This is a genomic window from Sphingomonas sp. ABOLE, from assembly GCF_003950455.1.
GTDB classification, from domain to species: Bacteria; Pseudomonadota; Alphaproteobacteria; order Sphingomonadales; family Sphingomonadaceae; genus Sphingomonas; species Sphingomonas trueperi.
The window spans coordinates 1-114,980 of the sequence record NZ_QQWY01000014.1; the positions used below are offsets into that span (position 1 = coordinate 1).

General features: G+C 67.7%; 97 protein-coding genes, 4 tRNA genes, 2 pseudogenes and 1 riboswitch (1 of these 104 running past the window's edge). Of the genes and pseudogenes, 58 read left to right on the forward strand and 45 right to left on the reverse strand.

Translation table 11 applies throughout. The features are described 5' to 3' along the window. Nucleotides 1-321: 321 nt before the first annotated feature. From CA234_RS10435 to CA234_RS10455, 5 genes are read left to right on the forward strand one after another with little or no spacing between them, the layout of a single operon-like run. Nucleotides 322-2,364 (forward strand): methyl-accepting chemotaxis protein, encoded by a 2,043-nt coding sequence (locus CA234_RS10435; protein WP_241213440.1) that lies wholly within the window; start codon nt 322-324, stop codon nt 2,362-2,364. Beyond that, nucleotides 2,361-2,843, forward strand: a complete 483-nt coding sequence (locus CA234_RS10440; RefSeq protein ID WP_125978187.1) for a chemotaxis protein CheW — start codon at nt 2,361-2,363, stop codon at nt 2,841-2,843. Before CA234_RS10435 ends, CA234_RS10440 begins: the two co-directional genes overlap by 4 nt. A gap of 19 nt (nt 2,844-2,862) precedes the next feature. Next, nucleotides 2,863-3,723: a protein-glutamate O-methyltransferase CheR gene (locus CA234_RS10445; RefSeq protein ID WP_125978189.1), complete on the forward strand. Its 861-nt coding sequence runs from the start codon at nt 2,863-2,865 to the stop codon at nt 3,721-3,723. Continuing rightward, nucleotides 3,720-4,805 (forward strand): chemotaxis response regulator protein-glutamate methylesterase, encoded by a 1,086-nt coding sequence (locus CA234_RS10450; protein ID WP_126001652.1) that lies wholly within the window; start codon nt 3,720-3,722, stop codon nt 4,803-4,805. Before CA234_RS10445 ends, CA234_RS10450 begins: the two co-directional genes overlap by 4 nt. Before the next feature lie 21 nt (nt 4,806-4,826). Continuing rightward, nucleotides 4,827-6,554, forward strand: coding sequence for a hypothetical protein (locus CA234_RS10455; RefSeq protein ID WP_241213441.1), 1,728 nt, complete (start codon nt 4,827-4,829; stop codon nt 6,552-6,554). On the opposite strand, the gene CA234_RS10460 is transcribed toward CA234_RS10455, so the two are convergent. The 3 genes from CA234_RS10460 to CA234_RS10470 all read right to left on the reverse strand — a co-directional run bounded on the left by CA234_RS10460 (nt 6,440) and on the right by CA234_RS10470 (nt 11,843). After that, complete coding sequence (locus CA234_RS10460) at nt 6,440-6,847, reverse strand: Hpt domain-containing protein (protein ID WP_126001654.1); 408 nt, start codon at nt 6,845-6,847, stop codon at nt 6,440-6,442. The genes CA234_RS10455 and CA234_RS10460 overlap by 115 nt on opposite strands. A gap of 125 nt (nt 6,848-6,972) precedes the next feature. Next, complete coding sequence (locus tag CA234_RS10465; RefSeq protein ID WP_164521780.1) at nt 6,973-9,861, reverse strand: TonB-dependent receptor; 2,889 nt, start codon at nt 9,859-9,861, stop codon at nt 6,973-6,975. A gap of 389 nt (nt 9,862-10,250) precedes the next feature. Beyond that, entirely contained in the window at nt 10,251-11,843 is a 1,593-nt protein-coding gene (locus CA234_RS10470; protein WP_125978197.1) for a hypothetical protein, read from the reverse strand. Nucleotides 11,844-12,495: 652 nt separating this feature from the next. Between CA234_RS10470 and CA234_RS10475 the strand changes: the two genes are divergently transcribed. The 10 genes from CA234_RS10475 to CA234_RS10520 all read left to right on the forward strand — a co-directional run bounded on the left by CA234_RS10475 (nt 12,496) and on the right by CA234_RS10520 (nt 26,740). Beyond that, nucleotides 12,496-14,133, forward strand: a complete 1,638-nt coding sequence (locus CA234_RS10475) for an MFS transporter (RefSeq protein WP_241213453.1) — start codon at nt 12,496-12,498, stop codon at nt 14,131-14,133. Next, entirely contained in the window at nt 14,130-15,230 is a 1,101-nt protein-coding gene (locus CA234_RS10480) for an HlyD family secretion protein (RefSeq protein ID WP_126001655.1), read from the forward strand. Before CA234_RS10475 ends, CA234_RS10480 begins: the two co-directional genes overlap by 4 nt. Further along, nucleotides 15,227-16,690, forward strand: coding sequence for an efflux transporter outer membrane subunit (locus CA234_RS10485; RefSeq protein ID WP_126001657.1), 1,464 nt, complete (start codon nt 15,227-15,229; stop codon nt 16,688-16,690). The genes CA234_RS10480 and CA234_RS10485 overlap by 4 nt, the downstream gene beginning before the upstream one ends. A 12-nt stretch (nt 16,691-16,702) precedes the next feature. Next, complete coding sequence (locus CA234_RS10490) at nt 16,703-18,412, forward strand: glutamate--tRNA ligase (RefSeq protein ID WP_206431166.1); 1,710 nt, start codon at nt 16,703-16,705, stop codon at nt 18,410-18,412. Nucleotides 18,413-18,489: 77 nt separating this feature from the next. Next, on the forward strand, nt 18,490-18,894 hold the full coding sequence (locus tag CA234_RS10495; protein WP_241213442.1) for a DUF2946 family protein: 405 nt from the start codon (nt 18,490-18,492) through the stop codon (nt 18,892-18,894). Nucleotides 18,895-18,957: 63 nt separating this feature from the next. After that, the gene (locus CA234_RS10500; protein ID WP_126001659.1) at nt 18,958-21,312 is read left to right on the forward strand and encodes a TonB-dependent receptor; all 2,355 of its coding nucleotides are present in this window, start codon (nt 18,958-18,960) and stop codon (nt 21,310-21,312) included. A gap of 13 nt (nt 21,313-21,325) precedes the next feature. Continuing rightward, the gene (locus CA234_RS10505; protein WP_125977577.1) at nt 21,326-22,705 is read left to right on the forward strand and encodes a PepSY domain-containing protein; all 1,380 of its coding nucleotides are present in this window, start codon (nt 21,326-21,328) and stop codon (nt 22,703-22,705) included. A 288-nt stretch (nt 22,706-22,993) separates the two neighbouring features. Continuing rightward, a complete protein-coding gene (locus CA234_RS10510) occupies nt 22,994-26,143 on the forward strand; it encodes a YdbH domain-containing protein (RefSeq protein ID WP_126001661.1) in 3,150 nt (1,049 codons plus the stop codon). A 25-nt stretch (nt 26,144-26,168) separates the two neighbouring features. Continuing rightward, entirely contained in the window at nt 26,169-26,363 is a 195-nt protein-coding gene (locus tag CA234_RS10515) for a YnbE family lipoprotein (protein ID WP_125977581.1), read from the forward strand. Beyond that, complete coding sequence (locus CA234_RS10520) at nt 26,363-26,740, forward strand: YdbL family protein (protein WP_125977583.1); 378 nt, start codon at nt 26,363-26,365, stop codon at nt 26,738-26,740. Before CA234_RS10515 ends, CA234_RS10520 begins: the two co-directional genes overlap by 1 nt. Before the next feature lie 24 nt (nt 26,741-26,764). On the opposite strand, the gene CA234_RS10525 is transcribed toward CA234_RS10520, so the two are convergent. From CA234_RS10525 to CA234_RS10540, 4 genes are all read right to left on the reverse strand, one after another. Continuing rightward, on the reverse strand, nt 26,765-28,288 hold the full coding sequence (locus tag CA234_RS10525; RefSeq protein WP_126001662.1) for an ABC transporter permease/substrate-binding protein: 1,524 nt from the start codon (nt 28,286-28,288) through the stop codon (nt 26,765-26,767). Continuing rightward, entirely contained in the window at nt 28,285-29,052 is a 768-nt protein-coding gene (locus CA234_RS10530) for an ATP-binding cassette domain-containing protein (protein WP_126001664.1), read from the reverse strand. Before CA234_RS10530 ends, CA234_RS10525 begins: the two co-directional genes overlap by 4 nt. Before the next feature lie 47 nt (nt 29,053-29,099). Further along, nucleotides 29,100-31,745: a glycoside hydrolase family 2 TIM barrel-domain containing protein gene (locus CA234_RS10535; protein ID WP_206431167.1), complete on the reverse strand. Its 2,646-nt coding sequence runs from the start codon at nt 31,743-31,745 to the stop codon at nt 29,100-29,102. A gap of 132 nt (nt 31,746-31,877) precedes the next feature. Beyond that, a complete protein-coding gene (locus CA234_RS10540; protein ID WP_126001666.1) occupies nt 31,878-32,630 on the reverse strand; it encodes a dienelactone hydrolase family protein in 753 nt (250 codons plus the stop codon). A gap of 296 nt (nt 32,631-32,926) precedes the next feature. On the opposite strand from CA234_RS10540, the gene CA234_RS10545 reads away from it, so the two are divergent. Next, nucleotides 32,927-33,124, forward strand: coding sequence for a hypothetical protein (locus CA234_RS10545; protein ID WP_241213443.1), 198 nt, complete (start codon nt 32,927-32,929; stop codon nt 33,122-33,124). 12 nt (nt 33,125-33,136) lie between these two features. Here CA234_RS10545 and CA234_RS10550 read toward each other — a convergent pair whose 3' ends face one another. From CA234_RS10550 to CA234_RS10560, 4 genes and pseudogenes are all read right to left on the reverse strand, one after another. Next, nucleotides 33,137-34,555, reverse strand: a complete 1,419-nt coding sequence (locus CA234_RS10550; protein ID WP_126001667.1) for a glucoamylase family protein — start codon at nt 34,553-34,555, stop codon at nt 33,137-33,139. A 63-nt stretch (nt 34,556-34,618) separates the two neighbouring features. Then, a complete protein-coding gene (locus CA234_RS24865) occupies nt 34,619-36,499 on the reverse strand; it encodes a TonB-dependent receptor (RefSeq protein ID WP_346962889.1) in 1,881 nt (626 codons plus the stop codon). Nucleotides 36,500-37,391: 892 nt separating this feature from the next. Then, a pseudogene (locus tag CA234_RS24870) lies at nt 37,392-37,670 on the reverse strand (carboxypeptidase-like regulatory domain-containing protein); the annotation flags it as partial. A 2-nt stretch (nt 37,671-37,672) separates the two neighbouring features. Then, nucleotides 37,673-38,707: a LacI family DNA-binding transcriptional regulator gene (locus CA234_RS10560; RefSeq protein WP_126001668.1), complete on the reverse strand. Its 1,035-nt coding sequence runs from the start codon at nt 38,705-38,707 to the stop codon at nt 37,673-37,675. Nucleotides 38,708-38,861: 154 nt separating this feature from the next. Between CA234_RS10560 and CA234_RS10565 the strand changes: the two genes are divergently transcribed. After that, on the forward strand, nt 38,862-41,150 hold the full coding sequence (locus tag CA234_RS10565; protein WP_126001669.1) for a glycoside hydrolase family 3 N-terminal domain-containing protein: 2,289 nt from the start codon (nt 38,862-38,864) through the stop codon (nt 41,148-41,150). 353 nt (nt 41,151-41,503) lie between these two features. On the opposite strand, the gene CA234_RS10570 is transcribed toward CA234_RS10565, so the two are convergent. Both CA234_RS10570 and CA234_RS10575 read right to left on the reverse strand, forming a co-directional pair. Continuing rightward, nucleotides 41,504-42,187 (reverse strand): Fe2+-dependent dioxygenase, encoded by a 684-nt coding sequence (locus CA234_RS10570; RefSeq protein WP_126001670.1) that lies wholly within the window; start codon nt 42,185-42,187, stop codon nt 41,504-41,506. A 143-nt stretch (nt 42,188-42,330) separates the two neighbouring features. Then, nucleotides 42,331-44,727 (reverse strand): TonB-dependent siderophore receptor, encoded by a 2,397-nt coding sequence (locus CA234_RS10575; protein WP_241213444.1) that lies wholly within the window; start codon nt 44,725-44,727, stop codon nt 42,331-42,333. Nucleotides 44,728-45,110: 383 nt separating this feature from the next. Here CA234_RS10575 and CA234_RS10580 point away from each other — a divergent pair, with 383 nt between their 5' ends. Next, entirely contained in the window at nt 45,111-46,022 is a 912-nt protein-coding gene (locus CA234_RS10580) for an alpha/beta hydrolase (RefSeq protein WP_126001671.1), read from the forward strand. A gap of 36 nt (nt 46,023-46,058) precedes the next feature. On the opposite strand, the gene CA234_RS10585 is transcribed toward CA234_RS10580, so the two are convergent. The 3 genes from CA234_RS10585 to CA234_RS10595 all read right to left on the reverse strand — a co-directional run bounded on the left by CA234_RS10585 (nt 46,059) and on the right by CA234_RS10595 (nt 48,253). Then, the gene (locus tag CA234_RS10585) at nt 46,059-47,333 is read right to left on the reverse strand and encodes an MFS transporter (protein ID WP_125977605.1); all 1,275 of its coding nucleotides are present in this window, start codon (nt 47,331-47,333) and stop codon (nt 46,059-46,061) included. Nucleotides 47,334-47,401: 68 nt separating this feature from the next. Beyond that, complete coding sequence (locus CA234_RS10590; RefSeq protein WP_125977607.1) at nt 47,402-47,710, reverse strand: UBP-type zinc finger domain-containing protein; 309 nt, start codon at nt 47,708-47,710, stop codon at nt 47,402-47,404. A gap of 123 nt (nt 47,711-47,833) precedes the next feature. Then, a complete protein-coding gene (locus CA234_RS10595) occupies nt 47,834-48,253 on the reverse strand; it encodes a DoxX family protein (RefSeq protein WP_126001672.1) in 420 nt (139 codons plus the stop codon). Between the two features lie 216 nt (nt 48,254-48,469). Between CA234_RS10595 and CA234_RS10600 the strand changes: the two genes are divergently transcribed. The 4 genes from CA234_RS10600 (at nt 48,470) to CA234_RS10615 (ending at nt 50,538) form a co-directional block, all read left to right on the forward strand. Continuing rightward, on the forward strand, nt 48,470-48,784 hold the full coding sequence (locus tag CA234_RS10600; protein ID WP_125977611.1) for a hypothetical protein: 315 nt from the start codon (nt 48,470-48,472) through the stop codon (nt 48,782-48,784). Nucleotides 48,785-48,795: 11 nt separating this feature from the next. Continuing rightward, entirely contained in the window at nt 48,796-49,191 is a 396-nt protein-coding gene (locus CA234_RS10605; RefSeq protein ID WP_125977613.1) for an OsmC family protein, read from the forward strand. Continuing rightward, on the forward strand, nt 49,188-49,670 hold the full coding sequence (locus CA234_RS10610) for an OsmC family protein (RefSeq protein ID WP_126001673.1): 483 nt from the start codon (nt 49,188-49,190) through the stop codon (nt 49,668-49,670). The genes CA234_RS10605 and CA234_RS10610 overlap by 4 nt, the downstream gene beginning before the upstream one ends. 64 nt (nt 49,671-49,734) lie before the next feature. Further along, nucleotides 49,735-50,538 (forward strand): transporter, encoded by an 804-nt coding sequence (locus CA234_RS10615; protein ID WP_164521781.1) that lies wholly within the window; start codon nt 49,735-49,737, stop codon nt 50,536-50,538. Nucleotides 50,539-50,562: 24 nt separating this feature from the next. Here the strand turns inward: CA234_RS10615 and CA234_RS10620 are convergent, their stop codons facing one another. Further along, nucleotides 50,563-50,862 carry a hypothetical protein gene (locus CA234_RS10620; protein WP_126001674.1) on the reverse strand — a complete coding sequence of 100 codons (300 nt, stop codon included), beginning with the start codon at nt 50,860-50,862 and terminating at the stop codon, nt 50,563-50,565. A 78-nt stretch (nt 50,863-50,940) separates the two neighbouring features. Continuing rightward, complete coding sequence (locus tag CA234_RS10625; RefSeq protein WP_126001675.1) at nt 50,941-51,870, reverse strand: LysR family transcriptional regulator; 930 nt, start codon at nt 51,868-51,870, stop codon at nt 50,941-50,943. Between the two features lie 120 nt (nt 51,871-51,990). Between CA234_RS10625 and CA234_RS10630 the strand changes: the two genes are divergently transcribed. Further along, complete coding sequence (locus CA234_RS10630; protein WP_125976668.1) at nt 51,991-52,689, forward strand: pirin family protein; 699 nt, start codon at nt 51,991-51,993, stop codon at nt 52,687-52,689. A gap of 161 nt (nt 52,690-52,850) precedes the next feature. After that, nucleotides 52,851-55,157 carry a UDP-galactopyranose mutase gene (gene glf, locus CA234_RS10635; protein WP_164521782.1) on the forward strand — a complete coding sequence of 769 codons (2,307 nt, stop codon included), beginning with the start codon at nt 52,851-52,853 and terminating at the stop codon, nt 55,155-55,157. A gap of 17 nt (nt 55,158-55,174) precedes the next feature. Here glf and CA234_RS10640 read toward each other — a convergent pair whose 3' ends face one another. Continuing rightward, nucleotides 55,175-56,371: a cellulase family glycosylhydrolase gene (locus tag CA234_RS10640; protein ID WP_241213445.1), complete on the reverse strand. Its 1,197-nt coding sequence runs from the start codon at nt 56,369-56,371 to the stop codon at nt 55,175-55,177. A 167-nt stretch (nt 56,372-56,538) separates the two neighbouring features. Here CA234_RS10640 and CA234_RS10645 point away from each other — a divergent pair, with 167 nt between their 5' ends. The 3 genes from CA234_RS10645 to clpX all read left to right on the forward strand — a co-directional run bounded on the left by CA234_RS10645 (nt 56,539) and on the right by clpX (nt 60,898). Continuing rightward, nucleotides 56,539-58,740 carry an SDR family oxidoreductase gene (locus tag CA234_RS10645; protein ID WP_126001676.1) on the forward strand — a complete coding sequence of 734 codons (2,202 nt, stop codon included), beginning with the start codon at nt 56,539-56,541 and terminating at the stop codon, nt 58,738-58,740. 111 nt (nt 58,741-58,851) lie between these two features. Then, nucleotides 58,852-59,487, forward strand: coding sequence for an ATP-dependent Clp protease proteolytic subunit (locus CA234_RS10650; RefSeq protein WP_174596075.1), 636 nt, complete (start codon nt 58,852-58,854; stop codon nt 59,485-59,487). A gap of 145 nt (nt 59,488-59,632) precedes the next feature. Continuing rightward, nucleotides 59,633-60,898, forward strand: coding sequence for an ATP-dependent Clp protease ATP-binding subunit ClpX (gene clpX / locus CA234_RS10655; protein WP_064311561.1), 1,266 nt, complete (start codon nt 59,633-59,635; stop codon nt 60,896-60,898). Nucleotides 60,899-61,005: 107 nt separating this feature from the next. On the opposite strand, the gene CA234_RS10660 is transcribed toward clpX, so the two are convergent. From CA234_RS10660 to CA234_RS10670, 4 genes and pseudogenes are all read right to left on the reverse strand, one after another. Then, nucleotides 61,006-61,611, reverse strand: a complete 606-nt coding sequence (locus CA234_RS10660; RefSeq protein ID WP_126001677.1) for a hypothetical protein — start codon at nt 61,609-61,611, stop codon at nt 61,006-61,008. Nucleotides 61,612-61,715: 104 nt separating this feature from the next. After that, nucleotides 61,716-61,961 (reverse strand): annotated as a pseudogene (locus tag CA234_RS24875) (isoprenylcysteine carboxylmethyltransferase family protein); the annotation flags it as partial. A gap of 30 nt (nt 61,962-61,991) precedes the next feature. Continuing rightward, a complete protein-coding gene (locus tag CA234_RS24880) occupies nt 61,992-62,309 on the reverse strand; it encodes a hypothetical protein (protein ID WP_241213446.1) in 318 nt (105 codons plus the stop codon). Further along, the gene (locus tag CA234_RS10670) at nt 62,306-63,991 is read right to left on the reverse strand and encodes a M1 family metallopeptidase (protein ID WP_126001678.1); all 1,686 of its coding nucleotides are present in this window, start codon (nt 63,989-63,991) and stop codon (nt 62,306-62,308) included. Before CA234_RS10670 ends, CA234_RS24880 begins: the two co-directional genes overlap by 4 nt. Nucleotides 63,992-64,241: 250 nt before the next feature. On the opposite strand from CA234_RS10670, the gene lon reads away from it, so the two are divergent. From lon to CA234_RS10700, 6 genes are all read left to right on the forward strand, one after another. After that, nucleotides 64,242-66,662, forward strand: a complete 2,421-nt coding sequence (lon, locus tag CA234_RS10675) for an endopeptidase La (protein ID WP_125976671.1) — start codon at nt 64,242-64,244, stop codon at nt 66,660-66,662. A gap of 157 nt (nt 66,663-66,819) precedes the next feature. Next, nucleotides 66,820-67,092: an HU family DNA-binding protein gene (locus CA234_RS10680; RefSeq protein WP_064311555.1), complete on the forward strand. Its 273-nt coding sequence runs from the start codon at nt 66,820-66,822 to the stop codon at nt 67,090-67,092. Nucleotides 67,093-67,201: 109 nt separating this feature from the next. After that, nucleotides 67,202-67,276, forward strand: a tRNA-Val gene (locus CA234_RS10685). 137 nt (nt 67,277-67,413) lie between these two features. Further along, entirely contained in the window at nt 67,414-68,304 is an 891-nt protein-coding gene (locus CA234_RS10690; RefSeq protein ID WP_125976672.1) for a DMT family transporter, read from the forward strand. Nucleotides 68,305-68,546: 242 nt separating this feature from the next. Further along, a complete protein-coding gene (locus CA234_RS10695) occupies nt 68,547-70,148 on the forward strand; it encodes a hypothetical protein (protein WP_125976673.1) in 1,602 nt (533 codons plus the stop codon). 87 nt (nt 70,149-70,235) lie between these two features. Then, entirely contained in the window at nt 70,236-73,016 is a 2,781-nt protein-coding gene (locus CA234_RS10700) for a TonB-dependent receptor (RefSeq protein WP_126001679.1), read from the forward strand. Nucleotides 73,017-73,080: 64 nt separating this feature from the next. Here CA234_RS10700 and CA234_RS10705 read toward each other — a convergent pair whose 3' ends face one another. After that, a complete protein-coding gene (locus CA234_RS10705) occupies nt 73,081-73,746 on the reverse strand; it encodes a 2OG-Fe(II) oxygenase (protein WP_125976675.1) in 666 nt (221 codons plus the stop codon). Nucleotides 73,747-73,865: 119 nt separating this feature from the next. On the opposite strand from CA234_RS10705, the gene CA234_RS10710 reads away from it, so the two are divergent. The 3 genes from CA234_RS10710 to CA234_RS10720 all read left to right on the forward strand — a co-directional run bounded on the left by CA234_RS10710 (nt 73,866) and on the right by CA234_RS10720 (nt 76,239). Further along, nucleotides 73,866-75,032 (forward strand): ATPase, T2SS/T4P/T4SS family, encoded by a 1,167-nt coding sequence (locus CA234_RS10710; protein ID WP_241213447.1) that lies wholly within the window; start codon nt 73,866-73,868, stop codon nt 75,030-75,032. A gap of 48 nt (nt 75,033-75,080) precedes the next feature. Next, a tRNA-His gene (locus CA234_RS10715) sits at nt 75,081-75,157 on the forward strand. 32 nt (nt 75,158-75,189) lie between these two features. Continuing rightward, entirely contained in the window at nt 75,190-76,239 is a 1,050-nt protein-coding gene (locus CA234_RS10720) for a Glu/Leu/Phe/Val dehydrogenase dimerization domain-containing protein (protein WP_126001680.1), read from the forward strand. 179 nt (nt 76,240-76,418) lie between these two features. Here the strand turns inward: CA234_RS10720 and CA234_RS10725 are convergent, their stop codons facing one another. After that, a complete protein-coding gene (locus tag CA234_RS10725) occupies nt 76,419-76,991 on the reverse strand; it encodes a TMEM165/GDT1 family protein (protein WP_125976678.1) in 573 nt (190 codons plus the stop codon). A gap of 10 nt (nt 76,992-77,001) precedes the next feature. Then, nucleotides 77,002-77,185, reverse strand: a riboswitch (yybP-ykoY riboswitch). Between the two features lie 104 nt (nt 77,186-77,289). Between CA234_RS10725 and ccmC the strand changes: the two genes are divergently transcribed. From ccmC to CA234_RS10760, 9 genes are all read left to right on the forward strand, one after another. Beyond that, nucleotides 77,290-78,015, forward strand: a complete 726-nt coding sequence (gene ccmC, locus CA234_RS10730; protein ID WP_125976679.1) for a heme ABC transporter permease CcmC — start codon at nt 77,290-77,292, stop codon at nt 78,013-78,015. Then, nucleotides 78,012-78,143, forward strand: a complete 132-nt coding sequence (locus tag CA234_RS25190) for a hypothetical protein (RefSeq protein ID WP_277600111.1) — start codon at nt 78,012-78,014, stop codon at nt 78,141-78,143. The genes ccmC and CA234_RS25190 overlap by 4 nt, the downstream gene beginning before the upstream one ends. Then, the gene (gene ccmE / locus CA234_RS10735) at nt 78,140-78,574 is read left to right on the forward strand and encodes a cytochrome c maturation protein CcmE (RefSeq protein ID WP_126001681.1); all 435 of its coding nucleotides are present in this window, start codon (nt 78,140-78,142) and stop codon (nt 78,572-78,574) included. Before CA234_RS25190 ends, ccmE begins: the two co-directional genes overlap by 4 nt. Then, complete coding sequence (locus tag CA234_RS10740; RefSeq protein ID WP_126001682.1) at nt 78,571-80,499, forward strand: heme lyase CcmF/NrfE family subunit; 1,929 nt, start codon at nt 78,571-78,573, stop codon at nt 80,497-80,499. The genes ccmE and CA234_RS10740 overlap by 4 nt, the downstream gene beginning before the upstream one ends. Next, nucleotides 80,496-81,023 carry a redoxin family protein gene (locus CA234_RS10745; protein WP_125976682.1) on the forward strand — a complete coding sequence of 176 codons (528 nt, stop codon included), beginning with the start codon at nt 80,496-80,498 and terminating at the stop codon, nt 81,021-81,023. Before CA234_RS10740 ends, CA234_RS10745 begins: the two co-directional genes overlap by 4 nt. Continuing rightward, entirely contained in the window at nt 81,020-81,427 is a 408-nt protein-coding gene (locus CA234_RS10750; protein WP_125976683.1) for a cytochrome c-type biogenesis protein, read from the forward strand. Before CA234_RS10745 ends, CA234_RS10750 begins: the two co-directional genes overlap by 4 nt. Further along, nucleotides 81,424-82,086 carry a cytochrome c biogenesis factor-like protein gene (locus CA234_RS10755; RefSeq protein ID WP_164521784.1) on the forward strand — a complete coding sequence of 221 codons (663 nt, stop codon included), beginning with the start codon at nt 81,424-81,426 and terminating at the stop codon, nt 82,084-82,086. The genes CA234_RS10750 and CA234_RS10755 overlap by 4 nt, the downstream gene beginning before the upstream one ends. An 81-nt stretch (nt 82,087-82,167) precedes the next feature. Then, entirely contained in the window at nt 82,168-82,311 is a 144-nt protein-coding gene (locus tag CA234_RS24340) for a hypothetical protein (protein ID WP_164521785.1), read from the forward strand. Between the two features lie 33 nt (nt 82,312-82,344). Then, the gene (locus CA234_RS10760) at nt 82,345-83,130 is read left to right on the forward strand and encodes a hypothetical protein (RefSeq protein WP_125976684.1); all 786 of its coding nucleotides are present in this window, start codon (nt 82,345-82,347) and stop codon (nt 83,128-83,130) included. Between the two features lie 46 nt (nt 83,131-83,176). On the opposite strand, the gene ald is transcribed toward CA234_RS10760, so the two are convergent. Next, nucleotides 83,177-84,283, reverse strand: coding sequence for an alanine dehydrogenase (ald, locus tag CA234_RS10765; protein ID WP_125976685.1), 1,107 nt, complete (start codon nt 84,281-84,283; stop codon nt 83,177-83,179). A 135-nt stretch (nt 84,284-84,418) separates the two neighbouring features. Here ald and CA234_RS10770 point away from each other — a divergent pair, with 135 nt between their 5' ends. The 4 genes from CA234_RS10770 (at nt 84,419) to CA234_RS10785 (ending at nt 87,619) form a co-directional block, all read left to right on the forward strand. Then, nucleotides 84,419-84,889: an Lrp/AsnC family transcriptional regulator gene (locus tag CA234_RS10770; protein ID WP_125976686.1), complete on the forward strand. Its 471-nt coding sequence runs from the start codon at nt 84,419-84,421 to the stop codon at nt 84,887-84,889. Between the two features lie 168 nt (nt 84,890-85,057). Next, nucleotides 85,058-86,992 (forward strand): potassium transporter Kup, encoded by a 1,935-nt coding sequence (locus CA234_RS10775; RefSeq protein WP_126001683.1) that lies wholly within the window; start codon nt 85,058-85,060, stop codon nt 86,990-86,992. Continuing rightward, the gene (locus CA234_RS10780; protein WP_125976688.1) at nt 86,989-87,501 is read left to right on the forward strand and encodes a 2'-5' RNA ligase family protein; all 513 of its coding nucleotides are present in this window, start codon (nt 86,989-86,991) and stop codon (nt 87,499-87,501) included. The genes CA234_RS10775 and CA234_RS10780 overlap by 4 nt, the downstream gene beginning before the upstream one ends. 41 nt (nt 87,502-87,542) lie before the next feature. Further along, a tRNA-Met gene (locus CA234_RS10785) sits at nt 87,543-87,619 on the forward strand. A gap of 92 nt (nt 87,620-87,711) precedes the next feature. Here the strand turns inward: CA234_RS10785 and CA234_RS24885 are convergent. The 13 genes from CA234_RS24885 to moaA form a co-directional block, all read right to left on the reverse strand. After that, the gene (locus CA234_RS24885) at nt 87,712-88,116 is read right to left on the reverse strand and encodes a tyrosine-type recombinase/integrase (RefSeq protein ID WP_241213448.1); all 405 of its coding nucleotides are present in this window, start codon (nt 88,114-88,116) and stop codon (nt 87,712-87,714) included. A gap of 27 nt (nt 88,117-88,143) precedes the next feature. Continuing rightward, the gene (locus CA234_RS24890; protein WP_241213449.1) at nt 88,144-88,764 is read right to left on the reverse strand and encodes a hypothetical protein; all 621 of its coding nucleotides are present in this window, start codon (nt 88,762-88,764) and stop codon (nt 88,144-88,146) included. Then, nucleotides 88,754-88,948 carry a hypothetical protein gene (locus CA234_RS10795; protein WP_125976689.1) on the reverse strand — a complete coding sequence of 65 codons (195 nt, stop codon included), beginning with the start codon at nt 88,946-88,948 and terminating at the stop codon, nt 88,754-88,756. Before CA234_RS10795 ends, CA234_RS24890 begins: the two co-directional genes overlap by 11 nt. A 444-nt stretch (nt 88,949-89,392) precedes the next feature. Then, on the reverse strand, nt 89,393-89,962 hold the full coding sequence (locus CA234_RS24895; protein WP_241213450.1) for a PEPxxWA-CTERM sorting domain-containing protein: 570 nt from the start codon (nt 89,960-89,962) through the stop codon (nt 89,393-89,395). A 277-nt stretch (nt 89,963-90,239) separates the two neighbouring features. Beyond that, complete coding sequence (locus tag CA234_RS10805; RefSeq protein ID WP_126001684.1) at nt 90,240-90,557, reverse strand: phage virion morphogenesis protein; 318 nt, start codon at nt 90,555-90,557, stop codon at nt 90,240-90,242. 46 nt (nt 90,558-90,603) lie between these two features. Further along, the gene (locus CA234_RS10810; RefSeq protein ID WP_125976719.1) at nt 90,604-91,710 is read right to left on the reverse strand and encodes a DUF4157 domain-containing protein; all 1,107 of its coding nucleotides are present in this window, start codon (nt 91,708-91,710) and stop codon (nt 90,604-90,606) included. A gap of 104 nt (nt 91,711-91,814) precedes the next feature. Continuing rightward, the gene (locus tag CA234_RS10815) at nt 91,815-92,015 is read right to left on the reverse strand and encodes a hypothetical protein (protein WP_126001685.1); all 201 of its coding nucleotides are present in this window, start codon (nt 92,013-92,015) and stop codon (nt 91,815-91,817) included. After that, nucleotides 92,015-92,686 (reverse strand): DUF2589 domain-containing protein, encoded by a 672-nt coding sequence (locus tag CA234_RS10820; protein WP_125976691.1) that lies wholly within the window; start codon nt 92,684-92,686, stop codon nt 92,015-92,017. Before CA234_RS10820 ends, CA234_RS10815 begins: the two co-directional genes overlap by 1 nt. Nucleotides 92,687-92,724: 38 nt before the next feature. Next, complete coding sequence (locus CA234_RS24345) at nt 92,725-93,318, reverse strand: DUF2589 domain-containing protein (RefSeq protein ID WP_164521786.1); 594 nt, start codon at nt 93,316-93,318, stop codon at nt 92,725-92,727. Nucleotides 93,319-93,550: 232 nt separating this feature from the next. Beyond that, nucleotides 93,551-94,285: a LuxR family transcriptional regulator gene (locus CA234_RS10830; RefSeq protein ID WP_125976693.1), complete on the reverse strand. Its 735-nt coding sequence runs from the start codon at nt 94,283-94,285 to the stop codon at nt 93,551-93,553. 1,179 nt (nt 94,286-95,464) lie between these two features. Then, nucleotides 95,465-95,539, reverse strand: a tRNA-Asn gene (locus CA234_RS10835). Between the two features lie 84 nt (nt 95,540-95,623). Then, nucleotides 95,624-96,400, reverse strand: a complete 777-nt coding sequence (locus CA234_RS10840) for an NAD kinase (RefSeq protein WP_125976694.1) — start codon at nt 96,398-96,400, stop codon at nt 95,624-95,626. Then, a complete protein-coding gene (gene moaA / locus CA234_RS10845) occupies nt 96,397-97,413 on the reverse strand; it encodes a GTP 3',8-cyclase MoaA (RefSeq protein ID WP_126001686.1) in 1,017 nt (338 codons plus the stop codon). Before moaA ends, CA234_RS10840 begins: the two co-directional genes overlap by 4 nt. A 79-nt stretch (nt 97,414-97,492) precedes the next feature. On the opposite strand from moaA, the gene CA234_RS10850 reads away from it, so the two are divergent. Beyond that, complete coding sequence (locus CA234_RS10850; protein ID WP_125976696.1) at nt 97,493-99,478, forward strand: GGDEF domain-containing phosphodiesterase; 1,986 nt, start codon at nt 97,493-97,495, stop codon at nt 99,476-99,478. A 15-nt stretch (nt 99,479-99,493) separates the two neighbouring features. Here CA234_RS10850 and CA234_RS10855 read toward each other — a convergent pair whose 3' ends face one another. Then, entirely contained in the window at nt 99,494-100,960 is a 1,467-nt protein-coding gene (locus CA234_RS10855) for a globin-coupled sensor protein (RefSeq protein WP_126001700.1), read from the reverse strand. 253 nt (nt 100,961-101,213) lie between these two features. Between CA234_RS10855 and CA234_RS10860 the strand changes: the two genes are divergently transcribed. Next, complete coding sequence (locus CA234_RS10860; protein ID WP_241213451.1) at nt 101,214-101,618, forward strand: SgcJ/EcaC family oxidoreductase; 405 nt, start codon at nt 101,214-101,216, stop codon at nt 101,616-101,618. 6 nt (nt 101,619-101,624) lie between these two features. On the opposite strand, the gene mfd is transcribed toward CA234_RS10860, so the two are convergent. Beyond that, the gene (gene mfd / locus CA234_RS10865) at nt 101,625-105,098 is read right to left on the reverse strand and encodes a transcription-repair coupling factor (protein WP_126001687.1); all 3,474 of its coding nucleotides are present in this window, start codon (nt 105,096-105,098) and stop codon (nt 101,625-101,627) included. 166 nt (nt 105,099-105,264) lie between these two features. Beyond that, the gene (locus CA234_RS10870) at nt 105,265-105,531 is read right to left on the reverse strand and encodes a succinate dehydrogenase assembly factor 2 (RefSeq protein WP_125976699.1); all 267 of its coding nucleotides are present in this window, start codon (nt 105,529-105,531) and stop codon (nt 105,265-105,267) included. A 190-nt stretch (nt 105,532-105,721) separates the two neighbouring features. On the opposite strand from CA234_RS10870, the gene CA234_RS10875 reads away from it, so the two are divergent. Together CA234_RS10875 and recG are read left to right on the forward strand one after the other, a co-directional pair. Next, nucleotides 105,722-105,964, forward strand: coding sequence for a hypothetical protein (locus CA234_RS10875; protein ID WP_125976700.1), 243 nt, complete (start codon nt 105,722-105,724; stop codon nt 105,962-105,964). A gap of 71 nt (nt 105,965-106,035) precedes the next feature. Beyond that, complete coding sequence (gene recG / locus CA234_RS10880) at nt 106,036-108,099, forward strand: ATP-dependent DNA helicase RecG (protein WP_126001688.1); 2,064 nt, start codon at nt 106,036-106,038, stop codon at nt 108,097-108,099. Here the strand turns inward: recG and CA234_RS10885 are convergent, their stop codons facing one another. The 3 genes from CA234_RS10885 to CA234_RS10895 form a co-directional block, all read right to left on the reverse strand. Further along, the gene (locus CA234_RS10885; RefSeq protein WP_241213452.1) at nt 108,100-108,414 is read right to left on the reverse strand and encodes a PilZ domain-containing protein; all 315 of its coding nucleotides are present in this window, start codon (nt 108,412-108,414) and stop codon (nt 108,100-108,102) included. It abuts the gene before it with no gap. A gap of 198 nt (nt 108,415-108,612) precedes the next feature. After that, nucleotides 108,613-109,842: a tyrosine--tRNA ligase gene (gene tyrS / locus CA234_RS10890; RefSeq protein WP_125976703.1), complete on the reverse strand. Its 1,230-nt coding sequence runs from the start codon at nt 109,840-109,842 to the stop codon at nt 108,613-108,615. A gap of 49 nt (nt 109,843-109,891) precedes the next feature. Next, nucleotides 109,892-110,608, reverse strand: coding sequence for an MgtC/SapB family protein (locus tag CA234_RS10895; protein WP_125976704.1), 717 nt, complete (start codon nt 110,606-110,608; stop codon nt 109,892-109,894). A 188-nt stretch (nt 110,609-110,796) separates the two neighbouring features. Between CA234_RS10895 and CA234_RS10900 the strand changes: the two genes are divergently transcribed. The 5 genes in view from CA234_RS10900 to CA234_RS10920 are tightly spaced (at most 36 nt apart) and all read left to right on the forward strand, a layout consistent with a single transcriptional unit that may run on beyond the window. Further along, the gene (locus tag CA234_RS10900) at nt 110,797-111,237 is read left to right on the forward strand and encodes a DOMON-like domain-containing protein (RefSeq protein WP_126001689.1); all 441 of its coding nucleotides are present in this window, start codon (nt 110,797-110,799) and stop codon (nt 111,235-111,237) included. A gap of 1 nt (nt 111,238) precedes the next feature. After that, nucleotides 111,239-112,435, forward strand: a complete 1,197-nt coding sequence (locus CA234_RS10905) for a DUF1343 domain-containing protein (RefSeq protein WP_126001690.1) — start codon at nt 111,239-111,241, stop codon at nt 112,433-112,435. A gap of 11 nt (nt 112,436-112,446) precedes the next feature. After that, complete coding sequence (locus tag CA234_RS10910) at nt 112,447-113,640, forward strand: hypothetical protein (protein ID WP_126001691.1); 1,194 nt, start codon at nt 112,447-112,449, stop codon at nt 113,638-113,640. A 36-nt stretch (nt 113,641-113,676) separates the two neighbouring features. Next, on the forward strand, nt 113,677-114,741 hold the full coding sequence (locus tag CA234_RS10915; protein ID WP_126001692.1) for a DUF2336 domain-containing protein: 1,065 nt from the start codon (nt 113,677-113,679) through the stop codon (nt 114,739-114,741). Then, nucleotides 114,738-114,980, forward strand: partial view of an ATP-binding protein gene (locus CA234_RS10920; protein WP_126001693.1) — the 5' end (the start) only. Its footprint extends 1,182 nt past the window's final position; only the first 243 of its 1,425 coding nucleotides appear in the window; its start codon is at nt 114,738-114,740; its stop codon lies beyond the right edge, outside the window. Before CA234_RS10915 ends, CA234_RS10920 begins: the two co-directional genes overlap by 4 nt.

The window sequence follows — 114,980 nt, forward strand, 5'->3', positions numbered from 1 at the left end:
TCGCCGAGAGCGCGAGCGAGGAGCCCCCCGCCGTCGGCATGCGCTGGCGCCGCCAGTTCGTCCGCACCCTGGTCCGCCGCGACGACGGCGTCGTCGTCCTCCCCGACCTCCACGCCATCTTCGCCGCGTTCATCGGCAAGGCAACCGCTGGAGTCGGCGCATGAGCCGCAGTCGCATTCCGCTGCCGATGCCGTGTTCGGCCCACGGCGCCGATGTCGTGCGTCCGGCTGCAGCTCGCCTGAGAATTCACGCCGAAGCTGGATGATCCGCGTTCGCGATGATCCAAAATTTACGTCGAACAGCAGTGACGAGAGGATGTTTATGTCGATCAATATTCTTGGCGGCGTGGCGGGCAACACCGTTTTGGCGGAGCTCGCGCGCGTGGAAAGCGCGATGGCGCGCGGCGATATCAGCGAGCGGGCCGATCCCTCGCTCACGAAAGGCCAGACGCGCGAGATCCTCGTCGCGATCAACGGCCTGCTCGACAGGGCCGTGCGGCCGGTGAGTGCGTTCAACGAACGTGTCGCGGAGATGCAGGCCGAGCACGACCGCGGCGATATCGACGTGATGCTGCCCATTGACGAGTTTCACGGCAGCTTCGCCACGATCGCAAAGCGCGTAAATGCGCTGGTCGCCAGTCACATCGCCGTGAAGAAGAAGGCTATGGCCTGTGTCGAGGCGTTCGGGCGGGGCGATTTCGAAGCGAAGCTGGAGCAGTTGCCAGGCAAGAAGGCGTTCATCAACGATACCATCGAGACGCTGCGCTCCAATCTCAAGGGCATCCTCAGCGAGATGCAGCAGATGTACTCGGAGCACGAGAAGGGCGACATCGACGTCATCCTTTCCGTGAACAAGTTCCCGGGTGACTTCGCCGCGATGGCGAAGGGCGTGAACGAGATGGTCGCCGCCCACATTGCCGTGAAGAAGAAGGCGATGGCGTGCATCAAGGAATTCGGCGAAGGCAATTTCGACGCGCCGCTCGATCAGTTTCCGGGCAAGAAGGCCTTCATCAACGACACGGTCGAGACGCTCCGGAAGAACCTGCGCGAGATCACCGCGGAAGTACAGCGGCTGATCGCTGCCTCCACCGCCGGCCAGCTCAATGAGCGCGGCAACGAGAAGCGCTTCGTCGGCGACTTCGCGTCGCTGATTTCGGGCATCAACGGCATGCTCGACGCGATCATGATCCCGATCACCGAAGGTAATCGCGTACTCGGCCTGGTCAGTTCGGGCGACTTGCGCGAGCGGGTCGACATGGCCTGCGAGGGCGACCACCGCCGTATGCGCGACGCGATCAACTTGCTGATCGACAATCTCCGGCTCACCGCCGACCTGGCCAACAAGATCGCGGAGGGCAACCTCACGATCACGCACAAGCCGCTGTGCGACAACGACATGCTCGGCACCTCGCTGGTCCGCATGATCGACCGGCTGCGCGTGATTATCGCCGATACCCGCACTTCGGCCGAACAGGTCGCCTCCGGCAGCCAGGAACTCTCGGCCAGCTCCGAACAGCTGTCGCAGGGCGCCACCGAACAGGCCGCGGCGACCGAGGAAGTCTCCGCCTCGATGGAGCAAATGGCGGCGAACATCCGCCAGAACACCGAAAATGCCGCGCAGACCGAGAAGATGGCTCGCCAGTCGGCGCTCTCCGCCGAAAGCAGCGGCGAGGCAGTCGAACGCGCGGTCGGCGCCATGCGCACGATTGCCGAGAAGATCGGCATCGTCCAGGAAATCGCCCGGCAGACGGATCTGCTCGCGCTCAACGCCGCGGTGGAAGCCGCCCGTGCCGGCGAACATGGTCGTGGCTTTGCGGTGGTTGCCTCGGAGGTGCGCAAGCTGGCCGAGCGCAGCCAGGGTGCCGCCGCCGAGATCAGCTCGGTCTCGTCCGAAACGGTCAAGGCCGCGGTCGAAGCCGGCGAGATGCTGCGCAAGCTGGTGCCGGACATCCGCCGCACCGCCGAACTGGTCAGCGAGATCAGCGCCGCCTGCCGCGAGCAGGACATCGGTGCGGTGCAGATCAACAAGGCGATCCAGCAGCTCGACCAAGTGACCCAGCAGAATGCCGGCGCCTCGGAGGAAATCTCGGCGACCTCGGTCGAGCTCGCCGCCCAGGCGGACGAGTTGCAGGCCAGCATTGCCTATTTCCAGCTGCAGGGCGGCAGCCACCGCGACGTGCCCAAGGCAGCGCGCAGCCGCGCCGCCGAAGCGCCGCGCAGCCGGGCCGCCGCCAAGGCGCCCAAGGCCGCGCCACGCGGCCCGTCGGTCGCGGAGCAGCAGGCGCGCGCGCACGGGTTCGCACTCGACCTCCACAGCGGCGGCCCCGATGCGGACGACTCCGATTTCGGAGTGCAGGCAGCATGAGCAGCGGCGGCGAGCTGCAGATCGTCACCTTTGGCCTGGGGGCGGAAGTGTTCGCGGTGCCGGTCTCGCTCGTCCGCGAGATCCTCGACTATCGCGAAACCTTCCGCCTGCCCAACGGCCCCGATTATCTGCTGGGCCTCACCGACATGCGCGGGCAGGGCGTGACCACGGTGGACCTGCGCCTCCGCCTCGGCCTGCCCGCCAGCGCGCCGACGCCCAGCACGCGGATCCTCGTGGTCGACGTGCCGATCGGCGACCGGGTACTGATGCTCGGGCTGGTCGTCGACCGGGTGCTCGAAGTGTGCAGCGTCGCTACCGATCAGCTGGAGGCGGCCCCTGATATCGGAGTCCACTGGCCGTCCGACTATATCGGCGGCGTCTTCCGGCGCGCCGAAGGCTTCGTCGTGCTGGTCGAAATGGGCCGGATCTTCTCGCCCGACGAAGCCGGAGTGCTCGATCGCCCGGCCGCGGCGGCCTGATCCCGCCGGTGCTCGCTGCATGACCGCCGCCCAGGCCCTTGTCGCCGCCCGCGCCGACACGCTGAGCGCGCGCAACTTCGCGCGGCTGGCCCAGTATGTCTATGAGGTCACCGGGATCAAGCTGGCCGACCCCAAGAAGACGATGGTGGAGGGGCGGCTGCGGCGGCGGCTGCACGCAGTGGGGATCGATACGCTCGACGCCTATTGCGACGCGCTGTTCGCGGGCGCGCTCACCGCGACGGAAACTCCGCTGCTGATCAACGCCGTCACCACCAACAAGACCGACTTCTTCCGCGAGCCCGCCCATTTCGATTTTCTGCTGGAGACGGCGCTGCCGGCGCTGTTGGAGCAGGGCGTTCGCTCGCTGCGGGGTTGGAGTGCCGCTTGCTCGGTCGGGGCCGAGCCCTATACGCTGGCAATGGTGCTCGACGATCATGCCGCGCGCTATGGCGGCTTCGACTTCGGCATCCTGGCGACCGACATAGACACCGACGTGCTCGCCACCGCGCGCAAGGGCATCTATCCGGCGGACATGCTGGCGCCGGTGCCGGCGGCGCTGCAACGCGCTTATGTTCGCCTTCCCAAGGATCGCCGTCGCCGCGAGGTGCGGATCGCCCCGGAGCTGCGCAGCGCGGTTGGCTTCGCCCGCTTGAACCTGATGGACCAAAGCTATCCGGTCGGTGAGCCGATGCACCTGATTTTCTGTCGTAACGTATTGATCTATTTTGACAAGCCAACGCAGCGCGCCGTCCTGACCCGGCTGCTCGATTGCCTGGCGCCGAACGGATACCTGTTCCTCGGCCATTCGGAATCCATCCACGGCATGGGCCTGCCGCTCACGCCGGTGGGCAGCACCGTGTTTCAGAGGAAGCAGGCATGACCGGCGGCAAGATCCGCGTGCTGATCGTCGACGATTCGGCGAGTGTACGCCAGACCATGGCTTCGATCCTGAGCGAGGATCCGGCGATCGAGGTGATCGGCACCGCGGCGGATCCGTTCAGCGCGGCGCGGCGCATCCAGGAAGCGGTGCCCGACGTCATCACGCTCGACGTCGAAATGCCGCGGATGGACGGCATCACCTTCCTCAAGAAGCTGATGTCGCAATGCCCCATCCCGGTGGTAATGTGCTCGTCGCTGACCGAGGAGGGCTCGGAAACGCTGCTCCAGGCAATGGAGGCGGGTGCGGTCGACGTGATCCTCAAGCCGCGCTACGGCGTGGCCGATCACCTGGCCGAGCATCATCTCCAGATCCGCGACGTGGTGAAGGCGGCGGCGCGCGCCAGGGTGCGCGGTCGCGCCGCGGTGCCGACGTTCCGCAGCGAGGCGCCGCCCAAGAAGCTCACCGCCGACGCCATGCTGCCGCCGCCCGACAACCGGCCGATGAGCCGCACGACCGAGATGGTGGTGTGCATCGGCGCGTCGACCGGCGGCACCGAGGCGTTGCGCGAGGTGCTGGAGGCGCTGCCCTCCAACTCGCCCGGCATCGTCATCGTCCAGCACATGCCCGAACATTTCACCCGCGCCTTCTCGCAGCGGCTGGACAGCCTCTGTGAGGTCGACGTCAAGGAGGCGGCGAACGGCGATCCGGTGTTGCGCGGCCAGGTGCTGATCGCGCCGGGCGGCAAGCATCTGATGCTCGATCGCCAGGGCTCGCGCTACTATGTCTCTGTCCGCGACGGGCCGCTGGTCTCGCGACACCGCCCCTCGGTCGACGTACTGTTCCGCTCGGCGGCGCGCGCGGCGGGATCGAACGCGGTCGGCATCATCATGACCGGCATGGGCGACGACGGTGCGCGCGGGCTGCTCGAGATGCGCCAGGCCGGCGCCCGCACCTTCGCGCAGGACGAGGCGACCTCAGTCGTGTTCGGCATGCCCAAGGAAGCGATCGCACGCGATGCGGCCGAGCGGGTCATCCCGCTCGGTAACATCGCCAGCGAACTGCTCGCGGTGGCCAATCGATAAGCGTCGGGAAAGGAGCCTAACGTGTACGTCGGCGACACTCCCGAACCCGATCCCGGCGCCGAGCTGTCGCTGCCCGCGATCGAGGCGAGCATCACCCGCATCGCTGCGGGGCTCGATGCCCGGTTCGTCACGGCCGGCGAAGCGCTGGCCCAGGCGCATGTCATCGTCGAGCAGCTGGTGGCGGAGCTGGAGAGCGTCCTCAACGCGCTGGGCCGTGACGCCGCAGAAGCCGCAATCGCCAACATGCAGGCGACGGCCGACCGGCTGGAACGGCTACCGCAAGTCCAGGCAGCGCGGCGCGAGGGGCTGGAGCGGATCGCCAAGGGCGCGCAGCCGCTCCGCCATCAACTCGGCCAGGTGATGCGCACGCTCGACTTCCTGCGCATCTGCGGGCTGAATATCCGCGTTGCCGCCGCCGGTCAGAACGGCTTTTCCGCCTTCGCCGATACAATGTCCGAGAGACTCGATCTGGGCGAACGCGAGATCGCGGGCATCGGCGACGACATCGAGCAACTGACCGCCAGCATCCCGGCGTTGCTCGAGGTCGACAGCCAGCTGGGCGAGGAGTGTGCGCGGGTGATCCCGCAGGTGCCGCGCAAGCTCGCCGCCGATGCCGCCGCGCTCCAGCGCCACCAGGTGGAGGATGCCGGCCGCGCGGCGCGGATCGCCGACGTCGCGCGCGACATCCGCACCAAGGTAGGCGGCGCGATCGGTGCCATGCAGATCGGGGACATCACCCGCCAGCGGCTCGAACATATCGCCCTGGGCCTGCGCGCGGTGATCGACCTGCGCCAGCAGGGGGATCCCGCCGATCCAGCCCCGGTGCTGCTCGCCAGCGGCCATGTCCTTGCCCTTCTCGCGGCGCAGGCGGCCGATGCGATTGCCGATTTCCACCGCGATTCGCTGCGGCTTGCGGAAAATCTGACCGGCATCGCGCCCAGCACCGCCGCGCTGCTCGAGATCAAGGCGGAAGGCGCGAAGGCGCAGGCCGGCGACGACAAGGCTGCCTTTCTCGCCGCGCTCGAGCAGAGTGTGGCAGACGTGCGCGCGGTGACCACCAAGCTGCGCGACGCCGATGCCCGCGCCCAGCGCCTCGGCGCGTCCACTTCGGCGAGTGCGGAGCGGCTGGCGGCGCGCCTGCGGATCGTCCACCGCGTCAACGAAGACGTGCATCTCATGGCATGGAACACCGATCTGCGCTGCTATCGCCTGGGCGACGAGGGTAAGGCGCTGGCGATGGTCGCGTCCGAGATTCGCGGTTTCGCGACCACCCTGGCGACCGTGTCGGGCGGGATCCGCGCGTCGGTCGAGACGCTGGTCGCAGCGGTATCCGCCCTGCGTGACCCGGATGCGGTGCCGGGGGTGGATCCTGCGGAAGCGCTCGCCGCGTCGCTCGCCTGCATCCACGACGGTGCCGTTCGGATGCGCGCGGGCATGGATGGGCTGGAGGCGCACGCGGCTTCGGTCACCGGCATCATCGACACGACGAGCCGCACGATCGACTGCGAAGCCGACTTTGGCGCACTTCTGCGCCAGGCTGCCGAGCAGCTCGCCCTGCTGGGCGTGCCGTGCGACATGCCCGACGAAGCGACGGCGGCGCTGCTTGCTCCGCTGCTCGACCAACTCGCCCGCGCCTACACGATGGCGAGCGAGCGACAGGTGCACCAGCGCTTCGCCATCACGCCGCCGGACGGCGTGCCGCCGTCGCCAGACAAGGATGGCCGGGACGATGACGATGGACTATTTTGACCAGGCGGGGAGCCGGGGAGGTAGCGCACTGACATCGTCACGTACCCACCCGTCCGCAGCCGGGTTTCCAACGCTTCCGCCGGGGCACCGAGGCGGGTGACGCCCACGATCCGGCCTGCGCTCTTGATCGTGTGCGCCGGCAGGATGGCCGCCTCGAACTCCCCGGCGATCGGCGCGTCGCCCAGCGACTTCAGATGTTTCGTGCGGTCGCTGCGGCAAATCTCCAGCAGCGCCTCGAAGCCGCTGACGGCGTTCCGGGTCTCGTCGAAGATGTTCTGGTCGAACGGCAACACGCGTGGGAGGCATTCGCGTCCGGCCGTCGCGGCGGGGCAGCCAAGGGTTTAAACTTGGGTTCAGGCCGGGCCACGGCCGGTACCGGGGGCGGACATGCGCGGCGGCGGGTGCCGCCGCCGCCGTCTCAAAGCTTGATGCGCACGCCGAAATTGTAGCGCGCGCCGGTCTCCTGCTGGAGCAGATAGCGCTCCTCGATGGCCGACCATTCGTCGATCAACGTGTTCGTCACGTTCACGCCCTGGAGATAGACCTGGAAGTTGGGCGTGAGATCGTAGGACAGGTTGAAATCGAGCTGCCCGTAGGACGAGCGGTTGCGCGGGCGGGACTGGCTGTCGCGGCAATTGCGCAGATAGTCCGAGCGCCAATTGTACGAGACCCGCGCCGAGATGCCGTATTTTTCGTAGAACACGCTGCCGTTCGCCGAATGCGGCGACAGGCCGTTATAGCCGCAGGAGAAATCGCTCAGCGTCTGGTCGCGCTTGGCGCTGCTGGCGACATAGGTGTAGTTGCCGGTCACCCCGAAGCCGCCGACGAAGCCGCCCAGCGCATCCAGCGAATATTGCGCGCCGACCTCGATGCCCTTGATCGTCCCGGTCTGGCCATTGCGCGTGCGGGTGTCCTGATAGGTCCTGCCGAAACGCGAAACCGGCAGCGTTTGCAGTTCGAGGAAGTCGGACAGGTCCTTGTAGAAGCCGCCGACGCTGATGTAGCTGACCCGCGACAGATACCATTCGAGCGACAGATCATAGTTGGTCGAGCGGAACGGCAGCAGATTGGGATTGCCGCCCGACGACAGCGGCACCGCGATGCGGCCGCCATAGTCGTTGTTGACGCCCAGGTCGGTCAGCGTCGGCCGGGTGATCGTCTGCGAGAAGGCGGCGCGTGCGATCAGCTTCTCGGTCAGGCTGTACTTGATGTTGGCGGAGGGGAGGGCGTTGACGTAGCTGCTGCGCACCGCGATCGCGGTCGCGGGGCCATAGGTATATTGCAGCGTGTCGTCGCCGGGCGTGTTGTTGATGCTCGTCACCGGCGTGTCGAAGCCTGAGGACAGCACCTGGGTGCGGATCACGCGCACGCCGGCATTGCCGGTCCAGCGATCGTTGCCGAACTGCATGCTGATATAGCCGGCAGTGAGCCGCTCGCGCACGTTGACGGTGCCGCGCAACTGCTCGCGCACGCCGAAGGGGCCGCCGTCGAGCGCCTGCACCTGCGCTGCGAACGCCGCCTGCTGCGCCGGAGTGCGGCCGTTGGACGGGATGGCGAGCGTGGCGGGATCGTTCAGATAGGCGAGGAAAGCCTGCGGATCGACCTCGAACATCGATGGCGGGATATTCTGTCCGCCGCCGAGCAGGTCGCTCCACTGGTAGGGCTTCAGCAGACCCTGCGCGATCGGCACCTGATAGCCGCAATAGGTGCAGCTCGTATCGCTGTTGTTGAACGAGCGGTTGATCTTGCGCCGCTCGGTATAGGACAGGCCGACCATGACGTTGCGCAGGATCGAGTCGTCGACGTCGAACTTCGTGTCGAAATGATATTCCGATCCGCGATCGCGCGAGCGGTTGGCGTCGATGCCCATATAGTGCAGGCGCATCAAATCGGCATTGTTGATGATGTTGTTGTCGTACGAGATCGACGGGATGCCGTTGCCGCCGTCCAGCTTGAAATCGTAATTGTACGGCAGCAGCGCGCCATAGACGAGATAGGCGTTGGGCGAGCGCCGATTGGCGCCGGTGGTGGAGGCATCGAAGCGCAGTTCGATGTTGTCCGCCGGGTTCCACTTGAGGTTGGCGCCGATCTGATAGCTGTCCGATTTGCGGTTGGTCGTGTTGTAGACGTGGTCGACCTTGGCGTTGACGCCGTTGTTGGTCAGGTCCGGGTTCGCGGCCAGGAACTGCGGATTCTGGGCGATGAAGTCGCGCCCCAGCATGGTCAGGCTGGTGGCGGTGTTGGTGCCGTCGAAGGTCGGCTGGAAATAGGGCGCGGCCATGAAGTTGTCGAGGCGACGCGTTACGCCGGAGATGTTGAAGCGCGAGTAGATGCCGTCGACGGTGATCTCGAGGGTGTCGCTGGGCTTGAACTGGACTGCGCCGGAGACGTTGATCCGCTCGCGTTCCTCCTGCGCGCGCTGATAGTAGAGGCTCTGCGGCAGGTTGGCGTTGCCGGTGACCGGGTAGCGCGGGTCGCTGCCGGTGATCATCGTCGGCACGCCGCCGATCGACTGCACGATGTTCGGGCGACCGTTGATCCAGCCGTCGATGGCGATCGTGTCCGTCTGGCTCTTGCGCTTGGTGTACGAGCCCGCGAGCAGTACGCCGAAGGTCTTGTCCGGGTTGGCGTAGGAGACGGTCGCAGCAAGGTCCGGCGAGACATTCTTGCGCGAGCGATCATAGATGCCGCCGATCTGCGCGGCGGCCTGGAAGCCGCCGGGGCCCTTGAGCGGTCGGGCCGTCACGATATTGACCGTCGCGCCGATGCCGCCTTCCTGCAGCTCGGGCACGCTCGATTTGAAGACATCGGTGCGCTGGATCATGTTCGACGAGAGGACGTCGAACGAGAATTCCCGGCCGGCATTGTCGGTCGCCATGACGCGACCATTGACCAGTACGGTATTGAACTCGGGGCCGAGGCCGCGAACCGTGATGAACTGGCCTTCGCCGCCCGAACGGTCGATCGCCACGCCGGTAATGCGCTGGAGCGATTCGGCAATATTTGCATCCGGGAACTTGCCGACATCCACCGCACTGATGGAGTCGACGATCTGGTTGGCCTCCCGCTTCACCTGCGCGGAGGAACTGAGGCTGGCGCGGATGCCGGTGACGACGATCTCGTCGCGAGTGTCGGTGGTGCCATCCGGGGCGGAGGCGGCGCTATCCTGTCCCACCGCGGCCGACGGCGGCGTCTGGTTCTGCGCCCCCCGTGCGGCGAGAATCGGGGCCGATCCGGTCTGCGCGAACGCGGGGGCCCCCGACAGCACGCTGCCGAGCAGCAGGCATAGTTTTAGCGACGTTGACATGACGCGTTCCTCTCCCATTTGAAACATCACCGCTCGTTGGCGGAAATTATTTTGCTTTTTCAAACTATGAGAAAAACAAGTTGAGATATCAAGGCGAGAATGTAACCGGTTAAATTGTGAGCGCTAACATGAAGCGGTGGCCGATCAGGGGCTTCTGTTCTGGCGGAGAACCTGTGGGCGTGGCGCGTCAACGATGAATTGCCACGGTACGACCGAGATCCCATCCTGCCGCTGCACCGCGCGATGCACCGCGCGATGCACCGCGCGATCCAGCCCGGCCGTCTACTTCCAATAGCGGCGGACGCGACCTGCGAAATCGGAACAGCTTCCGCCACCAAGGTACCGATCCCCCGCTACGCGGCTCCGGCGATCCGCGCGCCTGGCAGGGCTCACCGCCGTGGTCGGGGCGGTAAAGGCCGATCGATAGGCGAGGAGGTCGCGTTGAGCCGCGGCGGATAGGTGTGTGCCGGCGGCTGCAACGACGAAGCCGAATGGGAACTGGTCATCGTCGGAAGCGGGGGCAGGGCCTTGTCCCGTCCGAGAGGCGGCGGCGGCAAGGGCCGTCGTGCACGGCTGGCCTCCGCCAGTGTCGCCGACGGCAGTCGCGGTTCCGGTGGCTGCGCCAGCAATCCGTTGAAGCTCGCCTCGATGGCCTTCGCTTCGGCACTGATGTCCGTCGATGCGGCGTTCACGATCCCAAGCTCCTTGGCGAGCGCATGCGCATCCTTGAACAGGCTCATGAACTGCCGCATGAAACCCAGCGAAAATGCGGCGATGCCGCCACCGGATGGCTGGCCGCTCTGTGTCAGGCGAAGCGCGTCTTCCACCGCTCCGCTGCCGGCCGCGTGGGGAAGCGCCATTGCCGCATTATAGCTCGCCGCGCCTACACCCGCATTGGTCAACAGCGTGAGCGCGCGGTCCGCCAGGAGCACGGCTTTCTCGCGGGAATCCAGCGCCTTCAAGTCGCTGAACGCGCGTTCGACCGCCGCGATCTGCGCCATCTCGCGCTGACATTTCTGCCACGCCTCGGTGATGGTGAACGTGCCGCGCAACCCGTGCCTGCGGCCGGTGACGCCGAACTCGAGCAGCGCAGTGACCTTGTTGCGGAGCGCTACCAGCCGCGCGCCGGACGCCGTCTCTTCGCCATGGGCGTCGATATGGGCGTCGATTTCCTCGATCATGTCGTACAGCTTGCGCGCGAGACGTTCCGAATGCTCGCCGAGATGACCGACTTTGCCCTTATAGGCATTCAGCTCGGTCTTGATTCGGGCAAAGCCCGGTAGAAAGTCGTGCTGCCCCAGCGCCAGCATCTTGCCGATGGTGAGCGCGTGGGCGACCGCGCCCCCCAGCTGCACCGTTCGGCCGAGCGCAGGACTCTTCTGGTACATCTCGCGAAGCTTGCGGATCTCGAGGAGAACCCGCTCGCGACTCTCCTCGGCGGACCGGTAGGTCTCGGTGAACTTCTTGACGGCGTCGGTGAGGCCGCGAACGGTGCTGATCACCGCCAGCACGAGCGACGCGCCCCCGGTGGGCGGTGCGGCAGCAACGCCGGCCGCCAGGAAGATCAGCGTCAGGCCGACGCGCGCGACTTCCTTCTTGCTGTCGACCCGATATGCGTCCCATGCCGCAGATGTTTTGAGGCTTGCGGCGATCACGTCGTTCACGCGCCGTTGCAGGACGGGAAGCTCCGCGAGCATCAGGCGCTCGACCGCATTGCGTATGTTACCGCTCTCGACGGTGTGCGGGCCGACCATCGGCCCGATGCGCGTCAGCACGATCCGCCGAACTTCCTCCGCCAGAAGCAACTGCACCTGGTTGTTGAGTACCGGCCGCTGCAACAGTGCTTCGCGGACCGGGTCTGGCATGTTCGCGGACCATGTAAGCGGGATTGCGTCGAGCGAATCGTGGACAGCGCCGCCCCTCGCGGACCGCAGCATGCGGCCCAATGTGCTCTCGAACAGAATGACGGACTTGGTGGGCATGATCGTTCCTCGCCGAGCGAAAGGGAAGTACTGCGCGAATTGATCCCGCGCTATCAAATGTGCGCGTTTCAACTCCGCGAAGCGTAATGCCGCACTGGGAGGAAATTTGGTTACGGATGACATGGAGGATGCGTGCAGACGGCTCAGTTATACATTGCCGTAACCCGGTGTCGTGCATTGCATGCTATGCGTTACTTCGGACGGGCGGGGTTTCGGTTTCGCTTCCTGTGCGTTTCGGGGGCATTCAGCAAAATCCGCCAGCCTTTGCGGCGTGGGTTGGGGGGGCTCTGCCGTCAGCGCCCGCCACAATCGCCCGGCGTTGAGGAAGGCCGCCAGGGTGCGCGTCGCCGGTCCGGCGCCCGTCGCGGCCGTGCCGGGACGACACCTCGTCTTCGGCCGAAGCCGGCGCGTCCGCAACGTGGCCCTCCGATGAAACCTTCTCCCGCCGCGCAGCCTTCGGTCGCGATGCAAACCCGGCGCTTTCCAAAGATTTGAGCGGCAACGCTGGCGTCGCCTTTTCCGGTTGGGGGGCGCTTCGGAACCACAGGGCAAACCCAGGGATAGCTTGGATCGCATGCGCGTCTCGCGGAGAGTGGCGGGGACGTGCTGACCGACCGTACCGGCGGCGCCATATGGGAGGGCCGTGCACATCATGGCGGAGCGCCGCTACATCTTCGCGCCGGAGGAGCGGCCGCTCTTTCCCGGCGCGCCCTATTCGCCGCGCCTGTCGAGCGGCGACCGCGTCGTCTATGCGATCTCGGGCGCGGTGCTGGCGCTGGCGAGCGGGCTCGGCAATGCGCTGATCACCACCAATCTCTACGTGATGGCCGGGAACATGGGCCTGTACGTGGCGGAGGCCAATCTGCTCCTCGCGGTGTTCGTCGCGTTCAACGCCACGGCCAATCTGCTGCTGGTCCGGGCGCGGATGCAGTTCGGCATCCCGGCCTGCCTGCACGCGATCCTCGGCACGCTGATCCTCGGCGAACTGATCGCGCTGTGTTTCCCCTCTACCGGCACGACGGTGCTCGCGCGGGCGATCAGCGGCGTCGCCTCGGGCGGGCTGACGACGATGGGGCTCTACAGCGTCTTCCAAGTTTTTCCCATCCGGATGCGGCCGATGGCAGTGGTCGTCGGCTTCAGCCTGCCGCAGCTCGCCATCCCGATCGCGCGGATGGTGCCGCTCGACCGCGTCGCGTCCGATCACTGGGCCGGCGTGCACGGGATCGAACTCGCGCTCGCGCTCGCCGCCTGGGCGCTGACGACGCTGCGGCCGCTGCCGCCCACCGATCGCAGCAAAGTATTCCAGCCGCTCGACGCCCTCACCATCACGCTGGCCATGGCCGGCATGCTGCTCGGCTGCACGGGCCTCGCCTCCGGCCGCTTCTATTGGTGGAGCGACGCGCCCTGGCTCGGCTGGATGTTCGCGGGCGCGCTGCTGCTGCTCGGGCTCGTCCTGCTGATCGAGGATCGCCGCGCACAGCCGCTGCTCCAGGTCCGCTGGTTTGGCACCGCCGACATCCTGCTGATCGCCGGCATTTCGCTCGTCGTGCGGATCGCGCTGACCGAGCAGACCTATGCGGCGGTGGGCCTGCTGGCGCTGGGCGGGCTGACCAACGACCAGATGCACGGGCTCTTCGCCGTGGTGCTGCTGGCGATGATCGGCGGCATCGCGCTGGCGGCGTGGCTGGCCCGGCCGGATCGGGCGCTGCCGATGATGCTGTGCTCGGCCCTGGTCATCGCGCTGGGAGCGTGGCTCGACACCCATTCGACCTCGGATACCCGCGCGACCCAGCTGATGGTGAGCCAGTCTCTGCTCGGCCTCGGCACCGTCCTCTTCCTCGGCCCGGCATTGCTGTTCGGCATCGGCCGCGTGCTCGAGCGCGGGCCGACGCACCTGGTGAGCTTCGTCGTGCTGTTCAGCACCACCCAGAATCTGGGCGGACTGGCCGGCGCGGCCTTGCTCGGCAGCCTCCAGACGATTCGGGCGCGGGTGCATGCCGAGATCCTGGCGGATGCCATGCCGCAGGGCGATCCGCTCGCCGCCCAGCGGATCGCGGCCGGGGCGGGGCAGCTCGCGCCGCTCCTTGCCGATCCCGGTGCCGCCGACACGCAAGCGCGCGCGCGTCTCGGCACCGCGTTGCAGAACCAGGCGAACATCCTCGCCTTCAACGACACCTTCTGGGTGGTCACGCTGCTCGCGCTCGGGCTGGCGGCGTTCCTCGCCCTCGTCATCCTCCAACAGGAAATGCGGCGGCTGCGCGCCACGCCGCCCGCCGGAGGCGCCGCATGACCCAGCCGACTTCGCCGCCCGCCGCGCCCGCCGCCGCAGCCGAGACGGTGTGGCATCCGCCACGCCCGCGGCCGATCGTCACCGCGCTGTGTGCCCTCGCGCTGCTCGTCGCGATCGCTGCGATCCTGCAGATCTGGGGCATCGGGCCGCTGTCGGGCAGCGCGCAGAAGACCGACAATGCGCTGGTCCGCGGCCGCACCACGGTGATCGCGCCGCAGGTGAGCGGCTATGTCGCGCAGGTGCTGGTCCGCGACTATCAGCCCGTGAAGGCGGGGCAGGTGCTCGTCCTGATCGACGACGCGATCTACCGCGCGCGGGTGGCGCAGGCGCAGGCCAATCTCGATGCGCAGCTCGCCGCGCTCGCGAACAGCCGGCAGGCGCGATCGGCGCGTGCGGCGGACATCGCCGGGCAGGATGCCGCTGCAGCCGACGCGGTGGCGCAGCTGGTCCGCGCCAGGGCGGACATGGCGCGCGCGCGCGATCTCGCGGTCGACGGCTCGATCTCGCTGCGCGAGCGCGACCAGGCGGCGGCGGCGCTTGCCCAGGCGGAAGCGGCGGTGCGCCGGGCGACCGCGGGCGGCCGGGTGGCGCTGGAGGATCTGCGCACCGTGGAGGTCGGGCGCGACGGCCTCGCCGCGCAGGTCGAAGCGGCGCGCGCCCAGCTCCGCCTCGCCGAGATAGACCTGCTCCACACCGTGATCCGCGCGCCCGAGGACGGGCAGCTCGGCGAGATCCATGTCCGCCGCGGCCAATATGTCACCAACGGCACCGCGCTGATGGAGCTGGTGCCCCCCGATCGCTGGATCATCGCGCTGTACAAGGAGGCGCAGACCAGCCGCATGCGCCCCGGCCAGCCGGTGCGCTTCCGGGTGGACGCGCTCGGGGGGGCGCATCTCACCGGGCATGTCGCCCGGATCGCCCCGGCCACCGGCTGGGAGTTCGCCGTGCTCAAGCCCGACAATGCGACCGGCAATTTCGTCAAGGTGCCGCAGCGGATCGGCATTCTGATCACGATCGATCCCGGCCAGGCGCTGGCGGCGCGGCTGCGGCCCGGCCTGTCGGTGGAAACGCGCGTCGAAACGGGAAGCGGCCGATGAAGCGCGCGGGCGGCCTGGCAGCGCTGCTGTTGCTCCACGCCTGCGCGGGCCCGCAGCACCCGGCGCCCAGCGATGCGGCCGTCACGATCCCTGCGGGCTGGCGCGGCGGAGGCGGCGCGGGACCGGTTGCTGCGGATTGGTGGCGCGGCTTTCACGATCCCGCCCTCGACGCGCTGGTGGCGCGGGCGCTGGCCGGAAACCTGGACCTGCGGATCGCGGTCACGCGGATCGAGCAGGCCCGCGCGCAACTGCGCGGCACCGCCGCCGTCGCCCAGCCGAGCGCTGCGCTCGGCGCGACGGGGGGCACTTCGCGCAGCCTCAATCCGTTCGGGATCGGGGTCGATCAGCAGCGCGGGCAGGGCGAACTCGACCTGGCCTATGAGGTGGATCTGTTCGGCAGGCTCAGCCAGTCGACCCAGGCGGCGCGCGACGCGTGGCTCGCCAGCCAGGATGCCCGCGATGCGCTGCGCATCGTGCTGATCGCGACGGTGGTGGAAGCCTATCTCAACCTGCGTGCCGCCGATGCCCGGCTGGCGATCGTGCGGCAGACCGTCGAGGAGCGGCGCCAGGAGCGCGACTTGATCGGCCGTCGCTTTCATGCGGGCTATGCCTCCAGGCTGGAGGATCAGCAGGCGGAAGCGGCGCTGGAGGCGGCGGCGCGGCTGGTGCCCTCGACCTTGCTCGCGCGCACGGTGCAGGAAGATGCGCTGGCGCAACTGTTGGGCATCCCGCCGACCGACATCGTGTCTGCCGGCGAGGCGGTGGCGGGCGTCCCCGACGTACCGGCGGCGCTGCCTTCCGAGGTGGTCCGGCAGCGCCCGGACATCGCCGCGGCGGAGCGCCGGCTGGCGGCGGCGGACCATCGCCTCGCCGCGGCCCGCGCCGCGTTCCTGCCCCGGCTGCAGCTGGCGGGGAGCGCCGGCGGCGTGGCATCGACGGTGCTCGCCGATCCGGTGTCGCTGTTCGCGCTGGGCGGATCGGTGCTCGCCCCGCTTTTCCAGGGCGGTGCCTTGCGTGCGGGCCGCGACGCGGCGGCGGCGCGACGCGACGCGGCGGCCTATGCCTACAAGGCAGCGGTGCTCCAGGCGTTCCGCGAGGTGGAGGACGCGATGGCCTCGGTCCGCTACGTCACGGAGGAGACGGCGGCCGCGCAGCAGCAGGTGGCGGCGCTGGAGCAGGCCTATCGCGCCGCGCGTCGCCGCTATCAGGCGGGCTATGCCTCGTATCTCGAGCAGCTCGATGCCGAGCGTGCGCTGCTGGCGGGGCGGCTGGACGCATCGGATCTCCGGTTCCGGCGGCTGGCGGCGATCGCCGGGCTCAACCGAAGTATCGGCGGCGGATGGACGGAGGCGGGCGCGGGCGGGGAAGGGGGTACTTCCCGTCCGGCGGAGAAGGCGATAGGAGGCGTGTCGACGCCAGCCGCCCAGGCGATCGATCTGGCGACCCCACCGAATTCTTGAAAGTCTCCGCGCGTGTCATCGACCACCGATCCAACTTCCGAAACTGCGCTTCCCCTCGACGTGCTGACCCCCGCGGCCACGCTGTCGATGGATGAGATCCACCAGCGCTATCCGGCGCGGTCGCTGCCCGAAGGCGCGCGCGTGACGCGGTTCGGCCCGAGCCCGACCGGTTTCATCCATATCGGCGGCCTCTATGTGTCGCTGATCTCGGAGCGCACCGCGCACCAGTCGGGCGGGCTGTTCTACCTGCGCATCGAGGATACCGATCGCAAGCGCGAGGTGCCCGGCGCGGTCGAGCTGATCCTCGGTGCATTGAACGACTTCGGCATCGCGTTCGACGAGGGCCCCTCGCTGGCCGGCACCGAGACCGGCGCCTATGGCCCGTACCGCCAGAGCGAGCGCCAGGAACTCTACCAGAGCGTGGTGCGCGAGCTGCTCGTGCGCGGCCATGCCTATGCCTGCTTCGCCACGCCCGAGGAACTGGAGGCGATGCGCACCGAGCAGAATCTGCGCAAGATCCCGCCCGGCTATTATGGCAGCTGGGCGATCTGGCGGAACCGCAGCCTCGCGGACGTGCAGGCGGCGCTGGCCGAGGGCCGCAGCTTCGTCATTCGGCTCAAGGCCCCGGCGGCCGAGGGCAACGGCCGCGTCGAGCTGCCCGACCTGATCCGCGGCAAGCTCAACGTGCCGGCGAACAACCAGGACATCGTGCTGCTCAAGGCGGACGGGCTACCGACCTATCACCTCGCGCATGTGGTCGATGACCACCTGATGGGCACCACCGACGTCATCCGCGGCGACGAGTGGCTGTCGTCTTACCCGGTCCATGCCCAGCTGTTCGATCTGCTCGGCTGGCAGCGGCCGCGCTATGCGCATATCGCGCCGATCGAGAAGAATGTCGGGTCGTCGCGTCGCAAGCTCAGCAAGCGGCATGATCCGGAAGCTGCGGTCGAATGGTATTCGGTCGAAGGCTATCCGCGCCAGGCGGTAATCGAATATCTGCTCAACCTCGCCGACGGCAAGTTCGAGGACTGGCGCAAGGCCAACCCGACGGCGGATTCGGAGACCTTCCCGCTCCAGGTCGAACGCCTCAACCGCAGCGGCGCGCTGTTCGATCTGGTCAAGCTGTCGAGCATCAGCCGCGAGGTGATCGGTGCGATGACCGCGGCGCAGGTCTATGACGCGGCGCTGGCCTGGGCGCAGGTCCATGACCAGCCCTTTGCCGAGCGGCTCGCCGCGCATGCCGACTATGTCCGCGCGATCCTGAACATCGAGCGCGGTGCGGCGCGGGCGCGCAAGGACATCGTCAAATGGTCCGACGTGCCGAGCGACACGGCCTATTTCTTCGACGATCTCTTCGTGCCGCGCGACGAGGTCAGCCAGCCGCTCTGGGACGCGCTCGCCCCCGGTCTTGCCGCCATCCTGCGCGAAGTGGCGGAGGGCTTCGACCCGACGGTCGATCGCGATGCGTGGCTGGAATGGGTCCGCGCCATCGGCGAGAAGCATGGCTATGCTGCCAACGGCAAGGCGTACAAGGCCGAGCCGGAGCGCTATCAGGGCCAGTTCAGCGCCATCGCGGGCGTGCTGCGCCTGGCGCTGGCCGGCAAGCCCAACACGCCCGATCTGTTCGAGGTGATGACGGTGATGGGGCCGGAGCGCGTGCGGGCACGCCTCTCCGCCGCTGCGGCATGGATCGAGGCCAGGGCGAGCGACCGGGGCTGACGCCCGTTCCCGCACGGACCACGAGGCCCATCTGGAAGCGTTCGACAAATCGTTCGCTACCGGATAGCTCGAGCCTCGTGTCCGTCCTGCGCCGCCTCCTGCTTGAGCATCGCCTGCTGTGCGGCTGCCTGATCGCGGCCGCGCTGCTGATGAAGGCGGTGCTGCCGGCCGGGTTCATGCCGATGCAGTCGGGCGGCACGATCGTGCTCGGCTTCTGCTCGGGATACGGGCCGAAGACGATGGCGGTGGCGATCCCGATGCGGGAAGATCGCTCGAGCCCCGACGAGCACCAGCCCAAGACCGAGATGCCGTGCGCCTTTGCCGGGCTCGCGATGCCGGGCCTCGCCGCGGTCGACCCGGCGCTGCTCGCGCTGGCGATCGCCTTCGTCCTCGAACGCGCGATCCGCACCGCGAGGGTCCTCCCTGCGATCGTCCGCGTCTATCTGCGTCCACCGCTGCGCGGGCCACCGCGCGCCGCCTGATCCCCCGTTGCCCTTTGATGCGTTCGCGCTGTCGCGCGGGCGCACCCGGATCAGGAAGATTTCATGTCCAAGCTCTTGTTTTCGGCGGCCGTCTCGGCCGTCCTGTGCGCGTCTGCAGCGTCCGCGCAGACCTCCGATGACGCACGCCGTGCCGAACTGCTCCGCCAGCGCGCGGCGATCGATGCCGAACTGGCCAGGCTCGATGCTGCCCCCCCGAAGCCGCAAGCCGCACCGCCGGCCATCGCCCCGCCCGGTACCGACGAGATCTTCGTCACCGGCAAGGCGCTGCCGCTCACCACAGGGGTGAGCGGCCAGACGGTGACGACCGTCGACGCCGCCGCCTTCCGCAACACGCCCGCGACGACCATCGCCGACATCGTCCGGCTCTCGCCCGGCATCGCGGTCACCCAAGGCAACGGCCCGCGCGATGTGGGCGTCTCAGTGCGCGGCTCGAATGCGCGCAACGGTTTCGGCGCGCGCAACCTGCAGGTGTTCGAGGATGATTTCCCCGTCACCCAGCCCGATGGCCTCGCCCGCTTCGACCTCACCGACCCGCATGCCTATGGCGCGGTCGACGTGGTGCGCGGGCCCTCCTCGGCGCGCTACGGCAACTACGCGCTGGGCGGCGCGGTCAACTTCCGCACCCGTTCGGGCCGCGAGATCCAGGGCGTCGAGGCCGGGTTCGACGCGGGCGGCGACGGCTATGCCAATCTCTATGCGACGATCGGGCATGCGACCTCCGGCCACGATATCGCGGTGTTCGGCAGCTATGTCCGCGGCGACGGCGCCACGGGGCATACCGGCTACGAGACCGGGACGCTCAACGCGCTGGCCAGGTTCGAACTCGGCAGCAGCGATCGTGTCGCGGTAAAGCTGATCTACAACGAAGGCGATTTCCGCCTTTCGACCCGGCTTTCGTACAACCAGTATCTGACCAATCCCTATCAGCAGGGCTGCCAGGCGGCGGCGACCGCAGCGCCCGGCTGCGGCACCATCTCGGTGCTGGTCAACGGCATCAACGGCGCGCGTATCTCCCAGACGGCGGACGAGGGCAATCTTGCCCGCAACGATCGCCGGACGATCATCGGCACCCGCTACGAGCATGATCTGGGCCCCAACACCACCTGGCGCACTCAGGCGACCTTCGACAGCCGCGTGGTCAACCAGCCGACCAGCGCGACCCCGTTCAAGGGCACGCTCGACAGCTATAACATCACCTCGGACGTGACCCATCACGGCCGGATCGCCGGGATGGAAACCACCAGTTTTGTGGGCGTCTTCTACAACTATCTCGACAACCAGAGCTACAGCTTCAACAAGACCCCCGCCGGCCGCAACGGCTTCGGCGCGCTGACCCAGACGGTGTTCGGCGACGTGCGGAACGTGGGAGTGCGCGCGCGCGAGGAACTGCAGCTTACCGGCCGGCTGCAGGCGATCGCCGGGATCGGAGCCGAGCGCTCGATCCTCGACGTCCGCCAGACTGCCTATAGCTACCCGGTCGGCGCGAACCCGGTGCTCGCCTTCATTCCCGCCGATCGCCACTTCACCAACGTCGCCCCCGAGGCGGCGCTGTTCTGGCAGGCGGTCGACGCGGTGCGGCTGCATGCGCGGGTAGGGACGGGCTACGGCATCCCCCAGGCCGGCAACCTGTTCGTCACGCCGGCGGGCGTCGCGGGCAACAACGCCAGCCTCAAGGCGCCGCGCAACACTGGCGTCGATCTCGGCGCGAAGGTGGCACTGGGCAGCACCTTCAAGGCCGAGCTGACCGGCTATTACGAATGGTTTACCAACGAGCTGGTCAGCCAATCGGCCGGCGTGAACCTGCTCGCCTACACCTCGAACGTGCCGCGCTCGGTGCATCGCGGCATCGAGCTGGGGGTGAGCTGGAAGCCGCTGCCGGGCCTGCTGCCGGGTGCCAAGCTCGACGCGAGCTACAGCTATAACGACCAATATTATACCGACTTCCAGGAGCGGCTGACCGCCGGCACCGTGTCGAAGCTGCTCGATCGCAACGGCAAGGCGATTCCGGGGGTGATCCCCAATTTCCTCAATGTCCGCGCCGGCTATGACCAGCCGGCAGGGCCGCTGCAGGGCCTGGGCGGCTTTGCCGAGCTCGGCTATCGCGACCGCTTCTTCGTCGACAACAGCAACCTGTTGGCGATGCCGTCGGCGACCTTGGTCAACCTGAACCTGCATTACGCCCCCCCCAATGGAAGCGGACCGCTGTCGCGGCTGAGCTTCTACGCCTCGGTGCAGAACCTGTTCGACGCCACCTATGTGGGCGCCGCCTCGGTCATTTCGAACAGCCTCGCGGCCTCAGGCGCAGAGAACCCGGCATCGGTGCTCGCCAACACCACCGGCTCGGTCTACGCCGGGCAGCCGCGGACGGTCTATGCCGGCGTGAAGGCCCGGTTCTGAGGGGGAGGGACAGATGCAACACTCCCGTCGTCGGCGCTGGCCGAACACCGCAACCGTGTGGCGCTGGCATTTCTATGCCGGCCTGTTCTGCATTCCCTTCGTGCTGTGGCTGGCGGTCACCGGCTCGATCTACCTGTTCCGCCCGCAGGTCGAGGCGCTGATCGACGCGCCCTATGCCAATCTCGCCATCACCGGCCCGCGTGCTTCGGCGGCGGAACAGGCGGCGGCGGCAGTGCGGGCGGTGCCGGGATCGGTGCTCCACCGCTATCAGCTGCCCGAGACCGACCGTCAGGGGGTGCAGATCATCGTCGGCAAGGGGCAGGACGAGACACGCGTCTATGTCCATCCCCAGACGCTGGCGGTGCTCAAGACCGTCGACGAGGACCAGCGGCTGATGCGGGTGGTGTTCCGGCTGCACGGCGAGTTGCTCGCCGGGACGCCGGGCTCGTATCTGGTCGAGCTGGCGGCCTCCTGGACGATCGTGATGCTGCTCTCCGGCCTGTTCCTGTGGTGGCCGCGCCGCGGGGGCCTGGGCGGCATCGTCTATCCGCGGCTGACCGCCGGCGGGCGGCGCTTCTGGCGCGATCTCCATGCGGTGACCGGCTTCTGGGTCTCGGCCTTCGCGCTGTTCCTGCTAATTTCCGGGCTGCCCTGGGCGAAGAGCTGGGGCGGCTATCTCAAGGCGGTGCGCGGGGTGGTGGAGGGCCACCCCGTCAAGCAGGACTGGACCACCGGCCGCGCCGACGAGCTCCGCCAGCGCGCCGCCGCCGATGCCGGCACCCGCGCGATGATGGGCGAGCATGCCGAGCATCACGGCATGGCGATGGCGCACCCGGCGGTCTCCTATGTCCCGCTCGACCGGCTGATCGCGACGCTCGGCCCGCTGCGGCTGGCGACGCCGGTGCTGGTCTCGCCGCCGGCCGGCCCCGGCCAGCCCTGGACCGCCAAGTCCGATGCCGCCAATCGCCCGCTGCGCACCGACCTGACGCTCGACGGCGACACCGGCAAGCTCCTCTCGCGCAAGGATTTCGCGCAGCGGCGGCTGGTCGATCGGCTGGTCGGCTATGGCGTTGCGATCCATGAGGGGCAGGCGTTCGGCTGGCTCAACCAGCTGCTCAACCTGCTGACCGCGCTGGGGCTGATCCTGCTCGCGGTGAGCAGCGTGGTGCTATGGTGGCGCCGGCGACCCGAGGGCGTGCTCGGCGCGCCGCGCGCGGGCGAGCCGCGGCCGGCGGCGCTCGCCTTCTTCGCGCTCTTGATCGCCCTGGGCCTGTTCCTGCCGCTGATGGGGATCAGCCTGCTCGCGGTGCTGGCGGTCGAGCGGCTGGTGCTGGTGCACCTGCCGGGGGCGCGGCATTGGCTGGGGCTGCGCGGGGTGCGTGCAGCAGCCTAGACGGCGTCAGGGTGCAGCGGCTAGCCTCGTTACCGGAGCCTATCGCCGCGCCGTGCCTGCAGCGCAAGTCCGCGATGCGGACCGCAGGGGGAGACGATGCATCCGGTCGATACGTTGGAGCTGTCCTCGTGCTGTTCGCGGCGGCGATCGCGCTGCATTGGGTCGCCGAGCGGCTGTCGTTCCTGCCTTGCACGGACCCGCGATCTCGCCTGATCGGCGTCTAAAGGAACCTTTGCAGGATCGGAGAGCTATGGCTAGGGGCCGCACGGTCAGGCGGCTGGAGCGGGCGTGAACCGAAGCGAAGATGACACCGACGCCGAGGCGCGGCGGAGCAGTGCAGTAGCGCGGGCGAAGCGACGGCGTCGCGTCGCTGTGGCGCTGCTCGTTCTGGTGTCGGCGAGCGTGGCGACGGTATGGCTGCAGCGGCGGACGATCGCGCAGGGCTTTGTCGACCGCGAACTGGCGAAGCGCGGGGTGCCTGCGCGCTATGCGATCGAGCAGCTTTCCCCCTGGCGCCAGCGGCTGACCAACGTCTCGATCGGCGATCCGCGCAACCCCGACCTTACCGCCGACTGGATCGAGTTGCGCACGGCGCTCACTCCGTGGCGCGCCGAGCTGCTGGTCGCGAAGGCGGGGACGGTGCGCGTGCAGGGACGCATCGTGCATGGCGCGCTGTCGCTCGGGGCGCTCGACCGGCTGATGCCGCCGTCTTCGGGCAAGACCTTTTCCCTGCCGCGGCTCAGCGTGGAGGTGGCGGACGCACAGCTGCGGCTGAACAGCGATGCGGGGCTGATGGTGCTCGGCCTGCGCGGCAAGGGGCTGCTGACCGACGGGTTTGTCGGCACGGTGCGCGCGCAGTCCGGGCAGCTGCATTTCGGAAGCTGCGATCTGGTCGGCCTCGGCGCCGAGATGCAGGTCCGCATCCGCAAGGGGGCTCCCAGCCTCACCGGGCCGCTGGCGGCGCAGCGGCTGGCGTGCGGGGATATCCAGGCCCTGCAGCCGAGCGGGAATGTACGCGTGACGCTCGATGCGGCACTGGCTGGCTGGAACGGCGATGCCCGCCTGGGTCTGGCGTCGCTGCGCGGGGCCTATGGCAGGCTAGGCCGCAGCAATGCCCGGCTTGATTTTGCAGGAGACCTAAGTCGAACGACGGGCGCGGTCGCAGTCCAAGGCACCGATGTGCGGACCGACGCGGTGAGCGCCCGGATCGTCGACGCTTCCGGCCGCTATGCTATCGGCACGGTCATGGCCTTCGATGGCCGCATTCGCGTGCGAGACGCAGCTGTTTCTACGTCAACACGCGCGCAGATTGGTGGCTATCGCAAAGCAGTAGCAGCGACGCCGGTGGCGCCGCTTGCCGCCAAGTTCGCCTCGGCAGTGGATGCCGCGGGGCGGCGTTTTGATGGTTCCGCCACGCTCGGGATCGCCACCCGCGGGCGCGGCGCCACGCTCCGCCTGAACGCCGTCGACCTCGCCGCGCGCTCCGGTGCGCGCATCCGCTTTGCGGGCGAGCAGGGCGCGGTGCTGGATTTCCCCAAGGGCGCGGTCGCGCTTGCCGGGCAGCTGTCGCTCGGCGGCGGCGGGATGCCGGACCTCGCGCTCGATCTCCTGCAGCGCCCCGGCAGCGACCAGCTCCAGGGCACCGGTACGCTGCGGCCCTATGCGGCCGGGCGCGCGCGGCTGGCGCTGTCGAACCTCTTTTTCACCACCCGGGGCGGGGCGGGGTCGGCGCGCACCGTCGCGACTCTTTCCGGCCCGGTCGGCAGTGGGCGGATCGAAGACCTCTCGATGCCGCTGGTCGCGCGCTGGAACGGCCCCAGCGTGCTGGTCAACCCCGGGTGCGAGACGCTCGGCTTCGCGCGGATCGCCGCCTCCGGCATGGTGCTGCGCGGCCATCGCCAACGGCTGTGCCCGCTGGGGTCGGCGATGGTCGCCTGGAACGGCAAGCGGCTGACCGGCGGTGTTCGCACCGGCGCGATCGCGCTGACCGGCAGCATGGGCAGCAACCGGCTGAGCCTCGCCGCCGGCGAAGCGCGACTGGACTTGGCGCGGCAGGCTTTCGACTTCAACGGCGTCGCGGTGCGGATGGGGGCGGACCGGCCGACGCGGCTCGATATCGGCCAACTGGGCGGCACGTTCGGCGCCACGCTCGGCGGCAGCTTCGATACGCTGGGCGGACAGATCGGCGCGGTGCCGCTGGTGCTTTCGCAGGGCAAGGGGACCTGGCAGGTCGCCGATGACGGGCTGGCGCTGCTCGGCAGCTTCCGCCTCGCCGATGCCGAGCCGAGCCCGCGCTTCGAGCCGCTGCTCGCCCCCGCGGGCCGGCTGACGCTGCAGGGCAACCGCATCGAGGCGCAGGCCGATCTGATCGGCACCAAGCGACCGGTGGAAGTCGCCAAGGTGTCGATCACCCATGATCTCGGCCAAAGCGCGGGGCAGGCGGTGCTCGACGTGCCGGGCATCCGCTTCAAGACCGGCGGACTCCAGCCGATCGACCTCACGCCGCTCACCCTGGGCGTGATCGCCGATGTCGACGGCACGGTCGCCGGCTCGGGCAAGATCGCATGGGACAGCGAGACAGTCACCAGCAGCGGCCGCTTCACCGTCACCAACGTCGCGCTGGCGGCAGCCTTCGGCCCGGTGCAGGGGCTCACCACCGAGCTCAACTTCACCGATCTGCTGGGCGTGCAGACCGCGTCGGGGCAGGTGGCGACGGTCACCGAGATCAATCCCGGCGTGCCGGTGCGCGCAGGCGAGTTCCGCTACCAGCTGCTCGACAGCCGCCGCGTGCGGGTCGAGGGGGCGCGCTGGCCGTTCGCGGGGGGGGAACTCGTCCTCGAGCCGACCACGCTGGACTTCAACGAAGCCGGCAAGCGCCGCATGACCTTCCAGGTGAAGGGCGTCGACGCCGCCCTGTTCCTCAAGGAAATGGCTTTCGACAATCTCGATGCCACCGGCACCTTCGACGGCACGCTGCCGATGATCTTCGACGAGAGCGGCGGGCGTATCGAAGGCGGCGAGCTGCGCGCCCGCAAGGGCGGGCACATCGCCTATGTGGGTGAGGTCTCGCGCGAGAATCTCGGCACCTGGGGCAACATGGCGTTCCAGGCGCTCAAGTCGCTCGACTATCGCAACCTGTCGATCCGGATGAACGGGCCGCTGGCGGGCGAGATGATCACCGACATCAGCTTCTCCGGGCTCAGCCAGGGGCAGGGCACCAGGTCCAACTTCCTCCTCCGCCGGCTGGCGCGGCTGCCGCTCGTCTTCAACGTGCGGATCAACGCGCCCTTCCGCCAGCTGATGGATTCGGTGCAATCCTGGTACGATCCACGCCGCCTGATCGAGCGCAACCTGCCGGCGTTGATCGAGGAGCAGAAACGTGCGCAGGAAGCGGGCCAGCGCTCCGTTCAGCCCGCCGACAGCACAACCCGTCCATGAAAGGCATGTCTATGAGCTTGGAAGCATGAAACATGGTTCGTCTCTTCGGCTGGGGGCATGCGGGATCGCCCCGCTGGCGCTGCTCGGCGGCTGCGTGACGGTGAACGCGCCCGACAAGCCGATCGTGATCAACCTCAATATTTCGATCACCCAGGAAGTGGTCTATCGCCTCGACAACAAGGCGAAGGCCATCATCCAGGACAATCCGGGGATTTTCTGATGCGACAGTTGCTCTCGACCTTCGGCATGGCAGCCGCGATCGCGGCGGGCGGGATCGCCCCGGCCTTCGCCCAGCGCGACCCCGCCTATCAGGCGGCGCGCCAGCAGGGCCTCGTTGGCGAACAGCCCGACGGCTATCTCGGCATTGTCGGCACGGCGACGCCCGAGCTGCAGGCGATCGTCAACAACATCAACATCCAGCGCAAACGTCAGTACACCCAGCAGGCGGCAGCGAGCTCGACCGTCGAGCAGATGGCGTTCGTCACCGGCTGCAACCTGATCCTGCGCACCGCGCCGGGCGAGAAATATCGCGCGCCCGACGGCCGCTGGCTGACCCGCGGTGCGGACGCGCCGGTGCGCGACGCGCGTTGCCTCTGATCCGCCAGGTCGTGCGGCGTTAGGCTAGCGGTCGAGTTGCGTCGCCAGCCAGCGCGCGGCGGCATCGGGGCTTTGCTTGTCGGTGTCACGGTCGACGCGGTAATTGGCCTGCCGCATCCGCTCGACCGGCACCGCGCCGATCAGCGGGCGGAGTGCGGCCTGGAAGCGGGCATCTTTCGCGTGACGGGGCGCGATCAGCAGCACCGCGTCATAGCCGGGGATCGCGCCCTTGGGGTCCTTGAGCAGCGTGAGCCCCTGCGCGGCGATCCGGCCGTCGGAGGAGAAGGCGGGGATCACGTCGGCGGTGCCGCTGGTCAGTGCGCGGTACATGAAGGTCGGCTGATAGGGATTGGCCGCGGCGAAGCGCAGGCCATAGGCGCGCTGCACCGCCTTCCATTCGGAGCGTTCGAGAAACTCGATGTCGGTGGCGAGCTTGAGCGACGGCGCGACCTTGGCGAGATCGGCGATCGTCGCGATGCCGCGCCGCCGGGCATCGTCGCCCCGCATCACGAAGGCATAGGCGTTCTCGAAGCCGAGGCTTCCCAGTAGCGTGACGTTGCTGGTGCGCTTCGCCCAGTTGGCGACGCCGCGGACGATTGCGGCGCGGGGCGGCACGTCGGTGCGGTGCATCTGGTTGGTCCAGATCGTGCCCGAATAATCGACATAGACGTCGATCGCGTCGCTCGCCAGCGCACCATAGGCGACGCCCGAGCCCAGCCCCTCGCGGTAGCGCACGCTATAGCCCGCCGCCTCCAGCCGGGTGCCGATCAGCCGTGCGAGGATGTATTGCTCGGAAAAGCCCTTGGCGCCGATCGTCACCACGCCGCGGCGCGCCGGCCAGGCGGGGGCGAGGGCGGCGAGTGCGCCGACGGCTAGGAGGCCGAGGCTCAGCCAGACAAGCGCGCGGCGGCGATGGGCGATGCCCCATTCGGCCAGCCCGAGCAGTGCGTCGACCGCCAGCGCGAGCCCGGCGGCGGCGATGCAGCCGGCGAGCACCAGCGCCCAGTTCTGCGTCTGCAACCCGGCGAAGATCAGGTCGCCCAGGCTGGGCTGGCCGACGGTGGTGGAGAGCGTCGCCGCGCCGATCGTCCAGACGGCGGCGGTGCGGATGCCGGCCATCACCACCGGCGCGACCAGCGGCGCCTCGACCAGCCGGAGCTTCTGCCAGCGGGTCATGCCGACTCCGTCCGCCGCCTCGCGCACCGCCGGGTCGAGTGTGACCAGCCCGGTCACTGCATTCCGCAGGATCGGCAGCAGCGCATAGAGGGTGAGCGCGAGCAGCGAGGGCAGGAAGCCCAATGCCGGAATGCCGCCGCCGACCAGTGCCGACAGCGACAGCAGCAGCGGGTAGAAGAGCGCGAGCAGCGCGAGGCTGGGGATCGTCTGGATCAGGCTGGCCAGCCCCAGCGCGGCGCGGGCCACGCCGCGATGCCGGGCGGAGAGCACCGCCAGCGGCAGGCTGATCGCGATGCCGAGCAACAATGCGGCAAAGGCAAGCAGCAGATGCTGCGCCAGCAGTTCGGGCACGCGAGCGAAGGCGCTGGTCATCGCGCCAGCGCCGCCAGCCGCTCGGCCTGCTCGCGCGGCACCGCGACCAATGCATCGGCCGCGGCGCCACCCTTGCCGGCGAGCAAGTCGCGTGGGGAAGCGTCGCCGACGACCCGGCCGGCTTCCATCACCAGGATGCGATCGGCGAGCAGCAGCGCCTCGGCCATGTCGTGGGTGACCAGGATGGTGGTGAGCCCCATGGTTTCGTGCAGCGCACGGATCGCCTTGCCGAGCGCGTCGCGGGTGACGGGATCGAGCGCGCCGAACGGCTCGTCCATCAGCAGCAGCCTGGGCGACGTGGCGAGCGCGCGGGCGACGCCGACCCGCTGGCGCTGGCCGCCGGAGAGCGCGTCGGGCATCCGCCTGGCCATCGCCTCGGGGAGATCGACCAGTCGCAGCAGCTCGGCGACGCGTGCCTGTCGATCCGTCGTGCCCGCCAGCTTCAGCCCGATCGCGACATTCTCGCCGACGGTCAGATGCGGGAACAGCCCGACATTCTGGAAGACATAGCCGATCCGCCGGCGCAGCAGGTGTGCGGGCTCGGCATCGACCGGGTCGCCGTCGATCAGGACGCGACCTTCGCTCGGCTCGATCAGCCGGTTGACCATCTTGAGCAGCGTCGACTTGCCCGAGCCCGAGGCGCCGACCAGCGCGACGAAGCTGCCGCCGGCGATCTCCAGCGACACGCCGTCGACCGCCCGCGCGCCCTTCGCATAGGATTTCCCAACGCCTTCAAAGGCGACGCTGCGCAACGGGTCCGGCATCGCCCATGCTTGTGGGCAATGTCGCGGCAAAGGTCAAAATCGCGGCCTCAGTTGGGCCGGATCGCGATCCCCGCCACCACCGCGTCGCCCCCGACCGGCTCGAACGCCAGCGTCAGCCGGCCGCCGCTGCTCTTCACCTGGAAGCTGCGGGTCACCGCCTTGTTGGCGCCACCCGCCGCCTGCATCGGCGACAAACTATCGATCACCCGCTTGCCATCGGCCAGCACCGCGAAGCTGCGCGCGGCGCCCTTGGCTGCATCGGGCTCGAAGCTGGCGATGGTCACCGTCCAGCTGCCGTCGGGCAGGGGGATCTCATAGCCGAATTTGCCCTCGCGGTAGCTGCCGAACAGCGCGGGGCTGTCGGTGCCTCCGATCTTGGGGGGCGGGGCGAAGGGCGAGGGGCCGGCGAGCACCTTCGCCGTGCCGCCGCGGAAGAAGTCGTCCGAGCCGTAGCGGTCGCCCCCCATCGTACCGCCGACCAGCGCGCCGCTGTCGATGAACACGCCCTTGCGCGGATCGGGCGCGGTCCAGTCGAGCGCGTCGCTGACCTGCTTGCCCCCGATCGTGGCGGTGGCGACGAGATGATTGGCCCCCGGCGCCAGCGCCACACCCGGCCACACGCAGATCCGGTCGGGGCAGGCGACCTCGCCCACCGGCTTGCCGTTGACCGACAGCGACACCCGATCGGCATTGGAATAGCCGCGCACGTCGGTCACCGCATAGGCGCGGTCGACATAGCGGCCGCCGTTGAGGTGCAGCACCGGGGCATCGGACCAGCTGGCCTGGATGAAATAAAAGGCGTCCTTGCGCATCTTGCGGTCGTAGGAGACGAGACCCTTGGTGTTGATGTCGGTCGCGTCGCCTTCGTTGCGCATCGTCGTGGCGAAGTCGAACAGGTTCCACAGCCAGCTCGCCGCCAGCCAGGGGCGCGCGCGGATCTGCTTCCAATTCTCCTCGATCGCGAGGCTTTGATATTCCTCGGGCTGGGGGCGGCCATAGGCGGCGACCGGGCCGCCGCGCGGATTGTCGCTATGCTGGGTCATCGCGCCCCCGGCACCCCATTCGCTGAGGCCGATCGGCAGCGCCGGATGCTTGGCATGGAGCGCATCGAGCGCGGGGCCGACGCCGTCCAGATCGCCATAATACCAGCCATAATAGCGGTTGAGCCCCATCACCTGGGTGACGCCGTTGAGGCTGGGTGCCCCCTGCATCGACAGGATCGAGGGCGTGTCCTCGCAGCAATCGGCATAGACGGTCGGCCGGCTGGGATCCTCGGCGCGGGCCAGCTTGTCGAGCCGTTCCAGCATCGCGCGCGACTGGGCGGGCCTTCCGCTGCCCTTGCGCATCGCATCGATCGCCGCGCCGATATCGGCCTCGTTGCCCACCGACCAGAGCAGGATCGAGGGATGGTTGTAGTTCTGGTGGATCAGCTCGCGCAGCTGTTCCTCGGCATTGGCGATCGTCTCCGGCGCGGGCGGCAGGCTGGGCTCGACATTGGCCTCGTGCACGAAGGGGAGTTCGGCCCACACCACCATGCCCGCCTTGTCGGCCTCGTCGGTCCATTCCTGGGCGTGCTGGTAATGCGCGTGCCGGATGGTGTTGGCGCCGAGCTCAAGCGCGAGGGCCATGTCGCGGGCATGGTCCTCGGGGGTGAGCGCCCAGCCCTTGCCGCCGACGTCCTGGTGTCGCGAGACGCCGTGCAGCGGGGTGGGCTTGCCGTTGAGGATCAGGCCCCGATTGGGATCGAAGGCGAAGCTGCGGATGCCGAGCGGCTGGACCTGCCGGTCGATCACCCGAGCGCCGTCGCGCAGCTCGCTGACGACGCGGTAGAGATAGGGATCCGCGCGGCCCTGCCAGAGGTGGGGGCTCGCGAGGGTAAGGCCACGTTCCACCGCCAGCGCCTGGCCGGGCGCGAGCGCAGCCGGCACGCGATCGGTGGCGACGGGCTTGCCGGTTGCGTCCTGAATGGTGGTGGTGAGCGTTAGCGTGCGGGCGCGAGTGCCGAGGTTGCGCAGCAGCGTCTTCGCGGCGACCTCGGCTCGCTCCGCGGAGACCTTCGGCGTGTGCAGATACACGCCCGGCCCGCCATGATCGGCGAGATCGATATGCGCATCCTCCACCGCCACTAGCCGCACGCCGCGATAGATGCCGCCCTGTACGAAGAAATCCCCGCCCAGCGGGATCACATGCTCGGTGCTGCTGCCCGGCGCCGAAGCGCTGTTGTCGGCGCGGACCGCAAGGCTGTTGGCGCCGGGCTTGAGCGCCCCGGTCACGTCGATCCGGAAGCGAGCGAAGGCGCCGGCATGGCGGCCGACATGCGTTCCGTTCACCCATACATCGGCGATCTTCGAGACGCCGTCGAATTCGAGGAACAGCCGCCGTCCGTTCAGCGCGGCGGGGACGGTAAGGCTGCGGCGATACCAGCCCAGGCCCTGCCGCATATCGGCATCCGCCGCGCGGGTGACGGCATAGGTGCCGACCTTGTTCCAGGTGTGCGGCACCGATACCGGCTGCCAGGCCGCATCGTCGAAGCCGGGAGCGGCCGGGCCGGCATCGGCGTCGCCGAAGTGGAAGCGCCAGCCGGTAGAGAGATCGATCGTCGCGCGCGGCTCGGCGGTGGTCTGGCGCGTAGACTGCGGTTGTGCACAAGCCGGTGCCACGATCGCGGCGGAGGACAGCAAGAGGGCGGCCAAAGCCGAATTCGTGCGCATTGCGATGTCTCTCCCATGGCGATCGCTTGCTGCGCCGCCTTATTGGTCATACCACTCGAAGAGAGGTGGTCTGTCAATAAAGAGCATCACAGGGCTGCAAATGCAGCCCCCGGATTATACCGAGCCGCCGAGCGTGCGGCGGTAGAAGTCGACGGTCAGCGCCATTGCCTGGAGGAACAGCGCGGGATCGTAGCGCGGGCCCTCGTCACGCAGGAAAGCGTGCTGGGCGTTGAGCTCGTGCCAGGCATAGGAGGCGCCAACTTCTTCCAGCCGCGCCCGGATCGCCTCGCGGCCTGCGAAGGGAATGTGCGGGTCCTGCCGCCCCCAGACGAGCAGCAGTTCGGCCTTGAGCTCGGTCATGCGCGCGAGGCTGTCGTCGCTGCGGCCTTCGCCGAGCGTGCCCGAGTGGATGTCGGTGGGATAGAAGCAGGCGGCCGCCGAGACGCGCGGATCGAGCGCCGCGCGATAGGCGAGGTGCCCACCCAGGCACACCCCGAAGGTCCCGAGGCTGCCCGAGCAGGCGGGATGCGCCGCGAGCGCCGTCAGCGCCGCGGTGGCGTCGGCATCGAACGCGGCAACCGGCTTGGTGATCTTGAGCGCATTGCCGCGATCGGTGCCCGCCTGATCATAGGCGAGCACCGTGCCCGCCGGCTCGTACTCGTGATACACCTCGGGCACCGCGACGAGCAGGCCATTGCCCGCGAGCATCGCCGCCAGCCGCCGGATCGGCGCGGTGACCTGGTAGATCTCCGAGAACAGCAGCACGCCCGGGAAGCGACCCTCCACCGCCGGGCGGAACAGATGCATCCGCATCGTGCCGCCGCCGGGGACCTCGATGTCCTGGGTCTCGTCGCTGCGGATGATCATGGGCTGCTCCCTTATGCCGGTTCGACGGCGGCTTTACACGAGAGCGGCCGCAGAGGAACCCACACCTCGCCGCCAGCCGTCATCCCGGCGAAAGCTGGGATCCATTGGCGCTCCTTCGCGGCTCTTGCAGGCACCGAGGAGCGACTGGATCCCGGTTTTCACCGGGATGACGATGGCTGGGGAGTGGATCGCGCCCGACGGGCATGAGGGCTATCCACAGATTCGTCGGCGCCCCCGCTGGACAGCCCGGCGCCTGCCCGAATAGCGGCAGGCGCATGCCTGTCATTGCTACCATCATGAATTCGAACACCGGCGAACCCATCCAGAAGATGACGTTCAACCGCATGCCCAAGCCCTGGGCGTCCTTTACTCTTTCGAACGGCGAACTGGTCCAGGCCAGCCGCGTCGACATCGGCAAGCCTGCGCCGGGCAAGGTCGTCGTGCCGGTCCATGTCTGGGTCGCGCCCAAGAAGACCGACCGGCAGGACGATTAAAGCCGGCCGGCCCTAGAGCCACCCGCCCTTGAAGCCAGCGCGCTGCAGCCCGCGACGGATATGCGGGTTGCGGCGCATCACCTCCCAGACGAGGCCGCTGCGCAGGTTCTCGATCATCAGCAGGATCGGCCCCTGGTCGATCCCCAGATGGTCGCCATCGACCCAGCCGATGCCGGGCACGATCTTGCCGTGCTTGAGCGGCGCGGTCGCGCGGGTCAGCGTGGGGTTGAAGCTGTCGAGAAAGCCGTAGCGGCCATAGATGCCGCGGCCATAGCGCGCGTGCATCGTCGCCACCGCGCGGCCGGCCAGTTCCGGCTCGAACGCGATCGAGGCGGCAGCGGCCGTCGGCGCCAGCGTGCCGTCGTCGCGATCGTCGGGCCCGCGTGCGGAGTAGCTGAAGAACTGGCGCTCGCGGCCGCCGATCCGCTGCCTGAAGTCGCCAGGCCCGTCGCAGGCGGTCAGGCCCCAAACATCCGCGCCATAGCCGGTCCAGCCGCCCGGATTGGCGATCGCATAGGCGCGCTGCGCCCGCACCGCGCGGCGGCTGTTCTCGAAATAGTCGATGCCCTTGGCCGCCATATAGGGATCGCGGATGCCGCGGAAATCGATCCAGCAATGGCTGTACTGGTGGATGAAGAGCGGCGCGAAATGGAGGTGCGGCTCGCCCCATTTGTCGCTCCACTGCGCGTCGAAGCGCGCCGTCCACGCAGTCCAGGTCTCGGGCGGCAGCGGATGGCTCGGCGAGCCGAGCGCCAGCACATAGAGCAGCAGTCCCTCGTTATAGATGTTCCAGTCCGAGGGGATGAAGCCGCTCTCGGGATGCCAGCCCATCGACACGAAGGGCGGGCGCGGGGTGATCCAGGTCCAGTCGACCGCGGCATAAAGCTGGTCGGCGAGGGCGCGGATCTCGGCCTCTTGGGACTCGTCGGCATCGAACCAGCTCTGCGCGAACAGCACGCCGCCCAGCAGCAGCGCGGTGTCGATCGTCGACAGCTCGGCGCGGGCGAAGCGGCGGCCCTTGGTGGTGCCGAGGAAATGGTAGAAGAAGCCCTTGTAACCGCTGGCGTCGCTCTGGCCGTCGCCCTGCGGCGCGGTGGCGAAGAAGCGCAGCGTGGCGAGCGTGCGGGTGCGCGCCTGTTCGCGGGTGATCCAGCCATTGGTGACGCCGATCGGATAGGCGGTGAGCGCGAAGCCCACCGCGGCGATCGAGGCGAAGGAGGGGGTGGGCCAGCGATCGGGCGCAAGGCCGGTCTCGGGATCGGTGGTGTCCCAGAAATAGCGGAAGGTGCGTTCCTGCAGGTCGCGGATGAGCGGGTCTGCCGCCGACGCGGGGCCGGTCCCGCCGAGGCGGGTGCCGGGTTGCGAGCATGCGCCCGCGAGGCCCGCCAGCGCCACCGCGCCGGAGCCGAGCAGTTGCCTGCGATCGATCATGAAACTTGGGTCCTCAAAAAGATGGGGCGCCGCACGGGAGATGCGCCGCCCCAGTAGGAGGGATCAGAAGGAATAGCCGACCGACAGCTTGAAGGTGCGCGGCGGGTTGCCGCCGACGTCATAGCTGCTGCGCGCGCCCCAGTTCGACGAGGCGGGGTCGTTGTTGAAGGTGACGAAGTTATAGTCGTTGAACACGTTCAGCACGTCGACGCGGAAGCGCAGGCGGGTCTGGTCGCTGATGAACTTGATCGGCACGTACTTGGTGAGCGCCATGTCGATCTGGCGCCGACCCCAGCCGCCGCCCGAACCATCGGTCTCACGCCCGACGATCACGCGCTGGAACGGGTTGGACTGGTTCAGGATCGCCTTCTGATAGGCGGCCGATTCGACCTGAAGCTTGGACGAGAAGGAGAAGCCCAGTGGCAGATCGACGCTGCCCGCCATGACGAGGCGATGCCGCGGCACGCCCGACGAGCGCAGCATCGGATAGTCGCTGATCGACGGGAAATCGAGCAGATAGGTCTCGCCGAGCTGGTTCTCGGTGGCTTCGGTGTAGGTGTAGGTGGCATCCAGGCTCCAGGGCGAGGCCTGGGTGTAGGTCTTGGTGACCTTGAAATAGACCGAGTCCGCGTTGGTCTTCAGTCCGTTGGTGCCGAGGATGATGCTGCGATAGCCCGGGGGCGAGAAGCCGAACGGCGGCGCCGGAGTGTCGGTCGGATTGGCGGGATCGTTGAAGAAGAAGCTGCCGTCCGGCCGCCGATTGCCGAGCAGAAAGGCGAAGCCGTTCCTGCTGGCGATATGGCTGTAGCCGAGCTCGAGCCCGAGCTGTTGGAAACGGCCGCGGATGCCCAGGCTGAACTGGTCCGAATAGGGGACCTTCAGGTCGTTCTTGAGGAAGCGGAACTCGCGTCCGCCGCCGACGGCACCGGTGAGCAACTGCTGGCGGCCTTCGGGCGTCAGGTAGATCGGGTTCCAGGTGACGCAGGTGGTTGCATCCGCGCCCTGGCAGGCGTTGTTCGGATTGGAGTCGGCGCCGATGAAGTTGAAGTTGCGAACGGCGTAGGCGCTCTGGTTCACTTCCTGCTGGAGGAAGTCGAACTGGTTGCGGTCATAGGAGCGGCCATAGCCGCCGAACACCGCGAACCGCCCGGCTTCGTCGATGCGATAGGTGAAGCCGAGGCGCGGCTGGAAGGCGCCGGTGAAGGTCTTGCGGTTGCGGCCGTTCGAGATGAAATCGTTGATGTTGTAGTCGGCGTTGACGAGGTTGGGATAATTGGTGGGCGCGATCGCCGCGAGATTTTCCTGCGAGGTCACGAAATTGACGAACGCCGGAGTCCGTTCGTAATCCCAGCGCAGGCCGAGGTTCAGCGTCAGGTGCGAGGTGACGTCCCAGTCGTCCTGCGCATAGACGCCGAACTGGAAGTTGCTGGAGCGCACGTCGACCGGGCCGGTGCCCGTCGGTACGCCGAAGTCGAGCCGATACGGGATCTGGTCGTTGAAGCCGGTGGGGCTGAACGCGTTGATGTCATAGGTGAACTGCGGGTTGGCGCGGTTCTGCTCGATCGAGCGCAGGCGAATGAAGCTCGCCTTGGTGCCGACCTTGATGGTGTGCCCGCTGAACCCGGTCCAGGTGAAGTCGTCCTGGAAGGTCCAGCCCTTCTGGCCCTTGTTCTGCTGGCTGCCGCCGCCGCCATAGCGCAGCAGATCGGTGCGGGTGAAGTTGCCGTTGTTCAGCGTCGAGGCCTGGAAGAAGAAGGCGTTCCCGCTCGTCTCGGGCGTCGGCGCCCATTTCGTGTCCTGGTAGGAGACGCGGGGCGTCGTTGATCCAATTGTCCTCGCTGTGCTGCCAGCGGAGCATGAAGCGCTTCTCGTCGACCTTGTTGAGCGTCGCGGTGCTCGGCGCGTTGATGCCGGTCTGGATTTGCGAGCCCGATTCCTTGCGATACTTGCCGGTCAGTTCGACCAGGTCCCTGTCGGTCGGCTCGATATCGATCTTGCCGAAATACAGGTCCTCGTTGAATCGCTGCGAGAAGGTGCCGAAATACTGCTGGTACTGTGACGGGAAGATGCTGGTCGAGACGCCGTTCTCCGGCCGCACGTCATACGGGCTGTCGATCCGCTTGCCTTCGTACGTCACGAAGAAATGGGCGCGGTCCTGGATGATCGGGCCACCCAGCGCGACGCCGAACTGCTTGTTGTTGGAGTTCACCTTGTCGCGCTTGACCGGGAAAAGCTCGGTCGGCCGGCGGGTGCGCAGATCCTGGTTGGTATAGTCGATGAAGCCTTCGCCGTGGAACTCGTTGGTGCCTGACTTGGTCGCGGCGGTGATCGCCACCGAGCTGACCTGGTCGAACTCGGCCTTGTAGTTGGACGAGAGCACCTGATACTCGCCGATCGCGAGCTGGGGGAACGGGTTGCCTGCCGAGCTGTCCTGGCCGGTGATGCCGTTCTTGAGGACATAGTCCTTCTGGCTGACGCCATCGATGAACACGTTGACGGTGTTGCTGGCCTGGGCGCCGCCCTGGATGCGCGACTCCCCATTGGCGCCCTCGATGAAGCGCACGCCCGGCGCGAGGTCTGCGAAGGCGAGGAAGTTGCGGTTGTTCTGCGGCAGCTGCTCGATCAGCCGCTGGGTGATGTTGATGCCCACCTGGCCGCCGTCCAGCGAGCGGATGCGGTTGCCGGTGACGACGATCTCGTCGCCCGTCGCGGGCGCCGCGGTGTCGTCACCTGCGGGCGCCGCGCCGGCGTCGGCGGTCGGCGCGCTGGTGATGGTCGTCAGGTCGAGGTCGAGGCCGGCATTCTGGCCGACGCGCAGCGTGAACGCGTCCGAATTGCGCACGCCGTTCTGCAGCTTGATCTCGAGGCGATAGGTGCCCGGACGCAGCGAGGCGAAGTTGTAGCTGCCGTCGGCGCCGACGGTCGCGCTACGGCGGATGCCGGTCGACACTTCGATCGCGGTCACTTCGGTGACCGGGTTGTCGGCGGGCGTGGTGATCGTGCCGCGCAGCGAGGCTTGGCCGACCTGGGCCATGGCAGGGGCGGGGGCGAGCAGGGCACCGGTGCCCAGCGCGGTCATCGTCAGCAATGCAGAACGCAAAACGAGCTTGTTCATGGTTACTCTCTATCTCCCCGGCGGATCGGGTTTCCTGTTGTGTTTTTGGGGTGTTGGCGGGTCGATTCCCGCGCGATGACGATCGGCGCACGCCATTCGAGCGTGTCGTCCGAGGCGCCATCGATCAGTCCGGCGAGGCGCACCACGGCGCGCGCGCCGAATTCGGCAATGTCGATGCTGGCGGTGGTGAGCGCCGGCGAAATCAGGCGGGTCAGCGGGATGTTGTCGAACCCGGCCACCGCCACCTGCTCGGGCACGGAGACGCCCGCGCGCTTGAGCGCCATCAGCGCGCCCACCGCCATCATGTCGTTGGCGGCGAACACCGCGTCATAGTCGGCGCACTCTGCCTGGAGCGTGGCGATGGCGGCGGTGCCGCTGTCCTCGTTGAAGTCGCCCTGCACCACGCGCAGTTCTGCGCCCAGCCGGGCGCAGGCCTCGCGGGTGCCGCGCAGGCGCTCCTGCGCGTCGATATTGGCTGCGGGGCCGGCGATATGGACGATCCGGCGGCAGCCCCCGGCGACGAGATGCTCGACCACCGCGACGGCTCCGGCAACGTTGTCGACGCGCAGTTCGGCGCGAACGCCGTCGTGCGGCGCGCAGTTGACGAGCACCGAGGGCATGGTGCGGGGCAGGTGCTGGAACAGCTCGTCCGAAGTGATCTGCGGCGCCATCACCACCAGCCCGTCCACCCGGCCGCGCATCGCGTGGAGCGCGGTGATGCCGCGATCGGCCTCGCCGTGCATCACCATCAGCAGCAGGTGGAGGCCGAGTTCGGACGCCTGGCGGTCCATGCCGCGCAGCAATTCGGAGAAGAACTCGCCGTGGAGATCGGGAACGACGACACCGATCGTCGAGGAGCGGGCGAGGCTCAGGTTGCGCGCACCGGCATGCGGCACATAACCGAGTCGATTGGCGACATCGCGGATGTGATCGCGCAGTTCGGGACGAATGTTGGTCGCGCCATTGAGCGCGCGCGACACCGACGCGACCGACACCGACGCTTCACGCGCGACATCGCGGATCGTGGCGTTCGGCATGGCGGTCTTCGTCCCCTCCTGGGTCTGGGTTGCGACGGCTTGTTTGCCGGTGATGGCGTCAAGCTCTTGATGTAACCGGTTACATGAAGCAATAGCGGGTTGCAAGATTGTTGATGCAGCGGCCGATGTAGGGTCGCGCTGTGGGAGGAAACGCGTGAAAGACGGCCAAATTTCCAGGCGTGCGGTGTTGATCGGGGCAAGCGCGGCGGCGGCCTGGGCAGCAAGCCCGGCGCGTGCGATGCTGCTCCAGGCGGGCGCGAAGAAGCTGCCCGCCGCGGTCGAGTCGCTGCTCGCCCAGATGACCGTCGAGGAGAAGGCCGGGCAGCTCACCCTGATGGCGGCCGCCTGGTCGGGTGGGGCGGCGGTGACGCTCAATCCTGCGGGTGCCTCGTCGAACTTCGACGGGCAGCTGGCCGAGGTGCGCGCGGGACGCCTGACCGGCGTGTTCAACGGCAATGGTGCTGCAATGGCCAAGCGGATGCAGACGGTCGCCACGCGCGACTCGCGGCTCAGGATCCCGCTGCTCTTCGCCGCCGACGTGATTCACGGATTTCGTACCGTCTTCCCCGTGCCGATGGGCGAGGCGGCGAGCTTCGATCCCGATCTCGCCGAGCGCACCGCGCGTGTCGCGGCGGTGGAGGCGGCGGCCGCCGGAATCGACTGGACCTTCGCGCCGATGGTCGACATCGCCCGCGACGCGCGGTGGGGCCGCGGCGTCGAGGGCGCCGGCGAAGACGTGCTGCTCGGCAAGCTGATCGCTGCGGCGCGGGTGCGCGGCTTCCAGGGCGCCAAGGGACTCGAAGCGGCGGATGCCGTCGCCGCCTGCGCCAAGCATTTCGCCGCCTATGGCGCGGTGGAGGCGGGGCTCGACTATAATACCGTCGACATTTCCGAGCGGACGCTGCGCGAAACCTATTTCCCGCCCTTCCAGGCGGCGCTGGCGGCAGGTGCGCCGACGGTGATGGCGTCGTTCAACGAGCTGTCGGGCATCCCGGCCACCGCCAACGAATGGCTGCTCACCGAAGTGCTGCGCCGCGAATGGGGCTTCGACGGGCTGGTCGTCTCCGACTATACCGCCGACGAGGAACTGATCGCCCACGGCTTCGCGGCGGACGCGCGCGAGGCGACCAAGCTCGCCTTCATGGCCGGCGTCGACATGAGCATGCAGAGCGGCTTCTACATCAAGCACCTGCCGGACCTGGTCGCGAAGGGGGAGGTCCCGATGGCGCGGCTCGACGAGGCGGTGCGGCGGGTGCTGGCGCTGAAGGTGCAGCTCGGCCTGTTCGATGATCCGTTCCGCCGCATCGATCCGGCACGCGAGAAGGCGCGGGTGCGCACGCGTGCCAACCTCGCGCTCGCCCGCGAGGCGGGGTCGCGCTCGATCGTGATGCTCAAGAACGAAGGCGGGCTGCTGCCGCTGCCGCGCGCGGGCAAGAAGATCGCGCTGATCGGGCCGTTCGCGAGCGGGCTGCACGATCTGATCGGCCCGTGGAACGTCTATGGCACCGATGCCGAGGCGGTGGATCTGGCCACCGGCGTCAAGGCGCTGGTCCAGGATCCGGCGCTGGTGAGCGTCACCGCGGGCGCCGGGCTCGACGGCCCGATCCCCGGTGGGATCGAGGCGGCGGTGGCTGCGGCGCGCGCCGCCGATGTGGTCGTGCTGGCGGTGGGCGAGCATGCCCGCATGTCGGGCGAGGCGCAGTCGCGCTCGGCGATCGTCGTGCCCCCGGCGCAGATGGCGCTGGCCGAGGCGGTGGCGGCGACCGGCAAGCCGGTGGTGGTGCTGCTCCGCAACGGCCGCGCGCTGGCGCTGGAGGGCGCGGTCCTAAAGGCACCGGCGATCCTCGTCACCTGGTTCCTCGGCTCCGAGGACGGGCCGGCCATCGCCGACGTGCTGTTCGGGGTGGTGAGCCCCTCCGGGCGGCTGCCGGTCTCCTTCCCGCAGGCGACGGGGCAGGAGCCCTATCACTATGACCACAAGCCGACCGGCCGCCCCAATCCGGCCGGCCCGCTGCAGGAATACAAGACGCATTTTCGCGAGTTCCCGAACCAGGCGCTGTTCCCGTTCGGCCACGGCCTGACCTATGGCGAGATCGCGTATAGCGACCTCGATCTCGGCGGCGGCCAGCTGTCGGCAGACGGCAAGCTCGTGGTGTCGGCGACCATTGCCAACAGCGGGTCGCGCGCCGCGGAGGAAGTGGTGCAGCTCTATATCCGCGACGTGGCGGCGAGCGTCACCCGTCCGGTGCGCGAATTGAAGGCGTTCCGCCGCGTCGCGCTCAAGCCCGGAGAGCGCAAGCAGGTGCAGTTCACGCTGAGCCGTGCCGACCTGCTGTTCATCGGCCAGACGCTCAAGCCCACGGTGGAACCGGGCAAGTTCCAGCTCTGGATCGCGCCTTCGGCCGAAGCGGAAGGCGTGTCGGGCAGCTTCGAACTGGTGTGACCCTCTAATCCTCCCCCTGGCGGGGGAGGACACGCTTGCGGCCAGGGTGGCGCTCCGCCCGCCCGTGCAGTGCGCGCGGGATTGGTTCGGAACCGCTTACCCAACGCTCCGATAGTGGTTGCTTTGTGCTTGGCCGTTTTTTGCGAACAGGGGCAATTAGCTGCCCTCCGGTTGGCACATTAACTTCGCCACATCTCCAGAACGGCCGCAATCGGAAGAGGCAAGTGCGTGGCCGAATGACCGCAACTGATGTCGTGGACGGCTCTCCACCACAGCGCCGCCCGTCGATCGATCCCGATAAGCGAGGGGCCTAGCCAGGAATCAACGCCGCCCCCACAGCGGCAACAACCGCCTTACGCGTCTGCCCAGCGGCGCAGCAGATTGTGGTACACCCCCGTCAGCGCCACCACCTCGGCATGGCCCTGCCCGACTTCGCCGACCAGCCCCTGGATCGAGCGATCGAGGTCGAACAGGATCCGCCGCGCGCCGTCGTCGCGGACCATCGATTGGAGCCAGAAGAAGCTGGCGACCCGCGCGCCGCTGGTCACCGGCGTCACCCGGTGCAGACTCGACGAAGGATAGAGGATCGCGTGCCCCGCGGGCAATTTCACCGACTGCGCGCCGAACAGCCCCTCGATCAGCAGCTCGCCGCCGGCATAGGCCTTGGGGTCCTCCAGGAACACGGTCATCGACAGGTCCGAGCGCACGCGGAACTCGCTGCCGCGCTGGATGCGCACGGCATTGTCGACGTGCAGCCCGAAATTCTGGCCGCCGGCATAGCGGTTGAACAAGGGCGGGAAGATCTTGAGCGGCAGCGCCGCGGCGATGAACAAGGGCGAGCGCGCCAATGCATCCAGGATCACCGCCCCGGCTTCGCGCGCTGCCGGGCTGGCTTCGGGCAGCTGCTCGTTGCGCTTGGCGAGCGCCGCCTGCGGGCCGGAGGTGACGTTGCCGTCCACCCATTCCGCCGCATCCACCAGCGCACGCACCCGCGCGAGCTCGGCGGACGACAGCAGGTCGGGGATCGGGATCAGCATGCACACACTCCTGCGCGGGAAAACATCCTGCCCTGTGATCGTCCCGCGTGCTGCAGGACATGCGCCAGATCAAGGGCGGAGAAAAGAAGCGGCCCCTCCCGGCATGAGCGCCGGAAGGGGCCAAGGCGTCGCGGCCTTCGCGATCAGAAGCGATAGTTGAGCGTCAGCACCGCCGCACGGCCGTCGCCCGGGGTTGCCCAGCCATTGTTGCGGATGCGCGTATAGTAGAGCGAGTCGGTCACGTTCTTCACGTTCACCTGCGCCGACAGGGCACGGGTGATCTCGTAGGAGAGGAACGCGTTGTGGACCCAGTAATCGGGGCTGTAGAGCACCTGCGGCGCGGTCGCCGTCGGCAGGTTGAACGCTGCCTTGCCCTGATAGGTCACGCCGTAGCCGAGCGTGAGCCCGAACGGCAGGCGGTAGGTGCTGAACAGGCTGCCCGAATGGTGCGGCGTGTTCTGCAGCTCGGCATCCTTGCCATAGTCGATCGTGCCCGCCGGGCTGTTCTGCGCGATGCTGCGCAGCACCTTGCCGTCGAGATAGGTGTAGTTGGCGGTGATCGACCAGGCCTTGGTGATCTGGCCGACAGCGCCCAGCGCGACGCCGTTGACCCGCGACTTGCCGTCCAGCTGCTGCTCGGGGACCAGCGGGTCGCCGGTCGCCACTTTGTAGTTGGTGCGCTCGTTGCGGAACAGCGCCGCGGTGAGCAGCAGGCGCCCGCCGAACACTTCAGCCTTGCCGCCCACTTCATAATTGCGCGCGGTTTCCGGATCGACGTTGCACGTCGCCGCGGTGCACGAGCCGTTGACCGAGGTCTTGGACGGCGTCTTGGAGTTGCCATAGGCGACGTAGAGGCTGATCGCCTTGATCGGCTTGTAGACCAGGCCCGCGCGGTAGGAGAACAGCTTGTCCTTGTTGTAGAACACGGTGCCCGGCGTCACCTGGCCCAGCGTCGCCGTGGTGGTGGAGACGGTATCGGCGCGGTAGCTGCCGTCGTTCGACTCCCAGCGTAGGCCGCCGTTGATCTCGAAATGCTCGCCGAGCTTCATCGTGTCGAACAGATAGACGGCATAGTTGGTCAGCTCGCCGGTCTGCCGCGCGCTTTCGATATAGTTGATCGGGCCGGTATAGACGTTGCTGCCATAGACGCGCGCGATCCCGCTGGCCGCCGCCGGGCCTGTCACCACCGCGTTCGGATTGGCGATGCTGATCAGCGGGTAATAGAGCAGCGGGTTGGTGCCGTTGGCATTGCGCAGCACGTTGCCGGTGGAAAGATAGAATTTCTCCCAGCTCGCCGCGGCACCCAGCGTCACCGAATGCTCGATGAAACCGGTGTTGAACCGCGCCATCAGGTCGACCTGGTCATAGGCGAGCTGGTTGCGCGTGTTGCGGGTGTTCCCGCGCGGGCCCGAGGCATAGTAATAGCCGGCCGGCACCGTGAGCGTGCCCGTGGTCGCGCCGGTGAAGGCGACTGTGCACGGCGTGCCTGTGGGGGTGAGGCCGTTCGCCAGGCACCAGGTGCCCTGGGGCGGATCGACGATGCTGTGCTGGGTCACGTCCTGCCAGCGCGTGACGTTACGGATCGTCACCCGGTCGTTGAAGTGATGCTCGAAGGTTGCGGTCGCCTGGTCGACATTGCTCTGCTGCGTGTCGACATTGCGGAAGCCGAAATAGCTGGCGCGGCTGACACCCGGCAGCGCGCCGCCGGCGACCTGATAATAGGGCACGCCATATTGCGGCGTGTTGTCGTCCTCCTGGTGGAGATATTGCAGCGTCAGCTTGGTCGGGCTGTCGATGCCGATCGTCACCGCCGGCGCCACGCCCCAGCGCTTCATCGTCTCGACATCGCGGCCGGGCACGTCGTTGTCGTGCTTCATCGCGTTGAGGCGGAAGGCGATCAGCTCGTTGACGCGCACATTGGCATCGACCGTGCCGCGATAGTAATTGTCGGTGCCGATGCCGCCCGAGGCGAGGATGCGGGTGTTCGCCTGCGGCTTCTTGGTCACCATGTTGATCGAGCCGCCGACCGAGCCCGCGCCGTTCTGCACCGAGTTGGGGCCGTTGACGACTTCGAGCTGTTCGAGATTGAACGGATCGGTGCGGGTATACTGGGCGCTGTCGCGGATGCCGTCGACGGTTATGTCAGTATTGGCCGAATAGCCGCGCAGGTTGATCGAATCGCCATAGCCGCCGCCGCCTTCGCCGGCACCGAAGGTGATGCCCGGAACGGTCGACAGCATGTCGCGCAGGGTGAGCAGATTCTGCTGCTCGATCACCTCGTTGGTGAGAATGGTGATGGTCTGCGGCGTGTCCCGCACGGGCCGCGTCGCCTTGGGCGACTGCTGGTGCGGCGAATAGGGTTGGCCGTTGACGATGATCGTATCGCGATCCTGCAAGTCCCCATCGGATGCCGCGCTGGTCGTAGTGCCGTCGTTCGCGTGCTTGTCCTCGGCCTGGGCGGGTGCCGAGACGAGAAAGCCTACACAGGCGAGTGCAACGAAAGCCGGCGCGCTGGCCAGCGTCGCGGAAGTGCGATTCACGTAATTCCCCTTTGAACGTCGTTACGGGAGCGCCTATTGCGAGCAATTCGCATTGTCAATGCGATTGCGAGCGATTTGCATAAACTCCGGCATGGGGTGGCGGTACGCTGGGATTCTGGGGAAGTGCCCGGCGTCGGCCCCTCTAGACCGAGTAATCCACCGAAGTGCCGCCCGCGACGCCAAAACCCACGATACTAACTTTCGAGAACTAATCAGTATTTATATGATTTATTCCCTTTGATCCGAACGCTTCGATCGATCAACAGGCCGATTTAATTGTTGGACAAACGTGATGCGGGTGCTGATACTCGGCCAAAGCAATTAACGGGGAGGATTGGATGCGTTCACATTCGTTGAAACGTCGGCCCGCACTTGCGCTGTGCATGGGCTTCACCCTGGCGACGCTATTCGCCGCGCCGCTGCCCGCGCTGGCACAGAACGACAAGATGACGGCGATCGCCACGCCCGCGCAGCCGAGCGCGATCGAACTCGGCACCGGCTCGCTGCCCGGTGCTACCGCGACCGAGAGCTGGCACAGTCAATATGGCAGCGTATTCGCCCGCAACGTGACGGTGGCGACGCTCACCCCGTTCCTGCCCGATCCCGCCAAGGCGAACGGCACCGCGGTGATCGTCGCACCGGGCGGTGGCTTCACCTCGCTGTCGATGCAGAACGAAGGCTGGGACGTCGCCAAGGCGCTCGCCGCGCACGGCGTCGCCGCCTTCGTGCTCAAGTACCGGCTCAACCAGACGCCGCAGGACCTCGCTGCCTATGAAGCCGCGATGAAGGCGCGCTTCGCCGGCGGCGGGGGCGGGCCCCCGCGCGGTGCCGATCCCAAGGCGATGATGGCGGGCATCGCCACCCAGGTGACCGACGCGCGCGCCGCCTTCGCGCTGGTGCGCAAGCGCGCGGCCGAATGGCACGTCCAGCCGGACAAGATCGGCATGGTCGGCTTTTCGGCGGGCGCGATGCTCACCCTGGCGACGGCGCTCGACGGGCAGGACGCCAAGCCCGCCTTTATCGGCACGATCTACGGCCCGCTGACCACCTTCCAGGTCCCCGCCGACGCGCCGCCGCTGTTCGTGGCGCTCGCGGCCGACGATCCGCTGTTCGGCAATACCGGCTTTGGGCTGATCGATAGCTGGCGCGGCGCCAAGCGGCCGGTGGAGTTCCATTTGTTCGAACAGGGCGGCCACGGCTTCGGCATGTATCCCAAGAAGACGACGAGCACCGGATGGTTTGGCGAATTCGTCCGCTGGATGACGATGCACGACTGGATCAGGGCGGGCGCGTGATCTCCCCATATCCTCCCCCGTCAGGGGGAGGATGGGTCAGGCCAGCGTATCCCGCCGCAGCGGCAGCGCCAGCACCGCCGCCAGCGCGCCGAGCAGCAGCGCCGCCGGTCCCGCGAGCATCAGCCAGCGGATCGCCGCCAGGCTGCTCGCCCCCTGCGGCGCCCCGGCGACGAAGCCGCTCGCCTGGTAGATCGCGCCGATCGCGAACCCCGACGCCGCCAGCGCCGCCTTTTGCGCGAGCGCGAAGGTGCCGAACGCGATCGCCTCCACCCGCACGCCGCTGCGCGCCGCGCCCCAGTCGACGCTGTCGGGCAGCAAGGTCCAGGCGGCGAGCCCGAAGCCTGCGAACGCGACCTGCATGCCCAGCAGGAACAGCGTCGCCGCGCCGACGCCGGGCGCCGGCAGCAGCACGAAGCCGGCGGGCAGGGCCAGTGCGAGCCCGCACGCCGCCAGCCACGCGGCCCGCGCCCCGGCCCGTCGCGCCGCGATCGTCCAGAGCGGCGTCGCGACGAGGCTGGCGAAGGCCATCGCCGCCAGCGCCTGCGGCCCGGCGGGATCGTCGGCGAGCACATAGCGGAAGAAATAGAGCACCGACTGCGTCGTCAGCGCCGCCGCGGCCGCGCCCGCCGCCGCCGCGAGGTTGAGCGCGACGAACGCACGATTGCGCGCGAGCAGCATCAGCGCCGGGCCGATCGCCGGGCGGGTCGCCGCGTCCCCCGATGGCCGCCGCTCGGGCACCATCCACGCGATCGCCAGGAGCAACGGCACGCCGAGCGCAGCGAGGAGCGCGCTCGCCGCGCCGTAGCTCCCCAGCGCCCGCACCAGCCCCGGCAGCGTCCCCGCGACCAGCGTCGCGGCGACGGCGCCGAAGATCATCCGCAACCCCGCGAGCAGCGACCGCTCGGCGCTGGTACCCGCCAGTCGGGTCGTCCAGGCCGAATAGGGGATGTTGGTGAAGGCGTAGAGCGTGCGGAAGCCGAGCTGTGCCGCCAGCGCCGCGCCCCAGCCGCCCACCGGCACCGCGAACATCGCGACAAAGGCGAGCCCCAGCGGCACGGCGCCCCAGCCGATCAGCCAGCGATAGGGCCGCCGCATCCGTTCGGCGATCACGCCCGCGACGAAGTCCGCCGCGCCGTCCCAGGCCGCGCCCACCAGGAACAGCGTGCCGGCCAGCGCGGGGGCCAGCCGCAGCGTGTCGATATAGAAGAACAGCAGGTAGAGATTAACCGCCTGCCAGTAGAGATTGAACGCGAAATCGCCCGCGCCGAACAAGAGGAGTGCGGCGCGGGACGCCGGGGCGGGCGGGGTCATCGAAGCGGCGGATGCGCGATCATCGGCACCGTCTTAGCGCCCGGCCCGCGCCTGTCCACGGCGCGGGTTCAGAAGAAGCGCGGGATCGGGCCCTGCTGCGGCGTCTGGTCGGGCAGGTCTACCTCGATCCCGTCGGCATAGCACCAGCCCCAGCCTTCGGGCGGGTCATAGCCTTCCATGATCGGATGACCGGTTTCCTGGAAATGGGCGGTGGCGTGGCGGTTGGGGGACTGGTCGCAGCAGCCGACATGGCCGCATTCGCGGCACAGCCGCAGATGGACCCACCAGCTGCCGGTCTTAAGGCACTCCTCGCAGCCCTTGGCGCTGGGGGTAACCTCGCGGACCGTGTCCGAATTCATGTGCGTGCAGCGGGTCATGGCGATCTCCTTGCAGGCGGGTCTAGCGGAGACCGGATGCCGGATCGCCTGTACGCATGGATGGGGACGCGAAAAGGGGCCGCACCCCTGGTGCGACCCCTTTCAACGCGGTTTCAGATCGTCTTAGCGGCGGGCGTCGAGGCTCCAGCCGCCGGCGCCGAACGCGACGACCTGCAGCAGGCCGCCCGCCATCGCGATGTTCTTGAAGAAGTGGATGAACTGGTTCTGGTCGCCCAGCGCCGAATGGAAGGCGAGCGCGGTCGCGACCGAGAAGGCGGCGAGGATCCCCGCCACGATGCGGGTGCGATAGCCGAGGATCAGCGCGATGCTGCCGCCCAGTTCGACGAGCAGCGCAATCGCGAAGCCCAGCTGCGGCAGGGGCAGGCCTGAAGACGCGATATAGCCGATCGTCGCGCCCGGTGCGGCGAGCTTCGACAGGCCGCTGAGCAGGAAGATCGCGGCGATGCCGATGCGGCCGACCAGCGGCAGGGCCGACTGAACGTTGGTAGGGGTGGCGGTGTGAGAATAAGGTGCGGTAGCCATGATGTGTCTCCGAAAGAGGGCGGGGACCGATCTGCCTCGCCTGGTGACCGGAAGATGGCCCCGCCGAGATGGCCTGAGAACTGGAATAAAGTCGTCCCATATGTTCGACTATATCGAACAGTAGCTGTTCAACTCCCTCGAACGATAGCGTCGAAACTATCCGGCTGATCGGAAGTGCGTCGCCGGGCTAGAAACGGCCCAACACAGGAGGTTTCGATGGACCGATACACAGCACCCGAACTCAGCCAGACCGAATGGGCCGCCGTCTCGGTGGCCTTCCAGGACGCGGCGGCCTGCGGCTGCAGCGCCGTTGCGGCAACCGAAAAGCCCTCGCTCCTCGGCCGCGTGGCGGACACGCTGTTCGGCGCCCGCCGCCCGACGCCGCTGGCCAACCCGCGGCTGGAGGCGATCCGCCAGTTCGTCTGCACGACGCGCCGCCAGCGCCGGCCCGCCGCGCATCTGGTGCCGGTGCTCGCCGACCATGGCTTAAACCCCGCGCAGATCGAAGCGATCGCGCTGCTGGCGATCTGAGGGCCACGACCATGCTGCACACCACCGCCCATATCGGCCCCGAGGCGATGGAGACCCGGATCCAGGCCGGCAGCCACGCGCTCCTCGCCGACGAGCCGCCGAGCAATGGCGGCCGCGACGCTGGCCCGGCGCCCTACGAACTGCTGCTCGCCGCGCTCGGCGCATGCACCGCGATGACGCTGCGCATGTACGCCGACCGCAAGGGCTGGCGGATCGATTCGCTCGATGTCGACCTGCGGATCCTCGGCAGGCCCGAGGAACGGCACATCCGGCGCGTGCTGACGATCACGGGCCCCGATGCGGCCGCCAAGGCACGGCTCGCCGAAATCGCCGAACGCACGCCGGTGACGCTGACGCTCAAGCAGGGTATCGCGATCGAGACCAACTTGGCGGAGCAGACGGCATGAGCAGCGAAGTGGCCCTGGACGCGATCGCGCGCGATACCGGCGCGGGCAAGTTCCAGGTGGCGGTGCAGGTCGCGGGCGTGGCGCTGATGCTCGACGAGCCGGTGTCGGTCGGCGGCATGGGATCGGGGCCGACGCCCTATCAGATGCTCGCCTCGGCGCTCGCCGCCTGCACGACGATGACGCTGCGCGTCTATGCGCTGCAGAAGGGCTGGCCGGTCACCGGCATCCGCACGCTCGCCGGGCACCAGCGCCAGGCAGGCGTGCATCCGGCGGACCTGTTCACCCGGCGCATCGAGATCGAGGGCGAGCTCGACGACACCCAGCGCGCCCGGCTCCTCGAGATCGCCGATCGCTGCCCGGTACACCGCACGCTCACCGGCGGTGCACGCGTCGAGACCGAACTCGCCGATGCCGCCGCGCCGACCGAACCCGCCGCCGCCCATGCCGCCGATCTGGAGCATGCGATCCGCGACGCCTGAGGCTTCTGTTTCGAAACATTTCCGACATGGCATCGTTGGGCCCTCCACACGCTCGGGGGATGACATGGTACGCGCTGCACGGATATTGGGTCTTACGACGGCGCTGCTGGCGGAGGGCAATGCCTTTGCCGACGATGATCCCCGCTTCTGCCCGACCCGCCCGAGCATCGGCGCATCGAGCTGCACCACCGAGCCGGGCCGCGTCCATGTCGAGGCCTCGTTCGTCGACTGGGAGCGCGACGACGCCGCCGACCAGCGCGGGGACCGGATCGTCACCGCCGACCTGCTGGTGCGTGCGGGCGTAGGCCCCAAGACCGAGGTGCAGCTGGGCTGGACCGGCTATGGCCAGGACCGCACCCGCGACAAGGCCGGCGCGATCCACCGGGTGACCGGCACCGGCGACCTGCGCTTCGCGATGCGTCAGCATCTCGCGGGCGAGAAGGGCAAGCCTTTTTCCGCCGGCGTCGAGGGCTTCTTCACTGCGCCCACCGGCAAGTCACCGATCGGCGACGGCACCTGGTCCGCGGGCGCCATCGTGCCGGTACAATATGACCTGACCGAGAAGCTCGCTGTGGCCTTCACCGGCGAGGCCGATGCCGCCGCCAACGAGAGCGGGCAGGGGCGGCACTTCGCGGTCAGCGGGATCACCAGCCTGCGCTACAAGCTCAGCGAAAAGGTGACGACGACTGCGGAATTCTCGCTGGAGCGGGACAATGATCCAGAGGGGCACGAGACCCATGCCCTCGCCGCGCTGTCGACGGCATGGAGGCCGACCAAGGTGCTGCAGCTCGATCTGCTGGCGGTGGCGGGGCTGAACCACAACGCGCCGGACGTGCGGCTGGTCGCGGGCGGGGCGGTGCTGTTCTAGCGAGGAGGTCAAACACCAGCGAGATCAATCGCGTGTGTTCATGTTGAAATGGACGATGTATAAGCGAAGAAGCTCAGCGAGTATAAGCTGCGCCTCCGCCGTGTTCAGTGCACGATATCCGCTTTTCTCGATCGCTATGCATACGCCAGCGTCCCCGCTTCGCGCGAACTCGATGCTTCTGCGCAACGCTCCGCGAAAACCTTCGTCTAGATCTGGATATGCCTGGCCGAGACCTGCCATTTCAGCTGCGGCCGTATCCAGAGTGTCTTGGTGAACGTAGGCGCCAAAGATTTGCTGAAGCTGTTCGCGCAGATGTGCAACCATGCGCCTCAGATAGGAAATGCGCGCTACTCAGACTATCGTCTCATAGCAAAGACGGCGGCTGCGCAATGCGATTGCGTTCTACGCCTCGCCAAGCCCCTCCAGATCCACATCCCCACGCCCCACCTCGACGAACCGCGCCCGCAGCCACGACGCCGCCGGCCCGGGCGGCACATCCCGTCGCCAGATCGCGCCGAAGCGATACATGCCGCCGGGGCTCTCCGGCATCGCCAGCCGCACCAGCGTGCCGGCGACCAGGTCCGGCTCGATCAACGGCAGCGGCATGTTGCCCCAGCCGATGCCTTCGCGGAGCAGCGCGTGCTTCGCGCCCAGGTCCGCCAATCGCCAGGTGCGCGGGCTCATCACCGCGAAGTCGCGGCCGGCGGTGAGCGGCGAGCGGTCAGAGAGCACGAGCTGGACATGGTCGCGCCCCGCGCCGGGCGGGATCGGGTCCATCCGGCCGAGCGGATGGTCGGGCGCCGCCACCGGCACCATCGCCACCGATCCCGCCGCCTCGCACTCGATCCCGTTCATGCCCTGTGCCAGCGGCCCCGAGATGCCGAGCACCGCCTTGCCGTCCAGCACCAGACTGGTGATCGCGCCCAGCGCCTCGACATGCAGCCGCAGCGTCACCGTGGGGAATTCGGCGCGGAAGGCACGCAGCACTTCGCCCAGCCGGCGGGTGGGAAGCATCACGTCGACGGCGAGGTTCACCTCTGCCTCCAGCCCGTCGAGCAGGCCCTTCACCTTGGCGCGCAACCCGTCGATGCCCTGCGCCACCGTCCGCGCCTCGGCCAGCACCGCTTCGCCGGCGGTGGTGAGGCGCGGCTTCTTGGTGCCCTCGCGGTCGAACAGCAGCACGCCCAGCTGCGCCTCGAGATTGGCGATGCCGTAGCTGATCACCGACACGGCGCGGTTGAGCTGGCGTCCCGCGCCCGCAAAGCTGCCGCTGTCCACCACGGCGAGGAAGATGCGGAGCTGGTCGAAGGTGGGCGTGCCCGGGTTTGACATTTCTATTTCCTGGAACGTTTGCGTCAAACTTATCCGACTGACTGGAGAAGTCGAGCCCGCCTATATCCCGGTCATCGAAACGGCGCCGCGGCCCGGCGCACCCCCAAAGGGAGACCCACAATGATCGAACTTCGCCCCTTTTCCAGCCTCGGCGGTGCCAACCATGGCTGGCTCGACGCCAAGCACCATTTCTCCTTCGCCAACTATTATGATCCGGCCCGCACCAGCTGGGGCAATCTGCGCGTGTGGAACGACGACACGATCGCGCCGCAGACCGGCTTCCCGCCGCACCCGCACCGCGACATGGAGATCATCACCTATGTCCGCGACGGCGCGATCACCCACCAGGACAATCTGGGCAATCACGGCCGCACCGTCGCCGGCGACGTGCAGGTGATGTCGGCAGGCACGGGCATCGCGCACTCGGAATATAATCGCGAGGACGAGACCACCCGCATCTTCCAGATCTGGATCCAGCCGACCCGCGGCGGCGAGAAGCCGAGCTGGGGCACGCGCCCCTTTCCGAAGACCGACCGCGCCGGCCAGTTCGTGGTGTTGGCGAGCGGTTTCGAGGGCGATGGCGACGCGCTGCCGATCCGCACCGATGCCCGGGTCGTGGGTGCGACCCTGCGCGCCGGCGAGACAGCCGAATATACGCTCGGCAGCGATCGCCGCGCCTATCTGGTGCCCGCCACCGGCGCGGTGGAAATCGACGGCACGCGGGTCAACGCCCGTGACGGTGCCGCGATCAAGGATGTCGAGGTGGTCAAGATCACCGCGATCGAAGACAGCGAGATCGTGATGGTCGACGCGGCCTGAGCAACAGGCGGGCGGTACTTCGGTGCGGCCCGCACTGCCTGCGTGAGACTAAATTGCATTAACTTGTATCATGCTGATTTAAAAAGAATTGTTGCTATCGTCTTGGAACGGCAACAAGCTTGGGTGGGTTCTCTCTGTTGACCGCAACAGGGAAACCGTCCTTGACCAACCATGCCGCAAGCACCCGACCGAGCAGCAACTTCGCGCTGATCTGCTTTTCGCATCTTCGCTGGAACTTCGTCTTCCAGCGCCCCCAGCACCTCATGACCCGCTTCGCGCGCAACATGGATGTGCTGTTCTGGGAAGAGCCGATCGACGACGACAGCCCCACGCCCTGGCTGGAGCTTCGCGACGAAGGGAATGGGGTCACCGTGGCAGTGCCGCATCTGCCCGGCAGCATGGGCGGCGATGCGCGCACGGCGGCGCTCCGCGCGCTGCTCGACGATCACGTCGCAGGCATCGGCGCACAGCTGATCCGCTGGTACTACACGCCGATGATGCTGCCCTTCTCGCGGCATCTGGCGGCCGCCTGCACCGTCTATGACTGCATGGACGAACTGAAGAACTTCCGCTTCGCCCCGCCCGAGCTGATGCCGCTGGAGCAAGAGCTGTTCGGACTTGCGGACTTGGTCTTCACCGGCGGCTACAGCCTCTACGAAGCCAAGCGCGAAAGCCATGCTTCGGTCCACCCGTTCCCCTCAAGCGTGGATGCCGCGCATTTCGCGCAGGGCCGCGCGCTGGTGCAGGACGTTGCCGATCAGGCCGGGCTGCCGCGCCCGCGCCTCGGCTTCTACGGCGTCATCGACGAGCGGATGGACCTCGGGCTGATCGCCGCGCTCGCCGATGCGCGTCCCGACTGGACGATCGTGATGGTCGGTCCGGTGGTGAAGATCGATCCTGCCGAGCTGCCGCAGCGTGCGAACATCGCCTGGCTCGGCTCCAAGAGCTATGCCGAGCTGCCGCTCTATGCCGGCGGCTGGGACGTGGCGCTGATGCCGTTCGCGATCAACGAAGCGACCCGCTTCATCAGCCCGACCAAGACGCCGGAATATCTCGCCGCCGGCCTGCCGGTGGTGTCCACGCCGATCGTCGACGTCATCCGCCATTATGGTGACGTCGCGGGCGTGTTCGTGGCGGATGGCGCGACTGCGTTTGTCGACGCGTGCGACCAGGCGCTGGCCCTGCGCCGCACCGGTGACGCTTGGCGCATCGAGGCGGACACGCTGCTCGCCGAGCAGAGCTGGGACCAGGTTGCGGCGCGCATGCTCGGGCTGATCCTGCAGGTGGCGGAACCCGATCAGCCGCTGCTCAAGCCGGTGCGCAGCGACCACTATGACTATCTGATCGTCGGCGCGGGCTTCGCCGGATCGGTGATGGCCGAGCGGCTGGCAGCCGATGCCGGCAAGCGCGTGCTGGTGATCGACAAGCGGCCGCACATCGCGGGCAACGCCTTCGACCACAAGGACGAGGCGGGCATCCTGATCCATCAATACGGCCCGCACATCTTCCACACGAACAGCGCGGATATCTTCGAGTATCTCTCGCGCTTCACCGCGTGGCGGCCGTACGAGCATCGCGTGCTCGCCGAGGTGCGCGGGCAGCTGGTGCCGATCCCGATCAACCGGACGACGCTGAACGCGCTGTTCGGCCTGTCGCTGGAGACCGAGGAGCAAGCGGCCGAGTTCCTCGCCGCGCGCGCCGAGCCGGTAACCGTGATCCGCAGCTCCGAGGACGTGGTGATCTCGGCAGTGGGCCGCGAACTCTACGAGACCTTCTTCCAGGGCTATACCCGCAAGCAATGGGGGATCGACCCCTCCGAGCTCGACAAGAGCGTCACCGCGCGGGTGCCGACGCGGACCAACACCGACGACCGCTACTTCACCGACCTCTTCCAGGCGATGCCGCGCGACGGCTTCACCGCGATGTTCGCGAAGATGCTCGATCATCCGAACATCGACCTGGAGCTCGGCGTCACCTTCGAGGAGGCGAAGCGGCGGTTCAGCTTCGACCAGATCGTCTATACCGGGCCGATCGACGAGTATTTCGACTTCCGCTTCGGCAAGCTGCCCTATCGGTCGCTGCGCTTCGAGCATGTCCATGAGGATCGCGAATGGGCGCAGCCGGTGGCGGTGGTGAACTATCCGGACGAGAAGGTGCCATACACGCGCGTGACCGAGTACAAGCACCTCACCGGGCAGCAGGCGCCGAACACCAGCCTGACCTATGAGTTTCCGAGTGCGGAGGGGGACCCCTATTACCCGATCCCGCGGCCGGAAAACCAGGCGCTGTTCAAGCAGTACGAGGCGTTGGCCGAGGCGACCAAGGGCGTGCTGTTCGTCGGCCGGCTGGCGACCTACCGCTACTACAATATGGACCAGGTGGTCGGGCAGGCGCTCGCCACGTACCGCCGCCACATCGCCGAGGAACGCGAGACCCCGCCGCTCAAGGCTGCGGCGCTGGCGGAGTGAGGCAGGGAAGGCGGCGATCAGGCCGCCTTCGCCTCGTCGTTCGGCCGGTTCGGATTTGCCTTGCCGGCGTCTACTTCGATCAGCGGCCAGTGCGGCGCCTTGTCGTCGAGCGTGCGCAACAGACGGAGGAACTCGACCTCGGTGGCGTCATAGGGGACGCCGCCGACGTCGAAGATGTCATGGAACCACTTGTCCTTGAGCCCGGCCAGATTCGGGTTTTCCCAGGCCGCCCAGGGCAGGTGGGTCTGCGTCTTGCCGCGCACCAGGCCCCAGCAGAAGGCGCCGACATGGCGCGCCTTGGCGACCGGCAGGATCGCCTCGAAGGTGCTGCCGGCCGGGCGCGCCATGAACTCGGTGCACCAGATCGGCCGCTCGAACACGCTCAGCCAGTCGATCCGCTGGGCGAAATCCTCGGCGGTGCCGTAATTGTGAAACGAGATCACGTCGGACAGGCCGGTCTGCGCCTGCTGGAGAGGCGTGAGCAGCGCGGGCGAGGACCAGTCGCCCAGCCAGATGCCGCTGGTAAGCGGCTGGACCGGGCGCATGCTGCGCGCCCAGCCGAACGCGTCGACCAGCAACGGCAGGACGAGGTCGGCCTTGGCGCCGAGCTCGACCGCATCGCACAGCGACACCTCCGGGCCGTTGTCCGGCTCGTTCCAGATATCCCAGGCGAGCACCCGGCGATCGGTGCGGAAGCGGCCAACCACGCCCGTGATATAGGCTTCCAGCCGCGGCCGCTGGGCGGGATCGCGCAGCGCCGGGATGCCGGGCGACTGCACCCAGCCCGAATTGTGCACGCCGGGCTTGGGCGCCGGCTGCGGCCCGAGCGCGGGATCGGGGTGCCAGCAGGAATCGAACAGCACCAGCATCACCCGGATGCCATAGCCGTCGGCCACCGCGAGCAGCGTGTCGATGCGCGCGAGAAAGCCCTCCGGATCCTCTGCCCAGAGCAGGTCGTGCAGGTAGACGCGCACCGCGTTCATGCCGACGTCCGCGGCCAGCGCCAGCTCGGCGCGGATCGCCGCGATGTCGAAGGTGGCCGCCTGCCACATTTCCAGCTGGTTGATCGCGTTCGAGGGCGTGAAGTTGCAGCCCATCACCCAGGGCTGTTGCGCGTACCACGCCTTGGCTTCTGCTTCCGTCCAACGCCCAACCATCGTCTCACACTCCGCCGCCGGCATCGCCGGGATCTGCCCATAACCGTTGCTAACCATGTTGTTTTTATAGGCGGAGAAGTGAATTGGGGATGTACCCGCTACGCGCTTCTGCGGAGGGTTTCCGGGTGCTTTTGCGACGAACCGAGCGCGCGGCCTAACCCAGGTTCGCGGCGAACCGCGGCGGGAAATGCATCTTCTCCGCCGTGCAGTCTTTGAGAGGGCCGATGTCACCACTCGAACTCTGGGGCGGTGCCGAATGCACGGTGAATCGCGTCGGCGACCGGTATCGCGATCAGACCATCGAGACCGGGCATCACGACCGGCTGGAGGATCTGGATCGTATCGCCGCGCTGGGCGTGACTGCATTGCGCTTCCCGGTGCTGTGGGAGCGGGTCTGCCCCGACGATCGTGAAGACTGCGACTGGGGCTGGAGCGACACCCGGCTGGCGCGGATGCGCGCGCTCGGCATGCGGCCGATCGCCGGGCTGGTCCATCACGGCAGCGGCCCGCGGCGCACCGATCTGCTCGATCCCGAGTTCGGCGGGAAGCTCGGCGACTATGCGGCGCGGGTTGCCGAGCGCTATCCCTGGATCGCGGACTGGACGCCGGTCAACGAGCCGCTGACGACCGCCAGGTTCGCGGCGCTTTACGGGCATTGGTATCCGCACGCCCGCGACGAGGGCAGCTTCTGGCGCGCGCTGGTGCATCAGGTCGAGGGCGTGGTCTGCGCGATGGCAGCGGTGCGGGCGGTGCGGCCGGATGCACGGCTGATCCAGACCGATGATCTCGGCAAGACTTATGGCACGCCTGGCACGCAGGCGCAGGTCGCCTATGATAATGACCGGCGCTGGATGTGCTGGGACCTGCTGTGCGGCCGCGTCGTCCCCGGCCATGCCCTGTGGGAGCGCCTGGCCGGCTTCGGGCTGGCCGGGAAGCTGGAGGTGCTTGCCGACGCGCCCTGTCCGCCGGACGTGATCGGCATCAACCACTATCTGACAAGCGATCGGTTCCTCGACGAGAATGTCGCAGCCTATCCGCCGGCGATGCGCGGCGGCAACGGCAGCATCGCCTATGTCGATACCGAGGCGGTGCGCGTTCTAGATCCCGCGCCGGACGGGCTGGCCAACGCACTGGCCGAGGCTTGGGCGCGCTACCGTATCCCGATCGCGATCACCGAGGTCCATAACGGCTGCACGCGCGAGGAGCAGATGCGCTGGATGCGGGATGCCTGGGAGGATGCCGAGGCGGCCCGGGCCGCGGGTGTCGCGGTGCAGGCGGTCACGGCCTGGTCGCTGTTCGGCGCCTCGGGCTGGAACACGCTGCTGACGGAACCGGGCATCTACGAGCCCGGCGTGTTCGACGTCCGCGGCGGCGAACCCCGGCCCACGGCGATGGTGCCGCTGCTACGGGCATTGGCTCGAGGCGAACGGCTCGCCCATCCCGCGCTCCACGGGGAGGGCTGGTGGCGGCGCGACCTGCGCGTGACGCATCATCCCAGGCCGCATCCCAATCCTGGCACGCGCTTCGAGAAGACGGGCGAGGTTCGGCGCACGGTGCTGATCGCAGGCGCCACCGGCACGCTGGGGCAGGCGCTGGCCCGCAGCTGCGAGGTGCGCGGGCTCGCTTATGTTCTTGCCAGCCGGGCAATGCTCGACCTCAAGGACGGCGCCTCGATCGCCGCCGCGCTCGATACGCATCAGCCCTGGGCGGTGATCAACGCGGCTGGCTGGGTCCGCGTCGACGATGCAGAGGACGAGGAAGCGGCATGCTTCGCCGGCAACTGCCTCGGGGCGACCGAGCTCGCGATGGCCGCCGCCGAGCGCCACATCGCGACCGTAAGCTTCTCTAGCGACCTGGTGTTCGATGGCGCACTCGACCGGCCCTACACCGAGGCCGATCCCTGCGCGCCGCTCGGCGCCTATGGCCGCAGCAAGGCCGCGTTGGAGGCGGCGATCGGTGGTCTGCCTGGACGCCATCTGGTCGTTCGGACGGCGGCGTTCTTCTCGCCTTGGGACCAGCACAATTTCGCGGTGCATGTCGTCGAGGCGCTGGCGGCCGGGCGGCGGTTTGCTGCTGCGGACGACCAGGTCGTGTCGCCCGCCTATGTGCCCGACCTGTGCAACGCGGTGCTCGACGAACTGATCGACGGAACGAGCGGCATCCTGCACCTCGCCAACCGGGGGGCGGTACACTGGGCGGACTTCGCTACGTCAGTAGCCGAAGCCTGCGGGCTGCCGGCCCGATTGGTCGATGCGGTTCCCGGCAGAACGCTCGGCTGGAAGGCGCCGCGCCCGCGCCATGTCCCGCTCGCCAGTCAGCGGATGCCGTCCCTCGAGACCGCGCTGCAGGCCTTCGCCACCGCGCCGGAGGTGCTGGAGCGCATCGAGCGAGCCGGGCAGGGGGCTGGCGCGCTGCAATCGGCCTGAGCCCGGCCCCTCCGGCAATGCCCCTCTTGCGCTGGGCAGCCGGAGCGCCGATGTAGTCGCGGGCAATAAACAACCACGAGATCATCCCACATGCATCCGCTTTCCGGTCAGATGACCATCGATCCCGTCACCGGCGCACTCGTTCCTATCGTCATCGAGCAGTCGAGCCGCGGCGAGCGCAGCTTCGACATCTATTCCCGCCTGCTGCGGGAGCGGATCGTGTTCGTCACCGGCCAGGTCGAGGACCATATGGCCTCGCTGATCACCGCCCAGCTGCTGTTCCTCGAATCGGAAAACCCGAAGAAGGACATCTGGATGTACATCAATTCGCCGGGCGGCGTCGTCACGGCGGGCATGGCGATCCACGACACGATGCAGTATATCCGTCCGCGCGTCGGCACGGTGTGCATCGGCCAGGCGGCGTCGATGGGCTCGTTCCTGCTGGCCTCGGGCGAGCCGGGCCTGCGCGTGGCGCTGACCAACGCCCGCATCATGCTCCACCAGCCCTCGGGCGGTGCGCAGGGCATGGCGTCGGACATCGAGATCCAGGCCAAGGAAATCCTGCGGATCCGCGCGCGCATGAACGCGCTGTATTCGAAGTATACCGGCCAGCCGATCGAGAAGATCGAGACGACGATGGACCGCGATTCGTTTTTCGAAGCCGAAGAAGCCAAGGCCTTCGGCATCGTCGACGAGGTCTACGAGAAGCGCCCGGTGCCGAGCGAGGATGCGGCAGCGGCAAATTAACACTATATCCCTATCCTCGGCCGCCTGGCGATTCCCGGTGCATGGAACGTCGGGCGGGCGGGGCGATTTATGGATTGCCGGAATTTCGCCTGCGTGTAGGATGGCAGGCGAGCGTTACGCGCCCGAGGCGCGAAGGATGGATTGAATGACCAAGCTCAGCGGCGGTGACTCGAAGAGCACGCTCTATTGCTCCTTCTGCGGCAAGAGCCAGCACGAGGTGCGCAAGCTCATCGCCGGCCCGACCGTGTTCATCTGCGATGAGTGCGTCGAGCTGTGCAACGACATTATCCGCGAGGAAACCAAGTCCTCGCTGGTGTCCAAGAAGGACGGGGGCGTCCCCTCGCCGCAGGAAATCTGCGACGTGCTGGACGATTACGTCATCGGCCAGAAGAAGGCGAAGCGCGTCCTCTCGGTCGCGGTGCACAACCACTACAAGCGGCTGAACCACGGCGCCAAGGGTGCCGATGTCGAACTCGCCAAGTCGAACATCCTGCTGGTCGGCCCCACCGGCTGCGGCAAGACGCTGCTGGCGCAGACGCTGGCGCGCATCCTCGACGTGCCGTTCACCATGGCCGATGCCACCACGCTCACCGAAGCCGGCTATGTCGGCGAGGACGTGGAGAACATCATCCTCAAGCTGCTCCAGGCCTCGGATTATAATGTCGAACGCGCGCAGCGCGGCATCGTGTATATTGACGAGATCGACAAGATCAGCCGCAAGGCAGAGAATCCTTCGATCACGCGCGACGTGTCGGGCGAAGGCGTGCAGCAGGCGCTCCTGAAGCTGATGGAAGGCACCACCGCCAGCGTTCCGCCGCAGGGCGGCCGCAAGCACCCGCAGCAGGAATTCCTGCAGGTGGACACGACCAACATCCTGTTCATCTGCGGCGGTGCCTTCTCGGGCCTCGAGAAGATCATCGGTGATCGCCTGCAGGGCAAGTCGATCGGCTTCGGCGCGCATGTCGCCGCGCCCGACGAGCGCCGCACCGGCGAGCTGCTCCGCCAGACCGAGCCGGAGGATCTGCTCAAGTTCGGCCTGATCCCCGAATTCGTCGGCCGTCTGCCGGTGATCGCGACGCTGGAAGACCTCGACGTCGAGGCGCTGATCAAGATCCTGACCGAGCCGAAGAACGCCTTGGTCAAGCAGTATCAGAAGCTGTTCGACATGGAGGCGGTCAAGCTCGGCTTCACCGACGACGCGCTTACGGCCGTCTCGAAGAAGGCGATCGAGCGCAAGACCGGCGCCCGCGGCCTCCGCTCGATCCTCGAAGGCATCCTGCTCGACACGATGTTCGACCTTCCCAGCATGGACGGCGTCGATGAAGTGGTGGTCGACAAGGACGTGGTCGAGGGCCGCAAGGAGCCGGTCCGCATCTATGCGAAGAAGGAAAAGGCCGGCAGCGCCGCCTGATCCCGAACGGCAGCATCGAATAAAGGGCGCGTGGGTCCCTCGGCCTGCGCGCCTTCTTGTTTTATGTGGCGCCGCCAGCGCTCCGCCTTTGGCGACCGATGGATGGCTCAGTTTTTGCCGGTGCTTTCCTCTGCCTCGTCCAGTTCGAGCGGCCAGTCGAGGCCGTGCAGCAGCTCGGCGAATGCGGATTCGAGCTTTGCCGCGCGCGACCAGCTTCCGCGCGCCGCCACCAGCCAGGTCCCGCCCGCCGGGCAGAACAGATAGCTTTCGGAGGTGAGCGGCTGCTCCCTGCCGTCAAGCACGCCCTTCATGGTGAAACGTGCGTGATAGCCGACGTCGGGCGTGCGGCCGGACGGGGAGGGCCAGCGGTCTTCCGCCACCAGTTTCACATCGGCATTGCCCTGCGTGACGTTGCGTTCGATCTCGGCGAACGACGCCGCACAGTCCTGGTCCGGCGTCGCCGGGTAGACGTAGAGCGTGACGAAGCCGAGCTCGCCGCCGCGCCGCAGCGAATAGCCGGCGCTGACGTCGAGTTGCTCGGCGTCATAGGCGTGGATCCGGGTGCGCAGCGCGTTGCCCAGCCGCTCGGGGAAGGTCATGCCGCTGGCGCTGTGCGCCCAGTCGCCCTCGACCCGGAGGTCTTCCTGCGCGCCGGCGGGCACCGCCGCGAGCATCAGGGCGGGCCCCAGGATCAGGCCGCGAAACAGTGTCATTCGTCACCCCAGCAGATCGTGCGCGTCTCGTGGCGCGCGCCCAAAGGTCGCAGAGCGTTGCCGACGATGCAAGCCGGGCCCTGCCGGTACGCCCTGCGTGCGGGTCAGAAGAGGCGGGGCACGAAGCGCTTCACGCGCGCGGCATAGGCCGCATATTGCCGGCCGAACCGCGCCTGCAGAAGTGCTTCTTCTTTGATGACGCGGATCCAGGTGCCCCAGGCGAACAGCGGCAGCCCGAGGATCAGCCCGCGCCAATGGCCGAACGCCGTGGCCATCGCCAGCAGCAGGGCGAACAGCCCGGTATAGATCGGATGCCGGATCGTTGCGAACGGGTCCCAGGTGACGAGATCATGGTCGCGGCGGGTGCGCGCGGCGAAGCTCTAGTTGCTGCTCATCGCCGTTGCCGCCGAAAGGAACAGACCGATACAGGTGCCGACGAGGACCGCCACCATGACCGCCTGGCCGAGCGATGCCGCCTGCAGTGTCGGCCGCAGCGGGCCGAAGGCAACGCAGAAGAAGCCTGCGCCCTGCAGCCAGATCCCGCGGCCCGATCGGCTGCTGACCTCCGCCCCGGCCTCGCCGCGCCGTAAGCGGCGGAAGCGCACGAACAGCAGCGCCGCGACGAAACCCGCCAGCCCGATCAGCAGCGCGACGAGTGCCGGCACGCCGATCGGCGCGGGTGCGATGATCGCGATCATCGTTCTTTCGCCCAATGCTGGAAGGCATCCACCGCATCCGAACGGCGCAGGATATGCGCGTTCGGATCGAGTACGACATGCGCGGTGGCCGGAATGGTCAGCGTCGCGGTGCCGCCGGGCATCGCCACCTTCTGCAGCTTGCCGTCGATCAGGACGTCCACGGGAAGCGGGAACGGCCTGTCTTCGCGTGTCTTCCAGCGCAGCGTCAGCCGGTCACCGGCGCGCTCGCTGACCAGCTCGGGCAGGTCGGCCTGATAAAGGTAGACGTCGAAGAACCATTGCAGGTCCTGTCCGGTCACCTGGCGGACGATGCCGATATATTCTGGCGTGGTGCCGAAGCGCGGCGTGAAGTTGCCCGGCTTGGGGTCCGGCCGGCCATAGACGATCCGCCGGGTTACTTCGAAGAACTGGTCGTCGCCGATCAGGTAGCGCAGCGTGTGGAGGACCCAGGCACCCTTGTAATAGATGTCTTGGCCTGGGCCGCCCTTGCCTTCCTCATACACCTCTTCCTCGGTGCGGATCTTGCCTGCGACGATCGGCGCCTTGTTGCGGATGGCGAGGCGATACTGGTCCATCATCGCGGCGTAGCGGGCGTCGCCCTCCCGCCACTGACCGTAGAGCGGCTGCATATACTGGGTATAGCCCTCGTGCAGCCAGTAATCGTCCCAGTTTGCCGCGGTCAGCTGGTTGCCGAACCATTCATGGCCGAGCTCGTGTTGGAAGATCTCGTCGAATCCCGATGGCGTCCTGCGGTAGTTGTTGCCGTACGCGTTGATCGTCTGGTGCTCCATGCCGATGTGCGGCGTCTCGACCACGCCGAGCTTCTCGTCGCCCCAGGGGAAGGGGCCGATCATGCTTTCGTAGAAATCGACCGTCGGCGCGAACTCGGCGAACAGCGCCTCGGCCTTGGCCTCGCGGCCGGGCAGGTACCAATAGTGCAGCGGGAAGCTGTTGCCGAAGCGGCTCTTATAGCCGGCGGTCAGCTCCCGATAGGGGCCGATGTTGAGCGCCACGTCATACGGGTTGGGGCTCTTCGCGCGCCAGTGCCAGGTGGTGCGGCCGTCGGCGAGCGTTTCCACCCGCAGCAGCTTGCCGTTGGAGGGCGCCTTGAGCCCGGCGGGCACGGTGATGTGCAGGTCGACCAGCGCGGGCTCGCCCTGCGGGAAATCGAGGCACGGCCAGAACAGGTCGCAGCCATAGCCTTCCGCGGTGGTGGCGATCCAGGGCTTCTTGTCGCCGGGCGTGGTCGCCCAGACGAGGCCGTCGTCCCAGGGCGCGCGCACCGCGACATGCGGGGTTCCGCCATAGGCGATCTTGGCGACCACCGTGTCGCCGGCCTTGAGCGGGCGGGGCAGGGTGATGAACAGCCGGCCTTCGGGGTTGCGCCACTGCGCGGGCGTCAGCGGCTTGCCGTCGATCTTGATCGCGCTGACCGGCAGATTGCGGTCGAGGTCGATCTGCAGTTCGCGCTGCGGGGCGCTGGTGCGCAGGGTGAGCGTGGCGGTGCCATGCAGCGCGTAGCTGGCCGGCAGCACCTCGATCGCGAGATCGGCATGTTCGAGCCGCAGCGCGGTGCGCTCCGGCGCGATCGGGCCGCCCGAGGCCTGGGTCGTCGGCGTGATCGGCGGTTCCCCACGCTTCTGTGCCTGTGCCTGCCCCATGGTTGCCGCGAGTGCGGCCATGGTCATCGCGATCCTCGAAATCTTCAATGCGTCCCCCAAATGACCCTGCGGCCCCGTTCCGTCGGCGAATCGACAGGGTGCGGGCATGATAGCGCTGCCGTTCGGCGAGGCGAGAGGCGTAAGAATGCGGGGTAGGGCTGGAGTTTTCCACCGCAATCTGGGTTAATGCGGCGACGCGATTGATGCGCTCGTTCCAGGCCCCATATATAAGGTCTATGGTGCCCCTCCTCGGGGCAGACCCGGAGTTTTCATGAAGCAGTCCTATCCCGTCCTGCCGCTTCGCGACATCGTCGTCTTCCCGCACATGATCGTGCCGCTGTTCGTCGGCCGTGATAAGTCGGTCGCGGCGCTGGAAGCGGCGATGGCTGCCGACAAGGAGATCTTCCTCGTCGCGCAGCTCGATCCGGCCGAGGACGATCCCGGCCGCGAGGATCTCTACGATACCGGCGTTTCCGCCGAAGTGCTGCAGTTGCTCAAGCTGCCCGACGGCACCGTGCGCGTGCTCGTCGCCGGCAAGGAGCGCGGCAGCCTGACCGGGATCGAGGAGACCGGCGCCTATCTCACCGCGCATGTCGAGCCCGTCACCGAGGCGGACGAGTCGCTCGAGGATGCCGCTGTCGAGCTGAGCGCCGAGCTCAAGGCGCTGATGCGCTCGGTCGTCGAGCAGTTCGAGAACTATGCCAAGCTCAACCGCAAGCTGCCGGCCGAGACCGCCGTGCAGCTGGGCGAGCTGGAGGATCCGTCGCGCCTGGCCGATGCGGTCGCCGCCAACATTTCGGTGAAGGTCGCCGACAAGCAGTCGCTGCTGGTCGAGAATGATCCCCAGAAGCGTCTTGAGATGGTGTTCGCCTTCATGGAAGGCGAGCTGGGCGTGCTGCAGGTCGAGAAGAAGATCCGCAGCCGCGTCAAGCGCCAGATGGAGAAGACGCAGCGCGAATATTACCTCAATGAGCAGCTCAAGGCGATCCAGCGCGAGCTGGGCAATGAGGGCGAAGAGGGCGAGGGCGACGAGGTCGCCGAACTCACCCAGAAGATCGCCACGCTCAAGCTCTCCAAGGAAGCGCGCGCCAAGGCGCAGGGCGAGCTGAAGAAGCTCAAGACGATGGCGCCGATGTCGGCCGAGGCCACCGTCGTGCGCAATTATCTCGACGTGCTGCTGGGCCTGCCCTGGGGCAAGAAGTCCAAGCTGAAGAAGGACATCGCCGAGGCGCAGGGCGTGCTCGACCAGGACCACTATGCCCTGGAGAAGGTGAAGGACCGGATCGTCGAATATCTCGCGGTCCAGGCGCGCACCAACAAGCTGAAGGGGCCGATCCTGTGCCTCGTCGGGCCGCCGGGCGTGGGCAAGACCTCGCTGGGCAAGAGCATCGCCAAGGCCACGGGCCGCGAGTTCATCCGCCAGTCGCTGGGCGGCGTGCGCGACGAGGCCGAGATCCGCGGCCATCGCCGGACTTATATCGGCTCGCTGCCGGGCAAGATCGTGTCGAACCTGAAGAAGGCCGGCACCTCGAACCCGTTGTTCCTGCTCGACGAGATCGACAAGCTCGGCCAGGACTTCCGCGGCGATCCGGCCTCGGCGCTGCTCGAGGTGCTGGATCCGGAGCAGAACAGCAAGTTCAACGACCATTATCTGGAGATCGACATCGATCTTTCGGATGTGATGTTCGTGTGCACGGCCAACTCGCTCAACCTGCCGCAGCCGCTGCTCGACCGCATGGAGATCATCCGGCTGGAGGGCTATACCGAGGACGAGAAGGTCGAGATCGCCGAGCGCCACCTGGTCGCCAAGCAGATCGACGCGCATGGCCTGAAGGACGGCGAGTTCGTCCTCACCAACGAGGGCCTGCGCGACCTGATCCGCTACTACACCCGCGAGGCGGGCGTGCGGACGCTGGAGCGCGAGATCGCCAAGCTCGCGCGCAAGAGCCTGCGCAAGATCCTCGAGGGCAAGGAGACCCAGGTCACCATCACGCCCGAGAACCTTGCCGACTATGCCGGTGTCAGGAAGTACCGCTTCGGGGTGGGCGAGGAGGAGCACCAGATCGGTGCGGTCACCGGCCTCGCCTGGACCGAGGTGGGCGGCGAGCTGCTGACCATCGAGAGCGTCACCGTGCCCGGCAAGGGCGCGATCAAGACGACCGGAAAGCTGGGCGACGTGATGAAGGAATCGGTGGAAGCCGCGTTCAGCTTCGTCCGCGCGCGCAGCCCGAGCTACGGCATCAAGCCGAGCCTGTTCGCGCGCAAGGACATCCACGTCCACCTGCCGGAAGGCGCGGTGCCGAAGGACGGTCCGTCGGCGGGTATCGGTCTGGTCACTTCGATCGTCTCGACCCTCACCGGCGTGGCGGTGCGCAAGGATGTGGCGATGACCGGCGAAGTGACGCTGCGTGGCCGCGTGCTGCCGATCGGCGGGCTCAAGGAGAAGCTGCTCGCGGCGCTCCGCGGCGGCATCAAGATGGTGCTGATCCCCGAGGAGAATGAGAAGGACCTCGCCGAAATCCCTGCGAATATTCGTGAAGGCCTGGAGATTGTCCCAGTTTCGCACGTCGACGAGGTTTTGCGCCTCGCGCTGACCGAGCCGCTCACCGCAATCGACTGGTCCGATGCGGACGAACTCGCTACGCAGCCGCCCGCCGGCGTGCCGGCGATCGGAGATGCTTTGCATCATTGACATGACGTAACTTTTCTGACGCAATTCGCGCCGAAAGACTTTGACTCCGGCGGCTCGCCCGTGCTGACTCGCACGCCAGCGCAGCCGCCGCGACTCATTCGGCTATCCAATCCAATCAACGCGGTATCCCGCACAATATCAGGGGGTTTGCACCAGCATGAACAAGCAAGAGCTGATCGGTCAGGTCGCGGACGTATCGGGCCTGGCCAAGGGCGACGCGGTGAAGGCCGTCGAAGCGGTGTTCGACGTGATCACCGGCGCGCTCAAGAAGGGCGACGAAGTCCGCCTCGTCGGCTTCGGCACCTTCTCGGTCAGCAAGCGCAAGGCCTCCACCGGCCGCAACCCGCGCACCGGCGAGGAGATGACCATCAAGGCGTCGAACCAGCCAAAGTTCAAGCCGGGCAAGGTGCTGAAGGATTCGGTCAACTAAGCACCGAAAAATTTACGGGCAGGGTGCGAAACGGGGCTGGACAGACCGCCAACCGCACCGTAAAGGCCCGCTTCCCGTTTCGGCCGCAGGGTTCCACCCACAGGCCAATGGGCGCGTAGCTCAGTGGTAGAGCACTGTGTTCACACCGCAGGGGTCGCTGGTTCAATCCCAGCCGCGCCCACCAGGTAGAGAAGCCCGCCGGACCCCAGGTCCGGCGGGCTTTTTCGTTGCTCGCCCCATCAGCCCGCGATAGGCGCGGCAGCATAGCCCATTGGCCGGTTCGTCGATTGCCGCGCGCGGGCGCGGAAGGAGGCGAGATCAATGTTGTGGGCAGGGGCGACGGTCGCGGCGGCGGCCTTCCAGGTGGCGCGCAACGCCTTCCAGCGCGGGATGATGGCCTCCAGCGGCCCTTGGGGCGCGACGCTGGTGCGCTTCCTGTTCGGGCTGCCCTTCTCGACCGCGCTGATGCTGGGTGCCATCGCCGTGGCGGGTCCGGGCAATCTCCACCCGCATCTCGGCTGGGCCTTCTGGTGGCCGGCGCTGCTCGGCGCGCTGGCGCAGGTGCTGGCCACCGCGGCGCTGCTCCAGGCGATGCACCATGCCGGCTTCGCGGTCGGTACCGCGCTCCAGCAGAGTTCGGTCCCGCTGGCGGCGCTGGCGGGGCTGCTCGTCTTCGGGGACACGCTGAGCCCGCTCGGCTGGCTGGGCGTGGCAGTGACGACCGCGGGGCTGGCAGTGCTGGTCTGGCCGCGCAAGGTGGGCGGGGAGGGGCGGCTGCTGCCGGGCGTGGTGTTCGGCACGCTTTCCGGCCTTTTGTTCGGGCTCGCGCTCAACGGCTTCCGCCATGCGGGGCTGGCGCTGGAGCCGGCGCATCCCTTCTTCGCGGCGATGACCAGCGTCACGCTGGTGCAGGCGGTGCAGACCGTCGGCCTGGTCGCCTTCCTGCTGTGGCGCGATTCGGCTGCGCTGCGGGCGGTGATCGCCGGTTGGCGGGGATCGCTCGGCGCGGGGCTGTTCGGCGCGCTCGCCTCGTCGGGCTGGTTCTTCGCGCTCAACCTAGCGCCGGCGGCGGCGGTGCGCTCGCTCGGCGTCGTCGAGATGCCGATCGCCGCGGTAGCCGGGCACCGGTTGTTCCGGGAGGCGCTGAGCGTTCGCCAGGCGCTCGCGGGGCTGGCGGTGTGCGTCGGCGTAGTGCTCACCGCCGGGCTTTGATAGCGTGATGGGGGAGCGCGTCCGCCAAAGTCGTTGCGATTGAACGATTGTGTCGTGCCCCTACCCGTTTGCATCAGCGTGCCGAGGCGTGTCTTCAAACTGTAATTTTATCGTCTTTAATTTGTCTTTGTAACCGCATCATCGAGTCATTTGCCCCGTCTAGTGCCCCGCTTGGGCGCAAGAGGGGCATCGCACGCATCGCCGCGCGCCCGGTTCACAACGAAGACGGGAGAAATTGCGCGATGGCGAGCTTCAAGCGCTACGGCCTAATGTTCATGACGACAGCCGCCACTGCGGCGCTCTCTGCCTGCAACGGCGCGGACAATGTGGCATCGCCGGGGGCAGGCAGCGTCGTGATCGTCGCGCCGACCCCGACGCCGACGCCCACGCCGACTCCGGCGCCGGTTGCGGATATCACCGCCGCGCAGTTCGCGGCAGTGACCACCGTCAACAGCATTTCCATCACCGCCGACGAGCAGCTCGCGCTGGTGAAGGCTGGCACCAATAATAACGTCAATGGCCTGAGCACGGCCATTTCCGGACTGTTCCCGGCGACTGCCACGTCGCTGACGGCCGCGCTCGATCCGTCGTCGCTTGGCAGCTTCTTCACCAGCACCAACTATGTTGGCGCGCTGAATGGTCCGAGCGACACGGCGTTCCAGCAGTGGACCTGCAACTCGACGAGCGCCAACTTCGGCGGCACCGGCGCGAACTGCACGGCGGTTCCTGCGGTAGGCACCGGCGGTTCGGCTGCTGCCTGCCCGGCGGGCACCACCGATGACGGTCTGGTCCAGACCTTCCGTGCCTGCCGCCTGCCCGCGGCGATCACCACCAGCCTGACGCTGCCGAAGATCGCGGGCGTGTTCTACCGCCTGCGCGGCCAGACCGAAGTCGGCACCGATCTGGGCGCAAGCGGCGCCGCCGGTGTCACGCTGACGATCGAGCCAGGCGTCGTCATTGCCGCGGATTCGAGCGAGTCCACCAACGACCTTCTGCTCGTCAACCGCGGCTCGAAGATCCAGGCGGTCGGCACCCGTGAGGCGCCGATCATCTTCACCTCGCAGCAGAACCTCACCAGCAACGGCGTCAGCGACGCGACCCAGGGCCAGTGGGGCGGCATCATTCTGCTCGGCCGCGCGCGTACCGCGGTCTGCGCCTCTGGCACCGGCGGCAGCAACCCGACTCCCTGTCAGCTCGCGATCGAAGGCGTGACCGGCCGCTTCTACGGCGGCACCGACGATGCCGACAACAGCGGCCAGATGTCCTATGTTCAGATCCGCTATTCGGGCATCGCCATCTCGGACGGCAACGAACTGCAGGGCCTCACCCTGGGCGGCGTCGGCTCGGGTACCGTGCTCGACCACATTCAGAGCCACAATTCGGCCGATGACGGCATCGAGATCTTCGGCGGCGCCGCGAACATCAAGTACATCGCGGTCACCGGCGCGGACGACGACGGCTTCGACGTCGACAATGGCTGGCGCGGTTTCATGCAGTTCATGATCGCGGCGCAGAAAATTTCTGGCGCCACCGCCGACTCCTTCTCGACCGAGATCGACTCGAACAACGCCGAGGACCTGCTGCCCCGGACCTGGGGTCGCTACGCCAACTTCACCTTCATCCAGACGGCGCTTGCGCCGGCGGCGATCCGTCTGCGCGGCGGTGCCGACATGACCTTCGTCAACGGCATCGTGAAGACGCCGTCGAACGTCGCCTGCGTCAACCTCGTCGCCGGCGAGACCAGCGCGACCGATCGCTCGACGATCCGCGCCAAGAACGACGCGCTGCAGGACCAGGGCCCGCCGGTGTTCAACTCGGTGTTCTTCGCCTGCAACGGCCGCTGAGGCCGCACGCCCACGCGAACCCGAGCCGGGGTGGTGCTCGCCGCCACCCCGGCATCGCACGTACTTCTAAGACTGGATGACACGGCCATGCAGCGACGCCACGCCTATGCCACGCTTCTTCTTCTGACGTCCCAGCTCGTGCCGGCGGCGGCGCTCGCCCAGAGCGCTGCTGCGCCCGCACCGACGCCGGCAGCCCCTGCGGCCAACCCGCAGGACACGGCCGAGCCGCAGGATGCGCAGCCCCCCGTCGAGGTCTCCGCGCCGGGCTTCGACGGATCGGTGCCGCAGGAGATCGTCGTCACCGGTCGCTACATTCCCAACGTCGTCCGCGCGACGCCGCAGGTCGTGTCGGTCCTCTCGTCCGAGGACATCGCCCGCACCGGCGAGGGCGACATCGCCGGCGCACTCAGCCGCGTCACCGGCCTCAGCGTGGTCGGCGGCGGCTTCGTCTATGTCCGCGGCCTCGGCGACCGCTATTCCTCGTCGCTGCTCAACGGCTCGCCCCTGCCGAGCCCCGAGCCGCTGCGCCGTTCGGTGCCGCTCGACATTTTCCCGACCACGATCGTCGGCTCGGCGCTCGTGCAGAAGACCTATTCGGTCAACTATCCGGGCGAATTCGGCGGCGGCGTGATCAACCTCACCACCAAGGCGATCCCGAAGAAGGACTTCCTGACCTTCGGCGGTTCGCTCGCCGCCGACGACGCGACCACCAGCGAGCTCGGCTACACCTATTATGGCGGCAAGCACGACTGGCTGGGCTTTGACGACGGCACCCGTTCGGTGCCCGATTTCATCCGCAATGCGCCCAACGGCACGGGCATCATCCCGGCCGAGCAGGTGCTGCAGCTCTCCAACGCGTCGACCACGCTGCTCCAGCGCAACGCGCAGCTGCCGGCGAACTGGTCGGCGGAGATCAGCGGCGGCGGCGCGCTCGACCTGGGGTCGGACCAGCTCGGCATCGTCGCCTCGCTCGGCTACAGCAACACCTGGCGCACGCGGCTGATCACCCAGCAGGACAGCGTCAACACCAATGGCGACCTGCGCAACGATTTCCGCACGCTGCTGACCGATAACCGCGTGATCGCCAACGGGCTGCTCGGCCTGGGCTATGCCTTTGGCGAGAACACCATCCGACTGACCAACGTCTATATCCGCGACGTGCTCAAGCAGGGCCGCGGCTCGGCGGCGGAAGTGTACAATAACGCCAGCGGCCTGCGTTTCCAGCAGAACACCAACTGGTTCCAGCGCGAGCTGTTCGAGACGCAGGGCGTGGCGGAGCTCCGCCCGTTCACCGGCGTGAAGCTCGATCTGCGCGGCGCCTATGCCAATTCGAAGCGCAATGCGCCGTATGAGCGCCAGTTCGACTATCTCTGCTCGGCGACGACCACCACCGGCCAGACTATTTCCTATGACGGCGGCAATGGTGCGACCGGTTTCCAGTGCAACGGCGCCTATCAGGTGACCCAGCGCTTCTCGCCCTTCGCCTCGATCATCTTCTCGGACCTCAACGAGAATCTGTGGACGGGCCAAGGCGACCTTTCCTACAGGCCCGATGCGGTTCCGCTGACGCTGTCGACCGGCTATTACTATTCGGACACCCAGCGCTTCTCGCGCCGCCTGCAGTTCAATTACCAGACCAGCGTCGGCGGCGGCACTGCGCCCGGCTATCCGTACAATCTGCTGCGCCCCGACTATCTGCTGAGCCCGGACGTGGTGAACAACGCCTGCCCGCAGCAGGGCACCGGCGCGTGCACGATCCAGCTGCAGTTCAACACGCCGCTGGGCGCCTATGCCTATGACGCAGGCTTGCGCATCCATGCCGGCTATCTCCAGGCCGAAACCGATGCGATCGACGGCCTCCGGGTGGTCGGCGGCGTCCGCTACGAGAAGGGCAAGCAGTTCGTCACGCCGGTCGACAGCCCGTCGACGCGGCTGGACAACGACTATTGGCTGCCGGCGGTGACGCTCACCTGGAACTTCGCGCCCGACATGCAGCTGCGCGGCAGCTATGCGAAGACGATCTCGCGCCCGCAGTTCCGCGAGCTGGCGCCGCAGCAGTTCCGCGACCCGGACTCGGATCGCCTGTTCTTCGGCAACCCGCTGCTACGTGACTCGACGCTCCAGAATTTTGAGGCGCGCTACGAGTGGTTCTTCGCACGCGAGCAGCGCTTCACGCTGGCCGGCTTCTACAAGCGGATCCGCAACCCGATCGAGCAGGTCGGCTTCTACACCGGCTCGGACGACCGGCTGCAGACCGGCTTCACCAACCTGCCCAAGGCGACGCTGTACGGCGGCGAAGTCGAGGTGCAGAAGTACATCCCGCTCGACGGCCTGAACGGCGCCTTCTTCGCGACGCGCCGGCTCACCGCGATCGCCAACTACACCTATACGCATTCAGAGATCACCGCGGACGACAGCTGCGCGCCCAACGTTCTCAATCAAACGATCGGCACCTGCCAGGCCGGGTTCGGTCCCGCGTCGCTGCAGTTCCGCGACGGTGCACCGCTGACCGGCCAGTCCGATCACCTGGTGAACCTGCAGCTGAGCCTGGAGGATACAAGCCGGCTGTCGCAGCTCACCTTCCTGTTCAACTATGCGAGCGACCGCGTGACCAATCGCGGTCCGTCCAACCTGTCCGGCACCGGCTTCCAGCCGGACGTGATCGAGCGGCCGGGCGTGCGCTTCGACATCGTCGGGCGGCAGGGCTTCGAGATTCGCGGGGCACAGTTCGAACTGAAGCTGGAGGCGCGCAACCTCACTCGCACGCGCTTCAACGAGCGCCAGACCTTCGACAGCGGCAAGATCGTTTACGCCAACCGCTATATCCAGGGGCGCATCTTCAGCATCGGCCTCAGCACGACCTTCTGATCGCGGCCATGCTCAGTATCGAAGCGCCCGGAGGATTTTCCTCCGGGCGTTTCGCATCGCGCGTTCACCAGGCCCAGGGCCGCTCGCGGAACCACTGGGTGATCACATATTTGGTGCCCGCGCGGACCTTCATCGCATGGTGGATGGTCGCCGGATTGACGCTGCCGTCCGGGCGCAGATTGTTCCAGGCGAGCAGCTTGCCGGGCTCGGGCTGGACGATCTTGTCGATCGCCTTGAAGCGGGTGGCACCGCCGGCCTCGACATGGTTGAGGTACAGCATCACCGTCCAGGTCCGCTGGCCGGAGACGGCGCAGAATTTGTGGAAATCGGCGGTACCCGGATCAAAGTAATCGGTGTGCGCCTTGAATTCCTGGCCGATCGCATAGCGCTGGCCCTGCATCGGCTCGGCATGCGCGCCATCGAGCCCGATGAAATCGAGGATGCGCGCCTTGAGGTCGATCGCCAGCGGGTCCTCGGCGGCAAGGTCGCAGGTCTCGCTGGTGCGGAAGGCATAATCGTCGCCGGCATTGGCGAGGGTGGAGGGGCGGCGCTTCTCGTCGATCCGGGCCACCAGCGCGGCACAATCTGCGGGGTCGAGGAAGTTGCGCACCATGAACAGCGTCACCTTCGGGCTCGGCACCTTCTGGACGCCCGGATAGGAAAGGATGCGCGCGACGACCGGTTCGGACGGATGGCCGCTGCCGAGCGTGGGAAGAGAGGACATCTGCATGATCGCGCTTTTGCCAAAGCGGGTGCTTTCATGCCAGCCGGACGCGTGATTGTCATAAAAGTGCAGGTCGATTGTCACAAAGCCTGCGTAGCCGGGCCTCGTCCAGCAGGGGGATGACAGTGCATATCGACGTCGAACGGCATCCCGCGGCGGGCGGAGCAGCGCCCGCCGCACCGCAACTGGAGGCGCTGCTTGCCGAGGCGGCGCGGCTCGAGGCTTCCCATCTCCATGTCGAGCCCGGTGCCAGGGGTGTCGAAATCGCGTTTCGCGTCTCTGGGCTGCTGCACCCCTTTCGCGAACTGGCGCGTGCCGACGGCGATGCGCTGATCGGGCAGATCGCCGCCGCAGCCCGACTCTCGCCGGAACAAGGGCGGCCGCAGCGCGGCGAGATGCGGTGGGAAGGGGAGGTGCTCGACATCTTCGTGCTGCCGGTGGTGCACGGGCAACGGGTGGTGGTGCAGCGTGCACCCCGCCAGGCCGGGCACCGCGAGCTCGAGGCGTTGGGGATGAGCGCGGCGCTGGCCAACCATGCACGCACGGTCCTGGCGCGGGCGGGCCTGGTGCTGGTGGCGGCGCCGACGGGGCATGGCCGCAGCACGACGTTGCAGGCGCTGCTGGGGCTCGCTGCCTCGCGCACCCGTCCTGCGCTGGCGGTGGCGAGCGGCGCGATGCCCGACATGCTGGGCGTGACCCGAGCGGACGCGTCGACCGTCGTCCCGGCGGAGACGCTGCGTGCGGGCATCGAGCAGGATCTCGACATCCTCATGGTCGACTCGCTGGAGGATCGCGCTGCAGCGGCGGCGGCGATGCAGGCCACCCAGGCGGGGCGCCTGGTGCTGGCGGGCATCGACGCGCAGGATTCGGTGGCGGCGATCCAGCAGATGCGCAGCTGGCGCGTGGAGGCCTTCCATCTCGCCTCGGCGCTCAGCCTGGTGATGGCGCAGCGGCTGGTGCGGCGGCTGTGTCCCGAATGCCGCGAGCCGGTGCAGGCGACCGGTTCGGTCTCTGCGCTGCTCGGCTTCGATCCCGGCTCGATCGTCTATACCGCGGGCGGGTGCGTGGTGTGCGGGGGCACCGGCTTCGCCGGGCAGACCGGCGTCTTCGAATCGATTCGTGGCGACGCGACGATCCGGCGCTTGGTCAATGACGGTGGCGATGCGGCAATTCTCGCGCGCCATGCGTTTATCAGCACGCCCAATCTGGGCTCTGCCGCACGCCATCTCGCCCGCACCGGGGTAACGACGCCGGAGGAGGCAGTGAAAATTTCCCGGGGGCAGGGTGCGTAATCATCTTGCGCTCCGCTTCGGAGCCCGCTAAGCGCGCACTCCTTCACGGCGACCATAGCTCAATCGGTTAGAGCGCTGGTTTGTGGTACCAGAGGTTGCGGGTTCGATCCCCGTTGGTCGCCCCATTTTCCCCCTTCATCACAGCGCGGATCCATCCATGATCACCGACTGGGGCTTTCCCGATTTCGACGACCACGAGGGCGTTCACCTCTTCTCGGATCGGGCTTCCGGCCTCAGTGCGATCATCGCGGTCCACTCGACCGCGCTGGGCGCCGCCGCGGGCGGCGTGCGCTTCTGGCATTATGCCGATCACCGCGCCGCGATCACCGATGCGCTCCGCCTCTCGCGGGGGATGAGCTACAAGAACGCGATGGCCGACCTCCCCATGGGCGGCGGCAAGGGCGTGATCCTGGCGGACAAGCCGGGTGCGGAAGTGACCCAGGCGCAGCTGGAAGCGTTCGGCCGCGCGGTCGAGTCGCTCCATGGCCGCTATGTGACCGCCGAGGACGTCGGCATGTCCGAGGCCCGCATGAAGGTCGTCGCGACCCAGACCAAGCATGTCTCCGGCCTGCCGGTGGCGGCGGGCAGCGCGGGCGGCGATCCGGGGCCGGTCACGGCGCGCGGCGTCTATCTCGGCGTCAAGGCGGCGGCGAAGCGTGGCCTGGGCGTCGACTCGATGGCCGGCGTGCGCGTCGCGATCCAGGGCGTCGGCTCGGTCGGCGGCGGGCTGGCCCGGCTGCTGGCGGCGGACGGCGCCAAGCTGACCCTGGCCGACGTGCACAGCGACCGCGCCAAGGCGCTGGCCGCGGAGCTGGGCGCAGAGGCGATCGATGCCGATGCGATCCTGACGCACGAAGCCGACATTCTCAGCCCCTGTGCGCTGGGGGCGATCCTCACCGAACCGTCGATCGAAGCGCTGAAGGTGCGCGTCGTCGCGGGCGGCGCGAACAATCAGCTCGCCACGCGCGAGGACGGGCATCGCCTGCACGCGCGCGGTATCGTCTACGCGCCGGACTATGTGATCAACGCGGGCGGCATCATCAACGTCGCGCTCGAATATCTGGGGCAGGGCGATCGTTCCGAGGTCGATGCGCGGGTCGAGAAGATCCCGGTGCGCCTGAACCAGGTGTGGGACGAGAGCGAAGCGACCGGCGATCCGTCGAGTGAGGTCGCCGACCGAATCGCCCAGCGCCTGATCGGGCGGTAATCCCTTTGAGATCCTCCCTGGGCGGGGAGGCGTACCATGCCCAGCATGGTGGAGGGCCGCGCCGCGAGGCGCGGTCTTTTGCGTTCCGGGCAACCGCCGCGTGCCGCGGCGGCCCCTCCACCACGCGGCTTGCGCCGCGCGGTCCCCCTCCCCTGCATGCGCAGAGGAGGATTACGCTCTCACAACCACCCCGCCGTCTGCGCCGCGAGCCACAGGCCGATCGCGACGAACAGCAGCGCGGCGATGCGATGCACGGTGGTCAGCGGCACGCGGTCGATCACTGCCTTGCCGAGGAACACTGCCGGCACATTGGCGAGCATCATCCCCAGCGTCGTCCCCGCCGTCACCGGCAGCACCGCATGGAAGCGCGCGCCGAGCGCCACCGTGGCGACCTGGGTCTTGTCGCCCATTTCGACCAGGAAGAACGCGATCGCGGTGGTGACGAACGCGCCGAACCGCGCGGGCTTGGGCGCCTCGTCTTCGTCGAGCTTGTCCGGGATCAGCGTCCACAGGCCCATCGCGACGAACGAGGCGGCGATCGCATAGCGGAACCAGATGCTGTCCAGCAGTCCTGCGACCTCGGCACCCACCAGCGCGGCAAGAAAGTGGTTGGCGATGGTCGCGCCGAAGATGCCGCAGATGATCGGCACCGGCTTCTTGAAGCGGGTCGCGAGCAGGATCGCCAGCAGTTGGGTCTTGTCACCGATTTCGGCGAGCGCGACCACCGCGGTGGAGGTGAGCAGGGCTTCCAAGAAAGTCTCCGGGGCCGGGCGGATGCGAATCCAACGACATCGCATCTCCCCGCCCGGCACGAGCGGAGATGCGACGCCATTGGTCTCGCCCGAGCCTTGCGGCTCCGCCTGCGCCATGGCCTCTCGACCAAGTATGTTGACGCAAGCGCCCGGTGCGCGCGGCACCGGCTGGCTACTCCCCAGATGACGCGGCTCGGGTAGCGGAACCTGCACGGCGTTGCAACCCTATGCGCAAGGAGGGGCGGGGACGTGCAATCGCTGCTTGGAATCGGGGGAGAAACCCGGCTACTCCAGCGCCGTGCCGACGCTACACGCCCTCGCCAACCCGGCGCGCTTCCTCAAGATCGCCCGGCCGCTCACGCCCGCCCTGTTCGGGGTCGGGCTGGCGCTGACGCTGTTCGGCGCCTGGGCCGGCCTCACCCAGACGCCCGCCGACTATCTGCAGAAGGACAGCGTCCGCATCCTCTACATCCATGTGCCGACCGCCTGGCTCGGCATGGGCGGGTGGAGCAGCCTGGCGCTGGCGTGCCTGAGCTATCTGATCTGGCGGCACCCGCTGGCGATCGTCGCCGCGCGCGCGATCGCGCCGGTCGGGGCGGTGTTCGCCGCGCTCTGCCTGATCACCGGCTCGATCTGGGGACGGCCGACCTGGGGCACCTGGTGGGAATGGGACGGCCGCCTGACCAGCATGCTCTTGCTTTTCTTCGTCTATATCGCCTGGATCGCGCTCGCCCGCGCCGATGCCGAGCGGAGCGGCGACGGACGCATTGCGGCGCTGTTCGGCGTTGCGGGGACGGTGCTATTGCCTATCATTCGCTATTCGGTGGTGTGGTGGAACACGCTGCACCAGGGGGAGAGCATCGGGCTCACCCGCAGCAGCATCGATGCGTCGATGCTCTGGCCGCTGTGGTTCACGCTGTCCGGCTTCAGCCTGTTGTTCGGCGCGATCGTGCTGATGCGGATGCGCGCGCTGCTCGCCCGGCAAAAGGTCGAGGCCCGGCTGCGGCGGAGGGCGGCGCAATGAACCATTGGTGGTTCGTGACCGTCGCCTATCTGGTGGTGGCGCTCGGCACCGGCGGTCTCGCTGCCGTGAGCTGGTGGGCGATGCGGCGTGCGGAAGCGACCGCGGACGCGCTCGGGAAACGCGCGTGAAGGCAAAGCATCAACGACTGACGCTGGCACTGCTGGCGGTCGCCGCCATCATCGGCGCGGCGCTGCTGGCGCTCTCCGCGCTCAAGGACCAGGCGGCGTTCTTCTATGCCCCCGGCGACGTGGCGGACAAGCCGCTGCCGCTTGGCAAGGCGGTGCGGCTGGGCGGCATGGTCGAGAAGGGCTCGCTGGTTCGCGCGAAGGACGGCGTGTCGATCGCCTTCAAGGTCACCGACGGCAAGGATGTGGTGCCGGTGCGCTTCCGCGGCGTGACCCCGGACCTGTTCCGCGAAGGATCGGGCGTGGTCGCCGAGGGCCGGTTCCAGCCCGACGGCAGCTTCACTGCCGACAATCTGCTCGCCAAGCATGACGAGCGCTACATGCCGCCGCAGATGGCGGGGAAGATGCCCAAGAGCGAGTCGCTGGAGCCATGATCGCCGAAGCGGGACTTGCGGCGCTGTGGCTCGCCACCGCCTTTGCCATTGCGCAGCTGCTGCTGGGCGCCGCGGCTGCGCGCGCGACCGATCCGGCGGCGATGCTGCCCGGCGTGCGCAAGATCGCGCTGGTCCAGGCGCTGTTCGCGCTGCTGGCCTTCCTGATCCTGATCTGGCTGTTCGTCACCTCGGACATGTCCGTGCTGCTGGTGGCGGAGAACAGCCATTCGCAGAAGCCGATGCTGTACAAGATCGCCGGTGCCTGGGGGAACCATGAAGGCTCGATGCTGCTCTGGGTGACCGTGCTCGCGGTCGCCGGGGCGGGCGTCGCGCTGTTCGAGCGGCGGCTGGTGGCCGAGACCCTTTCCGCGACGCTTGCCGCACAGGCGGCGATCGCGATCGGCTTCTACGCCTTCCTCGCCTTCGCCTCGAATCCCTTTGCGCGGTTGAACCCCGCGCCGGCGGACGGGCAGGGGCTCAACCCGCTGCTGCAGGACCCCGGTCTCGCTTTCCACCCGCCGACGCTCTATCTCGGCTATGTCGGGCTCTCGGTCGCGTTCAGCTTCGCGGTCGCCGCGCTGCTGATGCGCGATGTCGGCCCGGCCTTTGCCAAGGCGATGCGGCCCTGGGTGCTCGCCGCGTGGATCTTCCTGACGATTGGCATCACCGCGGGCAGCTACTGGGCCTATTATGAACTCGGCTGGGGCGGCTGGTGGTTCTGGGATCCGGTGGAGAATGCCTCGCTGATGCCGTGGCTAGCGGCGACGGCGCTGCTCCACTCGGTCAACGTGCTGGCGACTCGCGATGGCCTGCGCGCCTGGACGCTGATGCTCGCCGTCGTCGCTTTCTCGATGTCGATGGTCGGGACCTTCCTGGTCCGCTCGGGCATCCTGGTGAGCGTCCATTCCTTTGCCGTCGATCCGACGCGGGGCACTTTCCTGCTCGCCCTGCTCGGCCTGTATATCGGCGGCGCGCTGGCGCTGTTCGGTGCGCGGGTGGGCACCGTTACGCAGGGCGCGACCTTCCAGCTGGTCAGCCGCGAGGCGGCGCTGGTGCTGAACAATCTTCTGCTCAGCGTGATCCTAGGCGTGGTGCTGATCGGCACGCTCTACCCGCTGGTCGCGCAGGCGATGGGCGTCCAGCTGTCGATCGGTGCGCCCTTTTTCGAGAAGACCGCGGTGCCGATCGCGCTGTTCCTGGTCGCGGGCACGGCGGCGGGGCCGTTGCTGCGCTGGCGGAAGGACTCGGCGCAGGCACTACTCTCCCGCGTCACCATTCCGCTGGCGATCACCGGCGTTGCCTTTGCGCTGTTCTTCGCGATGACGGGCTTCGCCTCGCCGATCGCGGTGCTGGTGCTGGCGCTCGCCTTCGGGCTGGCCGCCGCGAGTATCGCGCCGCTGTGGAAGCGCAACCTGCGCCGCACGCCGCTGCCGATCTACGGCATGGTCGTCGCGCATCTCGGCATCGCGGTGAGCCTGGCCGGCATGGCGGCGGATACCCTCTTCAAGCAGGAGCGGCTGGCCGCCGTGGCGGTCGGCGATAACCTCACCGTCGGCCCGTTCAAGGTGACCCTGACGGAGGTACGGCCCACCGTCGGCCCCAACTGGTCGGCGCTGGAGGCGCGGCTGCAGGTGCAGCGGGGCGCCGCCGAGCCGTTCGAGCTCGTGCCCCAGCAGCGCTTCTTTCCCAATCCGCCGACCAACACCAGCGAAGCCGCGATCGCCACGCTGTGGGACGGGCAGGTCTACACCGTGCTCGGCGCGGCCGACGGGGCGGGGCGGTGGCAGCTCCGCCTCTGGTGGAAGCCCTTCGTCACGCTGATCTGGGCAGGCGGGGGGCTGATCGCACTGGGCGGCATCCTGTCGCTGCTCGGCCGGGTGCTCCGCGCCCGGCGAGAAGCACGCGAGCGGGAGGAATGGGCATGAAGAAACTGCTGATCTGGCTGCCGCTCGCCTTGTTCGCTTTGGTCTTCGCGCTGGTGGTGAACGGGCTGATCGAGCCGAGCGACCGCATCGTCCGCTCCGCGATGGTCGGAAAGCCGTTGCCGACGCTCCAGCTACCCGCGATCGTGCAGGGCAAGCCCGGCATCGACACCGCCGCCTGGCCCAAGGGCACGCCGCGGCTGCTCAACGTCTTCGCCAGCTGGTGCATTCCATGTGTTGCCGAGGCGCCGCAACTGCTCAAGCTCAAGCAGGCGGGCGTACAGATCGATGCGATCGCGGTGCGCGACAGCCCCGCCGAGGTGCAGGCCTTCCTCGCACGCAACGGTGACCCCTATGCGCGGATCGGGGACGATGCCGCGATGCGCGCGCAATTGTCGCTCGGCTCCTCGGGCGTGCCGGAGACCTTCGTGATCGACTCGCGCGGCGTGATCGTCGACCAGCATATCGGGGACGTCCGGGCGGAAGACGTGCCCAAGCTGCTCGCCGCACTGGAGAAGGCCAAGTGAAGCGGTGGCTGCTGCCCGTCGCGCTGTTGCTCGCCGGCGCGGCGCAGGCGGACTCGACGCTGCCCGTCTCGCCGCTCGCCTATACGCAGCTGCCCGATCCCGACCAGGAAGCCCAGGCCAAGGCGCTGATGGAAACGCTGCGCTGCCTCGTCTGCCAAGGGCAGAGCATCGCCGATAGCGACGCCGATATGGCGGGCGAGATGCGCGCGCTGGTCCGCCAGCGGATCGCGGCGGGCGAGCGGCCGGCGCAGGTCCGCACATGGCTGATGGAACGCTATGGCGACTATGTCACCTACGACCCGCCGCTCAGCTGGATCACCGCGCCGCTGTGGATCGCCCCGCTGGCGTTGCTCGCCCTCGGGCTGCTGATCGCACGCCGGCTGTTCAAGGGGAAGGCGGCATGATCGGCTGGCTGGTCTTCGGCGGCTTCGCGCTGCTTGCAATCGCGCTATTGCTACTCATTCGCTTTCCGAAGCGCTTCTGGACGGTGCCCGCGATGGCGGTGATGCTGGCGGGCGCCGGCTATGCCTGGCAGGGGCAGCCGAGCCTGCCCGATCATCCGGTGGAGGGCGTCGCCAGCGTGCGCCCGCTCGACCCCGACCTGATTGCGGCGCGCGAGGGGCTCTTCGGCCGGTTCAACTTCGATTACAGCTATTTCATGGCCGCCGATGCGATGACGCGTGCCGGCGCGCCGCAGCTCGCCGCGACGGTGATGCTGGGGGCGGTGCGCAAGGCGCCCAACGACCTCGGGCTATGGGCCGGGCTCGGCCTGGCCCTTTCCGAGCATGATGGCGACCAGCTCTCCCCGGCGGCGCGCTACGCTTTCGACAAGGCCGAGACGCTTGCGCCGAACCATCCTGGTCCGCCCTTCTATCGCGGCGTCGCGCTGGCGCGTGCCGGGGATCTGGAAGCCGCCCGCCAGGCCTGGGGCAAGGCGCTTCGCCTCCTCCCGCCAACCGCAAGCTATCGCGACGATATGGTCGGAGTGATGCTGAAGCTTGACCCCGGTCTTGCGGCGGCAGCGCGATCTGCGCTGCCGGCAAATCCGCCGCCCGCCCGCTAGCCAGTCGTTACCTCTCTCTATTGGAACTGGCATCGCTCGTCGGCGGTGCTTCGAGTTCCAGCGGATACAGGGGCCTGACTAATGCACCTCCAGCGCGGCAAGCCCGCCGACTTCATGCAAGACGGCCTAAACGAAGCGGATCATGCCGCATACGTACAGGCCGAAGACATGCTGTGGGTCATGCTGGAGGACCTCCTCAAGCCGGACGACCGCCCGGAAACCTGAGCTGCCTTTCCGCAGTTTCTGTCAGCCCTGCCGATGTTCTCGCGCGTGGTCCGCAACAGCCATGCCAAGGCGGCCGGCGGCGGCGTGCAGCTCGACATGCGCGTGGCGATTGCCTTGGAAGTGCCGCTGGCGATGCGCGAAGCGCATGAAGGCCAATTGAAACTCGCGATCTCCCGCCTGACGCGCATCGCGACGCTGCAGAACAATTCGATCCTCGCGCAGGGCGCGCTGTTCCTCGTCCACGGCATGGCCGACCCGGAGAATCCCAGGTACAAGCTGGAAGGGCGTTTCTGCGCCAAGTCGTTCCTTGAGCTGCATGTGCTGGGACGCTCCACGCACCAGTGCTGCGCCAGCATACGCGACGGCAGCTGTCGGCACTGCAACAAGATGGCGTGCCCGGCGCTCCACAAGCGCGTGTTCTCGCTGCAGATCAGCATCGACGGCGCCTCCGCCGCCGCGCACGAGCTGCTTCGCCGCGGCGCGCGCTGGGAGGTGATGCAGCAGAATCTCCGCTTCGCGGCGGGCCTGCTCGAGCAGGGCCTGATCGAGCGGCTGTCGCTGAGCTTCACCGTCCAGGCCGAGAATTTCCACGAGATGGGTGAGGGGTCGCTGAACGCGACCAGCATCTATTTCGGCAAGGTGGCCAATTGGGGCACCTTCTCGCCGGCGGAATACGCGGCCAAGGCCGTGTTCCTGCCGGACCATCCGCAGCACCAGGCCTTCCTCGCGGCCATGGCCGATCCGCGCCTGCGCTCGCCGCGCGTGCAGCGGGGCAATCTGCTCGAGTTCCTGCCCGAGAACAGCGCCGTCGCCGCCTGAAGGCCGGTCCCCGCTCGAACGCAGGTCCGAGCGGGGATCTCATCGATCAGCCCGCCCAGGCCTCGAACGGCAGGTCGAGCGCGTCGGCCACCGCCTGGTGGCGGATCTTGCCGCCCGAGACGTTGAGGCCGTTGGCAAGGTGGCGGTCGGCCTTCATGGCGGCTTCGGCACCCTGGTTGGCCAGCTTCAGCACGAAGGGCAAAGTCGCGTTGTTGAGCGCGAAGGCCGAGGTGCGGGCTACCGCGCCCGGCATGTTCGCCACGCAATAATGGATCACGCCGTCGATCTCGAACACGGGATCGTCGTGCGTGGTCGCTCGGCTGGTCTCGAAGCAGCCGCCCTGGTCGATAGCGATGTCGACCAGCACCGAGCCGCGCATCATCGTCTTGAGCATATCGCGGGTGACGAGCTTCGGCGCTGCCGCACCCGGCACCAGCACCGCGCCGATCACCACTTGCGAGGTGCGGACTGCCTCGGCGATCGCGGCCTTGCTGGCATAGGCGGTCTTGATCTGGCTGCCGAAGTGCATGTCGAGCTCGGCGAGGCGCTCGTTGTTGATGTCGTAGATCGTCACGTCGGCGCGCTGGCCGGTCGCCATCTGCGCGGCGTTGATGCCGGAGACGCCGCCGCCGAGGATTGCGACCTTGCACGGTGCCACGCCAGGCACGCCGCCGAGCAGCTCGCCGCGGCCGCCCTGTTCCTTCTCGAGATAGTGCGAGGCGACCTGGACCGACATGCGGCCTGCGACTTCGCTCATCGGCTTGAGCAGGGGGAGGGCCCCCGAGTTCGAGGTCACCGTCTCATAGGCGATGCAGGTGGCACCCGACGCCATCAGGCCTTCGGCCTGCGGCTTGTCGGCGGCGAGGTGGAGATAGGTGAACAGCAGGTGGCGCGGCTCGAGCAGCGCGATTTCCTGCGGTTGCGGCTCCTTCACCTTCACGATCATGTCCGACTGGGCGAACACGGTCTTCGCGTCGGGCGCGATCTGGGCGCCGACCGAAGTGTAGGCGGCATCGTCGAAATCGATGCCCATGCCGGCCTTGGTCTCGACCAGCACGCTGTGGCCGGCATGGACCAGCTCTGCCACCGAGGCGGGGGTCAGGCCGACGCGATATTCGTGATTCTTGATTTCCTTGGGAACGCCGATGCGCATGGAAACTCTCCTAAGTTCAGGTGGCGCTTTATATCGCGACGCCCGACCGCAAGTCCCTGCAAAACGCGTCTGCCAAATCCCCTGATTGCGCATGAAAGTTGCGCATTTTCGATTTTTTCGCGTAATCCATGCGCAATGGATCGAATCGATACGGCAATCCTCAAGCTGCTGGCCGCAGATGCACGCGCGCCCGTCAGCCAGGTCGCGGCGGCGGTGGGGCTGTCGCAATCCGCCTGCACGCGGCGCATCCAGGGGCTGGAGGCGGACGGCCTGATTCGCGGCTACGGTGCCCGGCTCGGCCACCGCCGGCTCGGCTTTCGCGTGACTGCGCTGGTCGACATCACCCTCGGCACGCAGGTCAAGGAAGACCTTGCCCAGTTCGAGCTGGCGGTGGGGCGGATCGACGGCGTGGTGGAATGCGCGCTGGTCTCCGGCAACCAGGACTATCGTCTCAAGATCCTGTGCCGCGACCTCGACGATTACGAGCGGCTGCACCGCGAGCATCTCGGCCGATTGCCGGGGGTGGTGACGATCAACAGCAGCTTCGTGCTGCGCGACGTGCCGACTCGCGGCGAGGGCGACGCCTTGTTCGGCGCGGCGCGTTGACTATCTTGGGGCGTCTTGGAACGGGCAGGGCGCTGATGCGTCTAGCCGCCCTGGACACGCTTGTTGATAGGGCATGTTGCACATGCTAACTGCCCGCATCCTGATGATGATGAGAACACAGGTCTCTATGGCCAGGTCGGTTCGCTACTCTCAGCGTCTGTCGCACCGGTGAATACCGAAGCGACCGGAGACGCTGCCGCGCTCCTCCCCGATTCGGAACTGCATGGCGGGCATGGTCACCACGGCCAGGACCCGACATGGAAACTCGCGCTCGGTGCCATCGGCATCGTGTTCGGCGACATCGGTACCAGCCCGCTCTACGCGTTTCGCGAGACCTTCGCGAACGAGCATCACGAGCTGCCGCTCGACACCCCGCATGTGCTGGGTGCGATCAGCCTGATGTTCTGGTCGATGATGGTGGTGGTGACGCTGAAATACGTCACGATCATCATGCGGGCGGACAACAAGGGCGAGGGCGGCAGCCTGGCGCTGCTCGCGCTGATCTCGGGCCGCGGCGGCCAGCGCCGCTGGACCCAGGGCATCGTGCTGCTCGGCGTGTTCGCCACCGCGCTGTTCTACGGCGATTCGATGATCACCCCGGCAGTCTCCGTGCTGTCGGCGGTGGAGGGCCTTGCCGTCGCCGCGCCGGGCTTCCACCGACTGGTGGTGCCGATCGCGGTTGTCATCCTCGTCATGCTGTTTTCGATCCAGCGGACCGGCACCGCGCGCGTCGGCGCCTTCTTCGGCCCGGTGATGATCTTCTACTTCCTCGTCATCGCGACGCTGGGCGTGGTCAGCACGGTCCAGACCCCGCATGTGCTGCAGGCGCTGTCGCCGCATCACGCGGTGCATTTCTTCATGCTCGACCCGCTACGTGCCTTCCTGGCGCTCGGCTCAGTCGTGCTGGCGGTGACCGGCGCCGAGGCGCTCTATGCCGATATGGGTCATTTCGGCCGCAACCCGATCCGCATCTCCTGGCTGTGGTTCGTGCTGCCGGCGTTGATGATGAATTACATGGGGCAGGGCGCGCTGCTGATCCGCGATGCGGAGGCGCTGCGCAGCCCCTTCTACCTGCTCGCACCGGAGGCGCTGCGGCTGCCCCTGGTGTTCGTCGCCACCGCCGCCGCGATCATCGCCTCGCAGGCGGTGATCTCGGGCGCCTTCTCGGTGACCCAGCAGGCGATTCAACTCGGCTTCGTACCGCGACTGCGTATCGACCATACCAGCGCCGCGACGGCCGGGCAGATCTACATCCCGGTGATCAACTGGGCGCTGATGGTCATGGTGATCCTGCTGGTGCTGAGCTTCCAGACCTCGTCGAACCTGACCGCCGCCTATGGCATCGCCGTCACCGGCGCCATGCTGATCGATAACTGCCTGCTCGCGGTGGTGCTGTTCAACCTGTGGCATTGGAAGAAGCGCTACGCGATCCCGCTGCTGGCGGTCTTCTTCACCGTCGACCTCGCCTATTTCGCGGCCAACCTCACCAAGGTGCCCGATGGCGGCTGGTTCCCGCTGATGGTGGGCTTCATCATCTTCACGCTGCTCACCACCTGGGCCAAGGGCCGCAAGCTGATGATCGCCCGGCTGCGCGAGAGCGCGATGCCGATCCAGATCTTCATCGAATCGGCCGCCAATGCCGCGACGCGCGTGCGCGGTACCGCGGTGTTCATGACCTCGACCCCGGACGGCGTGCCCCACGCGCTTCTCCATAACCTCAAGCACAACAAGGTGCTGCACGACCGGGTAATCCTGCTGACCGTCAAGATCAGCGACGTGCCCTATGTGGCGGAGGACAAGCGCTTGGTGGTGGAGGATCTGGGCAAGGGCTTCCACCGCATGATCCTGTACTATGGCTTCATGCAGGAGGCCGACGTGCCAGCGGCGCTCAAGTCGGTCGACGCCTGCGGGGCCGAGTTCAAGATGATGGAGACCAGCTTCTTCCTGGCCCGCCAGACCCTGCTGCCCTCGTCGCGGCCGGGCATGATGATCTGGCGGGAGAAGCTGTTCGCCTGGATGCTGCGCAACGCCGAAAGCGCGATGGAGTTCTTCCGTCTGCCCACCAACCGCGTCGTCGAGTTGGGCAGCCAGGTGGAGATTTGAGCGGGGCGCCCGCCCCGCTGATCGTCACGGCGCTGTTCGGCAGGCAGGACCAGGCCTGGTTCGATTCGCTCCGCCGCGCGCACTTCCCGCCCGAGCGGAACCAGCTCGACGCGCACCTTACGCTGTTCCACCATCTGCCGCCCTCGGTGGCCGAGGAGCTCAAGCATCGCCTCGCCCGGGAGACCCGCGGGGTGCGGGCCCCGCGCGCGCGGGTGAGCGGGCTGATGTCGCTGGGGCAGGGGGTTGCCTATCGAATCGAGGCGCCCGAACTCGAGGCGATTCGGGCCGGGTTGCTGGAAGCCTTTGCAGGGCTGCTCACCCCGCAGGATGCGGGCCGCTGGCGGCCGCACGTAACGGTGCAGAACAAGGTCCGCCCGGTGCTGGCCAAGGCGCTGCTGCGTGCGCTGGCGGCGGATTTCGCGCCGAAAGTCGTGGAAATATCAGGGCTTGCGAGCTGGTGGTACCGCGGCGGCCCTTGGGAATTGCATTCTCGTCACATGTTCGCTTGACGGATCGCGTCCACCGACATAGATGGCCGCTCTCGCTTCGGGGCGGAGTAGCTCAGTTGGTTAGAGCAGCGGAATCATAATCCGCGTGTCGGGGGTTCAAGTCCCTCCTCCGCTACCATCCCCAAGTGTCTGATATACCGAATAATCTGCGCAGTAGGTTGTTTGGATCGGGCGGACGCTCAGAGCGTTTTTGGGAAGATTTTTGGCAAATCAGCCGGAATCCAGCTTCCGGATCGCGGACTCTGCAAGGCGCTGATCGCGGTTCAGATAGTGCGCATCGAGGATGTCGTTGACGTCGCGCAGCGAGTGGCCTGTGATCGTCGCGATCTCCGGAGGCGTTGCGCCGGCAAGGGGGAGGCGCGTGACAGCCGTGCCGCGCAGATCATGGAAGGTCACACCCTCCACCCCCGCAGCGATACATGCTTTGCGCCACGATGCGCGGAAGCCGCCTTCTTTCCACGGCGTCCCGCGCTCGGTCAGCAGGATCGTCTCGCGCGCGGAAGGGCGGCTCTCCGCAAGCGCGTCCAGGCGCGCCTTTAGCGGCTTCCCAACCGGGATCACGATTCGCTTGCCCGCCTGGCCTTGCTTCTTCCGGATCGTCTTGTGCTGAACCAAGCGCAGATTGGCGCCGCCATAGGCGCCTCAGGTCAGTGCCAGCAGGTCGCCCTGTCGCTGCCCCGTCCAGAGTGCCAGCATCAGCGCCAGGTGCAGATGCTCCGGCGCGCGTGCGTAAAAGGCTGCTTCGTTCTCGGGCGACCACACTCGCTCCGATCGTGCCGCGCGATACACGCGGCCGCCCGCCCGGCATGGATTGACCGGCGCCAAGCCGCGATCCACCGACCAGGACAGCACCCGCGCCAGCACCGAATAGGCATAATGGGCCTGCCTGCGCGATCGAACGGCGAGGCGATCCCGCCACGCCATGAATTCGCCCCGAGTGCGCCGATCGGCGTGCGCGGCGATGGGGAAGTCGCCGTATTCGCCATCGATGATGCGCAGCTGCTTGTTGTAATCGACCCGTGTTCGGTCCGCGAGATCGGCGAAGGCGCTCGAGTCCTGAAACGCATCGAGTAGAGTGCGCAGGGTGTCGGTTGCACGCTTGCGATCTTCGGAATGAGCCCGTTCGTAGCTGGCCAGAAACTCAGGCGTGCCCGGCTTGCCCTCAAGGCGGGGACCGCCCTTCCAGGCATAGAAGTACTCCACGATCTCGCCGTTCGCGGCGCGAACGCGCGTGCGGTTCAGCCCCTTCAGCTTAACCCGCATTGCGGCTGGCCTTCCACGCATCAAAGGGGCTGGCGTGCGGTGCATCGGCCGCCGCAGCGGCGTGGAACAGAATAATGCGGCCGTCGGGGTCGATCTCGGTGCGCGCGATCTCCAGCCCACCCTTACGGGAAGCTCGAATCGCGCGGACCAGATCGGCTTGGCGGAAGGTGGGGCGAGCAGCCATGCGCTTTCCTTGCTTGCTCGCCGATCAGCGCCGCGCCGCCTGGGCGCGGGTGCCGTTCGCTCACAAGCGAGCGGTCAGTCGGCAGCGTGCCCAAAGCACGAACCCGTTTCCCAGAAGGCTTTCGTGCGCCGAAGAGCCCGAAACGCTTTACTCCATCGCCGACGGCACAGGCTGACGCCGATATTGCCGGCAGCGGTATGGGGCACGGGAGTGGTCGGCGCTTGCAGTCTTAGGCTGCGCGCTTGTTTCCAGCCTCGCCGATGCGCTTCCTACGGGCTTTTGGGGCCGATGCGGCGCTATGCTGGGCTTGCGGTGCGGAAGCGGGAGGTCGGGATGCGATAGGATGCAGGGTTGCGTGGTGCAGCGACTGGGTTGCTGCAAGGCCCCAGCTGAAAGCCGCCAGCCTTTGGGCCAGCGGCTTCCTCGCTTGTTGTGGTCGGGAGGTCAGGCGAAGCGGACGGTCGTCTTCACCGCCCGACGGCGGCGGAGCGCGCCCCCTGCCATGCCGACGCCGGCAATCATCATCGCCCAAGCAGTGGGTTCCGGGACCGCGGCTGCGGTGGCAATCTGCTGTACGCCAGCCTGGGAGATGCCACCCCCGAAGTTCTGAACCGTGATGCTGATGCGGTTGTAGCTGCCGCCGCAGAGAGCGCTACCGGTATAGCAGAGAAAGTTGATGGTCGAGCCAACCTGCGGGTTCTGGAACAGAACGGCTCCGGAGCCGGAGAAGTCGAAGAACAGGCCCGTTGCCGTTGCTGTCAGCGCGGGGGCGTTGAAAAACAGAAGTTGTGAATTGGAGGGGCCGTTGATCAGGAACGATCCGCCGACGTCGGTGAGGTTGAACTGCCAGTCGAGGACATTGGCACGGGCGAGAAGACCCAACGTCCCGTCGGTCTCGATCGAACCTGTTGCGCTGACGCCGTTGCCCGACACGTTTACGATGTAGGTGGCCGCAGAAGCAGGCGTAGCCATCGCCGTCGCTGCCGCAAATGCAAGCATCTTGATCTTCATCATGCGTATTTCCCCCTCCAAAACGGATGATGTTTCCGTTGCGCGATGTATCTAACGAAGTCCGCACCCATACAATAACTTGTGATTGTACTAAAATTACAGAGTCTCGAATCGGGATTTCTATACAGATTTCGGATGGGGTGTTGTTCGCTGGTGGCACGCGGAAAGATAGCGTCTGTAATTTGAAATGTCCGGACGCTGCAGAGACTAAGGGGTTAAAGGTCAGACCCGTTTCGTCAAATGCAGCAGCAGCAGGTCGAGCATTGCACCCGTTTCGGCATTAGTGACGCCGAGCGTAGCGCACCGGCTTCGCCGTGGCAGATGGCCGATCCATCAACCCCTCTTGCGACACGCTGGCGATCTCCGAGGCCCGTCCAGCGAAGTCGATCCACGCCTCACGATCGGTGGCGCCAGCACGCAGGTTGCGCCCCTTGCGGAGCTTGCGGAACATTGCAGTGCGGCGGTACTTGCCCGCGCCCTTGTTCTGCTCCTCCGGCTCCAGGGGTATCCGCGCCGCGACGTCACGCGGCATGCCGCTGGCCTCGACGTCGAAGCCGGTGCAGAGTTTGCCCTGACGTGCCCAGCTTTTCATAAGCATCAGGCGCGCTTCGGCGGCGTCCTTGGCTCCGGCGGCTGGCAGGCCCTCAGACCTTCACGCCTTGCCCGTTCATCAGCGCGCGATAGGCCTCGAGGCGCTGGACGAGATTGACGACGGTGACCTGCGCGTTTGGACCCAGCGTGAGCGGCCTGTCGATCGCCGTGCCTTTGAAATCTCCCGTCGATGTTGCTGCGTAGAACATGTTTCGGGGATCGTTGGCGAGATTGTAGATCAGGTCGTCCACTTCGCGGTTGATGTCGTTCTGATCGTAGCAGCCGCTCGCCATGTACAGAACGACTCGCGGCAGCTCGCCGACCATGAAGTTCCAGGCGTTTTTCGGCTGGCCCCAGAGCGTGCCGTAATAGATCTGGCCCGGAATATGGATCCCGTTGAGCCACTTCGCTGCCGCGGCGACATTTTTCGACTTCTTCAGCGCGCTCAGTACCGCATCGCGGACGTGTTGATACGGAACATAATGGTTGCACACATTTTCGCATCCGTCGTTGATCGCGGCGCTTGGCGAGTTGTATCCGCATAGATAGGCGACGAGTTTCTTCTGGGTGTCGTTGTGGATCTCGCGGCTGTGCCAGCCGCCGACGATCCTGTCCGTCGGCGCGATCTTCACCTTGGTCGCGTAATCGAGCTGGGTTTGGCATTGAATGACCCGTCCGGCCTCGCGGTCCGCCCGGGCGCGCGACGAAGGGATGCCGGCGACAAAGGGTGGGGCAGCCGGTCGCCGGGGCGCCGTTCGACCGGCCAGGTAATCCTCGCGGCCGAGCACATAGGCTGCGGCGCCGATACCCAGCAAGTCCGCTTCGCACTCGAGAGACGCGTCCGCCACGAGCGCCAGAGGCTCGCCTGCGCGGGCAAGGCAGCGGCGCTGCTGCACCACGTGCGCGAGCTCATGGCCGAGCAGATACAGGCCTTCGACCGTGTCCGGCCGGTAGCATCCCGGTGCGAAGACGATGTCGTTCCCGCTGGCGAACGCCAGCGCTCCCATCCTGGTGGCCAAGTCGCTCGAATAGAGGCGGACCTCGCCGAAATCGGTGTCGAAAAAGGACTCCATCGCTTGGCGAAGCGGGCCGGGCAGCCCTTCGCCGCCGCCGGGCGGTGGCGCGACGAAGCGAACCATGAGGTCGAACATGGCAGTCATGGCAAACTCCGGTGGTTCTGGGGAGGACGCGGTGCCGATCTGGCGGCCGCCCAAGCCGGCGATCGATGGCCGGCCGCCGACGGTCCTAGGCAACAGCGGACCGGCTAGTGGGTCACTCCCTTGAGGTTGCGGTGGTCCTGCAACGCCCTGGCGAGCATCGCCGCACTTTCCTGCGCGATGCCGATGCGGGCGTCGCAGTGGATGTTGGTGCAGGCGAGGCTGGCGCCGCTCGTGAGGAGGTCGACATCCAGCACGAGCGGCGCCTGGCAGGCCGGGCAGGGTATCTGCGGAGGCCCGCCCTGCATCAGGCAGCGGCCGCCGTCGGCATCGTGATCGGCGTGATCGCGTTGGTGAAGGCGGTAATGATCGTCTTCACACCATCCGGCAGCGGAAGCTGGCCGGCATGGACGCTCACCGAATATTGTGCCGAGTTGCTCTTTTCGTAATGCGCATCGCGCCCGCTCGAGGAACTCTTGTCATAGCTTGCGCTGCCGGTGACCTCGGCGGAGAAGAAGCCATAGCCGATCTTGGCGGTGAAGCTCGTCGCCCCGGCCATTTTTTCTTCGGTCTTTTCGCTGGTCGTTTCGCCAAAGCTGGACTTCACTTCCATGTCGAACTTGATGGTCACGTCGTCCACCGCGAGCGAGTTGAGCGGAAGGATGGTGAGCAACGGAAGATCGAACTTCGTTTCGACCTGTTCGATCTTTGCCTCGGTCGGAGGTGTGGTCGAAGTGTCTGCGGGGATCAGTACGCCACGAGTCAGGGTCATGCAGATCATGATGGGCGCGTAGCTTTCGGTCTCCTTGCCGGCATCATTCACCGCAAACGCCGTATCGAGCAGGAACCGGGTCTGGCTCACGGACATCATGTTGTTGGCCTCGGCTGCCGCCATCAACGGCGCGCCGATCAGGTCCTTCATGGGCAGCCCGGTGAATTGCTGCGCCATGGACACGAGCGGTGTGTTTACGTCGGGCATGATAGTCTCCTCCTGTTAGATGGTGGACACACATCGGGTCATCCCGGGATCTGCGCACGCAGGGCGCGCTCGTACCCCTCGATGACCTTCCTCAAGCCGTCGGGGGCCTGGTTGCCCTCGACGACTATTTCGAGCGACGCATTGGACGTTGTCGCGCCACCCGCCTCTTTCGCGCTCTCGGAGCCGGCGTGCACGAAGCCCACCTTGAGCGCATCGCCTTTGTCCTGGACGTCGAGATCCGCTCGAAACACCATTCGAGAGAGCTGCACGCCGGAAAAGGGAACCAGTGCGATCAGCGGCACATGGACGGTATGCACGGCCGTCCCGTCCTTCGTGACCGCGGGATAATCGATCGCGACCGTCCTGGGTTGGAGCGCTCCAGTGTTACCCTCCAACGCGGCAGAGGCGGCCGCCAGTGCACTCGCCGTGGCCCGCACGTCCTCGGCGTCCGCATCCTCGGGCAGGTTCGCGGCGCGCTCGGCGGCTTCGCGGAGCAGGCGCTTGGCATCCTCCGTCGACGCCGGCATGACGAAATACTCGGAAAACATCCGGTAATTCGCTTCTTGCAGCGCTTCTTCCGCCTGCGAGGTGCCGACGAGGATCGCCGAAACAAGGGCTGACAGGTCTAGCATGAAACCGCCTTTGCTGAGGCCGGAGGCACTCACGCCCGGGGGCGCGAACGATCCCGGCTGCTGCGACTGCCTCCGGCCAATGCTTGGTACGGATGGGCAGTCCTGTTTCCGCGGCCATTGTGTCTGCTGGCGGGTACGGAGGGAACGCACCTGATTGGGGGTGTTTACGTGCGTTCGAAAACGCGCCGTGTGTCCGACTCGGGTGCGCGCCGGGTGGCGCAGGAGCGACGCATCAGGAGAGAACGTCGTCGAACGACAATTGTCCCTCGAACAGCGCGCGAACCACCAGCTGGACCCGTTTTGCGGAGCCGTAGCGCGATCGAATGGCGCCGATATAGGCATGCACGGTCTGGTCGCTCAGGCCCAATATCTGGCCGATGTCCCAGTCGCTCTTCCCCTGCGCGACCAGCACCAGGCACTCCCGTTGCCGCCGCGTGAGCGGGCGTGTGGCAATCGGCGGCGGCGCGGGTTCCAGGCGGCGCCAGCAATTGCAGGCCTGTGCGGCCACCATCCAGGCAGCAGCGGTAACGGACGGTTCCGTGCGACGCTGCTGACTGCCCGCGAAGCTTACCAGCAACTCGCGCTTCCCCGGCAGGTGCACTGCCATGCTCACGCCCCCGCGCAGTCCGTGGGCTGCCGCCAACGCGAGTGTGTCCGCCTCGGCTGAGGTCAGCGCTGCGGATTCGGCGATCTCGCGCCAGTCGACCGGGCCCACCCGCCGCGTGACCGCAGCGATAACCGGATCTTGCCGGCCGAGCGCGGCACGGTCGTAGCGTCGTCGCCACTCGGCGGGGAAGTTGGTCAGCGACTCGGGGCCGAAGCGCCAGGCGGGCCGTAATGGACCCAGCGCGTACCACGGCAGGCCCGACCAGGCACAGAAACCGCCGAGTGCATCGCTTAGTGCCTGCCTGGTCGATACGTCGTCAAATGCCTCAATCAATGCTGCCGGGTGGGCGCGCTCAGGCATCGGAGGATCGGGCCGGCAGGCTGGCGCGCACCGCGACACCCTCGCGCAGGCTGCGGCAATGCTGCACCGGGCGGCGTGTGCAAAGCGCTGTTACGCCGCTGTGGCCACCAATTGCCACCGCCCGGGTAGTCTATGCGCCGCGGCGACCAATGTCGGCGGTACAACATCGTAGCGACGCTTGACGACAGACGATACCATCATTGCGAACGGTGAAGGTGCCGGCCCTGCACGCCTTCAGGGTTGGCTCGGGTTCTCGCTCCGGGCTGAAGCGCAAGCTTGGTCGGCGGGGAGGCGCGCGCGGCAGGGTGCGATTGACTTGCACCTTTTGCGGGAGGCGCCGCCCCCGCGCGTCGAGAGATACTGCCGCCCATCGAAATCGACAGAACAAGTTACCCGTAGCATTGCCATTGGAGAACATTGTCGATGCCCCTCTCGAGGACCGTGCAGACATTGCACCAGCCTGTCGCCCCGAATTCCGTCTACTATGCACCAAAATATCTGTGCTTTGGTATTGTTTCCTCACAGAGATGGTTAACCGTGTAGCTTTTCTGAAATTTTCGTCGACTCAACATTGGTCGGATTCTGCAATTTTCGACAAGCGCGGCTTATATCGCGAGGATGTCGGCGCGGATGGATGCGAGACAATTGTCGCGCGACGCAGATATGGCTTGCCCCCGATGGATGTTTTGTTCTGGCCGATGGGGGCATCCGAAAGGAGCATTGTCTCAGGGCAGACTCCACAGGTTTGATGGATCTTCGCCACTCTGGTGATGTTGAATGAGCCTTTGCACGCGGTATCAGTCGTCTCGGAGATGATCGTCGACCACTTCCGGGCGTGCTTGCATCGAAGCTAGTCTACAGGGATCCGATCGATATGCCTGCTTGCGCACGTCGTGCTTCCCGACGTGGCAACGACGACGTGATCTCGACCCTGACCGGCGATCGCCGTGGCCAGCCCAAGTCGCTGCTGGCGCCATCGCGTTGGTGGGCCCACCCACGTGCCGGATGATAGGGCAGGCGGCGCTGATCGGCGGGTCGCGAGCATCACACGCTGGCGCGCTTCGGTGCTGCAGATCCCGGGCGGCAACGGTGTGCTGAGCCAGGGTCGGCGCAGATTTTCGCGAATGTCGGGATTTCAAGCTGCGGGGACCGGTCGTAACCGGTCCCGACAACAGCAGATGGCTCCCCGAGTAGGATTCGAACCTACGACCATTCGATTAACAGTCGAATGCTCTACCGCTGAGCTATCGGGGACCACTCTGGTCAACCCCTTGGCGGTGGGTCACCGCGTCGGGAGGCGCGCCTTTAGCACCGGGTTTTCGGAACGCGCAAGGGGTTTTATGCAATAAATTGTTCCATCGTTATCCGGTCGTCCAACGCGTGCTCCGGATCGAAGAGCAGCGTGAGGTCGCGCATGCGGTCGATCTCGACATGGACGCTGCAAACTTCTCGAACCTCGCGCTGATCGGCCACCGCGCTCACCGGGCGCTTGTCGGCCTCCAGCACGCGGATATCGATGCGGGTCTTCTCGGGCAGGATCGCGCCGCGCCAGCGGCGGGGGCGGAAGGGGCTGATCGGGGTGAGCGCGAGCAGCGCCGAGCCGAGCGGGAGAATCGGGCCCTGCGCCGAGAAATTATACGCCGTCGATCCCGCCGGCGTGGCGACGAGGATGCCGTCGCACACCAGTTCGGGGATCACGACTCGACCGTTGATGGTGACTTCGAGCTTGGCGGTCTGGCGCGTCTCGCGGAGCAGCGAGGCCTCGTTGATCGCGGGGAGCACGCAGGTCTCGCCCTCCACCGTCGTCGCGGTCATCGCCAGCGGAGCGACGCGGAACGGACGGGCGCGCTCGAGCCGCTGGACGAGCCCGTCGAGCCCCCAGTCGTTCATCAGGAAGCCCACCGTGCCCAGGTTCATCCCGAACACCGGCAGCAGCCGCCGGCGCTCCAGCATGGCGTGGAGCGTCTGCAGCATGAAGCCGTCGCCGCCCAGGGCTACGACTTCCTCGGCCTGCTCGATCGGCACCCAGTCATAGGCCTGGCGGAGCTCCTCCGCCGCGGTCTGGGCCGGGGCGGTGGGCGAGGCGAGCAATGCGCGCGGCTTCCCCACGCTCATCCGCCGGTGACGCTCATGTGGCGCGAGACCGCGGGCGCGGCGCCCGCCTCGATGCGGAAATCATGCCGTTCGGGCTTGGCGGCGAGCGCGCGATCGATCGCCGCGTCCACCGCTTCCAGCCCGCCGTCGCGAATCGCTGCCTTCAGGTCCACCGAATCCTCATGCCCCAGGCACATGTGCAACCGTCCGTCGGTCGAGAGCCGAACGCGGTTGCAGCTTGCGCAGAAATTGTTGGTGAGCGGCGAGATCAGCCCCAGCCGGCTGTCCGTAGCCCCCACGCGCCAATAGCGCGCCGGGCCGCCGCTGTCGTACGAATCGGCGGCCAGGTCGAACTGCGTCTTCAGCCGCGCCAGCACCTCGGGCAGCGGCAGGAAGCGATCGGCGCGGTCCTCGTCGATCACGCCCATCGGCATCGTCTCGATCAGCGACAGGTCCATGCCGTGCGCCGCGACCCAGGCGAGCATCGGCGCGATCTCGTCCTCGTTGAGCCCGCGCAGCGCGACCATGTTGATCTTCACCCGCAGCCCCGCGGCCTGCGCGGCGGCGATGCCGTCCAGCACCTGCGCAACGTCGCCGTGGCGGGTGATGTAGCGGAAGGTCTCGGGATCGCGGCTGTCCATGCTCACATTGATGCGGCGGACGCCCGCGGCGGCGAGCGGGGCGGCATAGTGCGCCAACCGCGTTGCGTTGGTGGTGAGGGTGAGTTCCTTGAGCCCGTCGCCGATCCGCGCGCCGAGCTGCTCGACCAGCGTCATCATGTTGCGGCGGACGAGCGGTTCGCCACCGGTCAGCCGGATCTTGGTGACGCCGCGATCGACGAAGCGGCCGGCGATCGCCGCCAGCTCCTCGAGGCTGAGCACCGCCTCGCGCGGCAGGAAGGTCATGTGCTCCGCCATGCAATAGCGGCAGCGCAGATCGCAGCGATCGGTGACGGAGATACGCAGATAGCGGATCGCGCGATGATGGCGATCGACCAGCGTGGACGGCGTCGCAAGGGCGGGGGCGCTGGCCATAGCCTTCGAGGTAAGGCGTTGAACGGCGCTGCACAAGGCTTGGATGGCGCAGTGCCCGGCGAGCCGCTATCGAAGTTCCATGGAAGAAGGGTTCACGATCGTCCAGGGCACCGCGCCTGCCCCCGAGGTGCCGGTATTCGTACTCTCGTTCCGCCAGCGCGACGAAGTCGCCGCCGCCGCCGCGGGCGGTGGCTGGCGGGTGGTGGCGGCGCGGCGCAGCGAGGGGCTGGAGACCCGCTTCCTGGCGAGCGGTGCCTCGGTGGCGGTGATCGATGCGCGCGGGGCGATGACCGAGGGGCTCGATGCCGCGCGGCTGCTCGGGCCGACGATCAAGGCCTATGGCGCGGCATTGCTGATCCTCGTGTCGCAGAGCGATACCGTGCACATGGGCCGCTTCTACGATGCGGGAGCAACGCATTTTCTCGGCAGCCCGATGTCTTCCGCCGCGATCGCGCACGCCATCCGATTCGCCGAACGCTATGTCGAGCGGCTGTCGGGCTGGGCGGGGCAGGGGACGAGCAATTCCAATCCGCTGGGCTGGCGATTCGACCCTGCTGCGGGCTCGATCGAACTGACCCCGGCACTCGCGCAGTTGCTCGACCTGCCCGAGGCGCCGGGCCCGCGCGCGCTGTTCGGGCGGCTGGCGCTGTCCGACCGGCGGCTCGCCTGGGCTGCGCTCCGGCGCCTGCGCGAGGCGGGATCGACGGCTTTCGCGCACGACCTGCCCGGCAAGGGCCGGGTGGTGCAGCACCTCCAGTACGATGCCGAGACGGGCCAGATCGATGCGCTGGTCGAGCCGCTGGGGATGACCCCCGATGCCGGCGCGGTGGTGCGCGACGTGCTGACCGGCGCCCGCGATGCTCCCAGCGCGCGACGTTGGATCGATCGCGCGATGGAGAAGGGCCAGAGGATCGGGCTGGTGCTGGTGGGCCTCACCCGCTTCGACACTATCAACACCGCCTATGGCCGCCCCGCCGGGGACGAGCTGCTGCGCAGCGTCTCGCGGCGCGTAGCGGAGGCGGCGCGTGAGACGCTGGGGGCCGATGTGGTCGTTGCGCGGATCGGTGGATCGGATTTCCTCGCGGCGGCGGTGGACCCGGGCACCGCTGCGCTGCGCACTTCGGCAAGAAAGATCGAGGAGGCGCTGGCACGGCCCTTCGTCGCGGCGGGCGAACTGGTCCATCTCGGCGCCAAGGTGGTGCTGACCGAAAGCGTCGCGGGCGACGGCGCCGCCAGCCTGTTGCGGCGGGCGAGCGAGACGTTGCTCGGCGAAGGCACCGCGCGCCCGGGCAGCGGCCCTTCGATCGAATCGCTGATCGGCGATCTGCGGCGCGGGATCGAGCGCGGCGAGATCGGCGTGCTGTTCCAGCCCCAGGTCGCGGTCGCCACCGGGCAGATCACCGGGGTGGAGGCGCTCGCGCGCTGGCAGCATCCGCAGCATGGCGAGATCGGTGCCGAGCCGCTGTTCGCCGCCGCCGAACGCGCCGGGCTGTGCGGCGTGCTCAGCGAGCATGTCCAGCGCCGCGCCCTCACCATCGCCGCGCACTGGCCGCGCTCCCTCGGCAGCCTGAGGCTGTCGATCAACGTGACGGCGGGCGATGTCGGCCGGCCCGGCTTTGGCGAGAGCTTGCTCCGCTGGGTGGATGCCACCGGCTTTCCCCGCCACCGGCTGACGCTGGAGATCACCGAGAGCGGCATCATGGCGGACCTGAGCGAGGCGGCGGCGCTGCTCTCGGGCCTGCGCACGGCGGGATGCCGCGTGGCGATCGACGATTTCGGCACGGGTTATTCGAGTCTCGCCTATCTCAAGGCGCTGCCGCTCGATTATCTCAAGATTGACAAGAAGCTGTCCAACGAGATCACCGGATCGCCGCGCGACCGGATCGTGGTACGCGGGGTGATCGACATGGCGCGGTCGCTGGGGCTGGCGGTGGTGGCCGAGGGGGTCGAGACGGAGGCGGCGCTGGATTTGCTCGCCAAGGAAGGCTGTCAGTATTTCCAGGGCTTCCTCTGCTCGCCGCCGATCGACGTGCCGGCGCTCGCCGCGCTGGTGCGCGACTGGTAAGCGCCGGCGTGGCCGTCAGAGATCGGGGCGGGTAAGCGCCGGCACCGCCGCCGCTGGCAGCGGACGATAGCCGCCGAAGCGCGCGCCGGCCTTTTCGGTGCGGAACTGCGAGGCGAGGTTGGCGAGATCGCTCACCTCGTTGGCGAGGTTCTGCGCGGCGGCCGAGGTCTGCTCGACCATCGCGGCGTTCTGCTGGGTTGCGCGGTCCATCGCGCCGACGGCGTTGGAGATTTCGCTGATCGCGGTAGACTGGGCGCCATTGTCGGCTGCCATGCTGCCGAGCAGGTCGTGCACCTGGCTGACATCGCCGGAAATGTTGGCGAGCGCGCCGTCGACCTTCTGCACGGCCTCCACTGCGACGACGATTTCCGCCTGGGTCATGGTGAGCTGTTCGCGCGCGCGGCCCGCTTCTTCCTCGGCGCGCATCGCGAGCGCAGAGACCAGATCGGCGACGACCGCGAAGCCACGACCGGCTTCGCCCGCCCGGCCAGCCTCGACCGCCGCGTTCATCGCAAGCACGCGGGTCTGGAAGGCGATCTTGTCGAGGCCTTCGATAACGCTGTCGGTGCCCTTGGCCGCTTCCGACACGCGGCCCATCGCCTGCGAGGCTTCGTCGGCGATCGAACGGCCCTGGCTGACGGTGGTGAGCGCCTGGTCGGCACGCGCTACGGTGTGCCGCGACGCCTCGGCGGTTGAGCGGAAGCGCGCGTCCATCTGCGAAACCGCGGCGGTGGTTTCTTCCAGGCTGGCGGCATTGCCCTGGGTGCGGCGCGAAAGGTCCTCGGCCGCCTGCGAAATCTCATTGATGCCGGAGCGGATCCGCATCGTGCCGTCGCTGACCGAGGCGATCATCTCGCGGATGCGGTCGAGCGTCTTGTTGTAGCTCTTCTCCAGCGCCGCGAAGCTCGACGGCAGGCCGCTGAGTTCGTTGGTGAGGTCGCCTTCGGCCAGCGCGGTGAGCGCGTTCTCGAAGGCGGTAACTGCGGCTTCGCGTTCGGCCTGGGCTTCCTCGAAATAGATCGACAGCGACACTTCCATGTCGAGCAAGGCGGCCTTCACCAGCGCGATCGTCGCCTTCTCGGTGCTGGGCCCGCGGAACAGGCGGAGCAGGCGCTTGAACGGGTTGTTGAAGCGATGGACGCCGGCGATCAGGCCCTGCAGCACGATCGCATAGCTGCCGACATACCAGCGCGGCTCCAGGCCGATGCGGGCATGGGTGGCGCCGATGCGGCGGGCACTGGCGTGATAGTCTTCGTTGAACTCGCCCGCTGCGATGCGCGCCCAATGCTTTTCCTGCGCCGCCTTTGCCCGGCCCATATGCGCCTGGTCGCGGAAGAAGCGCGAGGTTTCGGGGGTGGCCGAGGCGCGCGCGTAGAAGCGGTCGAGCGCATCGCCCAGCGTCGCCTCGACCCATGGCTGGGTGGCGCGCAGCGTGTTGCGCTGGGCTTCGTCCAGCTCCATGAAGCTGAGCCGCGATTTCATTTGCTCGGGCACGGGACGCATCCTTTTTCTAACCTGCCACCGCGGCTGCCGCGCATGGGGCACGCCGATCCTAAGCATCATAGTATGGCCCGAGGGACAGGTGGTGCGGCTAAGTAGAATTCCGGTGCGGGACGGCTAACTGTCTAGATGAAATATTTTTTCGGCACGTTGATGAAGATTTGCAGGTGTTGGAAGTTGCGCGGTGCGAATATGCCGTACAAGGGGGCAAGTTCATTCAGGAAAGGGGATGGGGATGTTGCTGGCACTTCTACTGATCGGCGCGGATATGGGAGCCGGGGCCGTCGATACGGCAATGGCGCAGAGCGTGTCCGGCTGGAATGCCGGCGATATTGATCGATTCCTGCAGATCTATTCGGACGATCCGAGCACCAGCTTCGTCGCCGGCGAAGGGCTGGTGCGCGGCAAGGCGGCGATGAAGATCCGCTACCAGACCAAGTATGACTTCGCCGATCCGGCCAAGCGCGGCACCCTGATGATCGAGCGGCTCGACTATCGCCCGCTGGGGCGCGACTATGCGCTGTACATCGGCCGCTACACGTTACGCTATCCGGACGGGCACAGCGCTTCCGGCCCCACCAGTGTCGTGCTGCATCACGAAGCCGGCGGGTGGAAGATCGTCGCCGATCACAGCAGCTGAGGCGGTTCAGCCGGCCGCGCGTGCGAGGCCGCGGGAGAGCTGGAGCGCGCCGTGCAGCCGCGCCGCCGGGTTCGCCCAGGCGCGGTTGATCACCAGCTTCATGTCCGGCCGCAGCCGCGCGGTTTCGCCCAGCTTCTCGACATAGGCGATCAGCCCGGCGGGGTTGGGGAAATGGTCGTTGTGGAACGAGACCAGCGCGCCCTTCGGACCCAGGTCGAGCTTGGCGATGCACGCCTTCTTGGCGTTGAGCTTGGTCTCGATCAGCCGCAGCAGATTGTCGGTCGCCTCGGGCAGCTTGCCGAAGCGGTCGATCAGCTCGGCGGCGAAGCTCTCGATGCCGTCGGTATCCTCGATTTCGTTGAGGCGGCGGTAGAGGCCCATGCGCAGGTCGAGATCGGGGACATAGTCCTCGGGGATGAGGATCGGCGCGTCGACGGTGATCTGGGGCGAGAGGTCCTTGGGCCGGCTCTCGTCGCGCAGGCCCCCGGCCTTGGCGTCGAGGATCGCCTCTTCCAGCATCGACTGGTAGAGTTCGTAGCCGACTTCCTTGATGTGCCCCGACTGCTCGTCGCCGAGCAGGTTGCCCGCGCCGCGGATGTCGAGATCGTGGCTGGCGAGCTGGAAGCCCGCGCCCAGGCTCTCCAGGTCGGACAGCACCTTGAGCCGCTTTTCCGCCGCCTCGGTCATCTGCCGCTGGGGCGGGGTGGTCATATAGGCATAGGCGCGCGTCTTGGCCCGGCCGACGCGGCCGCGCAGCTGGTAGAGCTGGGCGAGGCCGAACTTGTCGGCGCGGTTGATGATCAATGTGTTGGCGCTCGGGATGTCGAGCCCGCTCTCGACGATGGTGGTCGAGACCAGCACCTCGAACTTGCGGTCGTAAAAGGCGGAGATCCGCTCCTCGACTTCGGTCGGCGACATCTGGCCGTGCGCGACGACATAGCGCACCTCGGGCACCTCGTTGCGGAGGAACGCCTCGATCTCGGGCAAGTCGGCGATGCGCGGGGTGACGAAATAGCTCTGCCCGCCGCGATAATGTTCGCGGAGCAACGCCTCGCGCAGCACCACCGGATCCCAGGGCATCACATAGGTGCGCACCGCGAGGCGATCGACCGGCGGGGTCTGGATCACCGAAAGCTCGCGCAACCCGCTCATCGCCATCTGCAGCGTGCGCGGGATCGGCGTGGCGGTGAGGGTGAGGACGTGGACGTCGGTCTTGAGCGCCTTCAGCCGCTCCTTGTGGGTCACCCCGAAGCGCTGCTCCTCGTCGACGATGACGAGGCCGAGCCGCTTGAAGTCGATATTCTTGGCCAGCACCGCATGGGTGCCGACGACGATGTCGATCGTGCCTGCGGCGAGGCCGTCCTTCACCTTCTTGGTCTCTGCGGCGGTGACGAGGCGCGAGAGGCGGCCGATCTCGAGCGGGAAGCCTTCGAAGCGGGTCTTGAAGTTGTTGTAATGCTGGCGGGCGAGCAGGGTGGTGGGGCACACCACCGCCACCTGCATGCCGGCCATCGCCGCGACGAAGGCGGCACGCAGCGCGACCTCGGTCTTGCCGAAGCCGACATCGCCGACGACGAGTCGGTCCATCGGTCGTCCGGCGGCGAGATCGCCCAGCACGTCGCCGATCGCGCGATCCTGGTCGTCGGTTTCCTCGAAGGGGAAGCGGTCGACAAAGGCCGGGTAGCCGCCATGATCGGGCTCGGCGATCTCGGCGCCGCGGGTGGCGCGCAGGGCTGCGGTGGCGATCAGCTCGCCCGCGATCTCGCGGATCCGCTCCTTCATCCGCGCCTTGCGACGCTGCCAGGCCTCGCCGCCCAGACGGTCGAGGGTCGCGCCTTCCTCGCCCGAGCCGTAGCGGCTCAGCACTTCGAGATTTTCGACGGGCACGTAGAGCTTGTCGCCGCCGGCATATTCGAGCGCGACGCAGTCGTGCGGCGCCTTCTGCACCGGGATCTGGGTCAGCCCCTCATAGCGGCCGATGCCGTGATCCAGATGGACGACCAGGTCGCCGGGCGATAGCGTCGCCAGTTCCTGGAGGAAGGCGTCGGTATTCTTGCGGCGCTTGGCGCGGCGGACGAGCCGGTCGCCGAGCATGTCCTGCTCGGTGAGCACCGCGACGTCGGGCGTGGTGAAGCCATGGTCGAGCGGCAGCACCAGCAGCGCGACCTGCAGCCCGCTGCCGTTCGGATTGGCGACGCCGAGCGCGGGCTGCCAGCCATCGACCGGCACCGCGCCGGTCAGGCCGTGATCCTCGAGCAGCCCCTTCAGCCGCTCGCGCGCGCCGATCGAATAGCTGGCGAGCACCGGCTTCTTGCCCTGGCTCCGTACCGCCTTGAGGTGCGCGACCACCGCTTCATAGACGTTGCTGCCGGCGGCGCGTTCCGGCGCGAAGTCGCGCGGCCCGTCGACGCCGAACTCGACGACATGGGTAGATTCGGGCTCGTGGAACGGCGTCGCGAGGTGCATCGGCTGCGCGTCGACCTGCGCCTGCCATTCCTTGGCGAGCAGATAGAGGTCGCCGGCCTTGAGCGGGCGGTAGCTGCCCGGATCGGCCGACTGCGCGCGGATGCGGTTGTCCTGATAGTCCTTGATCGCCTCGAAACGCTGCTCGGCGGCGGCGGGCGCACCGCTGTCGCGGACGATGACGGCATGATCGGGCAGGTGATCGAACAACGTCTCCAGCCGCTCCTCGAACAGCGGCAGCCAATGCTCCATGCCGGCGAGGCGACGCCCCTCGCTGATCGCCTGGTAGAGCGGGTCGCCCGTCGCGGTCGCGCCGAAGCGGTCGCGATAGCCGCTGCGGAAGCGCTTGATGCTCTCCTCGTCGAGCAGCGCCTCGCTGGCGGGAAGCAGGGTGAAGCCGTCGACGCGGCCGGTGGTCCGCTGGTCCTGCGGATCGAAGGTGCGGACGCTTTCGATCTCGTCGCCGAAGAAATCGAGCCGCAGCGCCTGCTCGGCGCCGCTGGGGAACAGGTCGACCAGGCCGCCGCGCACCGCGAACTCGCCATGGTCGTTGACCGTTTCGACCCGGACATAGCCGTTCGCCTGGAGCAGGGCGGCGAGCTTGTCGAGCCCGATCCGTTCGCCGGGGGCGAGTCGCGCGACCAGCTGGCGGATGCGGAACGGGGTGAGCGTGCGCTGGGTGGCGGCGTTGACCGTGGTGACGAGCAGGCGCGGCTTCTCGCTCTTGCCCTGCAGCGCGTGGAGGGTGGCCAGCCGCTCGGCCATCACCCGCAGCGTCGGGCTGGCGCGGTCATAGGGCAGGCAGTCCCAGGCGGGGTAGCTGAGCACCTCCAGCTCGGGCGCGAAGAAGGTTGCGGTGCTCGCCACCGCGCGCATGCCCGCCTCGTCGGCGGCGACGAACACCGCCATCCGGCTGGCGCGGGCGACATCGGCCAGCATCCAGGGCAGGAAGCCGCTCGGCACGCCGGCGAGCGTCAGCGGGTGCTTGGCGGAAAGGATCGTCTTCAGGTCGGGCATGGGGTCTCGCGTCGATCAGCGGTGCGGTCACCCTCACCATTCCCACCGCCTCCGGCGGCGGGTCCCCTTCCTCTCCAAAAGGGAGAGGCACTAATTCCCTCTCCCTTTGGGAGAGGGAGGGAGGCGCGAAGCGCCGGGAGGGTGAGGATGAACCGTCAGGTCAAAATCACTCGGAAATAGGCACGTAGTTCAGCGTCTTCAGCGCATCGAGGATCGTGCCCCGGTAGCGCTCCGGGGCGGTGTCGGTTCCCATCGCCCAGGCCATGATGTCGACGTCCTGCTCTTCCAGCAGCGCCTCGAACAGCGCGATCTCTTCGTCGGACCAGCCTTCGCCATGCTGGTCGAAGAAGCCGCCGATCAGCAGATCGGCTTCCTTGGTGCCGCGGTGCCAGCTGCGGAAGCGGAGGCGCTTGAGGCGGGTTTCTCGGTCCATGTGGGCTTTCCCAACGGCAAACGGACGGCAGCGCGCCAGGGCGCGGCCGACACGGGGTTGATCACGAGCCCGGCAGATAGGGATGCCGCTGGCGAAAGGCCAGCGTGGTCTTCCGGGTAGAGATGTGGAAGGCTTGTTAACCGAGGGGGGCTAGGGTCGGAATCTCTTTGGGGTAAAAGGCTAGGGTACGATGAGCGACACTTTGACCAATAAACTGCGCTTCGTGATGCTGAAGTCGATCAACGGCGAGCCGATGCTCGTCAACATCGCGGCAGTGCGCACGGTCAGCACGATCAACATGGCCGGTGAGGATGTCGGCGTGATTTCGTTCGGCAAGGATCATGAAGTCGTGATCGGCTCTTCGGTGCCGGAAGTCGTGATGGCGATCGAAGCCGCGCTCGCCAGCCACAGCCCGATCTTCCTCAACGCCTGAACCACGGCAAGGGCGCTGCGACCAGCGCAGCGCCATTTGTCAGCCGCCCCGCCGCACGATAGGGCGGGGCGATGCGTCCCGAGCTCCTCAACCCATTGTTCGCCGAAGTCACTGCGCTGAAGGGCATCGGCCCGGCGCTGGCCAAACCGATGGAGAAGCTGGGGCTGGCGCGGGTGGTCGACGTCGCCTTCCACCTGCCGACCGGATTCGTCGATCGGATCCCGCGCGACGAACTCGACATGGCCGATTCGGGCAAGGTGATCGCGATCACGCTGACGCCCGTGCAATATCGCTTCGGCGGCGGACCGCGCTCGCCGGCGCGGGTGCAGGCGGTCGACGCCCACGGCAATCACGTCAGCCTCGTCTATTTCGGTGGAAGCTCGGGCTGGGCCAAGAAGCTGCTGCCGCTGAACGAGCCGCGCTGGGTTTCGGGCAAGCTCGAACATTATGGGCAGGACCTGCAGATGGTCCATCCGGACCATGTCCTGCCGCTCGACCAGGTCGAGAGCATCGGCGGGCGCGAGGCGATCTATCCCTGTTCGGAAGGCATCACCTCCAAGCGGATCGCGGCACTCGCGGCGCAGGCGATCGAGCGCGCGCCCGCGCTGCCCGAGTGGATCGAGCCCAGCCTCAAGGCGCAGAAGGGCTGGCCGGACTGGCGCGAGGCGATCGCGCGCATCCATGCCGACCCTGCCGACGCCAAGGCACGCGAGCGGCTCGCCTATGACGAGGTGTTCGCCAACCAGCTGGCGCTGCTGCTGGTCCGCGGCGAGGCGCGGGCCAAGCGCGGGCGTCCGCTCGCCGGCGATGGCCGCCTGCGCGACAAGCTGAAGCTGCCCTATGCCCCGACCGGCGCGCAGAGCCGCACGATCGCCGAGATCGAGGGCGACATGGCGCAGACCCAGCCGATGCTGCGCATGCTGCAGGGCGATGTCGGTTCGGGCAAGACGCTCGTGGCGACCATGGCACTACTGATCGCCGCCGAGGCGGGCGCGCAGGGCGCGCTGTTGGCGCCAACCGAGATCCTCGCACGCCAGCACTACGAGACGCTCAGCCGCACGCTTGGCCCGATGGGGGTGAATGTCGCCATCCTCACCGGCCGCGACAAGGGCAAGGCGCGCGAGGCAACGCTGATGGGGCTGGCGGCCGGCGAGATCGACGTCCTGATCGGCACCCACGCGATTTTCCAGGAGGGCGTGACCTATCGCGACCTGGGGCTGGTGGTGGTCGACGAGCAGCACCGTTTCGGCGTCGCCCAGCGGATGATGCTCCAGGCGAAAGCAGAACGTCCGCCGCACCTGCTGGTGATGACCGCGACGCCGATCCCGCGCACGCTGACGCTGGCCCAATATGGCGAGATGGACGTCAGTCGGCTGGACGAGATGCCGCCCGGCCGCCAGCCGATCGAGACCAGCGTGATCTCCGAGGAGCGGCTCGGCGAAGTCGTCGGCGGGCTGGGTCGACACCTCGCGAGCGGCGGGCAGGCCTATTGGGTGTGTCCGCTCGTCGAGGAAAGCGAGAAGATCGACCTCGCCGCCGCCGAGGCGCGCGCGGCCGAGCTGCAGGCGCATTTCGGCGGCAAGGTCGGGCTGATCCATGGCCGGATGAAGGGGCCGGAGAAGGATGCGGTGATGGCGCGCTTCTCGGCGGGCGAGCTCGGCGTGCTGGTCGCGACGACGGTGATCGAGGTCGGCGTCGATGTGCCCAACGCGACGCTGATCGTGATCGAGCATGCCGATCGCTTCGGCCTGGCCCAGCTCCACCAGCTGCGCGGCCGCGTCGGGCGGGGCGGGGGGCGCTCGGTCTGCGTCCTGCTGCGCGGCAACCATCTGAGCGAGACCGCCCGCGCACGGCTGGCGCTGATGCGCGAGAGCAATGACGGCTTCCGCATCGCCGAAGAGGATCTGCGGCTGCGCGGCGCGGGCGAGTTGCTCGGCACAAGGCAATCGGGCGACATGCAGTTTCGCCTGGCCGAGCCGGACATGCTGGGGGCGCTGCTGCCCGCGGCCAATGGCGATGCACGGCTGCTGGTCGATCGCGACGGCGGGCTCAAGGGCGAGCGGGGGCAGGCGGCGCGGGTGGCGCTCTACCTGTTCGAGCGCGATGCGGCGGTGGGGCTGCTCCGCGCCGGCTGATCAGCGGGCGCGCATCGCGGTGACGACCGGCACATAGTCGGGGTCGGCGATCGGCTGGAGGAACTGGCAGCCGATCCGGCCACCCAATGCCCAGCGCACCTCCGCGCCCGTCTCGCCGAGGATCGGCAGCTGGATGCGGAGCAGGTCGCCCGCCTCGAACGGCGCTTCGCAGCGGGCCATCAGCCCTTGGGGCGAGACGTTGACGATCAGGAAGGCAGCGGCGCGCGCGTCGGGGCCCACCGCACGGGTGCGATGCTCGACTTCATCGCGATGCACCAGACGATCGTCGGCGCTCGCCAGCTTGGCACCCGTCACGCTCGCACGCCCCTCTCCAAACGCTGGAGGACCGCGAAAACGGTAACCTGGATCAGTGAACAGGTGCGGAACGAGGCTGGTTAACCGCGTCGATACCAGAGTGAAGGCAGCACCGTGCCGCATGCACCTGCCCCGTCAACCCGGCTTTCGCCGGGATGACCTGTGGGGGAAAGGCGTAGGCTCTTGCCTGCCTCCGGGTTAACCCTGCGGCGTCAGCAACCCGTGATGCTTCTTGCCGGCCGAGAGGCGGACCTCGCCCGAGACCGCGATGGTCGCGGCCTCGTCGTCGATCTTCTCGCCTTCGACGCGGGCGCCGCCGCCCTTGATCAGCCGCCGGGCCTCGCCCTTGGAGGCGCAGAAGCCCAAGCCGACCAGCGCATCGACCACGCTGATGCTGCCGCCGCTGACCGCCAGCGTCGGCAGTGCGCCGCCGGCGGCCCCTTCCTCGAAGGTCTTGCGCGCGGTTTCGGCGGCTTCCTCGGCAGCGGCGCGGCCGCGGCACATGGCGGTGGCTTCGTTGGCGAGGATCTTCTTCGCCTCGTTGATCTCGGCGCCCTCCAGCGCTTCGAGGCGGGCGACCTCGTCGAGCGGCAGATCGGTGAACAGGCGGAGGAAGCGGCCGACGTCGCGATCGTCGGTGTTCCGCCAGAACTGCCAATAGTCGTAATGCGGCAGCTGGTCGGGGTTGAGCCACACCGCGCCGGACATGGTCTTGCCCATCTTGCCGCCGTCCGCCGTGGTGATCAGCGGGGTGGTGACGCCGTACACCTCGGTGCCGTCGACGCGGCGCGACAGCTCGATGCCGTTGACGATGTTGCCCCACTGGTCCGATCCGCCCATCTGCAGGCGGCAGCCCGCGCGGCGCGACAGCTCCAGGAAGTCATAGCCCTGGAGGATCATGTAGTTGAACTCGAGGAAGCTCAGCGACTGCTCGCGATCGAGCCGCAGCTTGACCGAATCGAAGCTCAGCATCCGGTTGATCGAGAAGTGCCGGCCGATGTCGCGCAGGAACGGGATATATTCGAGCTTGTCGAGCCAGTCGGCATTGTCGACCATCACCGCGTCGGTGGGGCCGTCGCCGAAGGTCAGGAAATTCTCGAACACCGTCTTGATCGAGGCGATGTTGCTGCTGATCGTGTCGAGCGTCAGCATCTTGCGCGCTTCGTCCTTGAAGCTCGGGTCGCCGATCTTGCCGGTGCCGCCGCCCATCAGCACGATCGGCTTGTGGCCCGCCTGCTGGAGGCGGCGCAGCAGCATGATCTGCACCAGGCTGCCGACATGGAGCGACGGCGCGGTGGGATCGAAGCCGATATAGCCGGGCACGATCTGCTTGGCGGCGAGCGCATCGAGGCCCTCGGCATCGGTCACCTGATGGATGTACCCGCGCGAGGCGAGCAGGCGGAGCAGATCGGAGCTGTATTCGGTCATGATGGGAGGGCGCATAGCCAAAGCCGGGGCCCGCGTCATCCCCGGCCGCTCAGTCCTGCGTCTGCAGCTCCCAGCTGGCGTGCTGGACGTCGTGGCGCTTGTCGAGATGCGCGATGATGCTGTCGAGCTCGGCATCGAGCGCGGCGGTGGAGACGAGGCGGGCGCGCAGCTCGATTCGGTCGTCGGGGCGCTCGATCGTCTCGATCTCGGCGACGGGATAGCGCATCAGCTCGAGATGATCGGTCAGCAGGTCGCGCAGCCGGTCGACCTCGGCGGGGACGGTGGTGAGGGTGACGAAATAGGTCGCCTCCACCTGGCCTCCGGCCAGCGGCACGCGGTTGATCGCGTTGACCACCGGCCGCAGCAGCGTGTTGCCGGCGATGACGAACACCGCCAGGGTCGCGGCCTCCGCCGCCATGTCGCTGCCCGCGCAGGCCCCCACCGCCGCCGAGCACCACAAGGTCGCCGCGGTGTTGAGGCCGCGGACGTTCATCCCCTCCTTCATGATCACGCCCGCACCGAGAAAGCCGATTCCGGAGACGACGTAGGAGATCACCCGCACCGCCTCGAGGTCGCCGGCGATGCGCTGGGCAAGGTCGACGAACGCCGCCGAGCCGAGCGCCACCAGCGCGTTGGTGCGCAGCCCCGCCGTGCGCTGGCGGAACTGCCGCTCCGCGCCGATCGCGGCGCCGAGGATCAGCGCGAGGGTGTAGCTGAGCAGGGTGTCGCAATAGGCGGCGAGGTGGAAGGTGTGGAGAAACTTCATGGCTGCGGCTCTACGAAGGAATTGTTGCGCTGCCATGGCCTTTCGGTGCGGGCAAGTGCCGGGTTGGTGCTGACGACGGCCCCGCTTCCGCGCTAGAGGGGGCCATGCATCATACCCTGCTGTCGCACCCCGCGATGCCGCCCGGATCCGTCTCGTCGGTTCGATGCGCCCTACAGCGGGACGGCGACGTGCTCCGCCTGAACTATGGCATCGTGGCAGCGCCGGGCGCGTTGCGCCTTCCGGAACGTGCGCCGCCGGTCCGCGCCGACGGCCTGTGGCGGACGACTTGCCTCGAACTCTTCGTGGCGGACGAGTCCCCGGCCTATCGCGAATTCAACTTCGCGCCCTCGGGGCAATGGGCCGCCTACCGGTTCACCGCGCGGCGCGACGGCATGGCACCCCTCGCAATGCCCGAGCCGCCGGCGATCCGGCTGGCCGGGCAGCAGGGCGAGACGGTCCTTTCCGTCGCTCTTCCCGGCATCGGCACGGGTCCGCTCCGCCTCGGCATCACCGCGGTGATCGAGGAGACGGACGGCACCAAATCCTATTGGGCGTTGCGTCATGGCGGCGATGCGCCGGATTTCCACGATCCCGATTGCTTTGTCGGCGAACTGCCGCCAGCAGACTGACATGCTCTTCGGAATCGATCGCCTCCTCGCCGAACCGGATCTGCGTGCGGCCCTCACGGGCAAGCGCGTGGCGCTGCTCGCCCATCCTGCCTCGGTCACCGCGGACCTGACCCACAGCCTCGACGCGCTGGTAGCGGCGGGCGTAGCCATCTCGGCCGTGTTCGGCCCGCAGCACGGCGTGCGCGGGGACCTGCAGGACAATATGATGGAGTCGCCGGACTTCACCGATCCGCAGTACGGCGTACCGGTGTTCAGCCTGTACGGCGAGGTGCGCCGGCCCACTGACGCGTCGATGGACATGTTCGACGTGATGCTGGTCGACCTGCAGGATGTCGGCTGCCGCATCTACACCTTCGTCACGACCTTGCTCTACGTGCTCGAAGCCGCGGCAAAACACGGCAAGGCGGTGTGGGTGCTCGATCGCCCCAATCCCGCCGGTCGCCCCGTCGAGGGGCTGACGCTGCTGCCGGGCTGGGAAAGCTTCGTCGGCGCCGGGCCGATGCCGATGCGCCACGGCATGACGCTGGGCGAACTCGGCCACTGGTTCCTCGCGCATTATGGCCTGGACGTGGAGTATCGCGTGATCGCGATGCAGGGCTGGGAGCCCGAGACGGGGCCCGGCTATGGCTGGCCGGCCGAGCGCCCCTGGATCAACCCGAGCCCCAATGCCGCCAACGTCAACATGGCGCGGGCCTATGCCGGAACGGTGATGCTCGAAGGCACGACGCTGTCCGAGGGGCGCGGCACCACGCGCCCGCTCGAGTTGTTCGGCGCGCCGGACATCGATGCACGCGCGGTGATCGCCGAGATGCAGCGCCTCGCCCCCGAATGGCTCGCCGGTTGCACGCTGCGCGACATGTGGTTCCAGCCGACCTTCCACAAGCATGTCGGCCAGCTCTGCGCGGGCGTGTTCCTCCATGCCGAGGGGCCGAGCTACGACCACCAGGCCTTCCGCCCCTGGCGGGTGCAGGCGCTGGCGTTCAAGGCGATCCGCGCGCTGTACCCGGACTACGACCTCTGGCGCGATTTCCCGTACGAATATGTCTTCGACAAGCTCGCGATCGACGTGATCAACGGCGGCCCGGGCCTGCGCGCATGGGTCGACGATGCCGCCGCCACGCCGGCCGATCTCGACGCGCTGACCCAGCCGGACGAAGCGGCCTGGATCGCGGCACGCCAGCCGCATCTGCTCTACTGATGGAGGGCTCGATGGTGGCACCCGAACGCGCGCTCTGCGGCCTGATCTTCGCGGTGGAGGAGGCGCAGGACCGCCCCGGCACGCTGGTCGCCAGCCTGCCGTTCGGCGGCATGACGCTGCTCGAATACCAGATCCGCCTGCTCGCCGGGATCGGCGCCGAGCAGGTGCTGGTCGCGGTCGGCAAGGTGACCCCGCAATTCCTCGGCGCGATCGAGCGGGCGGGGCGCGGGCGGCTCAAGGTTGATATCGTCCGCTCGGCCGAAGAAGCGGCGGAGAAGGTGCTGCGCGATGCCGATGTGCTGGTGCTGGCCGACGGGCTGGTCACCATCGACCCGGTGATGGAGCGGATGGCGGCCGAGCCGCACGCCGCGCTGCTGGTGACCGACGATTCCGAATCGCCCGCCGCGATCGAGCGGCTCGACATGCGGCATTGCTGGGCCGGCATCGCGCGGATCGAGACGCGGCATCTCGCCCATATCGCCGCGATGCCCGAGGATTACGACTTCCAGTCGGCGCTGCTCCGCGTCGCCGCGCAATCGGGCGCGCTGCAGGTGCCGCTGGCGCCGGGCTGGGCGCGTGCCGGCCATGCCGTGGAGCGGAGCGGCGAGGGCCTGGCTGCCCGCAACGACGCGGTGCTGGTGGCGCTGAGCGACCGCCGCACGCTCTGGGCCGATCGCTGGGTGTTCAGCCCTGCCGCCCGGCTCGTGCTGCCGCAGATGATGGCGCGCAACATCCCCGACTGGGCGCCGCTGGCGCTCGGCGGCGTGGTGTCGGTCGCCGCATTGCTCACCGTGCTGGCGGGCTGGGAAGGGATCGGCGCGCTGGTGGCGCTGCTCGCGACCCTGGCCTTTGCGACCGCCGCCTCGCACGCGGCGCTGCGCGGCGAGGAGCCGCGCGCGCGCCAGATCGAAGTCGCGATCCTCGGCCTGTTCGTATTGCTGCTGGCAGCGGGCGGCTGGCGTGAGTTCCGCGCGATCGGCAATGCGACGCCGCTGCTGCTCGCGGCGGGCGGCGTCGGGCTGCAGCTGCTCGCCGAGCGCGTGCCCGTGCCGCGTCGGCGCTGGTGGGCGAATGCAGCGGCGCAGATGCTCGTCTTCACGCCCTTCGCGCTGGTCGGCCACGCGACATTGGGGCTGGCGGCGGTGACGGTCTATGCCTTCGCGACTCTGACCGGGGCGATCGAAAGCCTGCGCGGCAAGTCTTAGCCTCCGATTAAGCTAGCTGCGCTATGTCGTTGAGGCATGGCGCAGGGCGCTCCCGAACCGCGTGGTGGCCCGGCCATCGACGCCCAGGATCTGCTGGCGCGCGCAGCGGCAGCGGCGGGCCACGAGCGCGCGCTGGGCGCAGCAACCGCACGCGACCTGACGATCCCCGAAAGCCTGCGGCTCGACGAGCGGACCCGTACCGCGATGCTGATCGCGCTCGATCAGATCGTCGGTTCGATCGAAAAAGGCCTCCGCCGCGCGGTGGTACCGGAGGGCTTTCCCGGCATCGGCCCGACGCTGCCGCTGCTCCACGCCGCCGGGCTGGCGGCGGACCGGGCGCTCGTCGACGAACTGCTCGCCCGGATCCGCATCGACCATCTCGCAGCGGGCTTGTCCCATCGCGCGGCCGAGCATCCGGCGCGCCCCAGCCTGCTCGGCCGCCTCGCCGAGCACCCGGCGCCCGAACTGTCGGACGCCGCCCGGGCGCTGCTGCTCGCCGAGAGCCGGGCGCGGAGTCCTGAAGCGGGACGGTGGCGGCTGCCGTTAACCTTGCACCACCGGCTGCTTTGGTGGGTTGCATCGGCCATGCGCGAGCAAGCGGGATCCCTGGCGGGCGTGGCATTGGACGAGGCGCTCTGCGCCGCGGTCGCGGCCGAATGCGCGCTGGCCGAGCGCTGCGCCGAGGAGCAGGTCGAGGCGGTGGCGCTCCGCCTCGCCGCGGCGATCGCCCCCGAGCAGCGCGAACGCGCCCGCGTGCTGCTCGAAGCCCTGCGCGACCGGCACGTAGCGTTGTTCCTGGCGGTGCTGGCGCAAGCGGCGAACATCGCCTTCGCCGATGCGCGCGCGCTGCTGCTCGATCCCGGTGCCGAGCGGCTGCTGCTGGTGCTCCACGCGCTCGATCTGCCGCGCGAGGCCATCGCCGAACTCTGCTTCCTGCTCAGCGACGCCGATCCCCGGCGCGATCTTGCCGCGCTGGCGGATTCGATCGACCTGCTTGCCGCGCTCAATGTCGACAAGGCGCGTGACCTGCTCGCCGAGTTGCGGCTGCCCCCCGACTATCGCGAAGCGCGGGCTGCGTTGCGCGGGGTGCGCGCGCGGTGATCGCCATCCCCTCGCTCGATCCGGTGGTGCCGCTGGCGGTGGCGCGGCTGGATGCCAGCGGGCGGCTGATCGATGCCGAACCCCGGCTGCGCGCGCTCAACGACCGTGCCGGCGGCGAGATCGGTGCACCGCTGGCGCTGCCCGGCGTCGCCGCGGTCGCGCAGCTCGCTTATCGGCTGGGCATCGCCATCTCGCGCAGCGTCGTCGCGGCGGACGGGGAGGAAGAGATCGATCTATGG

Coding starts and splice junctions, on each gene's coding strand:
- CA234_RS10435 (WP_241213440.1), top strand. CDS start 322: ATGTCGATCAATATTCTTGGCGGCGTGGCGGGCAACACCGTTTTGGCG.
- CA234_RS10440 (WP_125978187.1), top strand. CDS start 2,361: ATGAGCAGCGGCGGCGAGCTGCAGATCGTCACCTTTGGCCTGGGGGCG.
- CA234_RS10445 (WP_125978189.1), top strand. CDS start 2,863: ATGACCGCCGCCCAGGCCCTTGTCGCCGCCCGCGCCGACACGCTGAGC.
- CA234_RS10450 (WP_126001652.1), top strand. CDS start 3,720: ATGACCGGCGGCAAGATCCGCGTGCTGATCGTCGACGATTCGGCGAGT.
- CA234_RS10465 (WP_164521780.1), bottom strand. CDS start 9,861: ATGTCAACGTCGCTAAAACTATGCCTGCTGCTCGGCAGCGTGCTGTCG.
- CA234_RS10470 (WP_125978197.1), bottom strand. CDS start 11,843: ATGCCCACCAAGTCCGTCATTCTGTTCGAGAGCACATTGGGCCGCATG.
- CA234_RS10475 (WP_241213453.1), top strand. CDS start 12,496: ATGGCGGAGCGCCGCTACATCTTCGCGCCGGAGGAGCGGCCGCTCTTT.
- CA234_RS10480 (WP_126001655.1), top strand. CDS start 14,130: ATGACCCAGCCGACTTCGCCGCCCGCCGCGCCCGCCGCCGCAGCCGAG.
- CA234_RS10485 (WP_126001657.1), top strand. CDS start 15,227: ATGAAGCGCGCGGGCGGCCTGGCAGCGCTGCTGTTGCTCCACGCCTGC.
- CA234_RS10500 (WP_126001659.1), top strand. CDS start 18,958: ATGTCCAAGCTCTTGTTTTCGGCGGCCGTCTCGGCCGTCCTGTGCGCG.
- CA234_RS10505 (WP_125977577.1), top strand. CDS start 21,326: ATGCAACACTCCCGTCGTCGGCGCTGGCCGAACACCGCAACCGTGTGG.
- CA234_RS10515 (WP_125977581.1), top strand. CDS start 26,169: ATGAAACATGGTTCGTCTCTTCGGCTGGGGGCATGCGGGATCGCCCCG.
- CA234_RS10520 (WP_125977583.1), top strand. CDS start 26,363: ATGCGACAGTTGCTCTCGACCTTCGGCATGGCAGCCGCGATCGCGGCG.
- CA234_RS10525 (WP_126001662.1), bottom strand. CDS start 28,288: ATGACCAGCGCCTTCGCTCGCGTGCCCGAACTGCTGGCGCAGCATCTG.
- CA234_RS10530 (WP_126001664.1), bottom strand. CDS start 29,052: ATGCCGGACCCGTTGCGCAGCGTCGCCTTTGAAGGCGTTGGGAAATCC.
- CA234_RS10540 (WP_126001666.1), bottom strand. CDS start 32,630: ATGATCATCCGCAGCGACGAGACCCAGGACATCGAGGTCCCCGGCGGC.
- CA234_RS10545 (WP_241213443.1), top strand. CDS start 32,927: ATGAATTCGAACACCGGCGAACCCATCCAGAAGATGACGTTCAACCGC.
- CA234_RS10550 (WP_126001667.1), bottom strand. CDS start 34,555: ATGATCGATCGCAGGCAACTGCTCGGCTCCGGCGCGGTGGCGCTGGCG.
- CA234_RS10560 (WP_126001668.1), bottom strand. CDS start 38,707: ATGCCGAACGCCACGATCCGCGATGTCGCGCGTGAAGCGTCGGTGTCG.
- CA234_RS10570 (WP_126001670.1), bottom strand. CDS start 42,187: ATGCTGATCCCGATCCCCGACCTGCTGTCGTCCGCCGAGCTCGCGCGG.
- CA234_RS10580 (WP_126001671.1), top strand. CDS start 45,111: ATGGGCTTCACCCTGGCGACGCTATTCGCCGCGCCGCTGCCCGCGCTG.
- CA234_RS10585 (WP_125977605.1), bottom strand. CDS start 47,333: ATGACCCCGCCCGCCCCGGCGTCCCGCGCCGCACTCCTCTTGTTCGGC.
- CA234_RS10590 (WP_125977607.1), bottom strand. CDS start 47,710: ATGACCCGCTGCACGCACATGAATTCGGACACGGTCCGCGAGGTTACC.
- CA234_RS10595 (WP_126001672.1), bottom strand. CDS start 48,253: ATGGCTACCGCACCTTATTCTCACACCGCCACCCCTACCAACGTTCAG.
- CA234_RS10600 (WP_125977611.1), top strand. CDS start 48,470: ATGGACCGATACACAGCACCCGAACTCAGCCAGACCGAATGGGCCGCC.
- CA234_RS10605 (WP_125977613.1), top strand. CDS start 48,796: ATGCTGCACACCACCGCCCATATCGGCCCCGAGGCGATGGAGACCCGG.
- CA234_RS10610 (WP_126001673.1), top strand. CDS start 49,188: ATGAGCAGCGAAGTGGCCCTGGACGCGATCGCGCGCGATACCGGCGCG.
- CA234_RS10615 (WP_164521781.1), top strand. CDS start 49,735: ATGGTACGCGCTGCACGGATATTGGGTCTTACGACGGCGCTGCTGGCG.
- CA234_RS10620 (WP_126001674.1), bottom strand. CDS start 50,862: ATGGTTGCACATCTGCGCGAACAGCTTCAGCAAATCTTTGGCGCCTAC.
- CA234_RS10625 (WP_126001675.1), bottom strand. CDS start 51,870: ATGTCAAACCCGGGCACGCCCACCTTCGACCAGCTCCGCATCTTCCTC.
- CA234_RS10630 (WP_125976668.1), top strand. CDS start 51,991: ATGATCGAACTTCGCCCCTTTTCCAGCCTCGGCGGTGCCAACCATGGC.
- CA234_RS10640 (WP_241213445.1), bottom strand. CDS start 56,371: ATGGTTAGCAACGGTTATGGGCAGATCCCGGCGATGCCGGCGGCGGAG.
- CA234_RS10645 (WP_126001676.1), top strand. CDS start 56,539: ATGTCACCACTCGAACTCTGGGGCGGTGCCGAATGCACGGTGAATCGC.
- CA234_RS10650 (WP_174596075.1), top strand. CDS start 58,852: ATGACCATCGATCCCGTCACCGGCGCACTCGTTCCTATCGTCATCGAG.
- clpX (WP_064311561.1), top strand. CDS start 59,633: ATGACCAAGCTCAGCGGCGGTGACTCGAAGAGCACGCTCTATTGCTCC.
- CA234_RS10660 (WP_126001677.1), bottom strand. CDS start 61,611: ATGACACTGTTTCGCGGCCTGATCCTGGGGCCCGCCCTGATGCTCGCG.
- CA234_RS24880 (WP_241213446.1), bottom strand. CDS start 62,309: ATGATCGCGATCATCGCACCCGCGCCGATCGGCGTGCCGGCACTCGTC.
- CA234_RS10670 (WP_126001678.1), bottom strand. CDS start 63,991: ATGGCCGCACTCGCGGCAACCATGGGGCAGGCACAGGCACAGAAGCGT.
- lon (WP_125976671.1), top strand. CDS start 64,242: ATGAAGCAGTCCTATCCCGTCCTGCCGCTTCGCGACATCGTCGTCTTC.
- CA234_RS10680 (WP_064311555.1), top strand. CDS start 66,820: ATGAACAAGCAAGAGCTGATCGGTCAGGTCGCGGACGTATCGGGCCTG.
- CA234_RS10690 (WP_125976672.1), top strand. CDS start 67,414: ATGTTGTGGGCAGGGGCGACGGTCGCGGCGGCGGCCTTCCAGGTGGCG.
- CA234_RS10695 (WP_125976673.1), top strand. CDS start 68,547: ATGGCGAGCTTCAAGCGCTACGGCCTAATGTTCATGACGACAGCCGCC.
- CA234_RS10700 (WP_126001679.1), top strand. CDS start 70,236: ATGCAGCGACGCCACGCCTATGCCACGCTTCTTCTTCTGACGTCCCAG.
- CA234_RS10705 (WP_125976675.1), bottom strand. CDS start 73,746: ATGCAGATGTCCTCTCTTCCCACGCTCGGCAGCGGCCATCCGTCCGAA.
- CA234_RS10720 (WP_126001680.1), top strand. CDS start 75,190: ATGATCACCGACTGGGGCTTTCCCGATTTCGACGACCACGAGGGCGTT.
- CA234_RS25190 (WP_277600111.1), top strand. CDS start 78,012: ATGAACCATTGGTGGTTCGTGACCGTCGCCTATCTGGTGGTGGCGCTC.
- CA234_RS10740 (WP_126001682.1), top strand. CDS start 78,571: ATGATCGCCGAAGCGGGACTTGCGGCGCTGTGGCTCGCCACCGCCTTT.
- CA234_RS10745 (WP_125976682.1), top strand. CDS start 80,496: ATGAAGAAACTGCTGATCTGGCTGCCGCTCGCCTTGTTCGCTTTGGTC.
- CA234_RS10755 (WP_164521784.1), top strand. CDS start 81,424: ATGATCGGCTGGCTGGTCTTCGGCGGCTTCGCGCTGCTTGCAATCGCG.
- CA234_RS24340 (WP_164521785.1), top strand. CDS start 82,168: ATGCACCTCCAGCGCGGCAAGCCCGCCGACTTCATGCAAGACGGCCTA.
- CA234_RS10760 (WP_125976684.1), top strand. CDS start 82,345: ATGTTCTCGCGCGTGGTCCGCAACAGCCATGCCAAGGCGGCCGGCGGC.
- ald (WP_125976685.1), bottom strand. CDS start 84,283: ATGCGCATCGGCGTTCCCAAGGAAATCAAGAATCACGAATATCGCGTC.
- CA234_RS10770 (WP_125976686.1), top strand. CDS start 84,419: ATGGATCGAATCGATACGGCAATCCTCAAGCTGCTGGCCGCAGATGCA.
- CA234_RS24890 (WP_241213449.1), bottom strand. CDS start 88,764: ATGCGGGTTAAGCTGAAGGGGCTGAACCGCACGCGCGTTCGCGCCGCG.
- CA234_RS10795 (WP_125976689.1), bottom strand. CDS start 88,948: ATGGCTGCTCGCCCCACCTTCCGCCAAGCCGATCTGGTCCGCGCGATT.
- CA234_RS24895 (WP_241213450.1), bottom strand. CDS start 89,962: ATGATGAAGATCAAGATGCTTGCATTTGCGGCAGCGACGGCGATGGCT.
- CA234_RS10805 (WP_126001684.1), bottom strand. CDS start 90,557: ATGCTTATGAAAAGCTGGGCACGTCAGGGCAAACTCTGCACCGGCTTC.
- CA234_RS10810 (WP_125976719.1), bottom strand. CDS start 91,710: ATGACTGCCATGTTCGACCTCATGGTTCGCTTCGTCGCGCCACCGCCC.
- CA234_RS10815 (WP_126001685.1), bottom strand. CDS start 92,015: ATGCAGGGCGGGCCTCCGCAGATACCCTGCCCGGCCTGCCAGGCGCCG.
- CA234_RS10820 (WP_125976691.1), bottom strand. CDS start 92,686: ATGCCCGACGTAAACACACCGCTCGTGTCCATGGCGCAGCAATTCACC.
- CA234_RS24345 (WP_164521786.1), bottom strand. CDS start 93,318: ATGCTAGACCTGTCAGCCCTTGTTTCGGCGATCCTCGTCGGCACCTCG.
- CA234_RS10830 (WP_125976693.1), bottom strand. CDS start 94,285: ATGCCTGAGCGCGCCCACCCGGCAGCATTGATTGAGGCATTTGACGAC.
- CA234_RS10840 (WP_125976694.1), bottom strand. CDS start 96,400: ATGAGCGTGGGGAAGCCGCGCGCATTGCTCGCCTCGCCCACCGCCCCG.
- moaA (WP_126001686.1), bottom strand. CDS start 97,413: ATGGCCAGCGCCCCCGCCCTTGCGACGCCGTCCACGCTGGTCGATCGC.
- CA234_RS10850 (WP_125976696.1), top strand. CDS start 97,493: ATGGAAGAAGGGTTCACGATCGTCCAGGGCACCGCGCCTGCCCCCGAG.
- CA234_RS10855 (WP_126001700.1), bottom strand. CDS start 100,960: ATGAAATCGCGGCTCAGCTTCATGGAGCTGGACGAAGCCCAGCGCAAC.
- CA234_RS10860 (WP_241213451.1), top strand. CDS start 101,214: ATGTTGCTGGCACTTCTACTGATCGGCGCGGATATGGGAGCCGGGGCC.
- mfd (WP_126001687.1), bottom strand. CDS start 105,098: ATGCCCGACCTGAAGACGATCCTTTCCGCCAAGCACCCGCTGACGCTC.
- CA234_RS10870 (WP_125976699.1), bottom strand. CDS start 105,531: ATGGACCGAGAAACCCGCCTCAAGCGCCTCCGCTTCCGCAGCTGGCAC.
- CA234_RS10875 (WP_125976700.1), top strand. CDS start 105,722: ATGAGCGACACTTTGACCAATAAACTGCGCTTCGTGATGCTGAAGTCG.
- recG (WP_126001688.1), top strand. CDS start 106,036: ATGCGTCCCGAGCTCCTCAACCCATTGTTCGCCGAAGTCACTGCGCTG.
- tyrS (WP_125976703.1), bottom strand. CDS start 109,842: ATGACCGAATACAGCTCCGATCTGCTCCGCCTGCTCGCCTCGCGCGGG.
- CA234_RS10895 (WP_125976704.1), bottom strand. CDS start 110,608: ATGAAGTTTCTCCACACCTTCCACCTCGCCGCCTATTGCGACACCCTG.
- CA234_RS10905 (WP_126001690.1), top strand. CDS start 111,239: ATGCTCTTCGGAATCGATCGCCTCCTCGCCGAACCGGATCTGCGTGCG.
- CA234_RS10910 (WP_126001691.1), top strand. CDS start 112,447: ATGGTGGCACCCGAACGCGCGCTCTGCGGCCTGATCTTCGCGGTGGAG.
- CA234_RS10915 (WP_126001692.1), top strand. CDS start 113,677: ATGGCGCAGGGCGCTCCCGAACCGCGTGGTGGCCCGGCCATCGACGCC.